This window comes from Kluyvera sp. CRP (assembly GCF_019930565.1).
GTDB classification, from domain to species: Bacteria; Pseudomonadota; Gammaproteobacteria; order Enterobacterales; family Enterobacteriaceae; genus Kluyvera; species Kluyvera georgiana_A.
The window spans coordinates 3,215,121-3,325,425 of sequence record NZ_CP082841.1 but is presented as its reverse complement, the minus strand read 5'-3'; the positions used below and the strand labels follow the sequence as shown (position 1 = coordinate 3,325,425).

At 53.9% G+C, this 110,305-nt stretch carries 123 protein-coding genes and 3 pseudogenes (2 of these 126 only partly in view); 54 read left to right on the top strand and 72 right to left on the bottom strand.

Annotated features, from left to right (window positions below; all coding sequences use genetic code 11):
- The 3 genes in view from K7B04_RS15725 to yciA are tightly spaced (at most 45 nt apart) and all read left to right on the top strand, a layout consistent with a single transcriptional unit that may run on beyond the window.
- Positions 1-402, top strand: the 3' portion of a protein-coding gene (locus K7B04_RS15725) for a YciC family protein (RefSeq protein ID WP_163445644.1). 342 nt of this gene lie to the left of the window's left edge; 402 of the gene's 744 nt are visible here — the last part of the coding sequence; the start codon falls outside the window, past its left edge; it ends in the stop codon at positions 400-402.
- 45 nt (positions 403-447) lie between these two features.
- On the top strand, positions 448-987 hold the full coding sequence (locus K7B04_RS15720) for a septation protein A (RefSeq protein ID WP_065357604.1): 540 nt from the start codon (positions 448-450) through the stop codon (positions 985-987).
- Between the two features lie 15 nt (positions 988-1,002).
- A complete protein-coding gene (yciA, locus tag K7B04_RS15715; RefSeq protein ID WP_106926567.1) occupies positions 1,003-1,401 on the top strand; it encodes an acyl-CoA thioester hydrolase YciA in 399 nt (132 codons plus the stop codon).
- Positions 1,402-1,434: 33 nt separating this feature from the next.
- Here the strand turns inward: yciA and K7B04_RS15710 are convergent, their stop codons facing one another.
- On the bottom strand, positions 1,435-1,971 hold the full coding sequence (locus K7B04_RS15710; protein WP_163445646.1) for a YniB family protein: 537 nt from the start codon (positions 1,969-1,971) through the stop codon (positions 1,435-1,437).
- Positions 1,972-2,108: 137 nt separating this feature from the next.
- Between K7B04_RS15710 and hxpB the strand changes: the two genes are divergently transcribed.
- The 4 genes from hxpB to K7B04_RS15690 all read left to right on the top strand — a co-directional run bounded on the left by hxpB (position 2,109) and on the right by K7B04_RS15690 (position 5,942).
- Complete coding sequence (gene hxpB / locus K7B04_RS15705; protein ID WP_163445648.1) at positions 2,109-2,777, top strand: hexitol phosphatase HxpB; 669 nt, start codon at positions 2,109-2,111, stop codon at positions 2,775-2,777.
- Between the two features lie 153 nt (positions 2,778-2,930).
- Positions 2,931-3,692 (top strand): 2-dehydro-3-deoxy-D-gluconate 5-dehydrogenase KduD, encoded by a 762-nt coding sequence (gene kduD, locus K7B04_RS15700; RefSeq protein WP_163445649.1) that lies wholly within the window; start codon positions 2,931-2,933, stop codon positions 3,690-3,692.
- Between the two features lie 89 nt (positions 3,693-3,781).
- Positions 3,782-4,372 carry a metal-dependent hydrolase gene (locus K7B04_RS15695; protein WP_065357639.1) on the top strand — a complete coding sequence of 197 codons (591 nt, stop codon included), beginning with the start codon at positions 3,782-3,784 and terminating at the stop codon, positions 4,370-4,372.
- Positions 4,373-4,550: 178 nt separating this feature from the next.
- Positions 4,551-5,942, top strand: a complete 1,392-nt coding sequence (locus K7B04_RS15690; protein WP_163445651.1) for an L-cystine transporter — start codon at positions 4,551-4,553, stop codon at positions 5,940-5,942.
- 65 nt (positions 5,943-6,007) lie between these two features.
- On the opposite strand, the gene cedA is transcribed toward K7B04_RS15690, so the two are convergent.
- The 8 genes from cedA to osmE form a co-directional block, all read right to left on the bottom strand.
- Complete coding sequence (gene cedA, locus K7B04_RS15685; RefSeq protein WP_065357608.1) at positions 6,008-6,247, bottom strand: cell division activator CedA; 240 nt, start codon at positions 6,245-6,247, stop codon at positions 6,008-6,010.
- A 134-nt stretch (positions 6,248-6,381) separates the two neighbouring features.
- Positions 6,382-7,137, bottom strand: a complete 756-nt coding sequence (gene chbG, locus K7B04_RS15680) for a chitin disaccharide deacetylase (RefSeq protein WP_163445653.1) — start codon at positions 7,135-7,137, stop codon at positions 6,382-6,384.
- Positions 7,138-7,148: 11 nt separating this feature from the next.
- A complete protein-coding gene (locus tag K7B04_RS15675) occupies positions 7,149-8,495 on the bottom strand; it encodes a 6-phospho-beta-glucosidase (RefSeq protein ID WP_163445655.1) in 1,347 nt (448 codons plus the stop codon).
- A gap of 104 nt (positions 8,496-8,599) precedes the next feature.
- Positions 8,600-9,424, bottom strand: coding sequence for a transcriptional regulator ChbR (chbR, locus tag K7B04_RS15670; RefSeq protein ID WP_163445657.1), 825 nt, complete (start codon positions 9,422-9,424; stop codon positions 8,600-8,602).
- Between the two features lie 25 nt (positions 9,425-9,449).
- A complete protein-coding gene (gene chbA, locus K7B04_RS15665) occupies positions 9,450-9,797 on the bottom strand; it encodes a PTS N,N'-diacetylchitobiose transporter subunit IIA (protein WP_163445659.1) in 348 nt (115 codons plus the stop codon).
- A 54-nt stretch (positions 9,798-9,851) separates the two neighbouring features.
- Entirely contained in the window at positions 9,852-11,210 is a 1,359-nt protein-coding gene (gene chbC, locus K7B04_RS15660; RefSeq protein WP_163445661.1) for a PTS N,N'-diacetylchitobiose transporter subunit IIC, read from the bottom strand.
- Positions 11,211-11,291: 81 nt separating this feature from the next.
- The gene (locus K7B04_RS15655; protein ID WP_163445663.1) at positions 11,292-11,612 is read right to left on the bottom strand and encodes a PTS sugar transporter subunit IIB; all 321 of its coding nucleotides are present in this window, start codon (positions 11,610-11,612) and stop codon (positions 11,292-11,294) included.
- Positions 11,613-11,897: 285 nt separating this feature from the next.
- Entirely contained in the window at positions 11,898-12,239 is a 342-nt protein-coding gene (gene osmE, locus K7B04_RS15650; RefSeq protein ID WP_163445665.1) for an osmotically-inducible lipoprotein OsmE, read from the bottom strand.
- A 218-nt stretch (positions 12,240-12,457) separates the two neighbouring features.
- On the opposite strand from osmE, the gene nadE reads away from it, so the two are divergent.
- Complete coding sequence (gene nadE / locus K7B04_RS15645; RefSeq protein WP_163445667.1) at positions 12,458-13,285, top strand: ammonia-dependent NAD(+) synthetase; 828 nt, start codon at positions 12,458-12,460, stop codon at positions 13,283-13,285.
- Positions 13,286-13,367: 82 nt separating this feature from the next.
- Here nadE and spy read toward each other — a convergent pair whose 3' ends face one another.
- The 6 genes from spy to K7B04_RS15615 form a co-directional block, all read right to left on the bottom strand.
- A complete protein-coding gene (spy, locus tag K7B04_RS15640) occupies positions 13,368-13,874 on the bottom strand; it encodes an ATP-independent periplasmic protein-refolding chaperone Spy (protein WP_167576126.1) in 507 nt (168 codons plus the stop codon).
- A gap of 317 nt (positions 13,875-14,191) precedes the next feature.
- Positions 14,192-15,169 (bottom strand): succinylglutamate desuccinylase, encoded by a 978-nt coding sequence (astE, locus tag K7B04_RS15635; protein ID WP_223802460.1) that lies wholly within the window; start codon positions 15,167-15,169, stop codon positions 14,192-14,194.
- Positions 15,170-15,178: 9 nt separating this feature from the next.
- Complete coding sequence (gene astB, locus K7B04_RS15630; protein ID WP_223802459.1) at positions 15,179-16,504, bottom strand: N-succinylarginine dihydrolase; 1,326 nt, start codon at positions 16,502-16,504, stop codon at positions 15,179-15,181.
- Complete coding sequence (gene astD, locus K7B04_RS15625; RefSeq protein WP_223802458.1) at positions 16,501-17,979, bottom strand: succinylglutamate-semialdehyde dehydrogenase; 1,479 nt, start codon at positions 17,977-17,979, stop codon at positions 16,501-16,503. The genes astB and astD overlap by 4 nt, the downstream gene beginning before the upstream one ends.
- Positions 17,976-19,010 (bottom strand): arginine N-succinyltransferase, encoded by a 1,035-nt coding sequence (astA, locus tag K7B04_RS15620; RefSeq protein WP_223802457.1) that lies wholly within the window; start codon positions 19,008-19,010, stop codon positions 17,976-17,978. Before astA ends, astD begins: the two co-directional genes overlap by 4 nt.
- On the bottom strand, positions 19,007-20,227 hold the full coding sequence (locus K7B04_RS15615; protein WP_223802456.1) for an aspartate aminotransferase family protein: 1,221 nt from the start codon (positions 20,225-20,227) through the stop codon (positions 19,007-19,009). Before K7B04_RS15615 ends, astA begins: the two co-directional genes overlap by 4 nt.
- 199 nt (positions 20,228-20,426) lie before the next feature.
- Between K7B04_RS15615 and K7B04_RS15610 the strand changes: the two genes are divergently transcribed.
- The 8 genes from K7B04_RS15610 to K7B04_RS15575 all read left to right on the top strand — a co-directional run bounded on the left by K7B04_RS15610 (position 20,427) and on the right by K7B04_RS15575 (position 27,724).
- Positions 20,427-20,696 (top strand): hypothetical protein, encoded by a 270-nt coding sequence (locus K7B04_RS15610; RefSeq protein WP_163445681.1) that lies wholly within the window; start codon positions 20,427-20,429, stop codon positions 20,694-20,696.
- Complete coding sequence (gene xthA / locus K7B04_RS15605) at positions 20,677-21,480, top strand: exodeoxyribonuclease III (protein ID WP_223802455.1); 804 nt, start codon at positions 20,677-20,679, stop codon at positions 21,478-21,480. Before K7B04_RS15610 ends, xthA begins: the two co-directional genes overlap by 20 nt.
- A 179-nt stretch (positions 21,481-21,659) precedes the next feature.
- Positions 21,660-22,316, top strand: coding sequence for a TVP38/TMEM64 family protein (locus K7B04_RS15600; RefSeq protein ID WP_223802454.1), 657 nt, complete (start codon positions 21,660-21,662; stop codon positions 22,314-22,316).
- Positions 22,313-23,005 carry a TVP38/TMEM64 family protein gene (locus K7B04_RS15595; protein WP_163445685.1) on the top strand — a complete coding sequence of 231 codons (693 nt, stop codon included), beginning with the start codon at positions 22,313-22,315 and terminating at the stop codon, positions 23,003-23,005. Before K7B04_RS15600 ends, K7B04_RS15595 begins: the two co-directional genes overlap by 4 nt.
- Before the next feature lie 29 nt (positions 23,006-23,034).
- The gene (locus tag K7B04_RS15590) at positions 23,035-24,195 is read left to right on the top strand and encodes an ABC transporter substrate-binding protein (protein ID WP_223804177.1); all 1,161 of its coding nucleotides are present in this window, start codon (positions 23,035-23,037) and stop codon (positions 24,193-24,195) included.
- A complete protein-coding gene (locus tag K7B04_RS15585; RefSeq protein WP_223802453.1) occupies positions 24,168-25,703 on the top strand; it encodes an ABC transporter permease subunit in 1,536 nt (511 codons plus the stop codon). Before K7B04_RS15590 ends, K7B04_RS15585 begins: the two co-directional genes overlap by 28 nt.
- A complete protein-coding gene (locus K7B04_RS15580; RefSeq protein ID WP_223802452.1) occupies positions 25,703-26,335 on the top strand; it encodes an ATP-binding cassette domain-containing protein in 633 nt (210 codons plus the stop codon). Before K7B04_RS15585 ends, K7B04_RS15580 begins: the two co-directional genes overlap by 1 nt.
- Positions 26,336-26,419: 84 nt before the next feature.
- Entirely contained in the window at positions 26,420-27,724 is a 1,305-nt protein-coding gene (locus tag K7B04_RS15575) for a rhodanese-like domain-containing protein (protein ID WP_223802451.1), read from the top strand.
- Here K7B04_RS15575 and K7B04_RS15570 read toward each other — a convergent pair.
- Positions 27,721-28,353, bottom strand: coding sequence for a CDP-alcohol phosphatidyltransferase family protein (locus K7B04_RS15570; protein ID WP_223802450.1), 633 nt, complete (start codon positions 28,351-28,353; stop codon positions 27,721-27,723). The two genes, K7B04_RS15575 and K7B04_RS15570, sit on opposite strands and share 4 nt — an antisense overlap.
- Positions 28,346-28,912 carry a carboxymuconolactone decarboxylase family protein gene (locus K7B04_RS15565; protein WP_223802449.1) on the bottom strand — a complete coding sequence of 189 codons (567 nt, stop codon included), beginning with the start codon at positions 28,910-28,912 and terminating at the stop codon, positions 28,346-28,348. The genes K7B04_RS15570 and K7B04_RS15565 overlap by 8 nt, the downstream gene beginning before the upstream one ends.
- Before the next feature lie 78 nt (positions 28,913-28,990).
- On the opposite strand from K7B04_RS15565, the gene K7B04_RS15560 reads away from it, so the two are divergent.
- Entirely contained in the window at positions 28,991-29,407 is a 417-nt protein-coding gene (locus K7B04_RS15560) for a pyrimidine (deoxy)nucleoside triphosphate diphosphatase (protein WP_271458485.1), read from the top strand.
- Here K7B04_RS15560 and K7B04_RS15555 read toward each other — a convergent pair.
- A complete protein-coding gene (locus K7B04_RS15555) occupies positions 29,367-29,636 on the bottom strand; it encodes a DUF1496 domain-containing protein (protein WP_163445695.1) in 270 nt (89 codons plus the stop codon). The two genes, K7B04_RS15560 and K7B04_RS15555, sit on opposite strands and share 41 nt — an antisense overlap.
- A gap of 235 nt (positions 29,637-29,871) precedes the next feature.
- On the opposite strand from K7B04_RS15555, the gene gdhA reads away from it, so the two are divergent.
- Positions 29,872-31,215, top strand: coding sequence for an NADP-specific glutamate dehydrogenase (gdhA, locus tag K7B04_RS15550; RefSeq protein WP_064546221.1), 1,344 nt, complete (start codon positions 29,872-29,874; stop codon positions 31,213-31,215).
- A 143-nt stretch (positions 31,216-31,358) separates the two neighbouring features.
- Here gdhA and K7B04_RS15545 read toward each other — a convergent pair whose 3' ends face one another.
- The 3 genes from K7B04_RS15545 to K7B04_RS15535 form a co-directional block, all read right to left on the bottom strand.
- Positions 31,359-33,296, bottom strand: a complete 1,938-nt coding sequence (locus tag K7B04_RS15545; RefSeq protein WP_223802448.1) for a DNA topoisomerase III — start codon at positions 33,294-33,296, stop codon at positions 31,359-31,361.
- 4 nt (positions 33,297-33,300) lie between these two features.
- Positions 33,301-34,344 (bottom strand): selenide, water dikinase SelD, encoded by a 1,044-nt coding sequence (gene selD / locus K7B04_RS15540; protein ID WP_163445699.1) that lies wholly within the window; start codon positions 34,342-34,344, stop codon positions 33,301-33,303.
- Between the two features lie 129 nt (positions 34,345-34,473).
- Positions 34,474-35,025, bottom strand: coding sequence for an NAD(P)H nitroreductase (locus K7B04_RS15535; protein ID WP_223802447.1), 552 nt, complete (start codon positions 35,023-35,025; stop codon positions 34,474-34,476).
- A gap of 162 nt (positions 35,026-35,187) precedes the next feature.
- Here K7B04_RS15535 and sppA point away from each other — a divergent pair, with 162 nt between their 5' ends.
- From sppA to K7B04_RS15515, 4 genes are all read left to right on the top strand, one after another.
- Complete coding sequence (gene sppA, locus K7B04_RS15530) at positions 35,188-37,038, top strand: signal peptide peptidase SppA (protein ID WP_167576137.1); 1,851 nt, start codon at positions 35,188-35,190, stop codon at positions 37,036-37,038.
- A 56-nt stretch (positions 37,039-37,094) separates the two neighbouring features.
- On the top strand, positions 37,095-38,111 hold the full coding sequence (ansA, locus tag K7B04_RS15525; RefSeq protein WP_163445704.1) for an asparaginase: 1,017 nt from the start codon (positions 37,095-37,097) through the stop codon (positions 38,109-38,111).
- 10 nt (positions 38,112-38,121) lie between these two features.
- Positions 38,122-38,763 (top strand): bifunctional nicotinamidase/pyrazinamidase, encoded by a 642-nt coding sequence (gene pncA, locus K7B04_RS15520; protein ID WP_223802446.1) that lies wholly within the window; start codon positions 38,122-38,124, stop codon positions 38,761-38,763.
- 161 nt (positions 38,764-38,924) lie between these two features.
- Entirely contained in the window at positions 38,925-40,178 is a 1,254-nt protein-coding gene (locus K7B04_RS15515; RefSeq protein ID WP_223802445.1) for a glycoside hydrolase family 18 protein, read from the top strand.
- Between the two features lie 57 nt (positions 40,179-40,235).
- Here the strand turns inward: K7B04_RS15515 and K7B04_RS15510 are convergent, their stop codons facing one another.
- The 3 genes from K7B04_RS15510 to ssuD are packed head-to-tail and all read right to left on the bottom strand — an operon-like array spanning position 40,236 to position 44,258.
- Complete coding sequence (locus K7B04_RS15510; RefSeq protein WP_167576140.1) at positions 40,236-41,633, bottom strand: LLM class flavin-dependent oxidoreductase; 1,398 nt, start codon at positions 41,631-41,633, stop codon at positions 40,236-40,238.
- A 56-nt stretch (positions 41,634-41,689) separates the two neighbouring features.
- The gene (locus K7B04_RS15505) at positions 41,690-43,075 is read right to left on the bottom strand and encodes an FAD/NAD(P)-binding protein (protein WP_223802444.1); all 1,386 of its coding nucleotides are present in this window, start codon (positions 43,073-43,075) and stop codon (positions 41,690-41,692) included.
- 10 nt (positions 43,076-43,085) lie between these two features.
- Positions 43,086-44,258 (bottom strand): FMNH2-dependent alkanesulfonate monooxygenase, encoded by a 1,173-nt coding sequence (gene ssuD, locus K7B04_RS15500; RefSeq protein ID WP_167576142.1) that lies wholly within the window; start codon positions 44,256-44,258, stop codon positions 43,086-43,088.
- A gap of 273 nt (positions 44,259-44,531) precedes the next feature.
- Between ssuD and K7B04_RS15495 the strand changes: the two genes are divergently transcribed.
- The gene (locus K7B04_RS15495; protein WP_223802443.1) at positions 44,532-46,460 is read left to right on the top strand and encodes a sigma-54-dependent Fis family transcriptional regulator; all 1,929 of its coding nucleotides are present in this window, start codon (positions 44,532-44,534) and stop codon (positions 46,458-46,460) included.
- Here K7B04_RS15495 and K7B04_RS15490 read toward each other — a convergent pair.
- Both K7B04_RS15490 and msrB read right to left on the bottom strand, forming a co-directional pair.
- Positions 46,457-46,735 carry a YeaC family protein gene (locus tag K7B04_RS15490; RefSeq protein ID WP_163445718.1) on the bottom strand — a complete coding sequence of 93 codons (279 nt, stop codon included), beginning with the start codon at positions 46,733-46,735 and terminating at the stop codon, positions 46,457-46,459. The genes K7B04_RS15495 and K7B04_RS15490 overlap by 4 nt on opposite strands.
- A gap of 43 nt (positions 46,736-46,778) precedes the next feature.
- Entirely contained in the window at positions 46,779-47,192 is a 414-nt protein-coding gene (gene msrB, locus K7B04_RS15485; protein WP_163445720.1) for a peptide-methionine (R)-S-oxide reductase MsrB, read from the bottom strand.
- A 339-nt stretch (positions 47,193-47,531) separates the two neighbouring features.
- Between msrB and gapA the strand changes: the two genes are divergently transcribed.
- Positions 47,532-48,527, top strand: a complete 996-nt coding sequence (gene gapA / locus K7B04_RS15480) for a glyceraldehyde-3-phosphate dehydrogenase (RefSeq protein ID WP_064546246.1) — start codon at positions 47,532-47,534, stop codon at positions 48,525-48,527.
- A gap of 81 nt (positions 48,528-48,608) precedes the next feature.
- A complete protein-coding gene (locus K7B04_RS15475; RefSeq protein ID WP_167576144.1) occupies positions 48,609-49,493 on the top strand; it encodes a D-hexose-6-phosphate mutarotase in 885 nt (294 codons plus the stop codon).
- A 192-nt stretch (positions 49,494-49,685) separates the two neighbouring features.
- Here the strand turns inward: K7B04_RS15475 and K7B04_RS15470 are convergent, their stop codons facing one another.
- Positions 49,686-50,432: a MipA/OmpV family protein gene (locus tag K7B04_RS15470; protein ID WP_167576145.1), complete on the bottom strand. Its 747-nt coding sequence runs from the start codon at positions 50,430-50,432 to the stop codon at positions 49,686-49,688.
- A gap of 436 nt (positions 50,433-50,868) precedes the next feature.
- On the opposite strand from K7B04_RS15470, the gene yeaG reads away from it, so the two are divergent.
- Both yeaG and K7B04_RS15460 read left to right on the top strand, forming a co-directional pair.
- A complete protein-coding gene (yeaG, locus tag K7B04_RS15465) occupies positions 50,869-52,803 on the top strand; it encodes a protein kinase YeaG (RefSeq protein ID WP_163445726.1) in 1,935 nt (644 codons plus the stop codon).
- 112 nt (positions 52,804-52,915) lie between these two features.
- A pseudogene (locus K7B04_RS15460) lies at positions 52,916-54,199 on the top strand (YeaH/YhbH family protein).
- Positions 54,200-54,244: 45 nt separating this feature from the next.
- Here K7B04_RS15460 and K7B04_RS15455 read toward each other — a convergent pair.
- Complete coding sequence (locus tag K7B04_RS15455; RefSeq protein ID WP_223802442.1) at positions 54,245-55,174, bottom strand: LysR family transcriptional regulator; 930 nt, start codon at positions 55,172-55,174, stop codon at positions 54,245-54,247.
- Between the two features lie 111 nt (positions 55,175-55,285).
- On the opposite strand from K7B04_RS15455, the gene eamB reads away from it, so the two are divergent.
- From eamB to K7B04_RS15425, 6 genes are all read left to right on the top strand, one after another.
- Positions 55,286-55,870 carry a cysteine/O-acetylserine transporter gene (eamB, locus tag K7B04_RS15450; protein ID WP_223802441.1) on the top strand — a complete coding sequence of 195 codons (585 nt, stop codon included), beginning with the start codon at positions 55,286-55,288 and terminating at the stop codon, positions 55,868-55,870.
- A 176-nt stretch (positions 55,871-56,046) separates the two neighbouring features.
- Positions 56,047-57,537, top strand: coding sequence for a diguanylate cyclase DgcJ (gene dgcJ, locus K7B04_RS15445; RefSeq protein ID WP_223802440.1), 1,491 nt, complete (start codon positions 56,047-56,049; stop codon positions 57,535-57,537).
- A gap of 11 nt (positions 57,538-57,548) precedes the next feature.
- A complete protein-coding gene (locus K7B04_RS15440) occupies positions 57,549-58,049 on the top strand; it encodes a YbaK/prolyl-tRNA synthetase associated domain-containing protein (RefSeq protein WP_223802439.1) in 501 nt (166 codons plus the stop codon).
- Positions 58,050-58,265: 216 nt separating this feature from the next.
- Entirely contained in the window at positions 58,266-59,609 is a 1,344-nt protein-coding gene (locus tag K7B04_RS15435; RefSeq protein ID WP_223804175.1) for a glycoside-pentoside-hexuronide (GPH):cation symporter, read from the top strand.
- Positions 59,610-59,616: 7 nt separating this feature from the next.
- Entirely contained in the window at positions 59,617-61,653 is a 2,037-nt protein-coding gene (locus K7B04_RS15430; protein WP_223802438.1) for a TIM-barrel domain-containing protein, read from the top strand.
- A 163-nt stretch (positions 61,654-61,816) separates the two neighbouring features.
- Positions 61,817-62,263, top strand: coding sequence for a DUF441 domain-containing protein (locus K7B04_RS15425; protein ID WP_163448774.1), 447 nt, complete (start codon positions 61,817-61,819; stop codon positions 62,261-62,263).
- On the opposite strand, the gene K7B04_RS15420 is transcribed toward K7B04_RS15425, so the two are convergent.
- Positions 62,247-63,041 (bottom strand): helix-turn-helix transcriptional regulator, encoded by a 795-nt coding sequence (locus tag K7B04_RS15420; RefSeq protein WP_163448799.1) that lies wholly within the window; start codon positions 63,039-63,041, stop codon positions 62,247-62,249. The genes K7B04_RS15425 and K7B04_RS15420 overlap by 17 nt on opposite strands.
- Positions 63,042-63,137: 96 nt before the next feature.
- Between K7B04_RS15420 and K7B04_RS15415 the strand changes: the two genes are divergently transcribed.
- Entirely contained in the window at positions 63,138-64,328 is a 1,191-nt protein-coding gene (locus K7B04_RS15415; RefSeq protein ID WP_163448775.1) for a CynX/NimT family MFS transporter, read from the top strand.
- Positions 64,329-64,378: 50 nt separating this feature from the next.
- Here K7B04_RS15415 and K7B04_RS15410 read toward each other — a convergent pair whose 3' ends face one another.
- Positions 64,379-65,086 carry a CTP synthase gene (locus K7B04_RS15410; RefSeq protein ID WP_223802437.1) on the bottom strand — a complete coding sequence of 236 codons (708 nt, stop codon included), beginning with the start codon at positions 65,084-65,086 and terminating at the stop codon, positions 64,379-64,381.
- A 138-nt stretch (positions 65,087-65,224) separates the two neighbouring features.
- On the opposite strand from K7B04_RS15410, the gene K7B04_RS15405 reads away from it, so the two are divergent.
- Entirely contained in the window at positions 65,225-65,569 is a 345-nt protein-coding gene (locus K7B04_RS15405; RefSeq protein ID WP_167576153.1) for a DUF488 domain-containing protein, read from the top strand.
- A 34-nt stretch (positions 65,570-65,603) separates the two neighbouring features.
- Here the strand turns inward: K7B04_RS15405 and K7B04_RS15400 are convergent, their stop codons facing one another.
- Both K7B04_RS15400 and K7B04_RS15395 read right to left on the bottom strand, forming a co-directional pair.
- Positions 65,604-65,909: a hypothetical protein gene (locus K7B04_RS15400; RefSeq protein WP_163448778.1), complete on the bottom strand. Its 306-nt coding sequence runs from the start codon at positions 65,907-65,909 to the stop codon at positions 65,604-65,606.
- A gap of 60 nt (positions 65,910-65,969) precedes the next feature.
- Positions 65,970-66,218, bottom strand: coding sequence for a DUF333 domain-containing protein (locus K7B04_RS15395; RefSeq protein ID WP_167576154.1), 249 nt, complete (start codon positions 66,216-66,218; stop codon positions 65,970-65,972).
- A 324-nt stretch (positions 66,219-66,542) separates the two neighbouring features.
- Between K7B04_RS15395 and K7B04_RS15390 the strand changes: the two genes are divergently transcribed.
- The gene (locus tag K7B04_RS15390) at positions 66,543-67,562 is read left to right on the top strand and encodes a sensor domain-containing diguanylate cyclase (protein WP_223802436.1); all 1,020 of its coding nucleotides are present in this window, start codon (positions 66,543-66,545) and stop codon (positions 67,560-67,562) included.
- A gap of 46 nt (positions 67,563-67,608) precedes the next feature.
- Positions 67,609-67,713: a YoaK family small membrane protein gene (locus tag K7B04_RS15385; RefSeq protein WP_100249921.1), complete on the top strand. Its 105-nt coding sequence runs from the start codon at positions 67,609-67,611 to the stop codon at positions 67,711-67,713.
- Positions 67,714-67,812: 99 nt separating this feature from the next.
- Here the strand turns inward: K7B04_RS15385 and K7B04_RS15380 are convergent, their stop codons facing one another.
- Both K7B04_RS15380 and K7B04_RS15375 read right to left on the bottom strand, forming a co-directional pair.
- Positions 67,813-69,288 carry a GGDEF domain-containing protein gene (locus tag K7B04_RS15380; protein WP_223802435.1) on the bottom strand — a complete coding sequence of 492 codons (1,476 nt, stop codon included), beginning with the start codon at positions 69,286-69,288 and terminating at the stop codon, positions 67,813-67,815.
- A gap of 195 nt (positions 69,289-69,483) precedes the next feature.
- Positions 69,484-69,744 carry a DUF2534 family protein gene (locus K7B04_RS15375; protein WP_064546284.1) on the bottom strand — a complete coding sequence of 87 codons (261 nt, stop codon included), beginning with the start codon at positions 69,742-69,744 and terminating at the stop codon, positions 69,484-69,486.
- Between the two features lie 213 nt (positions 69,745-69,957).
- On the opposite strand from K7B04_RS15375, the gene K7B04_RS15370 reads away from it, so the two are divergent.
- The 3 genes from K7B04_RS15370 to K7B04_RS15360 are packed head-to-tail and all read left to right on the top strand — an operon-like array spanning position 69,958 to position 70,857.
- Positions 69,958-70,284 (top strand): DUF1971 domain-containing protein, encoded by a 327-nt coding sequence (locus K7B04_RS15370; protein WP_064546286.1) that lies wholly within the window; start codon positions 69,958-69,960, stop codon positions 70,282-70,284.
- Between the two features lie 31 nt (positions 70,285-70,315).
- A complete protein-coding gene (locus K7B04_RS15365; protein ID WP_223802434.1) occupies positions 70,316-70,669 on the top strand; it encodes a DUF1971 domain-containing protein in 354 nt (117 codons plus the stop codon).
- Between the two features lie 5 nt (positions 70,670-70,674).
- Positions 70,675-70,857 carry a DUF1869 domain-containing protein gene (locus tag K7B04_RS15360; protein ID WP_064546290.1) on the top strand — a complete coding sequence of 61 codons (183 nt, stop codon included), beginning with the start codon at positions 70,675-70,677 and terminating at the stop codon, positions 70,855-70,857.
- 275 nt (positions 70,858-71,132) lie between these two features.
- On the opposite strand, the gene K7B04_RS15355 is transcribed toward K7B04_RS15360, so the two are convergent.
- The 3 genes from K7B04_RS15355 to K7B04_RS15345 all read right to left on the bottom strand — a co-directional run bounded on the left by K7B04_RS15355 (position 71,133) and on the right by K7B04_RS15345 (position 73,737).
- Positions 71,133-71,768, bottom strand: a complete 636-nt coding sequence (locus K7B04_RS15355; protein WP_065356340.1) for a carbonic anhydrase — start codon at positions 71,766-71,768, stop codon at positions 71,133-71,135.
- A 105-nt stretch (positions 71,769-71,873) separates the two neighbouring features.
- A complete protein-coding gene (locus tag K7B04_RS15350; protein WP_223802433.1) occupies positions 71,874-73,175 on the bottom strand; it encodes a sensor domain-containing diguanylate cyclase in 1,302 nt (433 codons plus the stop codon).
- Positions 73,176-73,512: 337 nt separating this feature from the next.
- Positions 73,513-73,737 (bottom strand): hypothetical protein, encoded by a 225-nt coding sequence (locus K7B04_RS15345; RefSeq protein ID WP_064546296.1) that lies wholly within the window; start codon positions 73,735-73,737, stop codon positions 73,513-73,515.
- A 246-nt stretch (positions 73,738-73,983) separates the two neighbouring features.
- Between K7B04_RS15345 and K7B04_RS15340 the strand changes: the two genes are divergently transcribed.
- The gene (locus tag K7B04_RS15340) at positions 73,984-74,379 is read left to right on the top strand and encodes a DUF1398 family protein (RefSeq protein WP_163448783.1); all 396 of its coding nucleotides are present in this window, start codon (positions 73,984-73,986) and stop codon (positions 74,377-74,379) included.
- Positions 74,380-74,445: 66 nt separating this feature from the next.
- Here K7B04_RS15340 and K7B04_RS15335 read toward each other — a convergent pair whose 3' ends face one another.
- Positions 74,446-74,922 (bottom strand): cold shock domain-containing protein, encoded by a 477-nt coding sequence (locus K7B04_RS15335; protein ID WP_163448784.1) that lies wholly within the window; start codon positions 74,920-74,922, stop codon positions 74,446-74,448.
- A gap of 190 nt (positions 74,923-75,112) precedes the next feature.
- On the opposite strand from K7B04_RS15335, the gene K7B04_RS15330 reads away from it, so the two are divergent.
- Complete coding sequence (locus tag K7B04_RS15330; protein ID WP_223804174.1) at positions 75,113-75,796, top strand: RluA family pseudouridine synthase; 684 nt, start codon at positions 75,113-75,115, stop codon at positions 75,794-75,796.
- 11 nt (positions 75,797-75,807) lie between these two features.
- Here the strand turns inward: K7B04_RS15330 and K7B04_RS15325 are convergent, their stop codons facing one another.
- Positions 75,808-76,347, bottom strand: a complete 540-nt coding sequence (locus K7B04_RS15325; protein WP_223802432.1) for a DUF2058 domain-containing protein — start codon at positions 76,345-76,347, stop codon at positions 75,808-75,810.
- Between the two features lie 224 nt (positions 76,348-76,571).
- On the opposite strand from K7B04_RS15325, the gene K7B04_RS15320 reads away from it, so the two are divergent.
- Positions 76,572-77,132, top strand: a complete 561-nt coding sequence (locus K7B04_RS15320) for a thioredoxin fold domain-containing protein (RefSeq protein WP_223802431.1) — start codon at positions 76,572-76,574, stop codon at positions 77,130-77,132.
- A gap of 128 nt (positions 77,133-77,260) precedes the next feature.
- Positions 77,261-77,503 carry a DinI-like family protein gene (locus tag K7B04_RS15315; RefSeq protein WP_163448788.1) on the top strand — a complete coding sequence of 81 codons (243 nt, stop codon included), beginning with the start codon at positions 77,261-77,263 and terminating at the stop codon, positions 77,501-77,503.
- Positions 77,504-77,571: 68 nt separating this feature from the next.
- Here the strand turns inward: K7B04_RS15315 and K7B04_RS15310 are convergent, their stop codons facing one another.
- From K7B04_RS15310 to K7B04_RS15300, 3 genes are all read right to left on the bottom strand, one after another.
- Positions 77,572-78,600 (bottom strand): alpha/beta hydrolase, encoded by a 1,029-nt coding sequence (locus K7B04_RS15310; protein WP_223802430.1) that lies wholly within the window; start codon positions 78,598-78,600, stop codon positions 77,572-77,574.
- A gap of 25 nt (positions 78,601-78,625) precedes the next feature.
- Complete coding sequence (locus K7B04_RS15305) at positions 78,626-79,843, bottom strand: MFS transporter (RefSeq protein WP_223802429.1); 1,218 nt, start codon at positions 79,841-79,843, stop codon at positions 78,626-78,628.
- Positions 79,844-79,974: 131 nt separating this feature from the next.
- Positions 79,975-80,466, bottom strand: coding sequence for a cyclophilin-like fold protein (locus K7B04_RS15300; RefSeq protein ID WP_223802428.1), 492 nt, complete (start codon positions 80,464-80,466; stop codon positions 79,975-79,977).
- Between the two features lie 92 nt (positions 80,467-80,558).
- On the opposite strand from K7B04_RS15300, the gene K7B04_RS15295 reads away from it, so the two are divergent.
- Together K7B04_RS15295 and K7B04_RS15290 are read left to right on the top strand one after the other, a co-directional pair.
- On the top strand, positions 80,559-81,458 hold the full coding sequence (locus tag K7B04_RS15295; RefSeq protein WP_223802427.1) for a LysR family transcriptional regulator: 900 nt from the start codon (positions 80,559-80,561) through the stop codon (positions 81,456-81,458).
- A 109-nt stretch (positions 81,459-81,567) separates the two neighbouring features.
- Positions 81,568-82,137, top strand: coding sequence for a hypothetical protein (locus tag K7B04_RS15290; RefSeq protein ID WP_163448791.1), 570 nt, complete (start codon positions 81,568-81,570; stop codon positions 82,135-82,137).
- A gap of 185 nt (positions 82,138-82,322) precedes the next feature.
- On the opposite strand, the gene K7B04_RS15285 is transcribed toward K7B04_RS15290, so the two are convergent.
- From K7B04_RS15285 to K7B04_RS15275, 3 genes are all read right to left on the bottom strand, one after another.
- Complete coding sequence (locus K7B04_RS15285) at positions 82,323-83,510, bottom strand: MFS transporter (protein WP_223802426.1); 1,188 nt, start codon at positions 83,508-83,510, stop codon at positions 82,323-82,325.
- Positions 83,511-83,851: 341 nt separating this feature from the next.
- Positions 83,852-84,745 (bottom strand): dihydrodipicolinate synthase family protein, encoded by an 894-nt coding sequence (locus tag K7B04_RS15280; RefSeq protein ID WP_223802425.1) that lies wholly within the window; start codon positions 84,743-84,745, stop codon positions 83,852-83,854.
- A 21-nt stretch (positions 84,746-84,766) separates the two neighbouring features.
- The gene (locus tag K7B04_RS15275; RefSeq protein ID WP_223802424.1) at positions 84,767-85,462 is read right to left on the bottom strand and encodes a B3/4 domain-containing protein; all 696 of its coding nucleotides are present in this window, start codon (positions 85,460-85,462) and stop codon (positions 84,767-84,769) included.
- A gap of 43 nt (positions 85,463-85,505) precedes the next feature.
- Here K7B04_RS15275 and K7B04_RS15270 point away from each other — a divergent pair, with 43 nt between their 5' ends.
- From K7B04_RS15270 to K7B04_RS15250, 5 genes and pseudogenes are all read left to right on the top strand, one after another.
- Positions 85,506-86,108: a helix-turn-helix domain-containing protein gene (locus K7B04_RS15270; protein WP_223802423.1), complete on the top strand. Its 603-nt coding sequence runs from the start codon at positions 85,506-85,508 to the stop codon at positions 86,106-86,108.
- A gap of 61 nt (positions 86,109-86,169) precedes the next feature.
- Positions 86,170-86,631: a GNAT family N-acetyltransferase gene (locus K7B04_RS15265; protein WP_223804173.1), complete on the top strand. Its 462-nt coding sequence runs from the start codon at positions 86,170-86,172 to the stop codon at positions 86,629-86,631.
- Positions 86,632-86,657: 26 nt separating this feature from the next.
- Entirely contained in the window at positions 86,658-87,176 is a 519-nt protein-coding gene (locus K7B04_RS15260; protein ID WP_223802422.1) for a GNAT family N-acetyltransferase, read from the top strand.
- Positions 87,177-87,401: 225 nt separating this feature from the next.
- Positions 87,402-87,473 (top strand): annotated as a pseudogene (locus tag K7B04_RS15255) (histidine phosphatase family protein); the annotation flags it as partial.
- A gap of 104 nt (positions 87,474-87,577) precedes the next feature.
- Positions 87,578-87,829, top strand: coding sequence for a hypothetical protein (locus K7B04_RS15250; protein ID WP_223802421.1), 252 nt, complete (start codon positions 87,578-87,580; stop codon positions 87,827-87,829).
- A 155-nt stretch (positions 87,830-87,984) separates the two neighbouring features.
- Here the strand turns inward: K7B04_RS15250 and K7B04_RS15245 are convergent, their stop codons facing one another.
- Both K7B04_RS15245 and K7B04_RS15240 read right to left on the bottom strand, forming a co-directional pair.
- Positions 87,985-88,524, bottom strand: coding sequence for a hypothetical protein (locus K7B04_RS15245; RefSeq protein WP_223802420.1), 540 nt, complete (start codon positions 88,522-88,524; stop codon positions 87,985-87,987).
- A 494-nt stretch (positions 88,525-89,018) separates the two neighbouring features.
- A pseudogene (locus K7B04_RS15240) lies at positions 89,019-89,186 on the bottom strand (isocitrate/isopropylmalate family dehydrogenase); the annotation flags it as partial.
- Between the two features lie 250 nt (positions 89,187-89,436).
- On the opposite strand from K7B04_RS15240, the gene K7B04_RS15235 reads away from it, so the two are divergent.
- Positions 89,437-89,934 carry a hypothetical protein gene (locus K7B04_RS15235; RefSeq protein WP_223802419.1) on the top strand — a complete coding sequence of 166 codons (498 nt, stop codon included), beginning with the start codon at positions 89,437-89,439 and terminating at the stop codon, positions 89,932-89,934.
- A 155-nt stretch (positions 89,935-90,089) separates the two neighbouring features.
- Here K7B04_RS15235 and K7B04_RS15230 read toward each other — a convergent pair whose 3' ends face one another.
- The gene (locus tag K7B04_RS15230) at positions 90,090-91,358 is read right to left on the bottom strand and encodes a Y-family DNA polymerase (RefSeq protein ID WP_223802418.1); all 1,269 of its coding nucleotides are present in this window, start codon (positions 91,356-91,358) and stop codon (positions 90,090-90,092) included.
- Between the two features lies 1 nt (position 91,359).
- Complete coding sequence (locus K7B04_RS15225) at positions 91,360-91,779, bottom strand: translesion error-prone DNA polymerase V autoproteolytic subunit (protein WP_223802417.1); 420 nt, start codon at positions 91,777-91,779, stop codon at positions 91,360-91,362.
- A 77-nt stretch (positions 91,780-91,856) separates the two neighbouring features.
- On the opposite strand from K7B04_RS15225, the gene K7B04_RS15220 reads away from it, so the two are divergent.
- Together K7B04_RS15220 and K7B04_RS15215 are read left to right on the top strand one after the other, a co-directional pair.
- Positions 91,857-92,099: a DinI-like family protein gene (locus K7B04_RS15220; protein ID WP_223802416.1), complete on the top strand. Its 243-nt coding sequence runs from the start codon at positions 91,857-91,859 to the stop codon at positions 92,097-92,099.
- 300 nt (positions 92,100-92,399) lie between these two features.
- On the top strand, positions 92,400-93,437 hold the full coding sequence (locus tag K7B04_RS15215) for an acyltransferase (protein ID WP_223802415.1): 1,038 nt from the start codon (positions 92,400-92,402) through the stop codon (positions 93,435-93,437).
- A gap of 72 nt (positions 93,438-93,509) precedes the next feature.
- Here K7B04_RS15215 and K7B04_RS15210 read toward each other — a convergent pair whose 3' ends face one another.
- From K7B04_RS15210 to K7B04_RS15100, 23 genes are all read right to left on the bottom strand, one after another.
- Positions 93,510-93,920, bottom strand: coding sequence for a hypothetical protein (locus K7B04_RS15210; RefSeq protein ID WP_223802414.1), 411 nt, complete (start codon positions 93,918-93,920; stop codon positions 93,510-93,512).
- Positions 93,917-94,714 (bottom strand): phage tail protein, encoded by a 798-nt coding sequence (locus K7B04_RS15205; RefSeq protein ID WP_223802413.1) that lies wholly within the window; start codon positions 94,712-94,714, stop codon positions 93,917-93,919. Before K7B04_RS15205 ends, K7B04_RS15210 begins: the two co-directional genes overlap by 4 nt.
- A gap of 11 nt (positions 94,715-94,725) precedes the next feature.
- Complete coding sequence (locus K7B04_RS15200) at positions 94,726-95,307, bottom strand: YmfQ family protein (RefSeq protein ID WP_223802412.1); 582 nt, start codon at positions 95,305-95,307, stop codon at positions 94,726-94,728.
- The gene (locus K7B04_RS15195) at positions 95,298-96,356 is read right to left on the bottom strand and encodes a baseplate J/gp47 family protein (protein ID WP_223802411.1); all 1,059 of its coding nucleotides are present in this window, start codon (positions 96,354-96,356) and stop codon (positions 95,298-95,300) included. The genes K7B04_RS15200 and K7B04_RS15195 overlap by 10 nt, the downstream gene beginning before the upstream one ends.
- Positions 96,343-96,768, bottom strand: a complete 426-nt coding sequence (locus K7B04_RS15190) for a phage GP46 family protein (RefSeq protein WP_223802410.1) — start codon at positions 96,766-96,768, stop codon at positions 96,343-96,345. The genes K7B04_RS15195 and K7B04_RS15190 overlap by 14 nt, the downstream gene beginning before the upstream one ends.
- Entirely contained in the window at positions 96,768-97,316 is a 549-nt protein-coding gene (locus K7B04_RS15185) for a phage baseplate assembly protein V (protein WP_223802409.1), read from the bottom strand. Before K7B04_RS15185 ends, K7B04_RS15190 begins: the two co-directional genes overlap by 1 nt.
- Positions 97,316-98,395, bottom strand: a complete 1,080-nt coding sequence (locus tag K7B04_RS15180) for a phage baseplate assembly protein (protein ID WP_223802408.1) — start codon at positions 98,393-98,395, stop codon at positions 97,316-97,318. The genes K7B04_RS15185 and K7B04_RS15180 overlap by 1 nt, the downstream gene beginning before the upstream one ends.
- Positions 98,392-99,693, bottom strand: a complete 1,302-nt coding sequence (locus tag K7B04_RS15175) for a DNA circularization N-terminal domain-containing protein (RefSeq protein WP_223802407.1) — start codon at positions 99,691-99,693, stop codon at positions 98,392-98,394. Before K7B04_RS15175 ends, K7B04_RS15180 begins: the two co-directional genes overlap by 4 nt.
- A gap of 58 nt (positions 99,694-99,751) precedes the next feature.
- Positions 99,752-100,207: a hypothetical protein gene (locus K7B04_RS15170; RefSeq protein ID WP_223802406.1), complete on the bottom strand. Its 456-nt coding sequence runs from the start codon at positions 100,205-100,207 to the stop codon at positions 99,752-99,754.
- A 71-nt stretch (positions 100,208-100,278) separates the two neighbouring features.
- Positions 100,279-102,051, bottom strand: coding sequence for a phage tail tape measure protein (locus K7B04_RS15165; RefSeq protein ID WP_223802405.1), 1,773 nt, complete (start codon positions 102,049-102,051; stop codon positions 100,279-100,281).
- Between the two features lie 121 nt (positions 102,052-102,172).
- On the bottom strand, positions 102,173-102,460 hold the full coding sequence (locus K7B04_RS15160; RefSeq protein WP_223802404.1) for a phage tail assembly protein: 288 nt from the start codon (positions 102,458-102,460) through the stop codon (positions 102,173-102,175).
- Positions 102,460-102,816 carry a phage tail tube protein gene (locus K7B04_RS15155; RefSeq protein WP_223802403.1) on the bottom strand — a complete coding sequence of 119 codons (357 nt, stop codon included), beginning with the start codon at positions 102,814-102,816 and terminating at the stop codon, positions 102,460-102,462. The genes K7B04_RS15160 and K7B04_RS15155 overlap by 1 nt, the downstream gene beginning before the upstream one ends.
- A complete protein-coding gene (locus K7B04_RS15150; RefSeq protein ID WP_223802402.1) occupies positions 102,816-104,315 on the bottom strand; it encodes a phage tail sheath subtilisin-like domain-containing protein in 1,500 nt (499 codons plus the stop codon). The genes K7B04_RS15155 and K7B04_RS15150 overlap by 1 nt, the downstream gene beginning before the upstream one ends.
- The gene (locus tag K7B04_RS15145; protein ID WP_223802401.1) at positions 104,305-104,481 is read right to left on the bottom strand and encodes a DUF2635 domain-containing protein; all 177 of its coding nucleotides are present in this window, start codon (positions 104,479-104,481) and stop codon (positions 104,305-104,307) included. Before K7B04_RS15145 ends, K7B04_RS15150 begins: the two co-directional genes overlap by 11 nt.
- 8 nt (positions 104,482-104,489) lie before the next feature.
- The gene (locus K7B04_RS15140) at positions 104,490-105,050 is read right to left on the bottom strand and encodes a hypothetical protein (protein ID WP_223802400.1); all 561 of its coding nucleotides are present in this window, start codon (positions 105,048-105,050) and stop codon (positions 104,490-104,492) included.
- On the bottom strand, positions 105,050-105,553 hold the full coding sequence (locus K7B04_RS15135) for a hypothetical protein (RefSeq protein ID WP_223802399.1): 504 nt from the start codon (positions 105,551-105,553) through the stop codon (positions 105,050-105,052). Before K7B04_RS15135 ends, K7B04_RS15140 begins: the two co-directional genes overlap by 1 nt.
- On the bottom strand, positions 105,528-105,941 hold the full coding sequence (locus K7B04_RS15130; protein ID WP_223802398.1) for a phage head closure protein: 414 nt from the start codon (positions 105,939-105,941) through the stop codon (positions 105,528-105,530). The genes K7B04_RS15135 and K7B04_RS15130 overlap by 26 nt, the downstream gene beginning before the upstream one ends.
- A complete protein-coding gene (locus tag K7B04_RS15125; protein ID WP_223802397.1) occupies positions 105,938-106,261 on the bottom strand; it encodes a head-tail connector protein in 324 nt (107 codons plus the stop codon). The genes K7B04_RS15130 and K7B04_RS15125 overlap by 4 nt, the downstream gene beginning before the upstream one ends.
- 73 nt (positions 106,262-106,334) lie before the next feature.
- A complete protein-coding gene (locus K7B04_RS15120; RefSeq protein ID WP_223802396.1) occupies positions 106,335-107,570 on the bottom strand; it encodes a phage major capsid protein in 1,236 nt (411 codons plus the stop codon).
- 9 nt (positions 107,571-107,579) lie between these two features.
- Entirely contained in the window at positions 107,580-108,179 is a 600-nt protein-coding gene (locus K7B04_RS15115; RefSeq protein ID WP_185670047.1) for an HK97 family phage prohead protease, read from the bottom strand.
- Positions 108,172-109,398 carry a phage portal protein gene (locus K7B04_RS15110; protein WP_223802395.1) on the bottom strand — a complete coding sequence of 409 codons (1,227 nt, stop codon included), beginning with the start codon at positions 109,396-109,398 and terminating at the stop codon, positions 108,172-108,174. The genes K7B04_RS15115 and K7B04_RS15110 overlap by 8 nt, the downstream gene beginning before the upstream one ends.
- Positions 109,388-109,549 carry a hypothetical protein gene (locus tag K7B04_RS15105; protein ID WP_223802394.1) on the bottom strand — a complete coding sequence of 54 codons (162 nt, stop codon included), beginning with the start codon at positions 109,547-109,549 and terminating at the stop codon, positions 109,388-109,390. The genes K7B04_RS15110 and K7B04_RS15105 overlap by 11 nt, the downstream gene beginning before the upstream one ends.
- On the bottom strand, positions 109,546-110,305 hold the 3' end of the coding sequence (locus tag K7B04_RS15100) for a terminase large subunit (protein ID WP_223802393.1). 974 nt of this gene lie beyond the right edge of the window; 760 of the gene's 1,734 nt are visible here — the last part of the coding sequence; the start codon falls outside the window, past its right edge — the gene reads right to left on this strand; the stop codon is at positions 109,546-109,548. Before K7B04_RS15100 ends, K7B04_RS15105 begins: the two co-directional genes overlap by 4 nt.

The window sequence follows — 110,305 nt, the reverse complement described above, 5'->3', positions numbered from 1 at the left end:
GCGCTGCGAGCGATTGGCGCCAGCGCGCCGGTGCTGCCGAAGCTGCTGGTGCTCATTTTTATCAGTACGTTCCTGATTCAAATGGGCGTCATGCTGATCGTGGTTCCCGGCATCCTGCTGGCCATCGTGCTGGCGTTCGCCCCGGTGATGATGGTGCAGGATAAACTGGGCGTTTTTTCCGCCATTCGTCACAGCACTCGTCTCGGCTGGGCCAATATTCGTCTGATTGCCCCCGCGGTGGTTGGCTGGATGCTGGCGAAAACGCTGCTGCTGTTGTTTGCATCAAGCTTTGCCTTCCTGACGCCATACCTTGGTGCCGTGGTGGCTAACACGCTCAGCAACCTGATTTCCGCCTTGTTGCTGATCTATTTATTCCGCGTGTATATGCTTATTCGTCAATAATCTGATGCCGCCCATAGCGGGCGGCATGAACTACGGAATCGAAGTATGAAGCAGTTTCTTGATTTCTTACCGCTGGTTGTCTTTTTCGCCTTCTATAAAATCTATGACATCTATGCGGCCACCAGCGCGCTGATTGTCGCCACTGCGGTGGTGCTGATTTATAGCTGGGTACGCTATCGTAAAGTCGAAAAAATGGCGCTGATCACCTTTATTCTGGTGGCTGTGTTTGGCGGCCTGACCATTTTCTTCCATAACGATGAGTTTATTAAGTGGAAAGTCACCGTGATCTACGCGCTGTTCGCCGGTGCGCTGCTGATTAGCCAGTGGGTGATGAAAAAGCCGCTGATTCAACGCATGCTGGGCAAAGAGATCACCCTGCCAGAGGCAGTGTGGTCGAAGCTGAACCTCGCCTGGGCGGTGTTCTTTATCCTCTGCGGGCTGGCAAACATTTATATCGCCTTTTGGTTACCGCAAAACATTTGGGTAAACTTTAAGGTGTTTGGCCTGACGGCATTGACCCTGGTATTCACCGTGCTGAGCGGCGTGTATATCTATCGTCATATGCCACAAGATGACCATAAGTAAGCACAGAGAATAATAATGACACTACAGAATGACGCTCCACAGGGAGAGCTGGTATTACGCACTTTAGCCATGCCTGCGGATACCAATGCCAACGGCGATATCTTCGGCGGTTGGCTGATGTCGCAAATGGATATTGGTGGCGCCATTATGGCGAAAGAAGTGGCCCATGGCCGCGTGGTGACCGTGCGGGTAGACGGTATGACGTTCCTGCGCCCGGTAGCGGTCGGCGACGTAGTGTGCTGCTATGCGCGCTGCGTCAAACGCGGCAATACGTCGGTGACGATTAATATTGAAGTGTGGGTAAAAAAGGTGTCATCAGAGCCGATTGGTCAGCGCTATAAAGCGACCGAAGCGCTGTTTATCTACGTCGCGGTCGACCCTCAGGGGAAACCGCGCGCTATCCCTGCTGCATAATCACAAGCCCGGCCACCGCCGGGCTTGCTGCTTTTAGAGGAAACCTAACACTTTCAGGACAAAGTAGCCGACGACAATCACAATGATCGGCAGAATATAGAGCGGGAAGAATTGCACGAAAATGGTATGACGCGGCACCTCGACGCGGGCCTCCAGCGCTTCACGACTCATCCCTTCCGCCCCTTTCGCTTTCTCCAGAATCAGCTGATCGTTCACCCCTTCACGCAAAAACTTCGCCTGACGCGCCATGCGCGCGCCGGAGTCCTGTAGCGCCAGCGCAACGAAAATCAGCGCAAAAATAACCCAGAACATAATATTCAGGCCGTTATGAAAGTCCGGTTGCGGCGAGTTGTACCAGAAGAGATTCAGGAATGGCGTATTGAAACGCATCATATCGACCATCACGTGGACAAAATCCATCATGACGGCATCGATTCCCGGCTGCTTAGCGCTGTGTTCATACATGAATTTCAGCACGGAAATCAGCGTAGAGATCAGGGCGGGAATAAAAATAACCCACCCGGCAATACGCTTGAGGATGGCAATGCGTCCAGCTTGTTGATACGTCATGGGTTCCCCTTGTTAAGACGCAGACTCTCGGGCTAAGTGCTTATTAAGTCTACCTGCTGAAGGTGACTTTCGCCCGACTTTACGCCCGATATGATATACCATTAACCGGCATTCGTTACCCTAAAGGAGAGGTAGTTATGTCCACCGAGCGTCAAATACGCGCCGCAATATTCGATATGGATGGATTACTGATCGATTCCGAGCCGCTGTGGGACCGTGCCGAGCACGAAGTGCTGAGCGAGCTGGGCGTCGATTTTACCCGTCGTCACGAGCTTCCCGATACTCGCGGTTTACGTATCGATCTGGTGGTCGACCTGTGGTACGGCCAACAGCCGTGGAGCGGCCCGGACCGTGCCGCCGTAGTTGAACGGATGATTGCCCGCGTCATTTCGCTGGTCGAGCAGACGCGCCCGCTGCTGCCAGGCGTGCGTGAAGCCGTCGCGCTATGCAAAGCACAAGGGTTAAAAGTCGGCCTGGCTTCCGCCTCTCCGCTATACATGCTGGAAAAAGTGCTGACCATGTTTGACCTGCGCGAGCAGTTCGACGCGCTGGCCTCCGCCGACACGTTGGCCTATAGCAAACCGCACCCACAGGTCTATCTGAACTGCGCGGCCGCGCTGGATGTCGATCCGCTGTGCTGCGTGGCGCTGGAAGACTCGGTGAATGGCATGATTGCCAGCAAAGCGGCGCGCATGCGCTCCATTGTTGTCCCGGCTCCGGAAAGCCAACTCGACCCGCGCTTCGCTCTGGCCGATGTGAAGCTGCCGTCTCTGGAATTCCTCACCCGCGAAAATTTGTGCGGCTAATCATGATGCGGGCACGGATTGTGCCCGCAAATGCCAACCCAATCATAAAAATGAAACGCTGTTTTATTTTTATTTGAATTTTCCGCTACGCCCTTCTATGCTTTAGCCCTGTAGGTCATCTCATAATGATAAAAACCGTATACAGGGGTCGAAATGATTCTTCATGCTTTCAATCTGCAAGGTAAAGTCGCACTCGTTACCGGCTGCGATAAAGGTCTCGGTCAGGGTATGGCGCTGGGGCTGGCGGAAGCCGGATGCGATATCGTCAGCGTCAGCCGCAGCATTCCGCAAGAAACCGCAGAAAAAGTGGCGGCGCTGGGCCGTCGGATGTTTGCGATTCAGGCCGATCTGAGCCAGCCTGACGCCATTGCTGATATCGTCCCCGCCGCCGTGGCCGCCGCGGGCCGTATCGACATTCTTGTCAACAACGCCGGGACCATTCGACGTGAAGATGCGCTGACCTTCAGCGAAAAGAACTGGGACGATGTGATGAACCTGAACCTGAAGTCGGTCTTCTTCCTCTCACAGGCGGTGGCGAAACAGTTTCTGCAACAAGGTAACGGCGGGAAAATTATCAATATTGCGTCGATGCTCTCTTTCCAGGGCGGCATTCGTGTGCCATCCTACACCGCCTCAAAAAGCGGGGTATTAGGCATCACCCGCCTGCTGGCCAACGAATGGGCTCAGCACGGCATCAACGTCAACGCCATCGCGCCGGGCTATATGGCCACCAACAACACCCAGCAGCTGCGTGACGACGCTGAACGCAGCAAGGAAATCCTCGACCGTATTCCGGCCGGACGCTGGGGGACGCCAGACGATCTCAAAGGCCCGGTGGTATTCCTCGCCTCGTCTGCCTCGGACTACATTAATGGCTATACGGTGGCCGTAGACGGCGGCTGGCTGGCACGTTAATTTTTTGACAAAGAGTTACACTGTAACCTCTTCCGCCTACTGTATAAAAACCCTATACTGTATGAATTCACAGATTAATGGGTTTCATCATGACGGCGGAAGGTCATCTCCTTTTTTCAATCGCCTGCGCGGTATTTGCTAAAAATGCCGAACTGACGCCGGTCCTGGCACAAGGAGACTGGTGGCACATCGTGCCGTCGGCGATATTGACCTGTCTGCTTCCGGACATTGACCACCCACGCTCCTTCCTGGGGCAGCGGCTAAGTTGGTTATCGAAGCCCATTGCGCGGATGTGTGGTCATCGCGGTTTTACCCATAGCCTGCTCGCCGTCTTTGCCGCGCTCACCCTTTTCTATCTGAAAGTACCGGACAGCTGGATAGTCCCCGCCGATGCCCTACAGGGGATGGTGCTGGGCTATCTGAGCCACATTCTCGCCGACATGCTCACGCCAGCGGGCGTCCCGCTGCTGTGGCCCTGCCGCTGGCGTTTTCGTCTGCCGATTCTCGCACCGCGTAAAGGGAATCAGCTGGAGCGCGTTTTGTGTATGGCGCTGTTTGCCTACGCCGTGTTCATGCCGCAATCGCTACCGGAAAACAGCGCCATACGCTGGTCATCGTCGATGATAAATTCGCTGCAAACCGACTTTAATCGCTTCATTCATCGCCGGGCTGAGCAATAATTCGGCGAAGATCGCATTTTTGGCATAATCCATTCCATTTGGATATAAGCGTACCATTTCAGTTCTGTTAACCTTCTCACATCCAGACAAATCTTTACGGGTTTGTCCTAAAAAGACACCCGCCGCGGCAACACAAAATCACCGCGAACGGCGTGAAAAAAACTTCAGGAGAACGGGGATGAACTTTCCACTAATCGCGAACGTCGTTGTGTTCGCCGTATTGCTGCTGGCGCTGGCGCAAACGCGTCACAAGCAGTGGAGCCTGGCCAAAAAAGTGCTGGTCGGCCTGGTTATCGGTGTGGTCTTTGGCCTGGCGCTGCAGCTGATCTACGGTTCTGATAGCCAGGTGCTGAAGGACTCTATCCAGTGGTTTAACGTGGTCGGTAACGGCTATGTGCAACTGCTGCAAATGATCGTCATGCCGCTGGTCTTCGCCTCAATTCTGAGCGCGGTAGCCCGTCTGCATAATGCCTCTCAGCTGGGTAAAATCAGCGTGCTGACCATCGGTACCCTGCTGTTTACCACGCTTATTGCCGCGCTGGTCGGCGTGCTGGTGACTAACCTGTTCGGCCTGACCGCTGAAGGTCTGGTTCAGGGCACCGCCGAGACTGCACGTCTGAACGCCATTCAGAGCAACTATGTCGGCAAAGTTGCTGACCTGAGCGTACCGCAGCTGCTGCTGTCGTTCGTGCCGAAAAACCCGTTTGCGGATCTCACCGGCGCTAACCCAACCTCTATCATCAGCGTCGTTATCTTCGCGGCATTCCTGGGTGTGGCTGCGCTGAAGCTGCTGAAAGATGATGAACCCAAAGGCCAGCGCGTACTGACCGCTATCGATACCCTGCAAGGCTGGGTGATGAAGCTGGTGCGCCTGGTGATGCAGCTGACGCCGTACGGCGTGCTGGCGCTGATGACCAAAGTAGTCGCCGGTTCTAACCTGCAGGACATTATCAAGCTGGGTAGCTTCGTAGTCGCGTCCTACCTTGGCCTGCTGATCATGTTTGTGGTGCACGGCATTCTGCTGGGCGTCAACGGCGTGAGCCCGCTGAAGTACTTCCGTAAAGTGTGGCCGGTGCTGACCTTTGCCTTCACCAGCCGCTCCAGCGCCGCGTCTATCCCGCTGAACGTCGAAGCACAAACCCGTCGCCTGGGCGTACCGGAATCCATTGCCAGCTTCTCTGCTTCCTTTGGTGCGACCATTGGTCAGAACGGTTGTGCAGGTCTCTACCCGGCCATGCTGGCGGTGATGGTTGCTCCAACCGTGGGCATTAACCCACTGGATCCGCTGTGGATTGCCACGCTGGTTGGTATGGTGACCGTCAGCTCCGCAGGCGTTGCCGGCGTGGGCGGCGGTGCGACCTTCGCTGCCCTGATCGTGCTGCCCGCGATGGGGCTGCCGGTCACGCTGGTTGCGCTGCTGATCTCCGTTGAGCCGCTGATCGACATGGGCCGTACCGCGCTGAACGTCAGCGGTTCCATGACTGCCGGCACCCTGACCAGCCAGTGGCTGCGCCAGACCGACAAAGACGTGTTAAACAGCGAAGAGGATGCCGAACTGGCGCATCGCTAAAACAGACCGTTATACCGATAAAAAAACCGCTGACTCAGCGGTTTTTTTATATCCAGCCAACGCGATTAAGCGTCGAGCTCCCCTTCCTGGCGCATCTGCACCGCCCAACGTTGGGCCGATTCCGGAATACTGAACGCCTGCGAACGACGAAACGCGCTGCCCATCAACACAAACGCAACGTACTTTCCACGCAGCAGCCACACATCGCGAAAGCCTTCAACCTTCACGGCGTGATCGGGGGGAGCGGGTTCGGTGCGCGGTACGTAGCTGATAATCTGCCGATTTTGTTGGCGAAGCGGTTTCATAAGCAGTTAAATTCACAATCAGTAAGACAAAGCGGTAAACCCCTATAATAGCAGCAATCGCCAGCGATCGTCATACACAAAAAAGCCCGGCAGGGTCGCTGCCGGGCAAAGGGTTGAGGGAGTAAAACGGTCGATTACACGTCGCGGTAAGTACCGAGACGATAGCCTCGTTCCGCAATGGCATATTTCAGCGAGGCGGAGGTCAGGACGTCCAGCTCCGCCAGGCGCGGGTAGCAATAGGCGCTACCCATAATAGTATTGTCGACAAACGCCGGATGACACATGACCTCCAGCGAGCCTTCCCCGCGTGCGGTTGAGTCGTCCAGCACCTTCAGGAACAGCTCATCGGAAATCGCATCGCCGTAAAATTCGCTGCTGAATCCCTCGCTGCTGCGCAACCCTTCCGGGAGGGCAAACGGGTACGGGATGGAGCGATCTATACGTAGCGCGATGCCTTTGGATTTCGCAAACTCGGCCACCAGCGGAAAGATCTGCGGGATCATATGCACATGGTGGTGGCTGTCAAAATGTGTCGGCTCAGCGTCGAACAGGTCGACAAAACGCTGATACTGACACGCCAGTTCACGCTCAATCTCGTCCAACGGCAGCGCATCTTCCTCGGCCACCTGCCAGATCCACTTACCGAGTTTGCCTTCGCGGGCCAGGCCCGGCATCGGCGTCAACGGTTCGCCCAGCGTGAGCACAAAGTGCATGCCCACCGCCAGCTCTGGCGTACGGCGGCTCAGTTGAGCCGCGTGGTCAATAGCCGCGCCGTTAACCAGCGCGGTGGTGGACGTAACCAGTCCGTTCTTACAGGCGTCGAGGATGCCGTAGTTCTGCCCTTTACTCAGGCCAAAATCGTCGGCGTTCACGATTAACAAACGTTCCATCATGCCTCCTGTCACTGTTTCAGTTTCTCCACGGTGGCAGCGAAGTTCGGCAACCATTTTTCATGGGCCAGAATCAGTTCGCGCGCCAGAATCTCTGCATCTTTATCAGAGTGGATCAGCGGGCTTAAGTTCAGTGCCAACAGCACATCGTTAAATTCACCGCTGATCGCTGCCTTACTGGCCGCGATTTCAAAGCCTTTGATGGTATGGATCAGACCCAGCACTTTCTCGTCAAAATGCGTGACGCGCGGGTGCGGTTTCGCGCCGTCGCGGCCCAGGATAGAGGTGACTTCAATCGCCCAATCCGCCGGGATGTTGTCGATATGACCGTGGTGCGGAATATTCACGTAGTGTTCAGTCTGCTTATCGTTGTAGATAGCGTTGATCACCTCACACGCCGCATCGGAGTAATAGGCCCCGCCGCGCTGTTCCAGCTCTTTCGGCTTGACGTTCAGGTCCGGATTTTTGTACAGCTCAAACAGCTGCTTCTCAACCTTCTGCACCACCTGCGCACGCGCGCCGCCTTTGTAATACTCGCCCATTTCGATAGCCAGCATCTCTTTCTGCTTGAAGTAGTACAGCAGATAAGAGCACGGCAGCAGGTTCAGAGAACGCAGCAGGCCTTCGCTAAACGGCATATCGAAAATGTTTTTCACGGTGTTCGCCGACAGTGTACCGGAGGCTACGCCGTCCAGCAGTTCAGCAAAACGAGACTCGCCGTTGACCAGCACATCGCGTACAAAAACCATGTGGTTCAGGCCGAACAGGTCGATGGAAAGATCGTCTTTCTCACTCAGGCGCAATACGTCGGTGAAGAACATCTTCATGCCGATTGGAATGTTGCACACGCCGATAAAGCGTTTGAAATTGGTGTGGCGATAGACCGCTTCGGTCACCATTCCCGCCGGGTTGGTAAAGTTAATCACCCACGCGTTCGGGCACACTTCTTCCACATCTTTAATGATGTCGAAAATCACCGGAATGGTACGCAGACCTTTAAACAGGCCGCCAGCGCCGTTGGTTTCCTGCCCCAGGTAACCATGGCTCAGCGGGATACGTTCATCTTTCTCACGGGCTTTGAGCTGACCAACGCGCAGCTGCGTAGTCACAAAGTCGGCACCTTCGAGCGCTTCGCGGCGATTCAGCGTCTTATAGACCTTCATCGGTACGCCGGCTTTTTCCACCATGCGCTGGCAAAGGGCATGAATGATATCCAGCTTCTCCTGGCCATCTTCAACGTCAACCAGCCACAGTTCGCTGACCGGCAGTTCGTGATAACGCTTGAGAAAACCTTCCAGCAATTCCGGCGTATAGCTGCTACCACCACCAATTGTGACGACTTTTAATTTCTGGCTCATCTCTTTCTCCCTCGTGATCCACAAGTAAACGTGGGTTACCCTCCACATTATACGTGGATAGTTAAAGTCTTTAATTCAGAGCTGCGGAGTGATTCCGCAGCGCGTTATTTGATAATCGTCAGCTGTTTGCGATAATTGCTCGGTGTGAATGAGGTTAGCTTCTTGAAAGTTTTAATAAACAAACTTGGGCTACTATAACCTGACTCATACGCAATATCGGTCACCGAGTAATTCGTTATTTCCAGCTGTTTCTTGGCAAAGTTGATGCGGATGTCATTAATAATCTGCATCGGCGTTTTACCATAATAGCGTTGGGTGGCTCGGGTTAAATATTCCTGGGTTTTCCCGGATAACTCGACCATATTCTCCAACGCGCCTTCACCAAACTTTAATTTATCGTGCATGGCTTCGACAGTAGATTTTAACCACTGCGGCGTCACATCCTGCGCCTGTTCTTCGCGATAATGGCGTAAGCGATTAATCACGTAGAAGGAAACCAGTTCAATAAATTCGTCAAATTCCGTTTCACGAAAGTGCAGTGACGAAATAACCGACTCAATGTAACTAAGAAACGTGCTTTTAATCGAATAGACTTGTGATGCAACCAGCGCAAACGGAACCAGCGACTGATAGTGGGTATCGAAGAAATCTTTGCTGATCCCAACGTTGAGGATTCGCGTCGCGCCAAACTCATAGAAGCTCTGGTGATGTGAACCCATTGGGATAAACACAAAGTCTCCGCGCTCCAGCATAACCCGTTTGCCGTTTATCTCCTGATAGTAGCGCCCGGTCAGTACGATAGTGAATTCGTAGTAGTCATGCTGGTGCAGCCCGCTGATGCTTTCCGTTTTGTTGTAGATGAATACATGAAAATTCTTACCGTTAAAGAGCTGTTGTTCTCGGGCGGTGTTGATTTCCATGGTGATCATCTTCGGTTGCCTCATAGGGAAAAGCCTATTGTACCTTCTCGTGAAGTTCGATCAATTCAGCAACCAGCTCACGCGCTAACATTGACGTCATAAGATGATCCTGCGCATGAACCAGCACCAGACTTACCTTCATACGGCCTTCGCCTTCATCGCTTTCAATCAGCTGCGTTTGCACACGGTGCGCTTCGCTCAGGGCAACGCGGGACTGTTCCATGGTCGCTTTCGCGCCAGCAAAATCACCCTGCTTCGCCTGCTTCAGCGCGGCGTATGCCAGGCTGCGCGCCTGTCCGGAGTTGATAATCAGGCCCATCACCACTTCTTCGAGATCGTTTTCCTGCACGTCCTCAGCAACGACATTATCCAGATCAAACATATTTATTCCTTTTGTTGAGGGCGGTATGGAGACCGGCTCCATACCGCATTGGCATTAGAATTTCAGAGCGGCAGCGATGTCTTCTTCGCTTTCTTCTTCTTCAATGGTGGCCTGCGCTTTGTTCGAGATAATCACGAACGGCATGTACACCATCGTTGCGACACAGAGGTTGAACAGTGCGACCAGCAGTGCCGCGACGCTTCCGTTACTGTTGAAGAAGGCGCCCAGGCCGGTTGGCATGGTCCACGGTGCCAGGTTGGTTACCGGAGGGATGATACCCATCGAGTAAGCAGCCAGGGTGATAGCAGCCAGAATCGGTTGTACCAGCACGAACGGGATAAACATAACCGGGTTCATGATGATTGGCAGACCAAACAGAATCGGTTCGTTAATCTGGAAGATACCCGACGGCAGAGCCAGTTTCGCAACCTGACGATGGTCAGCGCGGCGAGAGGCGATGAAGATAGCGATAATCAGGCCTAAAGTCGCACCGGAACCACCCAGCAGGATGTAGGAATCCAGCATCGGTTTCGCCCAGAAGTGGAACTGCTGACCCGCAGCGATAGCCGCATCAACAGAGCCGTACTGGTTGTACAGCGCGATGTTTTCCAGCGCCCATGGGGTCATGATGCCGTTGTCCAACGCGGTGAGCGCCAGTGAACCATGCACACCGAAGAACCACAGCAGGGAGTTGAACAGTACGTATGCCCAGCCAACCACGCCACCCATTGCCGCCAGCGGTTTGGAGATGGAGTCCATGATGATCTGGTGGAAGTTGCTGCCGTAAGAAGACAGAATCCACGAGATGATGCCGAAGATGGACAGGATCAGGAAGCCTGGAATTAACGCCGAGAAGGAACGCGACACCGAGGACGGTACGCTGTCTGGCAGAGTGATAACCCAATTGCGACGGATAACGAAGGTGAACAGTTCAGCCACCACCAGACCGATAATCATACCGGAAATGATGTTCTGACCACCCAGCCAGTTCGCGCCAACCGCATAGGCATCGCCAACGCTGTATGGGGTGACGGTCATAAATGCCGCTACCGCTAACAGGCCAGCCGCCATCGGGTCAACTTTACGCTCTTCCGCTAAGGCGGAACCGATAAAGAAAGGCGCCATCAGCGACATAATACCTAAAGTACCGTTATAAACGTTACCGCCAATAGCTTTAAAACTGTTTAACGTGTCAATGGTTGACGCGTCCAGGCGAACACCCATTGAATAAAAGAATGATCCCTCACCAAAGCTCAGAAAAACGTTGTTAATTAATACAAACATGGCCCCTGCAAGGGTCAGCGGCATTAATTTAATAAAACCGTTTTTAATCGCATTAATGTGTGGCTGTTTTCCTATTTTAACGGCAAAAGGAAGGAGTACCTTTTCAAGCGAATCGATCACTTTACTCATAGAAAAATACCCTTAAAAGGCCGCAATTAATATTGCGGCGATTGAAATATGAAATAACTCTTTGACGGGAAAATTATAAAATTATTGCGCAGCGGCTTTTTTAATTGCAGCAACCGCTGCCTTAAGCACGCCTAAACCATCTACCTTACCGTACAACGTTGAATCGATAACTTCGATCGGCTTGTTCGGTAAAATCTTTTTAATATCGTTCAGCATATAGCCGATTTGCGGGCCGAGCAGAATAACATCTGCCTGCGGGCCTTTTTCTGCGGCAAAAGCTTCTGAGAATGCTTCGATCACTACCGGTACTTCGTACTTCTCAGCCTGCGCTCGCATTTTAGATACCAACAATGAAGTGGACATCCCCGCAGAGCAAAAAAGATAGATATGTTTCTTTTCCATTCACGCTTCCTCAACTTGTGAAATCTGTCATCACCGGGCGATGTTCCATGTGCCCACTACCCTCGTATGTAACAGATGAGTTATCTTCTGTTTATGCATTGAGTATACGGCAACAATTTGCCTACTGATAATTCTTAATAGGCAAAAATTGTCTCTCATTGACCTTCGGTTTTGACTGTCTTCACACTTTGCTCAAAATAATTCGCGACAAGAAATAAGCATCAGATCTGATAAAAAAACCCGACACAGAGGTCGGGTTTTCGTAGGCATCCTATAAACACACGATTATGACTTAGCAGCAGCCGGGTCCGTATCGTACTCAGCACACGTCTGGTAGCCGGAGTTGATCACGTGGCCAGTCTCATCGAGAGCCACAAAATAGGTTTCCGCTTTACCATCTCGTTGACCCAGGATATAGGTCTGGCAGGTGCCGCGAGCGTGAATCATGGTGACTTCAGAAGACGGTTTACCGGCAATTTGCATTACCTGTGAACGGCTCATCCCTTTTTTAACATCTTTGACCACCGGCTGAGTAAACTGATCTTTAGTACGATCGTATGCAGTACAACCCGCCAGCATCGCCAGCACAGCGCCGGCGCCCAGAAGCCCTACGACTTTTTTATTCATGTTCCCTCTCCTTTCGTTCAATGTGTAATAAGCGTGGGATAAATATTGCTATTTATCAACCAATACGCCGAAATCAATCTCATCAGGACCGAAAAATCGGATTAATTTACCGCAGTCAAAACTGTGATCCTTGTCGTTTTACCGTCAAAGAGGTAGCTTTAACACTTTGTTCTGATGGGCTAACGGCAAGGCTGGCACACTACATTCCGGAGGGGTAAATGGCATTACAACAAGAAATTATTCAGGCGCTCGGCGCAAAACCGCAGATTGAGGTACAAGAAGAGATCCGTCGCAGCGTGGATTTTCTTAAGTCATACCTGAAGACCTATCCGTTTATCAAATCACTGGTGCTGGGCATCAGCGGCGGCCAGGACTCTACCCTGACCGGTAAACTGTGCCAGCAGGCTATTAATGAACTGCGGGCGGAAAGCGGCGATAGCGCGCTGCAGTTTATCGCCGTACGCCTGCCCTACGGCGTTCAGGCCGACGAACAGGACTGCCAGGACGCGATTGCTTTCATCCAGCCGGATCGCGTGCTGACCGTTAATATTAAAGGTGCTGTATTGGCCAGCGAGCAGGCGCTGCGTGAGGCGGGTATCGAGCTGAGCGACTTTGTTCGCGGTAATGAAAAAGCCCGCGAACGCATGAAAGCCCAGTACAGTATTGCAGGTATGACTCACGGTGTAGTGGTCGGGACCGATCACGCCGCGGAAGCTATCACCGGCTTCTTTACGAAGTACGGCGACGGCGGCACCGACATTAACCCGATCTTCCGTCTCAATAAACGCCAGGGCAAACAGCTGCTGGCCGCCCTCGGCTGTCCGGAGCATCTTTATAAGAAAGCCCCCACCGCCGACCTCGAAGATGACCGCCCTTCTCTGCCAGACGAAGTGGCGCTGGGCGTCACCTACGACAATATTGACGATTATCTGGAAGGCAAAACGCTGGCGCCAGAGCTGGCAAAGACCATCGAAGGCTGGTATCTGAAGACCGAGCATAAGCGCCGTCCGCCGATTACCGTGTTTGATGATTTCTGGAAGAAATAAAGAAGAAAACCGCCGGAGCTGCCCATAGCCTTTTGGCATTTATGGGCAACTCCGGCGGTCTTAAGACAGTGTGCCGAGTGGATTATTCGGCAGGCGCAGCAGGCATTTTACCTTCTGGCGCTTTGTGTTCTGTCAGACGCTTCTCAAAATTAGCATTAAACTGCTTTTTCTGTTCCGGGGTTAAGATGTTGTAAATCTTGTTCTGGGTTTCCAGACGAGACAGCATCATGGCTTTATGCTGCTCTTCCATCTTCGTAATCTGCGCTTCCGCTTTCGCTTTATCGAAGCTGTCGCTGGCAATCAGGTTATGCATCGCACGCATCTCTTCCTGCGGCGGACGTTTCATATGTTCGCGGTTGTCTTTCATGATGTCGCGAATCTGCTGTTTCTGCGCATCGGTCAGGTTCAGTCCCTGGAACATCATATCGTGACGCGGGCCCATCTTACCTTTGTGATGATGCATCATTTTACCGGCCGGCTGCGTGGCGTCGGTGGTGGTGGTAGAAGTCGTATCTGCCGCATGAGCCAGATTAGCCGCGCCCAGAGCCAGAGTAGAAGCAACAAACAGAGCAGTTAATTTTTTCATCATTAAGTCCTTACTTTCAGTTATTCTGACGGCGCATTGCCGTGTTGACGAGATTAACTTTACGGGGTTTATCGTCAATTAATCAGAGCGAGAGTAAAACAATGAAAGTGTAAAAAACAATTTTTCGCCAATTATGATGAAATTAAGGATAAAGTGTGGAGAGTTGCAACGAAAATATTCAATACGATGATTAATAAGAGATTTTTTAAAAGTATAAAGCAGCATCGATTATTAATAAAGCAATATTCCAGGAATAATCCGTAATACCATCAGAACGCCAAAATAAAAAGCCGCAACACAATGCTGTGCGGCTTTGTTCGCTATATAGCAGGCGGGCAACGTTCTAACATCAGGCCAGCACGCAACCCCAACGCCACGTCCGGGTTGGGGAACAAGACATACTCACAGGCCGATTCCACCACGTAGCGTGTATCACCGTCTTCCGCCAACAGAGTCCCCTTGGCGAAAGGCGTGAAGTTCAGCGTCTGCGCGGACATATGCAGCCGGAAGTCCGCGCTGCGGCGGGTAATCTGCTGCACCACCCGGTAGTAAAGCGGCGTTGCCGCTGCGCCACCGCCAGATTCCCCCGCCAGCAAGTTCGCCAGCTGTCGTTCAACCAGCGCGAACTGGCTAAGATCGTTTTGTCCGAAAGGTCGTGCCTTACCCAGTTCCAGCGTGCAGGACAGCGCGTCAAACGTTTCGCAGGTAAAATGGGTAAACGTTCCCCCCGGCGCCTGATGAAACACCAGCGCCTGCAGCCCCGCCGAGCCCAGCCAGCGTAAAAAATCCGCGTCCCACGGGGTCTCTCGCATCGGCAATACGCCAAAACGCGGGTGATGAGAACCACGAATGGCGGTATGCATATCAAGATGCCAGCGCGTCTCAGCCGGACAGCGCTGGTAAAACGCCGCTACGGTTTGCTCTAGGCTGGCGGCGCGTACGGTTTCATCACTCACCGGGAAATGCCGCCAGCGGGCGCCAAACATCCGGTTGAGATCGCTGTGCAGGTAGCGTTTGTTATCGCGCAGCGCTGGCGGGTTGCCCAATACCACCAGCAAATGCCAGCGCAAAGCCTGTTTGCCGCTGATTAATGCGGTCAGCAGATTATCGAGGATTTCAACCGGCGCGGTCTCATTGCCGTGGCTCCCCGCCGACAGCACCATCGCCTGCGAGCAACTGTGATGCGGCGTCAGCTGTAGCACGCCGGCTTCACGCCACTCCCAGCGAAAGTTGGCCGTTTCGCCCTCCGGCTGCGGCGGCAGCCTCCCCGCCAGCGTTAACGCCAGAAATTGTTTCATGCCGCCTCCTTAGCGCTGAAAAGGGTAGATCGATCCCAACTGTAAAATCTGGGTTAATCTGTCCAGCGCTTCGCGCCCTTCCACCAGTAACTGCGGGTCGGCGAGATCGGCCTGCGTCAGCCGATCGCGGTAATAACAGTCAACCCAGTCATTGAGCGTGGCAAATAGCGTATCGTTCATCATCACCGCCGGGTTCACCGCCCTGCGCTCATCGTCGGTCAGCACTACCCGCAGACGCAGGCACGCAGGCCCACCGCCATTGGCCATGCTTTCGCGCAGGTCGAACACCCTCAGTTCGTCAATCGGATTATCCTGCGCCAGCAGCGCGTTGAGATAACGCCAGACGCGCGGATGCTCCTGCGCTTCGCCGGGCAGCACCAGCAGCATGCTGCCGTCGGGTTTGCTGAGCAGTTGGCTGTTAAACAGATACGTTGCCACCGCTTCGGCAACCGTCACTTTCGAGGAGGGAACCTCAATCGGCATGAAGTTCGGTACTTTCAGTGCCAGCTGGCGCAGCAACGCGGGCTGATCGACAAACGCCTGCTCGTGGCAAAACAGCACCTGCCGGTTACTGACCGCGATCACATCGTTGTGGAACACGCCCTGATCAATCACCTGCGGATTTTGCTGGGCAAAAATCACCTGGTAAGGGTTAAGCTGATTGAGACGCGCCACCGCCTCACTGGCGGCTCGCGTTTGTCGCGCCGGATAACGCTGCGGCTGACTGGCGTTCAGCGAATCACGACCGTAGATAAACAGCTGCGTCCCCGGCTGCCCATAGTCACGCCCCAGCCGGTTATGGTTCGCCGCCCCTTCATCGCCCAGCGCCGCCACCGATGGCAGCGGGCCATGTACGGCAAAGTGCGCCGGATGCGCAAAAATGGCCTGCAGCACGGCCTGAGTGGTCGGCGCTTCGCTGGCGCGGTGCAGCAGGCTACTGAGGTTGGCGACCGTCAGGTGCACCTTGCCATCTAAGGCATCCGCCGAGGGGCATACCGTCGCCGCGTTCGCGACCCACATTGCCGACGCCGAACTGGCCGCGCTCAACAGTTCCGGTGCCTGTGCGGCGGCCTTCGCGACCACCTGCTCATCGCGGCCGCTAAAACCAAGCTGGCGCAGAAGCGCCACGTTCGGCCGCTCCTGCGGTGGGATCACGCCTTGCGGGAAACCGGCATCCGCCAGCGCCTTCATTTTCAGCAGCCCTTGCTTCGCCGCCCGCTGCGGGTTCGAAATTTGGTACTGGTTGCGGGTCGAGGCCTCATTACCAAACGACAGCCCGGCGTAGTGGTGCGTTAGCCCCGGCAGACCGTCAAAATTCACCTCCCAGGCGTTCATGATGGCACCTCGCGCTGGAAATCCAGCCCTGGGTTGAGCGTCGCCGGCAAGGTCGCCGTCGGCGCTTCAAGGCTGGCCATCGGCCACGCACAATAATCGGCGGCATACCAGGCGCCCGGACGATGGTTCCCGGACGCGCCGACGCCACCAAACGGCGCGGTGCTGGCCGCTCCGGTGAGCGGTTTATTCCAGTTCACGATACCGGCCCGCGCTTCCAGCAGCAGGCGCTCAAATTTGTCCCGTTCAGGTGAAATCAGCCCGCAGGAGAGCCCATAGCGCGTCGCGTTGGCAAGCGCGATAGCCTGGTCGAAATCATCATAGCGCCAGACGCCCAGTAACGGCCCGAACACCTCTTCATCGGCGATATCATGTGCTTCGCTCAGCTCAACAATACCCGGCGTCAGCAACGAGGTTCCCGGCTGCAACAAACGCGGCGCCAGCAGCGTCACACCGCCATGTTCTACCTGCATCTGCCAGGCCTGGTGCACCCGCTCTGCCGCCTGCGCCGAGATCAGTCCGCCAATAAACGGCTGCGGCTCGGCATCCCAGGCCGCGGGAATAATACGCCCGCTTACCTCCACCAGCCGCTGTAGAAAGGCATCACCCAGCGCGCCGCGCTTGACCAGCAGCCGACGCGCGCAGGTACAGCGCTGCCCGGCGGTAATAAACGCCGATTGAATGGTCAGGTGTACGGCGGCATCGATATCCGTGGGTTCATCAACGATCAGCGGGTTGTTACCGCCCATCTCCAACGCCAGCATTTTTTGCGGCTGCCCGGCAAGTTGACGATGCAGATGGAAGCCGGTTGCCGAACTGCCGGTAAACAACACGCCGTCAATACCCGGCTGGCCGCTTAGCGCTTCGCCGGTCTCACGACCGCCCTGCACAAGATTGAGTACCCCCGGCGGCAGCCCCGCCTGTTCCCAGAGCTTCACAACGGCCTGGGCGCAGTCCGGCGCCAGTTCGCTGGGCTTAAACACCAGCGTATTTCCTGCCAGCAGCGCGGGAACAATGTGGCCGTTCGGCAAATGACCGGGGAAATTATAGGGGCCGAACACCGCCAGCACGCCGTGTGGCCGGTGGCGTAGCGTCGCCGCGCCATCGACCATATCGGCATGGCTTTCGCCGGTCCGGCTGTGATAAGCCTTCACGGAAATGGCGATTTTATTGATCATCGCCGCCACTTCGGTCGCCGCTTCCCAACGCGGTTTCGCCGTCTCGCGGGCGATGGTCTCCGTTAGCGCGGCTTTGTTTGCCTCCAGCAGACTGGCAAACGTTTCAACAATTTGCTGACGTTCGCTGAACGCACGCTTCGCCCAGGCAGGAAAGGCGTGCCGGGCCGCGTCCACGGCGGATTCCACCTGCAGAGCGCTGGCATCGTGACCCTGCCATACCGTTTCACCGCTGACCGGATTGGCGCGCTGACGGCGCGGCCCCTCGCCGATCAGCCATTTTCCATTAATCCATAGGCTCATATCTTCTTCCCCTCAGGGCACAGGCGTACCAGGCGAACCGCATCGCCCGGATGACAGTTCAGGGCGTCCAGCTGCTCAGCGTTTAACGTCAGGGTTTCGCCCGCCGGGTCGGCGTGCACCAGCATGGCGCGATAGTGCTGATACTGTTCATTCGCAACCACGCACAGCGGCAGGTCGCTGCCGCCGGTTTCCCCTTCCGTCACCGTCACCAGGCGACTTTTGCGCACCGCGCGCACCCGGTCGATTTCACACTCCAGCGTCGGGCCGCCGTCAAAAATGTCGACATAATCGCGATAGCGGAAACCTTCTTTCTCCAGCACGGCTCGCGCAGGCGCGGTTTGCGGATGAACTTGCCCGATCACCGCGCGGGCTTCTTCACTGAGAAAATCGGTGTAGATCGGATGTTTCGGCATCAGCTCGGCGATAAACGCCTTCTGACCGGTACCGCACAGGTAGTCAGCGCGGGCGAACTCCATCGAGAAGAAGCGTTTTCCCAGGCTTTCCCAGAACGGCGAGTAGCCGTGTTCGTCAATCACGCCGCGCATTTCCGCCACCACCTTATGGTTGAAGCGATCGCGAAAGGCTGCCATAAATAAGAAGCGCGAGGATGACAGCAAATGACCGTTGCTCTCTTTGCGCCACGCCGGGTCAAGGAACAACGTGCACAGCTCGCTGCTGCCGGTATGATCGTTGGTCAAAAACAGCGTCGGCAGCGCGTTGTAGACGTTTAACTCTTTCGAGGCATGCACCAGCGTTCCGACCCGATAGTTGTACCAGGGGTCGTTGATCCCCACCGCCACTTCGATGGCGCACACCCCCACCACCGCGCCGCTGCGGGTATCTTCCAGCACGAAAACGTACCCCTGATCACCGCGCGGCAACGTTCCCTGCCAGGTCGCCTGCGAGCGGGCGATACGCGCCGCCAGCGTCTGTTCATCGGCGGGCAGCGAGGTCAGCCCGCCGCCCGTTTCCCCTGCGAGGGTTAAGAGGCCAGGCAGATCGCCGGCCCCAACCGGACGGATAATCATCATGATGACTCTCCCGCGACAAAACGTTCACAGGCGGCAGCGAAGCGGTTGAGACCGAGGGTCACATCCTCTTCTTTGACGATAAGCGCCGGGGCAAAACGGACCACGTTGGCCCCGGCAATCAGCACCATCAGCCCTTCTTCGGCGGCCAACAGGCTTATCTGTTTGGCCTTACCGGCATATTCATCGCGTAGTGCGCAGCCAATCAGCAAACCGACGCCGCGAATCTCTTTAAACAGCCCAAACTGCGCGTTAATGGCCTGCAAGCGCTCTTTAAACCACTGCTCGCGCTGCTTCACGCCGTTGAGCACCTGTGGGGTGTTGATAATCGACAGCACCTCGCCGGCGACCGCACAGGCTAACGGATTGCCGCCGTAGGTTGTACCGTGGGTGCCCACCGTCATCACGCTGGCAAAGGCTTCACTCGCCAACAGCGCGCCTATCGGGAATCCGCCGCCCAGCGCTTTCGCCGTGGTGAGCAGGTCCGGCGTGACGCCGTAGTGCATATAGGCATAAAGCTCGCCGGTGCGCCCTACGCCGGTCTGCACCTCGTCAAAAATCAGCGCCGCGTGGTGGCGATCGCACAACGCGCGCAGCTCTTGCAGAAACTCAAGCGCGGCCGGGATCACGCCGCCTTCACCCTGGATAGGTTCCACAATTACCGCGCAGGTATTGTCGTCAATCAGTACGCGGGCGGAGTCGATGTCGTTATAAACGCCGTGGCGAATATCCGGCGGCAGCGGCGCGAAGTCTTGTGAGTATGCGGGCTGTCCCCCGGCGGTGACGGTAAACAGCGTGCGGCCATGAAATGCGTTTTTAAACGCCACGATGCCGCTTTTGTGGCTGCCAAAGCGGTCATGAGCATATTTACGCGCCGTCTTCAGCGCCGCTTCGTTGGCCTCAGCGCCTGAGTTACAGAAAAAGATGCGATCGGCAAAGGTGGCGTCAATCAACTGTTTCGCCAGCCGCAGCGCCGGTTCGTTGGTATAACCGTTACCGGTATGCCAGAATTTCCCCGCCTGCTCGGTCAGCGCGCGGATCATCGCTGGATGGGCGTGCCCCAGCGCATTCACGGCAATCCCCCCCGCAAAATCGATATAGCCCTTACCCTGTTGATCCCACAGCCAGGCGCCCTCACCGCGTACCGGAATAAACGGTGCCGGTGCGTAAACCGGCATCATCCACTGATCAAAATCTTGACGGCTGATTGACTGAGACATAGCGACCTCGACAGGTAAATAAATGGTTTATTTTTTGTTAATTAATTGAGTGCATTTCACTGTAAATGTAGATTGCACGGTTCGTGCCAGCGAGGAGAAAAAGTGCATAAACGGAGAGCGAATACGAAATATCAATAGGTTACAAGGTCACCTTATTCATCATAATTGCATATAAAGTGAATATTAATGTCATACAGCGATGTTGCAGGGGGAAATTAAGAAATATTATGCATCAGCAAAATATCATTCTGGATTTGTGATCGACTGCGAAATTTATCGTAGATTTACGCCTCATAACGGCGCAGATTGCCTCAACCTGGTGCAAATTTTGCTCGCCCGGATGGCAGCGGCAATAAAAGAAATCGGTGATACCGCTGGGCGAAGGCAGCGGGCAACGTTAAATTCTGCTACTATCCCGTCACAATTCATTCTGCAAAGTGGCGACGACTATGAAATTTGTCTCTTTTAATATCAACGGCCTGCGCGCCCGTCCTCATCAACTGGAAGCCATCGTCGAAAAGCATCAGCCCGATGTGATTGGCCTGCAGGAGACAAAGGTTCACGACGACATGTTTCCGCTGGAAGAGGTCGCAAAGCTCGGTTACCACATTTTCTACCATGGTCAGAAGGGCCACTACGGCGTCGCAATGCTGACAAAAGCCGAGCCGGTTGCCGTTTATCGCGGCTTCCCGACCGATGATGAGGACGCCCAGCGCCGCATTATCATTGCCGAAGTGCCGTCGCCGTTTGGTAACGTCACGGTGATTAACGGCTATTTCCCGCAGGGGGAAAGCCGCGATCACGAGACCAAATTCCCGGCGAAAACCAAATTCTACCAGGATCTGCAGGACTACCTGGAAACCCGCCTAAGTAAAGAGAACCCGGTGCTGATCATGGGTGACATGAACATCAGCCCGACCGACCTCGACATCGGTATTGGCGAAGAGAACCGCAAGCGCTGGCTGCGTACCGGTAAGTGTTCGTTCCTGCCGGAAGAGCGCGAGTGGATGCAGCGCCTGATGGGCTGGGGCCTGGTGGATACCTTCCGTAACGCTAACCCGGAAACCCACGACCGCTTCTCATGGTTTGACTATCGTTCCAAAGGGTTTGATGACAACCGTGGTCTGCGTATCGATCTGCTGCTGGCAAGCACCCCGCTGGCGGCGCACTGCGTGGAAACCGGCATCGACTATGAAATTCGCGCGATGGAAAAACCGTCGGATCACGCGCCGGTGTGGGCAACCTTTAAGTAACCGTTATCCTGGGTAGTCCGCGCAGGGCTACCCAAATAATTCTGAGCAAAATCAATAAACAGGCGCTAAACTCTTGCTGGACTCTCGATTGTATAATAACGTCGCGCGCACCTTTTCTTCCCGGCAGGAGGACCCCATGCAAAAGAAGTCGGTACCGCACAGCCTCTAAGCTCCTGCTCATGGCTGTTGTTATCAGCCTGCTTTTCTCTTTGATTCACCGCTTCGGTCTCATTGACCTGATAACCCATTTGCGCCGTCTGCAGGATACCGTGCAGGCCAGCGGTACGCTCGGCTATGCGCTCTACATCGCGCTGTTTATTCTCGCCACGGTCTGTCTGCTTCCAGGGAGCGTGCTGGTCCTGGTTGGCGGTATCGTGTTTGGCCCGTGGCTCGGCACCCTCCTGTCGCTGATTGCCGCCACCGTCGCCTCGGCGCTGTCGTTTTTACTGGCGCGCTGGCTGGGACGCGCGCTGCTGCTGAAGTATGTCGGGCATACGCACACCTTTCAGGTCATTGAACGTGGGATCGCGCGATCCGGTATCGATTTTCTGATTCTCACCCGCCTGATCCCGCTGTTTCCGTACAATATTCAGAACTACGCCTACGGCTTAACCGCTATTCGCTTCTGGCCGTATACGCTGATCTCCGCGCTCACCACCCTACCGGGGATCTTTATTTATACCCTGATGGCCAGCGAGCTGGCGACGGGCGGCATCACCCTCGCCTTCATCCTCAAGCTGAGCCTTGCGGGGCTGGCGCTGTTTGCGCTGGTCCAGGCGGCGAAAGGCTATGCGCGCCATAAACGCGTGGCGCTGCCCGTTGAGGATGGCGAATGAAACCTATCTGGTACGCCCGGGCGCTGGTCGTCGCGGCTTTTATCGCCCTGCTGCTGGCCTGGTGGTGGATACCGAGCGTTAACCTCTTCATCCACAATAGCCTGGGCGCATTTCTGGCGCTGGATCAGCAAGGCATCGAGCGCTTTATTCACTCTTATGGCTCGCAGGCCGCGGTGGTGTCGTTCCTGCTGATGATTTTCCAGGCCATTGCCGCGCCGTTGCCAGCGTTTTTGATCACCTTCGCTAACGCCTCGCTGTTTGGCGCCTTCTGGGGCGGCGTGCTCTCCTGGAGCAGCGCAATGGTCGGGGCGGCGCTCTGTTTTTATATCGCCCGCCTGATGGGGCGCGGCGTGGTTGAAAAACTAACCGGGAAAACGGTACTCAAGAGCGTCGACGGGTTTTTCGATCGCTACGGCAAACACACGATCCTTATCTGCCGCCTGCTGCCGTTCGTGCCGTTCGATCCGGTGAGCTACGCCGCGGGTTTGACCTCGATCCGCTTTCGCCACTTTTTGTTGGCGACCGGCCTTGGCCAACTGCCCGCGACGATTGTCTACTCGTGGGTCGGTAGCTTACTCACCGGCGGCACGTTCTGGTTGGTGACCGGGCTGTTTATTCTGTTTGCACTGACTATCGTTATTTTTGTCGCTAAGACGTTTTATCACGAACGCCAAAAGAGGAAATCCTGATGCGTTATCACGGAGAAACCCGTCGTCGCCTGCGTTATGGCCTGCTGGGGCTGCTTTCACTCTGCTCACTCACTGCGGGTGCCGCCGACTGGCCACAGATTGAACAGGAAGCCAAAGGTCAGACCGTGTGGTTTAACGCCTGGGGCGGCGACGAAGCGGTCAACCACTACCTGGACTGGGTCAGCGGCGAAGTGAAACGTGATTACGCAATTGACCTGCGCATTGTGCACATCGCCGACGCGGCAGACACGGTAAAGCGCATTCAGACCGAATCCCGGGCCGGGCGCAAAACTAACGGTTCAGTGGATCTGTTATGGGTCAACGGCGAGAACTTCCGCACGTTGAAAGAGGCCAATTTGCTGCGTACCGGTTGGGCGGAGCAACTGCCGAACTGGCGCTATGTCGACGTGGCAAAACCCGTTCGCGAGGATTTCTCCGTGCCGGTCGAAGGCGCCGAGTCGCCGTGGGGCAGCGCACAGTTGACCTTTATCGCTCGTCAGCAGCAAACGCCGCAGCCGCCCCGCTCCGCGCAGGCACTGCTTGAGTTCGCCAAAGCGCATCCCGGTACCGTCACCTACCCACGCCCGCCGGATTTCACCGGCACCGCGCTGCTGGAGCAACTGTTGATTAACCTCACCGGCCAGCCCGATGCGCTGAAACAGCCGCCGGAGGAGAAAACGTTCGCCGCCGTCACCGCGCCGCTGTGGGCCTATCTGGACCAGCTCCACCCGCTGCTGTGGCGCAACGGCAAAGATTTCCCGCCGTCGCCCGCGCGGATGGACACCATGCTGGCCAACGGCACGCTGCGCCTGTCGCTGACCTTTAACCCGATGCACGCAAAGCAAAAGGTGGCGAAAGGCCAGTTGCCGAAAGATAGCTACAGCTTCGGCTTTAGCAACGGTATGCTCGGCAACGTCCACTTTGTCACCATCCCGGCCAACGCCTCCGCCAGCGCCGGGGCGCAGGTGGTGGCAAACTTCCTGCTGTCGCCTGCGGCGCAGCTGCGTAAAGCCGACCCGGCGGTATGGGGCGACCCCAGCGTGCTGGATCCGGCAAAGCTCGACGCCGGGCAGCAAAAAACGTTGCAGGACCTGATGCCGGAAAATACTCCGCCGGTGCTGGCTGAACCGCATGCGGCATGGGTTAACGCGCTGGAGCAGGAATGGCTGCGCCGTTACGGTACGCATTAATACTGCTGTGCTGGGGCATGATACTGGTCATCTATCTGCCCCTGCTGCCAGCTGCGGGTATCCTCCTCGCCCCCGCACTGTCGCTGACACACTGGCAATCGCTGCTGTTCGACCCGCAGCTGCCACAGGCCGTGGCGGCAACGTTGATTTCAACGCTTATCGCCGTCGGCGGCGCGCTGCTGTTGACGCTGCTGCTTATCACGACCCTTTGGCCTTCACCTGCCTGGCAGCGGCTGTCATCACGCCTGCCATGGCTGCTGGCGCTGCCGCACGTCGCTTTCGCCACCTGCGCGCTGCTGCTGTTTGCCGAGGGCGGCGCGCTGTACCGCCTGCTGCCGACGCTGACGCCAGTACAGGATCGTTACGGTATTGGGCTCGGCCTGGTGCTGGCGGTGAAAGAGAGCGGCTTTTTGCTGTGGGTGTGCTGGGCGCTGCTCGGTGAACGGCGGTTGGCGGAACAAGTGGTGATGTTTAAGAGCCTCGGCTATGGCCGCGGTCAGTGTCTGACCCGGGTGATCCTCCCTGCGCTGATGCCATCGCTGAGCGTCGCGCTGCTGGCCACCACCGCCTGGACAATCTCGGTGGTAGATGTGGCGACGATCATTGGCCCCGGAAACCCGCCGACGCTGGCGGTGCTAGCCTGGCAATGGTTGAATGACGCTGACCCGTATATTCAGGCTAAAGGGGGGCTGGCCTGTCTTTTGCTGCTGGCGATCCTCACAGCATTAGCCGCTGCGGCCAGCCTGTGCTGGCACGTCTGGCGGGGACATACGCCGCGTCTGAACGGCACTCGCCAGCCACATTTCCCGATGTTACCCGGCAGACTCGTCGGCCTGGTGTTGCCGCTGTGCGGGCTGCTGTGCGTTATGTTTTTGTTGGGGTTAGCGAACAGCACCTTGCCTGCTCCCGAAACCCTCGGCAACAGCCTGTGGCTGGCGCTGCTGTCGGCGTTCACCGGCGGCGCAGTCTGCCTGTTCTGGCTGGAATGGGGCCCCAGACGGCATCACCCCTGGCTGGATCTTCCCCTGATACTGCCGGCGCTGCCGTTGGCCGCCGGGCAGTATCAGCTAGCGCTGTACGGCTGGTTGGATGGCCAGTTCACCACCGTGCTGTGGGGACATCTGCTGTGGGTCGTGCCGTGGATGCTGTTCGTGCTGCGTCCGGCGTGGCGACAGATTGACCCGCGTCAGACATTGCTGGCGCAAACGTTGGGATGGAGCCGTCTACGCCGATTCTGCCAGCTGAAATGCCCGCTGATTATCCGTCCTTTGCTCTCTGCGCTGGCGGTGGGCTTTTCCGTCAGCATCGCCCAGTATCTGCCCACTCAGTGGCTAGGCGGCGGACGAATCCCTACGCTTACGACCGAGGCGGTCGCCTTGAGCAGCGGCGGCGCGACCGACACATTAGCCGCCCAGGCGTTGTGGCAACTGCTGCTGCCGATGATCTTTTTCCTGCTGACCGCGCTGCTGGCACGGCGCATCAGCCATTTTCGACGAGGTCTACGCTAATGTTACAGGTGCGGAATCTGACGCTCACCCTCGCCGGTCAGCCGCTGCTGCGTGCGGTTAACTTTGTCGTTCCCCCCGGCGAAATTGTGACGCTAATGGGCCCTTCCGGCTGCGGAAAATCCACGTTATTTGCCTGGATGGTGGGTGCGCTGGATGGCGCGTTTCGCGCACAAGGCGAACTGTGGCTTAACGATAAGCGTACCGACACGCTGCCAACCGAAAAACGACGTATCGGCATTTTGTTTCAGGACGCGCTGCTGTTCGACCACCTGAGCGTAGGGCAGAATTTGCGGCTCGCGCTACCGGCAAGCGTTGCCCGGGATACCCGCCAAATGCGGGTTGAGCAGGCACTGGAACATGCCGAACTGTCTGGCTTTTACGCCCGCGACCCGGCCACGCTTTCCGGTGGCCAGCGCGCGCGAGTCGCCCTGCTGCGCGCCCTGCTGGCACAACCTGATGCGCTGCTGCTGGATGAACCGTTCAGCCGCCTTGACCAACAGCTACGCGGCAGTTTTCGCCAGTGGGTGTTTAGCGAACTCCGGCAGCAGCACATTCCGGTGGTACAGGTCACCCACGACCCGGATGACGTACCGGCTGACGGCCGCTGTCTGCAGCTTGCAAACTGGCGTTGACGCGGGAAAAACTGCGTTAACGCAAGGTTTTTCTTTCACCAGAGGTTCAAAATGACACCCCTTTTATCCTCGTCGGACGATTTGATGAAACGTGTTTCTCAACTGACCGCGCTGGCCCTTGCACTCGGCCTCGCCTCCTCTGTCTTCGCCGCTGAAACGGCAAAAACTTTGACCTTCACCCATCTGCTCCAGCAAAAAGGCACCGCCATCGATACGCGTCTGAGCGCGTTCTACAACGGCTGGCCGCAGCAGGCAAACGGCCCGCAGGGGCATGAACCGGGGGCGCTAAACCTCTCCGCCAGCTGGCTTTCCGCCATGAACAATGAACAGTTGATCGCCTGGGCGCAGCAGCACCAGCTGAAAAAAGAAACTGACATTGCCCTCTACGGCGACAGCAAAGATAACGACGCGGTGGCGAAACGTCTGAAAGAAGCGGGCTACACCAACATCTCCACCCTGAGCGACGCGCTGCAACAGCCCGAGCGTCTGCAAAAGCTGCCGCACTTCGAACAGTTGGTTTATCCACAGTGGCTGCACGACCTGCAACAGGGGAAAGACGTTCCGGCGAAACCGGCGGGCGACTATAAGGTGATTGAAGCCGCCTGGGGCGCGCCGAAGCTCTATCTGGTCAGCCATATTCCGAATGCAGGCTATATCGACACCAACGAGGTGGAAAGCGAGCCGCTGTGGAATAAAGTCTCCGACGCGCAGCTGAAAGCGATGCTGGCGAAACACGGCATTCGTCATGATACAACCGTGATCCTCTATGGGCGCGACGTTTACGCCGCAGCGCGCGTGGCGCAGATTATGCTGTATGCCGGTGTGAAAGACGTTCGTCTGCTCGATGGCGGGTGGAAAACCTGGTCGGATGCTGGTCTGCCGGTCGAGCGCGGCTTAGCAAAAGAGGTGAAGCCTGAGCCAGATTTCGGCGTGACTATCCCGGCACAACCGCAGTTGATGCTGGATATAGAACAGGCGCGCGGTCTGCTGCATCGTCAGGACGCATCGCTGGTGAGTATTCGTTCGTGGCCGGAATTTATCGGCACCACCAGCGGCTATAGCTATATCAAGCCAAAAGGTGACATTGCTGGCGCACGCTGGGGCCACGCGGGGAGCGACTCCACCCATATGGAAGACTTCCATAACCCGGATGGCACAATGCGCAGCGCGGATGATATCGCGGCGATGTGGAAATCCTGGAATATCACGCCAGAGCAGCAGGTGTCCTTCTACTGCGGTACCGGCTGGCGCGCCTCGGAAACCTTCATGTACGCCCGCGCAATGGGCTGGAAAAACGTCAGCGTCTACGACGGCGGCTGGTATGAGTGGAGCGGCGATCCGAAAAACCCGGTTGCCACCGGCGATCGCGGCCCGGATAGTTCACGTTAATCCACGTTTTCATGGCGCTGAAGATTTTTCAGCGTCATGTACCCTCCCCACACGCGATTGAACGTTGTCAGCCAGCACAGCGCGCCAAAGATCCACGCCATCCACGCAAACCACGCCGGAAACAGGCAGCCCAGCACAAACAGCAGGATAGTCTCAGTCCCTTCGGTTAAGCCGCCAAGATAGTACAACGACTTATGGGCATAGCCGGGGTTATCAATCTGATGTTTCGCGGCCAGCGCGGCGAAGGCCAGAAAACTGCTACCGGTGCCCATAAAAGCGAACAGCAGCCAGCCGCCAGCCAGCGCGTTAGCCGCCGGGTCGGCGAGCATAAAACCGAACGGTACCAGCGCGTAGAATAAGAAATCCAGCGCGATATCGAGGAAACCGCCCGCGTCGGTCAGCCCGCGACGACGGGCCATCGCGCCGTCGAGGCCATCCAGCAGTCGGTTCACCACAATGGCGACCAGCGCCGCGCCATACCATCCCAGCGCCAGAAACGGCAACGCCAGTATGCCGATAGCAAAACCGACCAGCGTAATGCCATCCGCCGACACACCGGGCTTATCCAAAGTCTGCGCGGCACGGTTAAGCCAGGGTTTCAGGCGTGGGTGCAGGTGTTTATCAAGCATCGGTTTTTTCTCTCATCGAACACAGCCCTTGTGAGGGGATTTCCAGCGCGGCATTGAAGCGCGCGGATAAATTCTGAAACGCCACCAGCGCGGTCATTTCCGTAATTTGCGCATCGTTAAAGTGACAGTGTAACTCATGTTTGTGTGCCTCAGAGATCCGCGGCGGCGTGGCGGTCATCGCCTCGGCGTAATCCAGCGCGGCGCGTTCAGCCGGGGTAAACAGCGCCGAAGTACGCCACGCCTCCAGCGCCAGCACTTTATCCATCGCCCCGCAGCGCTGCGCCAGGCGCAAGCTGTTGGCATCAATGCAGAACGCGCAGTCGCACTGCTGGGATACGCGGGTCATCAGCAGCGCGCGCAGCGTCGGGTCGAGTCGCGCTTTTTTGCGCTCCAGATAGCCGACAAACAGCGCCACCAGCCAGAACAGGCGCGGCATGCGCCCCCACCAGCGCGTAGGATTGAGGACCTCGCCATAATGCTTGCGCTGCATGGCGGCAATCGGTTTTAAACTGAGCGGTAATTGGCTGAGCGGCTGCACCCAGGGTTGGCGGTTTTTCACCCGGAGACTCCTGCAAAACTTTAGCTAACGGCAAAGCAAGGATAATATGGCAACTCCTTTATCTCGTCTTTGACCGTTATGCTGAAAACCATTGATGTTGTTGCCGCTATTATCGAACAAAATGGCAAAATTCTTCTCGCCCAACGTCCACCTCATACCGATCAGGCCGGGCTGTGGGAATTTGCCGGGGGCAAAGTGGAGGCCGGAGAGAGCCAGCAGGAAGCGCTGATCCGCGAGTTGCAGGAAGAGCTGGCGATCACCGCCTGGCCCGCCTGCTATGTCGCCAGCCATCGTCGTGAAGTCTCCGGACGTATCATTCATCTGCACGCCTGGTACGTGCCGCGCTTTGAGGGCGAGCTCATCGCGCGCGAGCATAGCGCGCTGGTGTGGTGCACGCCTCAGGAAGCGCAAGGCTACGATCTGGCCCCCGCCGACGTGCCATTATTAGCGGCGTTTATGGCTTTACCCGACGCCAAACGAGCGGGTTGGTGCTAATCGCGCGTTCATCACGCTGGCACTGGAGCAACACACCCTCAACTTTCACCACCGCCCCTTCCGAGTAGTTCTGATTTTCATAAATGCAGCACTGGGTACATTGCTGCACGCGTTGGCTGCTGTTGTTGTTGCTGAACACCTCAGGGGGAACGTTAACTTCCACCTGAGGACGCGCCTGCGCGGCGCTACAAAACAGCGCTAACGCGCCAGCAATCCAGAAGCATTTCATCGTCTATCTCCTTAAAAAAGCACCTCGTATTACTATCGACCAAATGGGCGCGCAACTTAACTTTTTTACGTCATCGCTTTTGGTTATGACCCGGCATTGAGTATTAATTTTATTCTGCTTCCGGAAAATCCTTGTCATCCGTTAGCAGGGTAGTGATATAGTCGAAATAACGCACGCTATTAAACACAACCATAACAACTACATACATCCACAATCATAAGAGGTACTTATACTTATGGACAAGGTTTGCTCCCTGGATACCTTCCTGGCTCATGTTCAACAGCGCGACCCACACCAGACCGAGTTTGCTCAGGCCGTACGCGAAGTCATGACAACACTCTGGCCGTTCCTCGAACAAAACCCGCGCTATCGCCAGCTCTCCCTGCTGGAAAGATTAGTTGAACCTGAGCGAGTGATTCAGTTCCGCGTGGTGTGGGTGGACGACCGTAATCAGGTACAAGTTAACCGCGCCTGGCGCGTACAGTTCAGCTCGGCCATCGGGCCGTTCAAAGGCGGGATGCGTTTCCACCCGTCCGTAAACCTGTCTATCCTGAAATTCCTCGGCTTTGAGCAGACCTTCAAAAACGCCCTGACGACTCTGCCAATGGGCGGTGGTAAAGGCGGCTCTGACTTCGATCCGAAAGGCAAAAGTGAAGGCGAAGTGATGCGTTTCTGCCAGGCGCTGATGACCGAACTCTATCGTCATCTGGGCTCTGATACCGACGTCCCGGCGGGCGATATCGGCGTGGGTGGTCGTGAAGTCGGCTTTATGGCCGGGATGATGAAAAAACTGTCTAACGACACCTCCTGCGTCTTCACCGGTAAAGGGCTCTCCTTCGGCGGCAGCCTGATTCGCCCGGAAGCCACCGGCTATGGCCTGGTGTACTTTACCGAAGCGATGCTCAAACGTCACGGTCTGGGCTTCGAAGGTATGCGCGTGGCGGTGTCGGGTTCCGGCAACGTGGCGCAGTATGCGATTGAAAAAGCGATGGAGCTGGGCGCGCGCGTGATCACTGCCTCCGACTCCAGCGGCACCGTGGTTGATGAGTCTGGCTTCACCAAAGAGAAGCTGGCGCGTCTGTGCGAAATTAAGGCCAGCCGCGACGGTCGCGTCGCTGACTACGCGCGCGAATTCGGTCTGGTCTATCTGGAAGGCCAGCAGCCGTGGAGCGTGGCGGTGGATATCGCCCTGCCGTGCGCCACGCAGAACGAACTCGATGCCGACGCGGCGCGCGTACTGATCGCCAACGGCGTCAAGGCCGTAGCGGAAGGCGCGAACATGCCGACCACGATTGAAGCAACCGATCTGTTCCTCGAAGCGGGTGTCCTGTTCGCGCCGGGTAAAGCGGCGAACGCCGGCGGCGTGGCCACTTCTGGTCTGGAAATGGCGCAGAACGCCGCACGTATGAGCTGGAAAGCGGAGAAAGTGGACGCGCGTCTGCACCACATCATGCTGGATATTCACCATGCCTGCGTTGAGCACGGCGGCGAAGCGAAGCAAACCAACTACGTTCGCGGCGCGAACATTGCGGGCTTTGTGAAAGTAGCCGACGCGATGCTGGCGCAGGGCGTGATTTAAAACAAATAGCCCGGACGCGAAAGCGATGCCGGGCTATCGTTTTGAACCGTAGGCCTGATAAGCGCAGCGCCATCAGGCAGCCTGAGTATATTGCCGGATGGCGGCGTAAACGCCTTATCCGGCCTACAAATAGACATCCCCGACTATACGTCTGGCTCAGGGCTTGCCGCGGCTTTCTTACTCTTCGCCTTCCCTTTACTGAATGACTTCTTCGCCCCACCCGGCGCTGCCAGCCCGCGGAACTGCCGCACCGGCGTGCTCTTAGCCTGGTCAATCAGCTGGAATAAAGTTCCCACTAACGGCTGCATAAAGTCCTGATAACGGCACTGCTTTTCGCTGATTTGCGTCAACGTGGACTCCCAGTGCGCGGTCATATCCGGACGCGTCGCCATTTCGGGCAACGAGTGGAACAGCGCTTTACCGGCGTCGGTTGAGTGAATATAGCGCCCTTTTTTGGTCAGAAAACCGCGCTTAAACAGCAGCTCGATAATACCGGCTCGCGTCGCTTCGGTGCCTAAACCGTCGGTGGCGCGGAGGATTTTTTTCAGATCTTTATCCTGCACAAAGCGGGCGATACCGGTCATCGCCGACAGCAGCGTGGCGTCGGTAAAGTGGCGCGGCGGCTGGGTTTGTCGCTCAACGACTTCGCCGTTCTCGCACAGCAGTTCGTCCGCTTTCGCCACCACCGGCAGCGGCGTGCCGTCGTTCTCTTCGTCACGCTCTTTCGCCCCCAGCAGCGTACGCCAGCCCGCTTCCGCCAGGAAACGCGCTTTGGCGACAAACTTACCGTTAGCGATATCCAGATCGATCTGACATTTGCGGTAGACCGCATCCGGGCAGAACTGCATCAGATACTGACGCGCAATCAGGTTATAGACCTTTGCTTCGTTGTCGTTGAGATTAACGTGGCTGGCGCGCGCGGTTGGGATAATCGCGTGGTGGGCATCGACCTTTTTGTCGTCCCAGCAGCGGTTACGGGTGTCGGTGTTGACCACCGGCTGCGGCAACAGGTCCGAAGCGTGAACGCCAATAGCATTGATCACCGCGTGACGGCCCGCGAAATGTTCTTCCGGCAGATAGCGGCTGTCGGAACGCGGATAGGTGATCACCTTGTGGGTTTCGTACAATTTCTGACAGATATCCAGCACGTTCTGCGCGCTAAGGCCAAAACGTTTCGCCGCCTCAATCTGTAAAGCCGACAGCGAAAACGGCAGCGGCGCGGATTCCGAGTCACGCTTGTCGTTATAGGCCGTGACCAGCGCGGGCTGCCCGGTAATGCGTTTCACCACGTGTTCCGCAAGCGCGCGGTTGAGCAGGCGACCTTCTTCATCCTGATGCGGTTCACAGGCTTCACTTGGCTGCCAGACGGCGGTGAAGCGCTCGTCTTTCGGCGTGACGATGTGGGCCTTCACCTCAAAGAAGTCTTTTGAGACGAAGTTTTCAATCTCTTCATCGCGGCGCACCACCAGCCCCAAAACCGGGGTCTGCACGCGCCCCACGGAAAGCACGCCCTGATAGCCGGCGTTGCGCCCCAGAATGGTATAGGCACGGGTCATATTGATCCCGTACAACCAGTCAGCGCGTGCACGTGCCAGCGCCGAGACGCACAGCGGAATAAATTCGCTGTTGGCACGCAGACGGGTAATCGCTCGCTCCACCGCCTGCGGGTTGAGGTCGTTTATCAAACAGCGCTGCACCTGCTGGCGTTTTTCCGCTGACAGTTGCAGGTAGTCCAGCACTTCATCCACCAGCAGCTGTCCTTCGCGATCGGGGTCTCCGGCGTGAATAACTTCGCTGGCTTCATGAAGAAAACGCTTAATGACGTTCAGCTGTTTGGTGACCGATGGGCGTGGCTGGAGCTGCCATTTTTCCGGCACGATCGGCAGATCCTGGAGATTCCAGCGCGCATAGCGGCTGTCATAGACGTCCGGCTGCGCCTGCTCCAGCAGGTGACCAATACACCAGGTCACCACCTGGCCGTTGCCACATTCGATAAAGCCGTCGCCCTTGCGGTGGGGCTTCGGCAGTACATCCGCAATGGCGCGGGCCAGACTCGGTTTTTCCGCAATGAACAACCGCATGGGGTCAGCGCAGCTCGACCATCGGACGGCCACCGCGCGCGGTGACCAGTTCACCGATAGCGGTTAGCGTGATACCAAACTCGGCGGCAGCCTCCTGTACGGCGGCTTCGGCGTCAGGCGTCACCGCCAGCAGCAGGCCGCCGGAGGTTTGCGGGTCGCACAGCAGCGCACGCTGAGCTTCGCTCATCGCGCCCATCAGATGGCCGTAGCTGGCAAAGTTACGCTCGGTACCGCCCGGCACGGCGCCCTGAGCAATATACTCTTCCACGCCCGGCAGCTTCGGCACGGCGGCAAAATCAATCTGCGCCTGTACGCCAGCGCCCTGGCACATTTCGCTCAGGTGGCCCAACAGGCCAAAGCCGGTGACGTCGGTCATCGCCTTCACGCCGTCGATATTGGCAAACGCCGAGCCCACGAGGTTCATCTGGCACATCACTTCCGTCGCCAGTCCCTGATGTTCAGGCTTGAGCAACGATTTTTTCTCGGCGGTGGTCAGCACGCCAATGCCCAGCGGCTTGGTCAGGAACAGCTTGCAGCCTGCCTGCGCGGTGCTGTTTTTCTTCACGCGTTCGGTAGGCACAATCCCGGTAACCGCAAGGCCGAAAATCGGCTCCGGCGCGTCGATAGAGTGGCCGCCCGCCAGCGCGATCCCGGCTTGTTTGCAGGCAAAGCGCCCGCCTTCGGTCACTTCGCGCGCAATTTCCGGCGCCAATTTGTTGATCGGCCAGCCAAGGATGGCAATCGCCATAATCGGCTTACCGCCCATGGCGAAAATGTCGCTGATGGCGTTGGTTGCCGCAATACGGCCAAAGTCGAACGGATTGTCGACAATCGGCATAAAGAAATCGGTGGTGCTGATGACCGAGGTACCGTTACCCAGGTCGTAAACGGCAGCATCGTCGCGAGTTTCATTGCCAACAAGCAGGTTGGGGTCGATAAACTTCGTTTGCTCGCTGTGCAGGATGGTCTCCAGCACTTTGGGCGAAATTTTACAACCGCAACCCGCTCCGTGGCTGTACTGCGTTAAACGAATGGCCTGCTCGCTCATGGACAACTCCTGTCATTGCTTTGGCATTTGCATAGAAGGTGTATGTTAACGCCAGAACACAGCGGTGATAAGTACGACTGTCTGAATTCGCGGGCATTTGCCTGAAATCCAGACAATCGTGGTGATTTTTCAGAGATAACGGACGAATGGAGCCGTATCCGGTGGCGTAATGGTAGTCGAAGCCTTCAGTTGCGGAGTACCCAGATAGAGGAAGCCGACGATCTTATCCTGTTCGCCGCAGTTAAAGCCCGCACGCACTACCGGGCTATCGGTCAGCGCGCCGCTGCGCCAGATACCGTTAAAGCCCTGCGCGACCGCCGCCATTTGCATCGCCATCACCGCACAGCCCGCCGACATCTCCTGCTCCCACTTCGGCACCTTTGGGTGATCCTGACATTTGGCGATCGCCACAATAATCATCGGCGCGCGGAACGGCGCGTTACGCGCTTTCTCGATGGCCTTCTCGTCACCGTTTGCGGCTATCGCTCCCTGTTCCAGCAGCTGGCTGAAACGTTCGCGGCCTTCGCCTTCCACAATCACAAACTGCCACGGTTGCAGCGTGCCATGGTCCGGCGCACGCAGCGCGGCGCGGAGAATATTTTGTAGCGCATCCCCCGCCGGGGCCGGTTCCGTCAGGCGGGAAGCGCTGCGGCGATTCACCAATAGTTCCAGTGCGTCCATTGAATCACTCCTCTCACGTTATTTTTCATAAAATTAACATGCGCAAGGATTTTGTTACAGCGCAGAAGGCGATTCCTGCTGACAAGCGGCGACGGTCTATTTAGGATAGCCACACGTTTTACCGTTTCGGTAAACCTTTTTTCGTTTTTGCAGGGAGAATACATGCGAACTGTATGGCGCTTCATTGCCGGATTCTTTAAATGGACGTGGCGATTACTCAATTTCGTCCGTGAGCTGGTGCTGAATCTGTTCTTTATTTTGCTGGTGCTGGTCGGCGTCGGCATCTGGATGCAGCTTAGCAGCACCACGGAACACAGTACCCGCGGCGCGCTGCTGATGGACATCAGCGGCGTGGTGGTCGACAAGCCGTCACCGAGCAGCAAGCTTAGCGTGATTGGCCGCCAGTTCTTTGGCGCCAGCTCTGACCGTCTGCAGGAAAACTCCCTGTTTGATATTGTGCAAACCATTCGCCAGGCGAAAGATGACCGCAATATCACCGGTATTGTGTTGGATCTGAAAAACTTTGCCGGCGGCGATCAGCCTTCTATGCAGTATATCGGCAAAGCGCTACGCGAATTCCGCGACAGCGGTAAGCCGGTCTACGCGGTGGGCGATAGCTATAGCCAGGCGCAATACTACCTGGCCAGCTTCGCCAATAAAATCTGGCTGTCGCCGCAGGGCGTGGTCGATCTGCACGGTTTTGCCACCAACGGGCTGTACTACAAAACCCTGCTCGACAAGCTGAAGGTTTCAACCCACGTGTTCCGCGTCGGCACCTATAAGTCAGCCGTCGAACCGTTTATTCGCGACGATATGTCCCCTGCCGCGCGTGAAGCGGACAGCCGCTGGATTGGCGAACTGTGGCAGAACTATCTCAACACCGTCGCGGCAAACCGCCAGGTGACGGCGCAGCAGATCTTCCCTGGCGCGCAGGGCGTGCTCGATGGTCTGCGCAAAGTCGATGGCGACACGGCGCAGTATGCGCTGGATAACAAGCTGGTTGATAACTTAGGTTCCAGCGCGGATATCGAAAAAGCGATGACCAAAGCGTTCGGCTGGAGTAAAGCCGACAATAACTACAGCGCCATCAGCATGTATGACTATGCGGTGAAAACCCCGGCGGATACCGGTTCGAGTATCGCTGTGGTGTTTGCCAACGGCGCCATCATGGACGGTGAAGAAACCCCGGGTAACGTCGGCGGCGATACCACCGCAGCGCAGATTCGCGACGCGCGTCTGGATCCGAAGGTGAAAGCCATCGTGCTGCGCGTGAACAGCCCTGGCGGCAGCGTAAGCGCTTCTGAGGTCATTCGTGAAGAGCTGGCGGCGGCGAAAGCGGCGGGCAAACCGGTGGTGGTCTCCATGGGCGGCATGGCGGCTTCCGGCGGCTACTGGATTTCTACCCCTGCTGACTACATCGTAGCCAGCCCAAGTACGCTGACCGGCTCGATCGGTATCTTTGGCGTCATCAACACCGTGGAGAACACGCTGGATTCAATCGGCGTGCACACCGACGGCGTCGCCACCTCGCCGCTGGCGGATATGGCGATGACCAAAGCGTTGACGCCGGAAGTGCAGCAGATGATGCAGCTGAGCATCGAAAACGGCTACAAACGTTTTATTACCCTTGTGGCGCAGTCGCGTAAGAGCACGCCGGAAGCGATTGATAAAATCGCTCAGGGCCATGTCTGGACCGGCGAGGACGCCAAAGCCAATGGCCTGGTGGATAGCCTTGGCGACTTTGACGATGCGGTAGCGAAAGCCGCCGAGCTGGCGAAAGTGAAGACGTGGCACATCGACTACTATCAGAGCGAACCGACGTTCTTCGATATGGTGATGGATAACCTCTCCGGCTCGGTGCGCGCCTCTCTGCCGCAGGCGCTGCAGGCGTATCTCCCGGCTCCGCTGGCGAACGCCGCCAACGCAGTGAAGGCCGAAAGCGATAAGCTGGCGGTGTTCAACGATCCGCAAAATCGCTATGCAATTTGCCTGACCTGCGCCAATATTCGCTAATCGCAATCCCCTCCTTGCCGGAGGGGATTTTCTTTTGCTCAATCGATAGACGAACCATGCCAAAAAAATCCATTTACGTCGCCTATACCGGCGGGACCATCGGGATGCAGCGCTCTGACCACGGCTATATCCCGGTCTCCGGGCATTTGCAGCGCCAGCTGGCGCTGATGCCAGAGTTCCATCGCCCCGAGATGCCGGACTTTACTATCCACGAATACGACCCGCTGATGGACTCTTCCGACATGACGCCGGAAGACTGGCAGCACATCGCCGACGATATTAAAGCGCACTACGACGAGTACGATGGTTTTGTGATCCTGCACGGCACCGACACCATGGCGTTTACCGCCTCAGCGCTGTCGTTTATGCTGGAAAACCTCGGCAAGCCGGTTATCGTGACCGGCTCGCAGATCCCGCTGGCGGAGCTGCGCTCGGACGGGCAGATTAACCTGCTGAATTCGCTGTACGTCGCCGCTAACTACCCGATTAACGAAGTGACGCTGTTCTTCAACAACCGTCTGTATCGCGGTAACCGGACGACCAAAGCCCATGCGGATGGCTTTGACGCGTTTGCTTCGCCAAACCTCACCCCACTACTGGAAGCGGGTATCCATATTCGTAAGCTGGGTACCCCGCCCGCCCCCCACGGCGACGGTGCGCTGATCGTACATCCAATTACCCCGCAGCCGATTGGCGTAGTGACGATTTATCCGGGCATCTCCGCCGATGTGGTACGCAACTTCCTGCTTCAGCCGGTCAAAGCGCTTATCCTGCGTTCTTACGGCGTGGGTAACGCCCCGCAAAACGCTGTATTCCTGAAAGAGCTGGCAGAAGCCAGCAACCGCGGTATTGTGGTGGTTAACCTCACCCAATGTATGTCCGGCAAGGTGAATATGGGCGGCTACGCCACCGGCAACGCGCTGGCGCAGGCGGGCGTCATCGGCGGTGCCGATATGACGGTGGAAGCGACGCTGACCAAGTTACATTATCTGTTAAGTCAGGGGCTGGACGCCGACGCCATTCGCGCGGCGATGCAGCAGAACCTGCGCGGCGAACTGACGCCAGACGATTAAGGAGAGAGTGATGAGCAAACGCGCGCTGTTATTAGTCGACTTACAGAACGATTTCTGTGCGGGCGGCGCCCTTGCCGTGGCCGATGGCGACAGCACGATTGATGTCGCCAATGTGCTAATCGCTGAAGCAAAAACCCGCGGTGAACCGGTGGTCGCCAGCCAGGACTGGCATCCCGCTAACCATGGCAGCTTTGCCAGCCAGCACGGCGTGGAACCTTACAGCCAGGGAACGCTCGACGGCCTGGCGCAGACCTTCTGGCCGGATCACTGTGTGCAAAACAGCGATGGCGCGGCGTTTCATCCGCTGCTGGCGCACAACGCGGTCGACGCGGTGTTCCACAAGGGCGAGAGCGTCAACATCGACAGCTACAGCGCCTTTTTCGACAACGGTCATCGGCAGAAGACCGGGCTGGACGCCTGGCTGCGCGACCAGGCGATTGACGAACTGACCGTTCTCGGGCTGGCTACCGACTACTGCGTGAAGTTCACCGTACTGGACGCTCTCCAGCTTGGCTATGCGGTCAACGTGATTACCGACGGCTGTCGCGGCGTCAACATTCAGCCGCAGGATAGCGCTCACGCCTTTATGGAAATGGCGGCAGAGGGCGCGACGCTGTATACGCTGGATGACTGGCTGGAAATTCAGCGCTAACCCCGTAGTGCCGGATGAGCGCCATCCGGCCTACAATTCCCTCCCCCTCGTGAACCACCTCTCAGATTTGCCTCAACGGCAATGCTATGTTTAATCGGTTGTTTTTTCGCCACGCCATTTCCGTGGCGTGTTTGCTTTTTTAATGTCAAAGAGGACCGTGTATGAAACTTTTGCCTTTGCTGGCAGCATTACCCCTGCTCTGCGCCTCGGTTGTTTCCGCGAATTCCCTGATGTCCGTTGGCTACTTCAACGGCGGCGGAGACGTCACCGCCGGGCCGGGCGGCGATATCGATAAGCTGGACGTCCGACAAATTACCCACCTCAATTATTCGTTTGGCCTTATCTACAACGACGAGAAAGACGAAACCAACGACGCGTTAAAGGACCCCGCGAAGCTGCATCAAATCTGGTTATCGCCGAAGGTACAGTCCGATTTAGCCAAAATACCGACACTGCGTAAGCAAAACCCGAATCTGAAAGTGCTGCTGTCGGTCGGCGGCTGGGGCGCGCGCGGCTTCTCCGGCGCGGCGGCCACGCCGGAAGCACGGGCTGTGTTCATCCGCTCGGCGCAGGAAGTGGTCGAAAAATACGGCCTCGATGGCATCGATCTCGACTGGGAATATCCGGTCAACGGGGCGTGGGGTCTGGTGGCAAGCCAGCCGGCGGACCGCGATAACTTCACCACCCTGCTCAAAGAGCTGCGCGCGGCGTTTGGCAATAAAAAGCTGGTGACCATTGCCGTCGGCGCTAACGCCGAAAGTCCGAAAAGCTGGGTTGACGTTAAAGCCATCGCGCCATTGCTGGATTACATCAACCTGATGACCTACGACATGGCGTACGGCACCCAGTACTTTAACTCGAACCTGTACGACTCAACGCAGTGGCCAACGGTGGCGCAGGCCGATAAATACAGCGCCGATTTCGTGGTCAATAACTATCTCGCCGCCGGTTTAAAACCCAGCCAGATGAACCTGGGGATTGGCTTCTATGGCCGCGTGCCAAAACGTAGCTTGGAACCGGGTATCGACTGGAGCAAGCCGGACGCGCAGAAAAATCCGGTGACTCAGCCTTACTTCGGCGCACAGGAAGTGGCGCTGTTTAAATCACTCGGCGTCGACCTCAGCAAAGACACCTACGTGAAATACAACGACATTGTCAGCAAGCTGCTGAACGACCCGCAGAAGCGCTTTACCGAGCACTGGGATGACCAGGCGAAGGTTCCGTGGCTGTCGGTGCAATCGGCGGAGGGCAAACCGCTGTTCGCGCTCTCCTACGAGAATCCGCGTTCGGTCAGCATTAAAGCGGACTATATCAAGAGCAAAGGGCTAGCGGGCGCGATGTTCTGGGAGTACGGCGCGGACGACAATAACCAGTTGGCGAAGCAGCTGGCGGAGTCACTGGGGATTAAACACTAAGGTCAACCCGAGACGATAACCCGGCGACCTGGCCGGGTTATCGTTAATTGGCCAGCATTACACCGGCGTTAAAATCCCGCTTTGTTCATGAATACGGTACCCCGCGCCCGGGTGTGGAGCCTGAAGCCTGGCGCTACCGCCAAACAGCTTTTCACGTAACGTCCCCTGGCTGTACTCGCGCTTATAGACGCCGCGTTTTTGCAGCTCCGGAATCAACAGCTCGACCACATCGGTAAAGGTCTCGTGCGTTACCGCGTAGGCGAGATTGAAGCCATCCACGTCCGTCTCCTCCACCCACGACTGCAGCTCATCGGCGACCGTTTCGGCGCTGCCAACAATCAGCGGACCAAAACCGCCGATACCGACCCATTCGGCCATGGCTTTAACCGACCACTGTTTATCCGGGTCGGCGGTGGAGAAGGTATCGACCACCGACTGAATCGCATTGGTTTTGGCATAGGTAAACACTTCATCCGGCTGATACTGCCCGAAATCGATGCCCGTCCAGCCGGAGATCAGCGCCAATGCGCCTTCGTAGCTGGTCCAGTTTTTATACTCCTGCCACTTCGCCTGCGCGGCCTTATCCGTCTCGCCGACGATCGCCGTTTGCATATTGAAAATGAGAATACTGTGCGGATCGCGACCGGCCTCCGCCGCGCGGCGGCGAATGTCCGCCACGGTCTTTTTCAGCGCGCTTTTTGACGGCGAAGCCACAAACACGCACTCGGCATGGCTGGCGGCGAACTGTTTGCCGCGGCTGGACGCGCCCGCCTGATACAGCACCGGCGTGCGCTGCGGCGACGGTTCACACAGGTGATAGCCCGGCACATCAAAGAATTTGCCATGATGATTAATGGCGTGAATTTTACTCGGATCGCTGAAAATGCGCCGTTCACGATCGCGCAGAATCGCCCCCTCTTCCCAACTGCCTTCCAGCAGTTTGTAGATAACCTCCAGATACTCATCGGCATAGTCGTAGCGGGCATCGTGCGCCGTTTGCGCCTGTTGGCCGATATTGCGCGCGCCGCTTTCCAGATACGAGGTGACGATATTCCAGCCTACGCGGCCTTTGGTCAGGTGATCCAGCGTCGAGAGACGGCGAGCAAACGGATAGGGGTGTTCAAATGACAGCGAGGCGGTCAAGCCAAAGCCCAGATGCTCCGTCACCAGCGCCATCGGGGTGACCAGCGCCAGCGGATCGTTTACCGGCACCTGAGCCGCCTGACGAATCGCCGCGTCACCGTTGCCGTTATAGACATCGTACACGCCCAGCACGTCGGCAATAAACAGACCGTCAAACTTTCCGCGCTCCAGCAGACGCGCCAGATCGACCCAATAATCCAGATCTTTATACTGCCAGGAGCGATCGCGCGGGTGCGCCCACAGCCCCGGCGACTGGTGGCCGACACAGTTCATATCAAAAGCATTCAGACGAATTTCACGTTGTGATGACATAACAATCTCTCCTGCGCCCGGTTATTACCGGCACAATAATGCGTTTATCTCGGGGTTCAGGCCGTCACGTTCTGACGGCTCGTCAGGGTTTGCAGCACCGTTTGCGCGACCTGCCGGGCATGCTCCGCCACCTGCGGGAGTCCCATCAGTTCGCCGAATCGCCCGCGCGCCGCCGGGCCGGCAACCCATATGCGCGAAGAAGCGCCAACCGCCTGCGACTGCGCGTTAACCTCAATGCCCATGCCCAGCGAATCCGGGCGAATCTGCCCATCCTGATGCAGTGCCGCCAGAAACGGCTGGCTCGCCACTAAATCGGCATGGTCTGGCCCGGTGGTGAGCACCAGATAGTCAACCTCTTGCCACACGGTGCCCCCGCTGCGCTGCGCCAACTGAAGGCGAAATGCCTCGCCTTCAACCGTCAGCGCCTGTAGCCGCGCCGCCAGCGAGCGAAAAGTGCCGTCCGCTCGTTTTTCCGCGATGGCTTGCGCCACCTGCGGCGCAATACGGTAGCGATGCACATCCCAGAAGCGACGGAGGTGACGTAAAAACTGTCGCTTTTCAGCCTCAGTAAGCTGCTGCCAGATCGTCTGGCCCTGACTGCGTACGGCATCCAGAACGGCCTGCCAGGGCAACCCCTGCGCCGCCGCCCGCGGGATATCCGCGCGAATCTGCCGTAGGCGCTGGCGTAATGTGCCCGTCTGATAGCTGGCCTGCCACGCCGATGCGGCGAGCGGCGCGTTGGCTCGGGAGAGTAATCCATGGCGTGAGAAAGCAAGCGTTGTTCCCTGATGCCCCTGACGATGCAGCGTCGCCACGACATCTGCCATGCTCAGCGCCGTGCCCATAATGGCGACCCGCGCGTTCAGCGGAATGGCCGCCAGCGCACCAGCCCGCCAGGGGTTCGCAATCAGTCGTGGGTGCTGAGCGACGTGCTGGACCACCGTCGGCAAGCGTGGCGGCGGGTGACTCACCGCCAGCACCAGACCATCGGCGCGCAGCCGCTGCCCCTCGGCGGTGATCACGCACCCGTCATGCCAGCCCGCCGCGCGATCCCGTATATGGGTCAGGCTGCCGCGGTGCGCTTTTATCGCCTGTGCCAGATTTTCCTGGACGTAGCGACCAAATGCGCCACGCTGCGGGTAGACGCTTCCGTCCACCAGCTGTGCCTGAGGGTCCTGCGGAAAATCGCCATGTCGACGATACCAACGGTCAAATGCGCCGTCGTCGTCACCCGCCAGCTGCATGCGCGCGGCGGGAACGTTGATTCGATGCGCGGGATCGGTTGCCGAGTAGGCCACCCCAAACCCAAGCGCGGGACGCGGCTCCACCACGCTAATGCGCAGGGCGCGGCGCGACTCGCGCAACAAATGAAGGGCAACGGCCGCGCCGCTGAATCCGCCCCCGACAATCACAATATGCGGTTCGCTTTCTGGTCGTGACATCGCAAACTCCTCAGCTGGCGCTCGCCTGCGGGACAGGCCGTTTCGCCCCACCGATGGTCTCGCCAAACGGCCCGGTGTTAACTTGCCCCTTCGCGGAACGCGGCTGGGTGCTGGTCGGCAGCAGCGGCATCACCAGCTCGGCGAAGCGGTGCGCTTCTTCCAGATGCGGATAGCCGGAGAAAATAAAGTTGGTGATTCCCAGCGCCTGATATTCGCGGATACGTTCGGCAACCTGCTGAGGATTTCCCACCAGCGCGGTCCCTGCGCCGCCGCGAACCAGCCCGACGCCCGCCCACAGGTTGGGTGCAATCCGCAGCTTGTCGCGATTTCCGTTGTGCAGCGCGCTCATACGCGCCTGTCCGGTGGAGTCCATGCGGGCAAAAATCTGCTGCGCCTGAGCGATAGTGTCATCATCCAGGTGTGCAATCAGCTTATCGGCGGCGGCCCACGCCTCTTCCTCCGTCTCGCGCACAATCACATGCAGACGAATACCGTACTCCAGCTGACGCCCCTTCTCTTCCGCCCGGGCTTTCACGACCGCCAGCTTTTCCGCCACCTGCGCCGGCGGCTCCCCCCAGGTCAGATAGGCATCGATATGGTCGGCGGCAACGTCAATCGCCTCCGCCGAGGAACCGCCAAAGTACAGCGGCGGGCCATTGCGCTGTACCGTCGGGAACAGCACTTCCGCCCCCTCAACCTGAATATGCGTACCGTGATAGTCCACCTTTTCACCGGCCAGCAGGCGACGGTACACCTCCAGAAATTCATGGGTCACTTCATAGCGTTCGCTGTGGCTGAGGAAAATACCGTCGCCTTTGTTCTCCACCGGATCGCCACCGGTCACCACGTTGATCAGCAGACGCCCTTCCGAGAGGCGGTCCAGCGTGGCGGCCATCCGCGCCGCCAGCGTGGGCGGCTGAAGTCCGGGACGTACGGCCACCAGGTAGCGCAAATGACGGGTAATCGGCGCCAGCGCGGCGGCCACCAGCCAGGAGTCTTCGCAGCTTTTGCCCGTGGGGATCAGTACGCCGTAATAGCCGAGGCTATCCGCCGCCAGCGCCACCTGTTGCAGATAAGGGAGATCCACCGGACGACCGCCTTCGGTGGTGCCCAGATACCGCCCGTCGCCGTGGGTGGGTAAGAACCAGAAGACATTGATTTGTTCAGCGGCTTGTACTGTCATTATCCATTTCCTTTATAACTATATTTGGTATTTATCGAAGCGGTTATCTTCGTCAGTTATAAAGGAGTTTGCGAAATACATGCCAATTTTCAGAAGAAAAAATATCCTTAACTATCAATTAATTAACCGAAATATTGATTTTCAGAAACTGTTGCAAATGCAACACCCTAACGGCATCCGCTGCCGCAATGGCGACAACCACGCGCCTCCCCCCTCTGGAAACTTACGCCGCCAACAGATACCGTCCAGACATGAACTTGCTGGAGAATTCCGATGCTCAACGCAGAACTCACATTATCCGGGCCGGCGCTGGTCGACCCGGCCTCACAGGCCTTTCAGAAGGTGTTGGCGCGCCTCGCCCCCACCGACGCCACGGTGCTGATCGTCGGGGAAACGGGGACCGGCAAAGAGGTGGTCGCCCGTTATCTGCACCGGCATAGCCCACGGGCAAACGGGCCTTTCCTCGCCGTTAACTGCGGCGCGTTGACCGAGTCGCTGGCCGAGTCAGAGCTGTTTGGCCATGAGAAAGGCGCATTCAGCGGCGCAACGCATACTCACCAGGGTTGGTTTGAGGCCGCGGAAGGCGGAACGTTACTACTGGATGAGATTGGCGAGCTGAGTCTGTCGTTGCAGGTGAAGCTGCTGCGCGTCCTCCAGGAGCGGGAGATTACCCGCGTCGGCTCCCACAAACCCATTCGCATTAACGTGCGGGTCGTGGCGGCGACACATGTCGATTTGGCACGCGCCATTCAGGAGCGTCGTTTTCGCGAAGATCTCTTCTATCGCCTGAATATCGCCGCCGTGACCCTGCCGCCGTTACGCCAGCGCCGGCAGGATATCCCAGTTCTGGCGCACCATTTCGTGCAGCTTTACGCGCGCCGACTTGGGCGTCCGGCGCAGCGGCTTTCCGGGCAGGCGCTTGCGCTGCTGCAGGACTATCCGTGGCCGGGGAACATTCGCGAGCTGGAAAATACCCTGCACAATGCGGTACTGCTGAATCCGGATGTGGAACTGGGCCCTGAGCATCTTCGCCTCGCCTCTGCGATCTCGGCGCCCTCCTCATCGCCTGCGCAACACGATGAACTGGGAGAGTTTATGCGCCGTCAGCTATTGGCCCACAGCGGCGCGCTGTACGACCGTATGCTGCGCGCCATGATTCAGGCGGCAATGAGTCAAAGCCAAAATAATCAGAGCCAGGCCGCACAGCTGCTTGGCGTCAGCCGCCATACGTTGCGCACACAGCTGGCGCATCTGGGCGTCATTAAGCAACGGCGTAAGCCTGGAGAGTTGCCACCGACCACGCCGCGTGAGCGCGAACTGCGGATTGGCTACCAGCGGTTTGGCAATCTGGGCGTGCTGAAGGCGCGTCAGCTGCTGGAGCAGAATTTCGCTGATCTGGGGATTAACGTGATGTGGAGCGAATATCCGGCCGGCCCGCAGCTGCTACAGGCGCTCAGTCACAACGAAATTGACTTTGGCACCACCGGCGAAGCGCCCCCTATTTTCGCGCAGGCGAAGGACAACGCGCTTCTGTATGTGGCCTGGGAGCCACCGGCGCCGCGGAGTGTGGCCATGGTCGTGCCCAACGCCAGCGATATACGCTCACTCGCCCAACTACGGGGAAAGCGTATTGCGCTGAACAAGGGTTCGAACGTGCACTGGCTGCTGGTGCAGTTGCTGGAAGAAGCTGGGCTGGGTCTGGATGACGTTAAGATCGTCTACGCGCCGCCAAAATACCCGCTTACCGCCAGCGACTATCTGTCCGCCGATGCCTGGATGATGTGGGACCCGGTACTGAGCGCCGCTGAACGCAGCGGGACGCTGCGCGTGCTGGCGACCGGCGAGGGCCGCGTCAGCAACCATCAGTTCTATCTCACCCGCCGCCAGTATGCGCAGCAGAACGAGGAAATTATCGCCGGTGTGGTGGCGGCACTGGTGAAAACGGGGAAATTTATTGACCGGCATCGCCTCGAGGCGGCGCAACTGCTGGCGGGAGAACTGGGGCTGGACACCGCATCGCTGGCCTGTGCACTGGCGCGTCGCAGCCATCAGACGCGAGAAATGGATATGCAGGCCATCCGCGCACAGCAGACCATCGCCGACCGCTTTTACGCGCTGGGCCTGCTGAGCAGGCCCGTCGCGGTCAGAGAAGCGATGTGGTACGCCAGAGAACGACTTATCGAGCCGTGGGCAGCCGCTTAGTGCTGCTTAAACGTCGCAATCGGCTTCGGTGCAATACCGAAGTCTTCCTTCAACTGCTGCTTGCTCTTCATCACCATCTGGCCGTTGGTATCAATGGTCATATGCTGCGCGTCGCGGTTATTGCGCGATTGCCAGAGCATCACCAGCTGCAGGCAGTTCTCTTTTTGTTCGTCGGTCAGCGCCACGCCATCCGGCCATTTTCCCAGCTCCACCGCGGTGGCTAAACGCTGATAAATCTCCGGCGTCATGTTGTCGATCATTTGCTCAATATTCATGCTCAGCCCCCTCTCCTGTGGAATAATTTGCTGAATCGTTTCTTCAGCCTTTGGTGGAGTCACCATTTTCGTCATCCGTGAAGCTGAGCGACGCAGAGTTGACGCAAAAACGCTCACCGGTTGGCTGTGGGCCATCGGGAAAGACGTGCCCCAGATGCGCATCACAATTTCCGCAACGAATTTCAGTACGTTGCATGCCGTGGGAGTAATCATTGAGATACCGAATGGCGGTTTCGCTCACCGGCTCATAAAAACTCGGCCAGCCGCATCCGGAATCATACTTGCTTTGGGAGTGAAAAAGCGGCGCGTCGCACACCAGACAGTGGTAAATACCATCGCGCTTGTTGTGCAGTAAACGCCCGGTAAACGGCGGCTCTGTGCCATGTTTCTGCGTGACATAGAACTGCATTTCACTCAGGGTATTTTTCAGGTCATCCGGGGAAGGTTTGTTCACCATTTTGCTCACATCTCGCTATGAAAAATACATTTGCCAGGCGATTCTAACAAAACATTAACAATGAAGCGTGAACTTTTGTTCTAAACTTAATCGGCGTGAAAAGGCAGCGGGGTAATTGTGACACTCATCACATTTTTATCTCGCGTGCCCTTTAAAATTCCCGGCGCCGCCCTCATGTGGTTTCTAGCTCATAGGAAGAGTGAGACAGGTTAGTCGTGCAAAGCTTAGGCAGCAGATTGATTTGTCGCAATGATTGACACGATTCCGCTTGACGCTGCGTAAGGTTTTTGTAATTTTACAGGCAACCTTTTATTCACTAACAAATAGCTGGTGGAATATATGACTATCAAAGTAGGTATCAACGGTTTTGGCCGTATCGGTCGCATTGTTTTCCGTGCTGCTCAGGAACGTTCTGACATCGAGATCGTTGCAATCAACGATCTGTTAGACGCAGACTACATGGCTTACATGCTGAAATATGACTCCACTCACGGCCGTTTCAACGGTACCGTTGAAGTGAAAGACGGTCATCTGATCGTAAACGGTAAAAAAATCCGTGTTACCGCTGAACGTGATCCGGCTAACCTGAAATGGGACGAAGTTGGTGTTGACGTAGTTGCTGAAGCAACCGGTATCTTCCTGACCGACGAAACCGCTCGTAAGCACATCACTGCTGGCGCGAAAAAAGTGGTTCTGACTGGTCCGTCTAAAGACAACACTCCGATGTTTGTTAAAGGCGCTAACTTTGACAAATACGAAGGCCAGGACATCGTTTCCAACGCATCCTGCACCACCAACTGCCTGGCTCCGCTGGCAAAAGTTATCAACGACAACTTCGGCATCATCGAAGGTCTGATGACTACTGTTCACGCGACCACCGCAACTCAGAAAACCGTTGATGGCCCGTCTCACAAAGACTGGCGCGGCGGCCGCGGCGCAGCTCAGAACATCATCCCGTCCTCTACCGGTGCTGCTAAAGCTGTAGGTAAAGTACTGCCAGAACTGAACGGCAAACTGACCGGTATGGCGTTCCGCGTTCCTACCCCGAACGTATCCGTAGTTGACCTGACCGTTCGTCTGGAAAAAGCTGCTTCTTACGAAGAAATTAAGAAAGCAATCAAAGCTGCTTCCGAAGGCCCAATGAAAGGCGTTCTGGGTTACACCGAAGACGACGTTGTATCTACTGATTTCAACGGTGAAGTTTGCACTTCCGTATTCGATGCTAAAGCAGGTATCGCTCTGAACGACAACTTCGTGAAACTGGTTTCCTGGTACGATAACGAAACTGGTTACTCCAACAAAGTTCTGGACCTGATCGCTCACATCTCCAAATAAGTTGAGATGAGAACCTGATCCAAAAAGGCGACTTCGGTCGCCTTTTTTTATGATTACGTTTTCAACACCAAGGATTGCATTATGATTAAGACAATTTTCGCTCTCCCGGTTATCGAACAGCTTACCCCTGTGCTCTCTCGTCGCCAGCTGGATGAGCTGGACGTTATCGTTGTCAACCACCCAAAAGTGAAAGCCTCCGTGGCCTTCCAGGGCGCTCACCTGCTCTCCTGGAAACCGGAAGGTGAAGAAGAAGTGCTGTGGCTTAGCGGTAACACACCGTTCAAAAACGGCGTTGCCATTCGCGGTGGCGTACCGATCTGCTGGCCTTGGTTCGGCCCGGCGGCGCAGCAAGGTTTCCCGGCTCACGGTTTTGCCCGTAATCTGCCGTGGGAGCTGAAAGCGCACAATGAAGACGATAACGGCGTGGTGTTAACCTTCGAACTGAAAAGCAGTGATGCCACCCGCCAGTACTGGCCGCATGAGTTCAGCCTGCTGGCCCGATTCAAGCTGGGTCACACCTGCGAGATGGAGCTGGAAGCGCACGGCGAATTTGAAACCACCACGGCGCTGCACACTTACTTCAACGTCGGTGATATTCATGCAGTTAAAGTGAGCGGCCTGGGCGACCGTTACATCGATAAAGTGCAGAATGCCGAAATCGGCGAGCTGAGCGACGGCGTGCAGACCTTCCCGGACCGCACCGACCGCGTCTACCTGAATCCGGAAGCCTGCAGCGTCATCCACGACGCCTCGCTGAAGCGTGCGATCGACGTTATCCACCATCACCACGTCAACGTGGTGGGCTGGAACCCAGGCCCGGCGCTTTCCGTCAGCATGACCGACATGCCGGATGACGGTTACAAAACCTTCGTGTGCGTCGAAACCGCGTGCGCCAGCGCACCTCAGAAAGCGACCGAAGACAAACCGGCGCGTTTGTCGCAGACGATCAAAGTCGCAAAACGTTAATGACCGGAAAACCCGTCGTCGCCATGCGACGCCGGGTTTTCGTCAACACCGTCACCTCGTCCAGCAAGACCTCTCCCAGGTTTGCCCCAATTGGATGCACCATCATTGTGCACCCGGTCAGCGCCGCCCGATTTCAGTGCATAAAAAAAGCCCGCCAGAAGGCGAGCCTTTGTCGATCATCAACACTGACGATTAGAAGGTGTAGGTGATACCGGTAGACAGCAGGCCGGTCCAGCTCTTATCAATCATCGGGCTATCGGTAATTTCGTCAGACAGACGGGTATAACGCGCAGTACCGTATACGCTCCAGCTGCCGGCGAAGCGATAGTTCGCGGTCAGTTCCAGATACGGGTTCCAGCTGCTATCCGGGCTATAGCTGCGCAGGCCGCTACGCGCCGATTCACGATGGGATACACCGTAGTAGTACTCGTTCTGGTTATCGCTATTCCACTCAACGCCGATGCCCGGCGTCAGGGTCAGACCGCCGTTGGTATAGCGGTAAACCCAGCCCAGGTCCCAGACCAGACCGTTGCTTTTATCCAGCGTATCGCCCGCAAGCGTTGTGCGCAAGGAACCGTACTGCGTGTGATGGAACCATGAAACACCGGCCATCATCGTCGACTGACGGCGATCCAGTTTACGCAACTGGCTGTTGTCGCTGTCGCCAGGTTTGAAGTACATCGGCGACCAGTAAGCCGTCAGGGACAGTTGGTCGGTACCGTCATTCCACAGGTAATAACCGCCGCCTAAGCCACGGAACCAAAAGTTGTCCCCTTCGTAACTAATAACCGGAACGGGATACACATCATGGTCGTACTGCTTGTAAGGATGCTCAACGATCCCCACGCCCGCGCCCAGCGTGAACTTACTTTCAGCCTGTACCGCAGTAGCCGAAGTGGCAATCAGGACCCCTAGCGTTAGAAGTTTGATTCGATTCACAATCTGTAATTCCTTTTTATTCAACGTATCAGCGGCGAAAGTTTACCTTCCACATGGCCCTACGACAAATTTTTTACCTGTAATTACACATTATGACTTGCCATTATCTCTGCCAAAGATGGCAACCGGCTTGCAAATACGTGACAGCTATATGAAAGAAGAAAAAAGATGAAAAGATTTAATGCCCGTATTTTTTGATGAGTTATTGATATGTCATTGAAAATCGATTTTATCGCCATGCAAGTTTTGCAAATGCCATCTACGCTTATTTTTAGAAGGTGTAATTGCCGCGAGCGTCATTGCTTATTGTCCAACAACCTGGCACACAGGTTGCTGGGTCAAGGTTGAGCGTCGTTCGGCTTACCTCTTCCGGGAGCCTCCATTATTCATACCAACGGCTCTTAACCTGTGCTAAAAAACGAAAGGACGGCATGCCATGAATATATTCGATCACTATCGCCAGCGCTATGAAGCTGCCAAGGACGAAGAGTTCACACTGCAGGAGTTTCTTGCTGTATGTAAGCAGGATCGCAGTGCCTATGCTAACGCGGCAGAACGGCTATTAACGGCTATTGGCGAGCCGATAATGGTTGATACCGCCCAGGAACCGCGGCTTTCCCGTCTCTTTTCGAACCGAGTCATCGGGCGCTACCCGGCGTTCGAAGAGTTTTACGGCATGGAAGAAGCCATTGAGCAGATTGTTTCCTATCTGAAACACGCCGCCCAGGGACTGGAAGAGAAAAAACAAATCCTCTACTTATTGGGCCCGGTCGGCGGCGGTAAATCATCGCTGGCTGAACGTCTGAAATCGCTGATGCAGCGGGTGCCTATCTACGTGCTGAGCGCCAACGGCGAACGCAGCCCGGTAAACGACCATCCGCTGTGTCTGTTCAACCCGCAGGAAGACGCGCAGATTCTGGAAAAAGAGTACGGCGTGCCTACCCGCTATCTCGGCACCATCATGTCGCCGTGGGCGGCGAAACGCCTGCACGAGTTTGGTGGCGACATCACCAAATTCCGTGTGGTTAAAGTGTGGCCGTCAATTCTCGAGCAGATTGCGATTGCCAAAACCGAACCGGGCGACGAGAACAACCAGGATATCTCGGCGCTGGTCGGTAAGGTCGATATTCGTAAACTGGAACACTACGCGCAGAACGACCCGGACGCCTACGGCTACTCCGGCGCGCTGTGCCGCGCCAACCAAGGGATCATGGAATTCGTCGAGATGTTTAAAGCGCCCATTAAGGTGCTGCATCCGCTGCTGACCGCGACTCAGGAAGGTAACTATAACGGCACTGAAGGGATCTCCGCCCTGCCGTTCAACGGCATTATCCTCGCGCACTCGAACGAATCGGAGTGGGTGACCTTCCGTAACAACAAAAACAACGAGGCCTTCCTCGACCGTGTTTATATCGTCAAGGTGCCTTACTGCCTGCGGATCTCCGAAGAGATCAAGATTTACGAGAAACTGCTTAATCACAGTGAGCTGACCCATGCGCCATGCGCGCCGGGCACGCTGGAAACGCTGTCGCGCTTCTCGATTCTTTCGCGTCTGAAAGAGCCGGAAAACTCCAGCATCTACTCGAAAATGCGCGTCTATGACGGTGAAAGCCTGAAAGATACCGACCCGAAAGCCAAGTCGTATCAGGAGTATCGTGATTACGCGGGCGTGGACGAAGGGATGAACGGTCTGTCGACGCGTTTCGCCTTTAAAATCCTCTCGCGGGTGTTTAACTTCGACCACGCGGAAGTGGCGGCCAACCCGGTGCATCTGTTCTACGTGCTGGAGCAGCAGATCGAGCGCGAGCAGTTCCCGCAGGAGCAGTCGGAACGCTATCTGGAATTCCTGAAAGGCTATCTGATCCCGAAATACGCTGAGTTTATCGGCAAAGAGATCCAGACCGCGTACCTCGAATCCTATTCCGAATACGGGCAGAACATTTTTGATCGTTATGTCACCTATGCGGACTTCTGGATTCAGGATCAGGAATATCGCGACCCGGATACCGGCCAGCTGTTCGACCGCGAGTCGCTGAACGCTGAACTGGAGAAAATTGAGAAGCCTGCCGGGATCAGCAACCCGAAAGACTTCCGTAACGAAATTGTCAACTTTGTGCTGCGCGCCCGCGCCAACAACAACGGCCGCAACCCGAACTGGACGAGCTATGAGAAGCTGCGCACGGTGATTGAGAAGAAAATGTTCTCCAATACCGAAGAGCTGCTGCCGGTCATTTCTTTCAATGCGAAAACCTCAACCGATGAGCAGAAAAAACACGATGATTTTGTCGATCGGATGATGGAAAAAGGCTATACCCGCAAGCAGGTTCGCCTGCTGTGCGAGTGGTACCTGCGGGTGCGTAAGTCGTCTTAATAATCTGCCCGGTGGCGCGTGCGCTTACCGGGCCTACAACAATGTCCCGTAGGCCGGCGTTTCCGGCACTTACAGGCGCTGCAAGTTGGCACATGCAGTACGGGAGGGATATATGACCTGGTTTATTGACCGGCGTCTGAACGGCAAAAACAAGAGCGCGGTTAACCGCCAGCGCTTCTTGCGCCGTTATAAAGCGCAAATAAAACAGTCGATCTCCGAGGCCATCAACAAGCGTTCGGTGACCGACATCGATAGCGGCGAATCCGTCTCTATTCCGACGGATGATATTAGCGAACCTATGTTCCATCAGGGACGCGGAGGATTACGCCATCGGGTGCATCCCGGTAACGACCACTTTGTACAAAACGATCGCATCTAGCGCCCTCAGGGCGGCGGCGGGGGTGGCGGTAGCGGACAGGGCCAGGCCAGCGCCGACGGCGAAGGTCAGGACGAATTTGTGTTTCAGATTTCCAAAGATGAGTATCTGGATCTGCTGTTTGAGGATCTGGCGTTGCCCAATCTCAAACGGAATCAGCAGCGCCAGTTAACCGAGTTTAAAACCCACCGCGCGGGCTTCACCTCTAACGGCGTGCCCGCCAATATCAGCGTCGTGCGATCGCTGCAAAACTCCCTTGCCCGCCGTACCGCCATGACGGCCGGCAAGCGCCGCGAGCTGCACGCGCTGGAAGCCACCCTGGATGAAGTGGCGAAAAGCGAGCCAGCGCAGCTGCTGGAAGAGGAGCGGTTACGCAAAGAAATTGCTGACCTGCGGGCGAAGATCGACCGCGTGCCGTTTATCGACACCTTTGACTTACGCTACAAAAACTACGAGAAACGGCCAGAGCCTTCCAGCCAGGCCGTGATGTTCTGCCTGATGGACGTCTCCGGTTCGATGGATCAGTCCACCAAAGACATGGCGAAACGCTTTTATATCCTGCTCTATCTGTTCCTGAGCAGAACCTATAAAAACGTCGAAGTGGTCTACATTCGTCACCACACCCAGGCCAAAGAGGTGGATGAGCATGAGTTCTTCTACTCTCAGGAAACGGGCGGCACCATCGTTTCCAGCGCGCTGAAGCTGATGGATGAGGTGGTGAAAGCGCGTTACGACCCGGCGCAGTGGAATATCTACGCGGCGCAGGCGTCGGATGGCGATAACTGGGCAGATGACTCACCGCTGTGCCACGAAATTCTGGCGAAGAAAATTCTGCCGGTGGTGCGCTACTACAGCTATATCGAAATCACCCGTCGGGCCCATCAGACCCTGTGGCGTGAGTACGAGCACCTGCAGCAGACGTTTGATAACTTTGCCATTCAGCACATCCGCGATCAGGAGGATATTTACCCGGTCTTCCGCGAGCTGTTCCATAAGCAGGGCGACACCATCAAGGATTAATAAAAAAATCAGCCAGTTAACTTGTTTTCTGGCTGATTTCTTTACCTATGACGTGACGTCAAGATGGGGAGATAATTCCCCCAGGCATTCAGATTCCGCCTCCCCTAAACACTGTCGCATGCAGTCAATGAATATCTCCATCGCGGGACTCAGGGTTCTGTCGGCGTGATAGGCGCAAAGTGCCGTTATCGTCATCGGCATTGCGGAAAAAGGAAGCGTTATCAATTCACCGGATTCCAGTTCCCGCAATACGCTGAAAAGTGGCAGAAATGAGATGCCCAGATTGCTGGCCACGCAGCGTTTAATGCTCTCAATACTCCACAGCTCAATCGTGTTGTCTAACGTAATCTTTCTTTCGCGGAGCGTCGATTCGAAGAGTTGCCTGAAAACGCACTGCGGTTCATTGATAATGAAGCTGAGCGGAATATGCTGATTCTTTCTGGTGAAATCAACGCCCTGCAGCTCTGGGGATGCCACCAGTACCAATTCCTGTTGGCCAAAATATTCCTTGTGCAACGCCTCATCATGACCCACGCGGTAAAAGACGCCCAGATCCGTATTATCGTTGAGCAACGCGTCCCGAATGGCATAACAGTTTACCGACTGAAGAGAAAGACGCACTTTTGGCGCTTTAATCCTCAGCAGTTTCAGAACCTCAGGCATTTTGTAGGCGAGTAAGGTTTCCCCAACCATCACCCGAAGGTCCCCAGCGATCTCTTCCTCGCGATCGGCGATCTGCCGAATCCCCTCCAGCACACGCGTCAGTTCTCTTACCTTTGGCAGGAGCAATTTCCCCGCTGGCGTGAGAACCATTCGGCGCCCCACTTTCTCAAATACCGAATATGACAGTTCCTGTTCCAACTGTTGGATCTGAAAAGTGACGGTAGATTGCGTGCAGCATAGCTTGCGCGCGGCCTGAGCAAACGACCCTTCTTCAACAACCGTTTTAAAGGTGATGAAACGACGCAAATCCATAGATTCCTCTCACGCAAATACATCGAAAAAATGAAAGCCTGAAATTTAAAACATTCGCTTTTTTGAATGTTTTTACGCGGCTAATATGCAGCAGAAACAAGGAGAATACAATTGACCACTCTCATCATCAGCAGCTTTTTAACCTATACCCTCATTACCGCCCTGACGCCCGGGCCTAACAATATCCTCGCGTTAAGTTCGGTCAATCAGCATGGTTTACGCCGTAGTGTTCGCGTCCTCGCCGGCATGAGCGCTGGCTTTCTGGTGCTGATGCTCCTTTGCGGTCTGTTTACCTATGCGCTGATCAGCGTGATGCCATCCGTCACCCGATGGCTGGTGTGGATAGGTGCCGCGTATATACTCTGGCTGGCATGGAAAATAGCGACCAGCTCATCCACAGCAGAAGCCAATACGCAGCCTTTGGGCTTTTGGCTCAGTTTTGGCCTGCAGTTTGCCAACGTGAAGATTATTCTATATGGCATTACGGCGCTGTCTGCGTTCGTATTACCCTACACGCAGGATATGTTCTGGGTCATCGCTGTCAGCGTGCTGCTGGCAGTGATTGGCAGTCTGGGGAATCTGATCTGGGCGCTGGCTGGTCATCTATTCCAGTCATTGTTTCGCCGGCATGGTCGGAGTGTGAATATCATCCTGGCGCTGCTGCTGGTGTATTGTGCCATCAGGATGTTTTTCTGACCTCTCGTGCAAAACGTGACGAGGAATGGGGAATAAAAGGAGATAAATCAGCAGCCTCGTCACAGGTCGTCCTCATCCAATATTTGTAATACATTCTCATAGCTAATGCTTCACTAGTGATAGCGCCCCGCACATGGTAAAATTTCCCATTACACGGAAGAACATATAATTTCGCCATGAAACTGCAAAACAAAATACTCCGCTTCGTGATTTCATCCGGCGTGGTAATACTGACATCCTCATATCTGATCTATGAGTTGATCTCAAGTCATCGGGATATGACGGATTATATGCGATATATCATAGACAAAGGAGAATCGGCCTTTCTCTATGATAAATATCAGAACCAGCTGATTATCTCGCAACTCTCGCGAAAGATGGATGAAGCCCCTACCGTTGATGCGGCCACGAGAGCTTGTGACAGCGTGCAGCGCTTGGGCGATGTTGTCGGTCTGAACATTGACGGCCACAGCTACTCACCGCTCAAAGGTTCATTAACTGCGGGCAAAACGCCCTGCTCGCAGTGGGTCCAGGACCTCCCCATGCTTGAGGCGTTTGATAGCGCAATTACCAACGATATTGTCTGGAATCCCCTACTGCCTGACGATCTCAGACCGGAAAAGCGTTTTCGCTATTATATTGATTTGGTGAATCAATATATTTATTTTAATTCACCAGTCGTAATTAAAGACCCAACTTTAACCAGCTGGAATTTTCTTTATGGCGCACGTCTGGGAATTTCATCGGCCAGTCTGGAGAATTTATTTCTTGGCCGTACGGTGGTCTCCAGTATTTATGTCGACACCTTCACTCGTAAGAATATCTTAACTTTTCTGACGCCGGTTTATCGCCAGGAGCAGTTGAAAGGTATTGTCATGGTCGACCTGTCGCATCAGGATATGCGAGAAATTTTCTACACCCGCGATCGCCCGCTGGTCTGGCGTTACCTCGATATTTCGTTTACCGATTCCGACAACAACGCCAATATCGAGGTCCATCGCAGCGCGGCGCATTTGCTGAGCTACGTCAACTACTCGCGCCCGCTGGCGGAAAACATGCACGTGGTGCTGTCGCTGGACGTGATGTATTTCCTGCTCAGCTCCTGGAAGCTGTTCCTCTTCTACCTGCTAACGACAGCAGTACTGCTGCACCTGGTACGCACCCATTTCCGCCTTTATCGGATGGTCAGTAAAGAGAACATCAGCGATTCGCTCACCGGGTTGTATAACCGTAAAATCCTCTCACCGGTGCAAAGCATGCGCCTTCAGCGGCTGACCGAACAGGGCGCGAGCGTCGTGATCATCGCGCTGGATCTCGATAAACTGAAGCACATTAATGACACCTGGGGACACAACGAAGGCGACCGGGCGATTATCATGCTGGCGCAGGCCATCTCCGCGACGGTACGCAAAAGCGACTATGCCGTGCGTCTTGGCGGCGACGAGTTCTGCATTATTCTGGTGGACTACGACGAGAAGGACGCGCAGTTAATTCCACAGCGCATCAAAGAACAACTGGCGCTTATCGACGACGATAATCGCGTCAGCTTCTCGTGGGGCGCCTATAAAATGTGCGTCGGGGACAATCTCGACGGCGCGATGGAAATTGCCGACCAACGTCTGTACCAGCAAAAGAAGCAACGCCATCACGACACCTGGCAGCATTAGGGGAGAAAAACATGATTGAGCCAGTATCATCCAATATCCACCAGCGGTTGCTGGCCCTGCTCGATGAGCAGCAGGCGTGCTATCGAGTCATGGAGCATGAAGCGGTAGGAAAATGTGAAGCCGTGTCAGAAATACGCGGCACCGCGTTGGGCCAGGGGGCCAAAGCGCTGGTGTGCAAGGTGAAGGGCAACGGCGTGAACCAGCACATACTGGCGATTCTCGCCGCTGACCAGCAGGCCGATCTGTCGCGCCTCGCGCAGTATGTCGGCGGCCTGAAGGCCTCGCTGGCAAGCCCCGCCGAAGTGGACGCGCTGACCGCCTGCGTTTTTGGCGCTATCCCGCCCTTTAGCTTTCATCGCGCGCTGCGACTCATTGCCGACCCGCTGCTGTTTGAGCGCTTTAACGAGATAGCCTTTAACGCCGGTAGCCTGGAAAAATCGGTCATTCTCAACACCGCCGACTACCTGCGTATTGCCCAGCCGGAGCTGGTTGCCTTCCGCCGTCAGTCCTGACGCCCTCTCTTCAATCTGACTTAACCCTTCATTTGCCGGATATTAATCCGGTGAATGAATCGTTGCGTTCGTGTTACGCACTTTTTGTTACCGGTATCACGTAAAGCAGTTTACGTAAACGTAATACGGAATATCGCAATTGTTAACTCCCCGCTCCCATCCACACTATATGGCGTCTTTCCCCACAATCGTACTTTAACGACACCAGGTGACATGATGAATACAAAAGTTACCCGTAAAGAAAAGATCAGCTATGGATTGGGCGACATGGCCAGCCACATCGGGCTGGATAACGTCATTATCTTCTTAACCTTCTACTATACCGACGTGGTGGGCCTACCGGCCGCCTTTGTCGGCACCATGTTCTTACTGGCCCGCACCGCCGACGCCATCATCGACCCGGCAATGGGCTACATGGCCGACCGCACGCGTTCCCGCTGGGGTAAATTTCGCCCGTGGATGCTGTGGCTGGCCCTGCCGTTTGGTGTTAGCTGCCTGCTGACTTACGCCGTACCGCAGTCGCTGGATATGTCCGGCAAAATGATTTTTGCCAGCGTCAGCTACACCTTTATGATGCTGATGTATACCGCCATCAACATTCCCTACTGTTCGATGGGCGCGGTGATCACCCCGGATAACGACGAACGTATCTCGCTGCAGTCCTGGCGCTTTTTCCTGGCGACCCTCGGCGGCGCGATGTCGACGTTCTTTATGATGCCGCTGGCCGAATATCTCGGTGGCGCGGATAAACTGGCTGGCTATCGCTGGGCAATGGCGATTATGGCCAGCGCCGCGGTCATCATGTTCTGGTTCTGCTTTGCCAACACCCGCGAGCGCATTAAAGCCCCCGCCACCCACAATAACTACCTCGCGGAACTGCGCGATTTGCTGCGCAATGACCAGTGGCGCGTTGTCGCCGTGCTGGTGATGACCAACATTGGCTTCGGCGTTATCCGCCTGGGCGCGATGATGTATTTCGTCACCTACTACCTCGGTAACGCCGCCTACTTTATGTGGATGCTGGCCGCGCATATCATCGGCAAGGCCGCCGGCAGCCTGCTGGCGAAACGATTGACCCGCAACGCCAATAAGGTACAGATGTTTGGCTACTGTTCCATACTGGCGGGGCTGTTGAGCATCGGTCTGTTTTTCGCGCCGAAAGCGGTCCTGGTGCTGGTTCCGCTCACCTTTATCGTCTCCACCCTTTATCAGTCTACGACTACCCTGATGTGGGTCATGATGGCTGACGTCGCCGACTACGGCGAATGGCGTCAGGGCAAGCGCATGGACGGTATTATTTTCTCGACCTTCCTGGCCGTACTTAAGCTGGGTATGGCGCTGAGCGGGGCCATCGTCGGCTGGACGCTCGGCTTCAGCGGCTACGTCGCCAACGCGGCGGAGCAAACGCCGCTGGCGATGCACTGCATCGTCGCGCTCTTTACCGTGGTGCCGGGGCTGCTGTCGCTCGGCGCATTCATCACCCTGCGCTGGTACAAACTCGACGACCACACCATGCAGGAAATCAATCTCGCGAAAACCCAATCTCTCGTTAAAGGATGAGCCAACCATGAGCGAATTAATCCAGCACGCTAACGCTATTGAATGGCGTTTTGAACGACAGATCCTGCGCATTGAGCCGTGGGGAGAAAACAGCCTGCGCGTACGTGCCACCTGCGCTCCGTCGTTCAATCACGAACTGAACGCGCTGTTACCACAGGCCAGCGGACAGGCCGTCATTGCGCAGGATGCGGAAATGCTGACCTTAACTCACGGCAACATTCGCGCGGAGTTGAACCTCAAAGGACAACTGGCGTTTTATAACCAACGCGGCGAGCTGCTGCTGGAAGAGATGTGGCGTCAGCGTTCAACCGTTGGGATTGGCGCCAGTGAGAAGAGCCAGGACAAATACGTCAGCGCCCTGAAGCTGGACGGCCGCGAATTTAAACCGCTGCCCGGCGGCAAATACCAGCTCACGGTACGCTTTGAATCCCGCGACGGTGAGCGGCTGTACGGTATGGGCCAGTACCAGCAGCCGTGGCTGGATCTCAAAGGCTGCTCGCTGGAGCTTGCCCAGCGCAACTCTCAGGCCAGCGTGCCCTTTTTACAGTCCAGCTTCGGCTACGGCCTGCTGTGGAACAACCCGGCCATCGGGGAAGCGCGGCTTGCAAAAAACCACACCGAGTGGACGGCGCGCGTCACCGAAGAGATGGACTACTGGATCACCGCGGGCGATAGCGTCGCTCAGGTTACTCGCCAGTACGCACGCGCAACCGGCACGCCGCCGCCTGCCCCGGCATTTATCAGCGGGCTGTGGCAGTGCAAGCTGCGCTACCGCAATCAGCAGGAAGTGCTGGAGGTTGCCCGTGAATATCGTCGACGCAACCTGCCGCTGTCGGTCATGGTTATCGACTTTTTCCACTGGCCGAACCAGGGAACCTGGTGTTTTGACCCGGTTGACTGGCCGGACCCGCAGGCGATGGTCGACGAACTGGAATCGCTGGGCATCAAGCTGATGGTCTCAGTCTGGCCGACGGTTGAAGCGCGCAGTCCGCTGTTCCCACAGATGAAGGCCAAAGGCTGGCTGGTCACCAGTGACCGGGGCGTACAGGTCAATCTCGACTTTATGGGCAATACCACCTTCTTCGATGCTACCCACCCGCAGGCGCGCCAGTTTGTCTGGGAGACAGTGAAGAAAAACTACTACGATCTCGGCATTAAGCTGTTCTGGCTGGACGAAGCAGAGCCGGAATACCGCGCTTATGATTTTGACAACTACCGCTATCACGCGGGCCCGGTGCTCGAAGTTGGCAACCGTTATCCCCGCGATTTTGCCCAGGGTTTCTATGATGGCCTGCGCGAGGCGGGCGAGCGCGATATCGTCAACCTGGTGCGCTGTAGCTGGGCGGGCAGTCAACGCTACGGCGTGCTGGCGTGGTCAGGCGATGTGCACTCTTCATTCCACGCCTTCCGCAATCAGCTGGCGGCCGGGCTGAATATGGGGCTGGCGGGCATCCCCTGGTGGACTACCGATATCGGCGGTTTCCAGGGCGGCAATATTCACGATCCGGCGTTCCATGAACTGCTGATTCGCTGGTTCCAGTGGGCCGTATTTTGCCCGGTGCTGCGTATGCATGGCTATCGTGAACCGCGCGTGCAGCCGCCGGAAAGCTACCGTAACGGCATTCCGCAGTGCGACAGCGGCTCGCCAAACGAGCTGTGGAGCTACGGCGAGGAAAACTACGCCATCATGCAACGCTGGCTTGAAGTGCGGGAAAGCCTGCGTCCATACATTGATGCGCTATATGACAATGCGCACCGCCACGGCGACCCCCTGATGCGTCCGCTGTTCTGGCACTACCCGGACGAGCCGCAGAGCTGGCAGACGGAGGATCAGTATCTGTTCGGCGAAGACCTGCTGGTCGCGCCGGTGATGCACGCAGGACAGCGTCAGCGCGACGTCTGGTTACCGAGCGGCAACGCCTGGGTTGGCCTTGATGGCGAGCGCTATCAGGGGGGGCAGCGGATCGCCGTCGCGGCTGGGCTGGAGACGATTCCTCTGTTTATTCGCGAAGGCAGCCCGTTAATCACGGTATTGGTCAAATAATCAGGCAAATGCCTGAAATCCATTACTAAGATTGAAAAAGACCTGTTTACGCGCTGCTTCTTGCGTAAAGTAGATGAACGAAAATACGTAGCCCGGTTAAGCGTCGCAACGCCGTGGCTACGAAATGCTGTCTTTTTCTCTTTTTGGCAAGGATTACCGCTCTATGCTCGATACCACCCTGCTGATCCTCCTGGGTCTGGCTGCGCTCGGCTTCGTCAGCCATAACACCACCGTCGCTGTCTCTATTCTGGTTCTGATCATTATCCGCGTTACGCCACTCAGTGCCTTTTTCCCATGGGTGGAAAAACAGGGGCTGAGTATCGGTATTATCATCCTCACCATTAGCGTCATGGCGCCGATCGCCAGCGGCGCTCTGCCCGCCAGCACGCTAATCCATTCATTCGGCAACTGGAAATCATTGGTCGCTATCGCCGTCGGTATATTTGTCTCCTGGCTTGGCGGGCGCGGCGTGACGCTGATGGGCAGTCAACCGCATCTGGTGGCGGGTTTGTTGATCGGCACCGTACTTGGCGTGGCGCTGTTTCGCGGCGTGCCGGTGGGGCCGCTGATTGCTGCCGGGCTGGTGTCGCTGCTTATTGGGAAGTCGTAGTCAGCGCCGCCAGATAACGACCTGGCGTTTGCCCTAACCCTTTGCGGAACATGGTGATAAACGCCGTGGTCGAATCGTAGCCGAGCGACAGCGCGACCTGCTGGACACTAAGACCACGCACCAGCATCTGTAGCGCGAGGATTAACTGCAACTGATGCCGCCAGCGACGAAAGTTAAGCCCGGTCTCCTTTACCACCAGCCGCGCCAGGTTACGCTCGCTCATGGCAAAACGGCTGGCCCACTGCGCCAGCGTCTGCCACTGTGCCGGTTCCGCTTCCATGGTCTCGACCATCAGGCGAATTTTCGGATGCGCTGATACCGGCAGCTGTAGCTGCTGTTCCGGCTGCTGCGGCAACTCGTCAAAAAGCACCTGTATCAGACGCTGAGTTTCCGGCGTCTGACGTACGGCTTCATTGCGCTCGGCCAGTGTCAGAATCAGCTCACGCACCAATGGCGAAATTTTCAACGTACAGCTGTGGGCCGGCATTCGCGCGGCGCCAGGCTCGATAAACAAAAAGCACAGCTCCGCCTGCGGTGTGGCGCGGTTGCTGTGCGGCACTTCGCCTGGGATCCACACCGCAAACTGCGGCGGTACCATCCACATAGCGTTCTCCACCTCGCAGGTAATCGCTCCGCGCAGCGCCAGAATCAACTGTCCCTTACGGTGCTGATGAACGGGGATGTACTGCTCCCCCTCAACAACCTGTATGCCAAACGCCACCGCCGCGTCATCGTGACTGTCCGGGTGATAGCCGCCTAAACCGAGTCCGAGCATTATTTTGTCCGAATTTAGCGATAATCTGTCATTTTAGCTTGATTTCAACGCAAGCTAAACCGGGTATCGTAGTCTCTCAATTTTCTGCTTGAGAACACTATGTCTGACGCTGTTGCTTCTTCACAACGCCGCTGGCTGTTGATTGTTGGTATTTTACTGATTGCCTCAACGCTACGCGTCACCTTCACCGGCGCGGCACCGCTGCTCGACGCCATTCGCGCTGAATATGGCCTGACCACCGCGCAGACCGGGCTATTAACCACCCTTCCGCTGCTGGCCTTTGGCCTGGTGTCGCCGCTGGCGGCGGGTATTGCCCGCCGCTTTGGCATGGAACGCAGCCTGTTTATCGCCATGCTGTTGATATGCGCCGGGATCGTCGTACGCTCCCTGCCCTCTATCACGCTGATGTTTATCGGTACCGCCATTATTGGCTGCGGGATTGCGCTAGGCAACGTCCTGCTGCCAGGGCTGATTAAACGGGATTTCGCCAGTCAGGTGGCCAAAATGACCGGGGCCTATTCCGTCACCATGGGGGCCGCTGCCGCGCTGGGTTCAGCGCTGGTGGTGCCAATTGCGCTGAGCGGCTTCGGCTGGCGCGGCGCGCTGTTGATGCTCATCGCCTTCCCGTTACTGGCGCTGCTGTTCTGGCTGCCACAATGGCGAGCCTCGAAAGCGACTGCACTTTCCAGCAGCGGCGCGATGCACAACCGTGGGATCTGGCGTTCAGCATTAGCCTGGCAGGTCACTCTCTTCCTCGGGCTGAACTCGCTGGTTTACTACGTGATTATCGGCTGGCTGCCAACCATTTTAATGAGTCAGGGCTACAGCGAAGCGCAGGCCGGCTCTCTGCACGGGCTGCTCCAGTTGGCAACCGCCGCGCCCGGTTTTGCTATTCCGTTGATCCTGCATCGCCTCAAGGATCAGCGAGGGATCGCCATTACCGTCGCGCTGATGTGCGCGGTGAGCGCTCTGGGTTACTGGATATTCCCGTCGCAGGCGGCGCTGTGGACGGTGATTTTCGGTTTCGGCTCCGGTGCGACGATGATTCTGGGGCTGACCTTTATCGGGCTGCGCGCCAGCTCGGCGCACCAGGCCGCGGCGCTCTCGGGCATGGCGCAGGCCGTTGGCTATCTGCTGGCGGCTTGCGGGCCGCCGCTGATGGGGAAAATGCATGATGCTACCGGGGCATGGCACCTTTCGCTGATGGCAGTGGCAGCCATTGCGCTGGTGATGGCGGTATTCGGCGGGCTGGCCGGACGCGATAGAGAAATTAACATCGGTAGCCGCTGATAGGTAGGCCGGATAAGGCGTAGCCTCCATCCGGCCTACTGGAGTCTATTTTACTGCGCGGCGGCGTGCAGGAACGCCTGCACCAACGGTGCCGGACGCCCCGTCAGCGCGTTGCGCTCGTGCTGGAATAACGTCGCCACGAAGAACGGATGCGTCACCAGCTCCACCGCGCGAACATCACCGTTATCATCCCAGCCCGTCACTCGCAGCGGCTGCGCTTCCAGTTCGGCGGCGAAGTCGTCGGCAATCCCGTAGTTGCAGTGATACCCCTCTTCAATGCTGTCACGCCCATAGGCACGGGCAATTAACGTATTGGCGCGCAGCTCGATGGTATCGCTTTTTTCCACCAGCGAGCAGGCAAGCGGCGCAATCACCATCCGTCCTTCGCTGTCGGTTTCCGCGTGAGCCGCATCTTCCCAGCCCATCACGTTACGCGCATATTCCAGTATGGCGTGCTGAAAACCGCCGCAGGTGCCGAGGAATGGCACGCTGTTTTCACGCGCATAGCGCACGGCAGTCAACGCGCCTTCAGTATTCTCATAGGGGCTGGCAGGAACCAGCCAGATAGCGTCAAATTCGGCGAGATCGTCGGAGCTTTTCACATCACGCGTTGCCAGCCAGCGGTATTCAACGGGCAGTTCCAGCACCGCAGCGGCGTCATCAATCGCCAGCGGAATAGCCTGATGCGCGATAACATCGGCGTTATAGTCGCCAACCAGTGCAATACGAAGAGTGGGAGTTACAGCAGAGTTTTCCATGATGGGTCCTTATGGGCAGACGTGACGTACGGCATAAGGAGCCTCAGATTAGCGATGTCCGCGCGCAATAGCAATACCCGGCTAGCGTACCCAACCAAAGTTTGTGGTATGGTCAAAGAGGATAAAGGGAGGAAGGATATGATCCAGTGTAAACGCGTATATGAAGACGCCGCACCCGATGACGGCTACCGTGTTCTGGTTGATAGACTGTGGCCACGCGGCATCAAAAAGGAAGATCTCATCTACGATGAGTGGTGTAAAACCCTTGCCCCGTCTGCCGAACTGCGCAAAGCGTTTCACGGCGAGGTGATCGATTTTGCCTGCTTCTGCCAACACTACCGCGATGAACTATCCCATCATCTGGAGGATGGACGTCGCCTGGCGGACATTGCACAGAAGCAGGGAGTGACGCTGGTTTACGCCGCCGCGAACACGGCGCAAAACCATGCGCGCGTGCTCGCCGACTGGTTGAAAAACCTCTAACTCACCCCTCGCGCGGCGTCTGACGGCGTCGCGTTTATTCCACCAGCGCTTCGCGTTCGTGCGCGGGCAGCGCATCCGGCGTCAACGGCAGCAAATACTCGGAACGGACAAACGCAAAACCGTGCTGACCTTCACCGGCACTGACTTCCCCGGTCACCAGCCACAGCGCGCGCGGCGCGTCGGCGGCCAGCTCGGTCATCACCCCGTTGACCGGATTCAGGCAACGCTCACCTGGGTTAATCAGGGCAAAAAGCTCAACGCTTTTACCGATATTGGCGCGACCAGCAGTCGTACGAGCACCGATGATAATGGCGGTGGTGCCCGGTTTAAGCGAAAACATACATCTCTCGTTAATCAGAATAATCCTGGTCACGAAGTGTACTGGATATGCGCCTTGCTGTCATTGTTTCTGCGGGTGTTCGCGACGCCACAGCGCCCATTCCTCAATGGTTTCACCGTTTGGCAATTTACACAGGCTGTATTGCCCCTGTGAATTAACCTGCGGAATACTTTCTCCGCCCTTCTGCTGGCAGTAAACCGCAGCAGGATTTGCCATACCCACCTGCGGCGGTTTTGGTGCCTCAGGTTCAGCCTGCTTTGCACAGCCGGCAAGGAGCAGAGGCAGCAGTAAAAGATAGCGGGAACGCATAAATTCTCCTTAGTATTACGCTGAAGTTTAGCTTTAAACTCCATAATTTCTTCATTTTAACTACACTTTTGAGACGTAAAGTACGTCTCGTTCTCAACTGACCAGAGAACAGAACATTCCATAATCAATGAGTTACTTTGCCCCATCTCCCCCGATGGGGCTTTTTTTTACCTGTAATTAGAAGCGCATACCCTCAGTTTTGTCCGTTTTCATAACGCAGCGCTTACCTTCTGGATACATAATGTATAAAATTCAGGAGGTCCAATTTCGTTTTAGGATCACACACCATAACTGCTTTTGCCAATCCAGGGGACCCTCGTTTCCATGTCAGATATTATCCTTGCCAAAGTATCGCAAACACTTGCCACGGAACAATCGCTAGAGAACCTTGTCCGTCAACTGCTTGAGATGCTTGAGTTGGTCACCAACATGGAATCGACCTATCTGACGAAAATTGATACCCAGGCAGACCTGCAGCACATTGTCTACTCGCGCAATAGCGGTGACATGGATATCCCCGAAAATCTCTCCGTCCCGTGGGGCGATACGCTGTGCAAGCGCGCCATGGACGACAACTGTTTTTACAGTGATAACGTACCGGGCCGCTGGAGCGATTGCGACACGGCAAAAGCGCTGGGGATCACCACCTTCCTCAGTACGCCTATTCATCTGACCGATGGTTCGCTGTACGGCACGCTGTGCGCCGCCAGCAAGCAACAGAAGCCGCTCAGCTTTAACAGCGAGCACGTACTTCAGCTGTTTGCCAGCATCATTGCCCGTTATATTGAGAAAGAATCGCTGGTGTCTCAGTTGCAGGAGGCGAATGCCGCGCTGATTTATCACTCCTACACCGATGCGCTCACCGGGCTGCCAAACCGTCGCGCGGTGTTTGAAAATCTCGAGACCCTGTTTTCCCTAGCCAGGCACCTCAACCATTCGGTGATTCTGGCGTTTATTGACCTCGATCACTTCAAGAAGATCAACGATAGCTATGGCCATCAGGCGGGCGACGAGTTCTTACAGCAGGTGGCCCAGCGCCTGAAGTCAGGCATCTCGGCCGATGACCAACTTGGGCGATTGGGCGGGGATGAGTTTATGGTCGCCACCCTTGAACGCTCGACGGCGCAGCTCGCGCAGTTTACTGAGACGCTGCGGCAGCTGCTGGTGGGTGATTACCTGCTGAGCGATGTATTGATTCACTATCCCGGCGCCAGCATTGGCGTCATCAGCGTTGACCCGAGCCAAATGGACCCGGATAGCGCGCTACGGGCAGCCGATAGCGCGATGTATCGCGACAAAAAATTTCGCCATCGCCCGGAAATTAGCACCCAGCGGGTAAGCTAATTACAGTATCATACGCGCTAACTATAACAGGAATCAGGATATCACCATGAGATTGGGTATCGCCTTCCCCATCGTTATCTTTTTTATCGCCGTGATCTTTCTGGGTTGGTTTTTTATCGGCGGCTATGCGCTACCGGGAGGAGCACAATGAGAAAGACCACAATCATCATGCTAATCATCGCCATCGTGACCGTCATCGGCGTCCAGCTCGGTTGGTGGTAAGTCTTGGATAAGCCGCGCATGCGTCGGCTTATCGTCTCTCGCCCCGGCGTTTCTTCATCTGATACATCTGGGCATCTGCCTGCTGAATAGCCGCATCCAGCGAATCCAGGCACGGCGCCACGCCCCAGGATACCGAGAGCGGTACCGGGTGTCCCTGCGGACTGAACGGGTACACGGCGATGCTGGCGGCAATACGTTGTGCCACCATATGCGCGTGCGCAATATCGGTGTCACTGAGTAATACGACAAATTCATCGCCGCCGCTACGAATCACCCAGTCATCGTTGGCACGCACATCATTGAGCATACAGTCGGCAATCGCCTGCAGCGCGCGATCGCCTGCCTGATGGCCGTAACTGTCGTTAATCGCCTTAAACTTATTACAATCGAACAAAATGACCGTCATAAAGGGTAACGATCGCTGCTGAATCAGGGTGAAAATATTACGCGTGAAGCACCCGGTCAGCGGATCGCGGTAAAAACGCAGGTCGGCTTGATTAAGATGATAACGTATTAACATAAACAGCAGGATGAGCAGCACCGGCGCCAGCGCGAGCACGCCCAACGCGTTGCGGTCCTGGGAGATAAACAACCAGCTGGGTAATGCGTATTTAATCTCATAACGCCGTGAAACCGGATGAGAATGCGCATCGTCCAGCCAGCGGCAGTTATTGACGATGCACAGCACTTCGCCGCTCTGTCGACTTTCATACCCCAGAATCAGCCCTTCAGGCACCTTGCCATTAAACGCCTCACGTAGCATGTACTCCAGCTCCGGGCGTGAAAGATCGTAGGCCAGATAACCAATAATATGGTTGCTCGGCTCCCCCTCGGAGAGATCGTAGATGTAGCTCACCACGCTGTAGGCCCGGTCGCCGGTGATTTTATCGGCGTATAAGCGGGTCGAACTCAGCGACTTCTTTCGCATACCTTTTTGCAGCACGCGGTCATAGAACATTTCCGGTTCGCTGAAAAAACGCTGAGGGTCGCGCGCCATTTGCGAGGTCGAGAAACTAAAAGGTATCGAGTCGGCGGGGTTAAACCAGTAAAACCAGCGACCATCATTGGCGATGATATAACGATGAATATCGTGCAGATCCGGATTCAGCGCCTTCACTTTTGCGCGAATGTATTCCGCGGCGACATAGATACAGCGGGCACTGTACTCCGGCGTTCTGGTTACCAGAGCGCCGCGGTCAGGAACTAACGTGTCAGGGTCGGCATTAATCCCCCAGGCCGTGTCGCGAGGATGAAAAATATCAGCATCGCCGCACAATTCATGACGACTGATCTGCTGATAACGCACGCCAGCAGCCTCAGCCATCAGCTCGTTATCATTAAATATCGTCATCATCTGGTTTTGTAACGTGTTGACGCCTTCACTGACCTGCGAAAGCGCACGTTGATACAGAAAAAAGAGGGCAATACAGACCAGCAGACAAGTTATCGCGGCCGATGCCAGCAGCGACTGCTTCTTACGCAAACTATCCTGAATAATTCTCACTGCTACTCCGTACCGATGGGTTAATCCCTGAAACGCCACCCACGCAATCAACCTAAGCGTCACGGTACGTCTTCATTACGTATGTGGATCAGTATGGATGAAATCTGCCGCAAGCGTGAATTTTGATCGTGTCAGCTCCTTGCCGGAAAGACAATAAGAAAATACGCGTGCAGGCGTGATGCCCGCACGAAAGGATTAACGCTGGTTATCCGAACCTAAGAAGAAGAAGCCCAGTGGAATCGCAAACAACAACGTGAAAATGCAGCTGTAAACAAACACCATCGCCCCTTGCAGCACAAACATGCTGGTGGTCCAGTCGGCATACGGCAGATTGTATTCACGCACCACGCCGCCAAAGGTCGCACGGCCAACCACCACCGCGGCAATCACAAACACCACAAAAGCGGACAGCAGGAATTTTTTGCCGTTTGGCGTCCGCAGTTTCTCCAGAATCATCGCATCCTCCCGACGCTGTTCTCACGATATTTTGCTGTATTTGTAACATTAATGAAGCATAAATTGAATGTTTATTGTTGCGTCATTTGGATGTTGTGCCTTGCACAAAGAACAACTATTTAACACTTACTATAAGATGCATTTAAAATGCATTTTCTAATCAACAGCGGTCCAAATTTGTGTTTTAATACTCTCAACACAGAGGGGGAAAACATGCTACGTATTCCGCACACTTGTATTCATACCCGTTCCACGCCGTTCTGGAACAAAGACACCGCACCTGCCGGTATTTTTCAGCGCCATCTTGATAAAGGCACCCGCCCGGGCGTCTATCCCCGCCTGTCGGTACACCAGGGGGCCGTCCGCTATCTCGGTTTTGCCAGTGAAACGTCACCAGAGGCCGATAGCGAGCTGATCATCAACACCGGTCACTTTGGCGTGTTCCCACCGGAAAAATGGCATTACATCGAAACAATGACCGACGATACCGTCTTTCAAATCGACTTTTTTGTTGAAGCTGAAGTGCTGAAATCCCTATAGAACTCCAGGCCACTGGAGTAAGGAATCATTCATGTTACGTATTCCTGAGAACTTTGTTCATTCGCGTTCGACCCCGTTCTGGAATAAAGACACCGCGCCGAAAGCCCTGTTCACTCACCACAATACCAAAGCCCACGTCTATGGCCGCTTGTCCGTTATGCAAGGCGCCGTGCGCTACTTTGGCTTCCATGACGCCGACGCCAGCGAACCGGACGTCGACGTGGTGATTGAAGCCGGATCCTTTGGCATTTCCCCGCCGCAGAAGTGGCATCGCATCGAGCTACTGACTGACGACACCTGGTTTAATATCGACTTCTTTGCCAATCCTGAGGCGACGCTTGAAGGCACCGGTCTGGGCAAAGTGGTTAATTCGCATAAGGGGTAACAACAATGAGTAAGGCAACTTATACGGTAACCGTCACCAACAATAGCAACGGTATTTCCGTCGATTATGAAACCGAGACTCCGATGGAGCTGTTGGTCCCGGATGTTGCCGCGGATGTGGTGAAAGATCTGATCAATACCGTCCGCGCGTACGATACCGAAAACGAGCATGACGTTTGCGGCTGGTAACGCCGTGTCGATACAAAAAGGGAGCCACTTCAGGCTCCCTTTTTCGCTCTCACCCGAATGAATCAAGCGCAAGCGACGGATTCATACTTTCGTTTTAACGCCCTTTCTTCCCACTTTGCCATGGTTAAAACAGTCATAGCGGGAGGATAATGCAATGGCCTGGCGCCCTTTTCTGTTTCTGATTTCCAACCCTGCTCCGCGTCGTTCAGCGAGACGCGGAAAACTGAAGCTGGTCAGCAACGCGTAGCGCCGCATTACGCGGCGCTTATTGCCGATTACTCGAAAAAGACCTCTGGGTTATCGGCCAGCGACACGAAAGTCTTGCTGTTTTTGTCCAGCGCGCGGATTTCGCCGCTTTCAATATCATACACCCAGCCGTGCAGGCGGATCGCGTGGTCACGCAGCCCCACAGCCACCGACGGATGCGTTTTGATATTATTCAACTGAGCAATAACGTTTTCTTCGACCATGGCGTTAACTTTGTCAGTCTCGTTATCGTAGGTTTTCTTCTCGACGACCGCTTTGGCGGCATCGGAATAGCGCAGCCAGTGAGAGACAGCCGGCATCGGCTCCAGGCACTGGCAGGTGGCGATAGCTTTCATCGCGCCGCAGTTAGAGTGACCGCAGATAACAATATCCGTTACGCCCAAAGCAACGACCGCGTACTCAATAGTCGCGGATACCCCGCCCGGTTCCGGACCAAAAGAAGGCACGATATTACCGGCGTTACGGATGACAAACAGCTGCCCCGGCTCTTGTTGCGTGACCAATTCGGGAACTAAGCGGCTGTCTGAACAGGAGATGAACAGCGCTTTTGGGTTTTGGCTGGATGCCAGGCTGCGGAAGAGTTCCTTACGTTGAGGAAAAACTTCTTTCTGAAAGTTGAGGAACCCTTCGATGATATGTTGCATAGCAGTATCTCTTTTTCGTTTTTACGCAGGTCATGATTAACATCACATTTTCAGTTTACCACTTGAACGCAGAAGGAAAAGCCCCTTCTCACGCTAATGCGCATGTTAAGCACTGGTCATCACCTTGTTACGACCGCTATTTTTGGCCGCATACAGCGCCCTGTCGGCAAACGAGATGCATTCATCCGCGGTGAAGTGCTTATCTGACGAGGTAAAGACACCGATACTGATGGTCATGGGCTCCGGCGTACGGTAAGGCGCACGTTTCGCCGTCTCCTCCTCAACCTTGCTGCGAATCCGCTCAGCCACCTGCATGGCGACTTCTGATGACGCGTTGCGCATCAGCACGGCAAATTCTTCCCCACCTACGCGCGCAATAATATCGCATTCGCGGATGGAACGTTTCGCCAGGTCCACCACGGTTTTGATGACCGCATCGCCCACCGGATGCCCATAACGGTCGTTGATACGTTTGAAGTGATCAATATCCAAAATCATCAAACTGATATCTTCCCGCGATGCCAGCAGTAGCTGTAGCTCCCTATAGAAATAGGCGCGATTATAGATGCCGGTCAGCGGATCGTGGTTCGACAGCATCGTCGATTCTTTATGCATCACGAAAATATCGTAGAGCAGGACATTAATCACAAAAAAGGTACAAACCACTTCGATGCCGCGGCTGAGGTACCAGACGGGGAAATTATAATCGCTGAGATTCAGCAGAAGAAGGTTGCTAAACAGGCTTGAAACGCAGAAGACCGCGATACTCACCCATAACAGGCTTCGCAGTTGCGTAATGACGATAGCCAGCAACAGCGTGATAAACCAGGCGGCGACGATCGCGACACCATAATAGCTATTCCACGCGTTACGACCATTAAGTGATGTTGTACCAATCAGGTTGAGTGATATCTGCGGGTTATAGCTGGATAAATTATGCGCCAGAATGGCCATCAGCAGGAAGATGCCAGCCAGTACGAGTACCCATAGTTCGTCTTTACGTGAAGGCGCGATGTTCCGATTCATGCGAAACGCATAAAAGAGTGCGACCAGAATGGCCGACATCATGGTGAGCTGGCGGAACAGATAGAAAATAGCTAAATCATTGGTAATCGATTTCAAAGGGATGCATAACGCTATAAGTTGTTGGATAAGCGTTAGCGCCTCGACCCAATAAATATCGGCAACCAGAAAACCGAGCCCCAGAATGGCAACATAGAGTAGTTTTCTATTGCAGAGAAACTGGAAAAACATGAAGAAGAAGATAATTGCATCGAGTAATAACAACAGCCCGGAAAAGACCAGGTAATAAATATCAGCGATAGCTATATTAAAGGTTGTGAGATAGTCGGCAAACATAAACATCGCCGCAAGCAGTAAGCACGCGGCAATGAGACAAAAGCTCATTCTACTATTTATTCTGGAACAGCTTAGGCTCATTTCGAGTCCTCCATGACAGCTCTATATGTTATAGCCTACTGAGATCCTAAAAAATAGTACCTTTAGTCAAGCCTTGAATTTAAAAATAATTAATTATTGACTTGCCTTTTATATCCCTGCGATTCATCACAATATTATAAAATGTTCGTTGCAAGTAGACGCATTAACCATCATCCAGGACGGATGTAGATACCATAACATCAAACACAGTCTGAAATAAATACTCAAAAATATATATAACTATATATTAATAAAACTTAGCAATCGGTATTACTAAAAACCGCCCGAAGGCGGTATCGATGTATTATGCCTCAGACTCCAGCGCATCCTGGATAGCGTCAGCCAGTGTCGCCACTTCTTGAGAGACATTACGCAAGTCCATCTGTGAACGAATCCCGGAGTTGGCCGTCGTGGCGGAAACCGCGGCTTTTGCTATCTCCAGCGCCGCCTGAACGGCCAGCAAACGCTTCCTGTTTTCAACCACGTCAGCGCCTGTTGCGCCATCCAGATCAAAGTACCCTTCTAACATTGTTCTCTCCTTTTAGTTTCTGTCTTAGTGTAAGGGGATAGCCCGGTACACGCCATCAAAATCGGCGTGGCCACGCAACACCTGGTAACAATTGAAACACTACTCCATTTCATTCGTAGCCCCTAAAATGTCCGTGGTTAATTATTCGATTTCTAATTGATTAATGGTTTAAACTAACCGCCATCACAACACACACAAAATAATAAGTAACATGAATGTTATAAAAGGCATATATAGAGGACGGAAATGGAATTTAGTGAAATGCTCTGCGACTTATTTGAGCAGGTCAGATGCAAGTCAGATTTTCTGCAATTTTTAACAGAGTTAAAACAAAACAACATCTCGTATTACATTTATTTCGTCGCCACCGGCAATGTCAAAATTGTAACAACAACTGATTCCTATGTGGCCATGAAGAGTCACCGTAGCTTAATTAAGGTAAGCGCAGGTGGCAGTAGCTGTTTGACAAAAATTGCCGCCAGGCGTCATTTCACTGGCCTCACTCATTTCGATCAATACTGTCGCGAGTTAGCCAGAGCGGGCGTATTTAAATGGGTCGTCGACGTTGAAGAAGTGAGTCGTTATTACTGGTCTAAAGATAATCAGCTATTACATACTGAAAATATCATTAGCCCTACGTAATTAAGCACCAATAAAAAAGGGAGATTCACCATTAAGGCTATCTCCCTCTTTTATCGCGTAGCGCGATCAGACTTTCAACATTTTTACCGTATCTTCTATATCAATCTCATCTTCCGAGAAGATCAACGTAGTGCCCTGGAAGGTGGTGATAGCCAGCTTTTTCAACGTACGCATTTCACCCGGCTTCGCGTCGGATTTTGGCTTGATGCTGTTCATCAGCAGCCCTACCGACAACACCGCATTTTCTTTATCAATGCGGGTCTCAGCAGGAACTTCTTCGCTGTAGACCAGGAAAGACTTGATTGACGTCAGCTTGATCTTCTCGCCCGCGATATAGATGTACTTGCTATCCGGGATCACCTTCACCGCATAGGCTGACAGCCCTTTGTTATTGGTCGTGGGTTCAAAAGTTACCGCCGCATCTTTTTTAATCAGCTCAGGGTTGGCAACCTTAATCACATGAAAATAGCGATTGTCGCCATTTTCATCTTTGATAAATCCAAAACCTTTATCTTTAAACCACGTTGTGATTGTTCCATTCATCGCCGTTACCGCCTGGTTAATCGTTTATCAACTCAATTTTTGCAGCGCGCAGTGTAATGCACAATGCCCGCGCAGACTATGTCTTTGGCTTAAGTGTGGATGATAAATTTCCACCGTGCGACCTCGTCGGATTCGCCTGTTGGCGAAAAATTGGGTATCATCCGCACCCACTCTCCAGCCGTGCAGCCAGATGTCTACCATTCTCGATACCTTTATTGCCCCACCTTGCCATGAGCAAATAGAGATACTCCATCAGGACGCGCATCTGCTGATTATCAATAAGCCCAGCGGGTTGCTCAGCCTCTCGGGGAAAAATCCGCAGAACCTCGATTCCGTACACTATCGTCTGGTTCAGCAATTTCCCGACTGCACGCTGGTCCATCGCCTGGATTTCGGCACATCCGGGCTGATGGTCATCGCCCGCAATAAGGCCATCAATGCCGCCCTTTGCCAGCAGTTCAGCCAGCGTTCAGTGACAAAAACCTACAGCGCCCTACTGTGCGGGCACCTGAGCGAGGATGAAGGGGTGATTGATGCGCCAATTGCTAAAGACCCCGCGCGTTTTCCGCGGATGTCCATTTCCGCCCTTAACGGCAAACCGGCACGTTCTCGCTATCAGGTTGTGAGCCGTTTTTATCACCACCGCCTGGCACTGACTCGCGTTCAACTTGTTCCTGAAACCGGGCGCACTCATCAGCTACGCATTCACTGCGAGCAGTTGGGCTACCCGATTCTGGGTTGCGACCTGTATGGTGGCCGCGAACAGCCTGGAACCGAAGAAACGCCACGTCTTATGCTACATGCCAGCGCACTCTGTTTTGTTCATCCTGTTAGCCAGGAGAAGATCAACGCCCACAGCGCCAGCCCGTTCTAATCTGAAGTGGGTTACCACATCAAATCGTCAGGGATTTTGAAATCAGCGTACGGATCGTCTTCGTCCTGTACTTCCTGACTGAGCGCACTGTGCAGAACGATGCTGGTGGCATCACGCTGCGCAATTTTCTCCGCCACAACCGCCGGAATAATGGCGTATTCACTTTCACACGCGGCGTTAGTCGCCAGCCGCGCAATGGCCAGACGACCGTTGATCAGCTGTGTCTGCGTCGGCTTATCCACCGCCATCTTTTTGATCACGTTATTGTCGGTAAAGTTAAAGTTGATATCGCCTCGGGCAACGGTGATGCGGTTCATCTCGATCAGCTGTTTGACCTGCGCTTTGTACTCTTTCGACAGCGTCGCCTGTTTCTGCTGCTCACTCAGTTGCTTATCGCGCTCAAGCTGCGCTTTTTTGTTTTCCTCTACCGCTTCTCGCGCTTCGCGGGCCTGAACGCGCGACTTTTTCGCCGTGCGCTGGACCTTAGCCATTTTTTTACTGGTGACCAGCCCCGCTTTTAGCATCTGCTCTTGTAAGGTCAGTTTTGTCATCTTCGCTCTAAACTCATTGATAAATTTTGCAAGATTATACCCGTAATGTTCGCGTCGATTCCAGATTGCAGAACGCCTTCCCCTTTCGATGCATTTTGTACAAAAAATAAACATTGATCGCGTCCGTGACGATCGGCTACAGTCACAGCGTTTTACAGTTGATGCTAAAAACATCATCCGTAGATGCCGTTGACGATCCTGAGCATTATCCAATGAGGTATACCGTGAAAGTGATTCCGCTGATTGCCCTGCCAGTTGTCTGGGCGATGAGTTTTAACGTTTTTTCCGCTGATGCCCCGGCCAGCGCCGATGACAGTACCGCAGAAGCATTAAAGGATCTCGACCGTACTCTGCCTGAATTAACCCCGGTGACATTCACCGCCGCCGATGAAAAACACAAGGTTCTGGTGTTCATCGACAACCAATGCTCTTTCTGTTCTCAGGTCGTCAAGAACATCAAGAGTTACAACGATGCCGGGCTAACCATGTCGTTTCTGACCGTTGCTCCCCCTTCTATTCGCGATTCCGTGATTGAAGATATGGGTCGCGTCTGGTGCTCAGACGATCGTCAAAAGAGCCTGCAAGGGGCCATGGCCGGGTTTCTGCCCAATAATGACACCAGCGCCAGCTGTTCGGATGAAGTCGTCAAACAGTCTGCGCTGGCTGAACGACTGGGCATCCAGCTAACGCCTACGATGATCGTGCTGGATAACCCACCGAAGGTGATTCTGGGTAGCGCGAAGCCTGACGCCATTCTGGAAAAGATCAGCGGTAAAGCATTGTAGCCTGCCCTGGCATACTCCTCGTGATTGAAACCCCGCCTGCCGGGGTTTTTTATTGCGAAATAAAATTGACACTGCTAACGCAGACGGTTTATATACTGTTTTTATATACAGTTAACTGGAGTAAAAGCATGTTTGTGGAACTCGTCTACGACAAACGGAATTTTGAAGGTTTGCCCGGCGCGAAAGAGATAATCCTGGCAGAGTTGAGCAAAAGAGTGCACAGCGTATTTCCTGACGCGGAAGTCCGCGTCAAACCCATGATGACGCTGCCCGCCATCAACACTGATGCCAGCAAACATGAGAAAGAGCAGATAAGCAGAGTCGTCACAGAAATGTTTGATGAGGCGGAATTCTGGCTGGTCAGCGAGTAAGACGGCAGTACACGCAAAAAAGGGAACCCATCGGTTCCCTCAACTCGCCTGGTTCTTGACCGAGTGCGTTATTTCAGGTTGCTACGGAAAAAGTCGGCCAGTTTGTCGAAGGGGATCACGTCCGTGCGGTCATACAAATCGACGTGTCCCGCATCCGGAACGACATACAGCTCTTTAGGCTGACCGGCACGTTTGAAGGCGTCCTCGCTGAACTCTTTTGAATGGGCCCGTTCGCCGGTAATAAAGAGCATCGGACGCGGTGAAATGGTTTCAATATCGTTGAACGGGTAGAAGTTCATAAACTTACCGATACTGCTCAGCATTGGTTTTGTCGTCAGTTCTTCTTTCTCGCCCTGCGGAGTGTAGCCGCCGCGTTTGGTACGATAGAAATCAAAGAACTCGCGCTGAATTTCCGGCGTGGAAGCCTCCAGTTTATTCACGGTGCCCGGAATATACGCGGTATCTCCCCCTTTGAACTCAGCAAAACGCTGCTCAATGGCAGACTGGATAAACGCCTTGCGTTGTTCCAGCGTCTGGGAATGGTTAAGGCCGTTACGGAACGCGGCTCCCATGTCATACATGCTGACGGTGGCGATGGCTTTCATCCGCGGGTCTATTTTCGCGGCGCTGATAACAAAGCTTCCGCTGCCGCAGATACCCAGCACGCCGATGTTTTCTGGATCGACAAACGGCTGTGTACTGAGATAATCAACCGCCGCACTGAAGTCATCCGTGTAGATTTCCGGTGAAATCAGGTGCCCCGGTTTACCTTCGCTTTCTCCCCAGAACGAAAGATCAATCGCCAGCGTGACAAACCCCTGCTCCGCCAGCTTCTGCGCATACAGGTTTGCGCTTTGTTCCTTGACCGCGCCCATTGGATGTCCAACGACAATCGCTGGGTTTTTAGCGTTCTGATTCATCGTATTCGGGATAAACAGATTGCCGACCACGTTCATCTGATACTGGTTTTTAAAGGTCACTTTTTGCTGCGTCACCTTATCGCTTTTATAAAAGTTGTCAGCACCTCTGGACATATCTGCCGCAGAGGTGGCAAATGCACTGATGAACAGCCCCAGCGCTAACGTAAATTTATTCATGATGGTTTCCTTATCAGGATTAGTATTATGAATGGTCACGTGCAGATGCATCTGCACGTGAGGTCAGAAAAATCAGTACGGTTGCAATGATCAACATCGCGGCGCTGGCCAGGAAGGTGCTCTGGTAGCCATGATGGTCGAACAGCAGGCCCCCCACGGTAGATCCCAGCGCAATAGACAGTTGCACCATCGCCACCATCAGCCCGCCGCCCGCTTCAGCATTCTGAGGAAACGTGCGTGGAACCCATGCCCACCATCCCACGGGCGCGGCGGTTGAAATCAACCCCCACAGTCCGAGCAACGCCGTCACGATGGCCGCCTGGCTGCCAAACGCGATCAGGGCTAGCGCGACAATCGCCATCAGCACGGGAATCGCCATCAGGGTTGGGTAGAATCCACGCTTCAATACCCGGCCAATTAGCGTGGTGCCGATGAAACCGGCCATACCGATGACCAGCAGGATGAGGGTCACCGCTGAGGCATCGACCTTCGTGACCGCCTCAAGGAAAGGCCGGATGTAGGTAAAGAGCGTGAACTGCCCCATAAAGAAAATCCCAACACCCAGCATGCCCAGCGTCACCACCCGGCGGCGAAACAGCGTGAAAATATTGCTGGCCCCAGTTGGCTGGCGGGTAACCGGCATGGACGGTAGGCTGAGCAGTTGCCAGATAAACGCGAGGATGGCGACAGGTAACAGGCAGAAGAAGGCTCCCCGCCAGCCGATGACCGCTCCCAGCCAACTGCCCAAGGGGGCAGCCACGACGGTTGCCAGCGCATTACCGCTATTGAAAATAGCCAGCGCCAACGGAACACGGTGCACCGGTACCAGCCGCATTGCTGTCGCCGCCGACATCGACCAGAACCCGCCGACGACGATGCCAATCAGGGCGCGACCTGCCATATAGATCAGGTAGTTGGGCGCCATCGCGATGACAGCACCGGAAAGCGCCATCATGCTCGTCAGGCCGAGCAGCAGAATTTTTCGGTCAAGCGTGCCTGCCAGTCTGGAAATAAACAGGCTAGTCATCACCGCAAACGCGCCGGAAATGGCGATCCCCTGTCCGGCCATGCCTTCGGTAACATTCAGGGAGTGCGCCATCGGCGTCAGGAGGCTGACCGGCATAAATTCAGAGGCGATCAGGGCGAAGACGCACAGCGTCATGGCAAAAACGCCGCACCAGTGCGCCCGCTGTTTTTCACTTGCTTCGTTTTTGTTTCTGGTTTCAATTTTCTGATTACGCATTAAGCCTTTCTTTTCTGTAGATAATACGATGCCCTCCCTTTGCGCCATCGGCCTGCAAGAGACACCGATGTGACGATGTGAGGGATAGTCTGGTAATTAAAGGGAACGCGGTTTTGGGAGCGCGTGACCGCTTAGTCTACGGCCCTGATCTGCACCCTAAACGGTCCCTGGCGCTGCAGGGCGGGCAGTCCTGAATCGATTTTCCCTACCGGGATCAGAGAACGGGCGTAAGGTCTACCCTGGACAAAAATCGCCAGGTTGCCCCAGGGCGCGTAGAAAGCCATATCACCCGCTTCCGGCGTCATTCCTTCCGGAGCCTGTGCCGTGGAAAGCCTGCGCGGTAGATCGCTAATGCGTTCAATATCGGCGTAATCCTGCAGCGTCAGACTGAGGGGAAGTAATGATGCAAAATCCCGACCTGTCGGCGAGTCATAGAGGGTGGCAGTCGCGATCTCACCGTTCACGACAATCTCAACTTTCATCAGCGTCTCCTGTACAGCTACCCGTTCGTTGTCATCCGCGATCACGGACTGCGTGACGCACAGCAGCCCGATAAAGAGCAGCAGCAATAGCGACGTTTTGCCGTGAGCATTTTGCGTGTTGTTTAGCGTTGACTTATTCATCGCATTATTGTTACCAATAGGCAGCGGCAAAACTAGCTAATGAATTCTTAATAGCCTTATAAGCAAAATTTATAAATAGATCGGAAACGAACATGGCCAGACGCAACCTCAACGATTTACTCTCTTTCGTCACCGTAGCGCGGGAAGGCAGTTTTACACGTGCCGCCGCGCTGCTTGGCGTGACCCAGCCAGCGCTGAGCCAGGCGATTTCCGGGCTGGAAGAACGGATGCAAATCCGCCTGCTGACGCGGACAACCCGCAGCGTGTCCCCGACGGCCGCCGGGGAGCGCCTGCTGCAGTCAGTGGGCCATCGCATTGACGAGATTGAGGCTGAGCTGGACATGCTGACCGAACTGCGGGACAAGCCTGCGGGTACCGTCCGAATTACATGCGGGCCGAACGTGTTGAAAACGACCCTTCTGCCCAAACTGACGCCACTGCTGCGCGAGTATCCGGATATTCACATCGAGTTCGACGCAAACCACGGATTCCGGGATATCGTGGCAGATCGTTTTGATGCGGGCGTACGGCTTGGTGATACGATCGATAAGGACATGATAGCGATGCCAATCGGCCCGAAACTGCGTATGGCCGCGGCAGCCTCGCCCGATTATTTCGAACGATATCCGGTTCCCCAAACGCCCCATGATCTGACGCAGCATCAGTGTATTAATCTGCGTATGGTTCGATCCGGGGGGATTTATGTTTGGGAATTCGATCGGGAAGGAGGAGAACTGAACGTCCGGGTTAATGGACAGTTGACGTTTAATACGTCGGAACATGTTGTCGACGCTGCGCTGGCTGGGTTAGGCATCGCCTTTTTGCCCGAAGAAGAGTTCGGCTCACACATTCGCGAAGGTCGTCTCGTACACGTACTTGAGTCCTGGTGTCATCCTTTTCCAGGCTACTATCTTTATTACCCTAGCCGTAAACAGCCTTCACCGGCTTTTTCACTCGTTGTTGATGCGCTACGTATAAACAAGAAAATGTAGGGTTAAAAGCAGGTTCGGAAATGATGATATACAAGGATAAATATTTGTCTCCGTGTGTTAAAAAACCTCCTGATATCTCAGAGAAAATAGCGAACAGGAACCGCTCAAAATGATGAAATATTTATCGCTGCTGGCCGTGGTGATGCTTGTAGGATGTACAAGTGCACCAAACTTGCCGCCCACGGATACCATTGTGGCTGTAAAACCCACTGACTCCGGCATTATCGCCAGCTCAGCTAAATATGGTTACCGTTTTAACCGTAACGGTGTACCTCAGGAGTATCAGCGTTATAAGACCTTTTATGAACGCTTTCACCAACAGGCTGCCGGGGTGCGGGTTAGCTTTGAGGTAGAACAACATGAGGTGACGGCGGAATACCTGGTTGTGATGGATAAGCGCAAGCTGGATGCCGGGCAGTTGACCCAATTGCGCAATGAGTATCATGCGGTGCAAATTGATAACGATCACCTCGGTGTTTCGTTTAAAGCAGCAGGATTTTGGTCTTCATCGTACCCGCCCGATCTGGCCGCCGCCTACCAGTTAGAACACCCGATTGTGGTTTCCATCAATGATAAGACCAAGACGATTAGCGAGCTTGGCCAAGTCGCCATGATCCCTTTAGTACCTTTATTTCCGCTATACATGATGTACGGATGTGCCACTGGGCCCTGTATCTGAGGAAAATAACGTCTTCTGAAACGACCAGGCCTTCAGGTTGTGCAGGCGATTATGGCACCCTATCCTGCCCCTCCCGGTTTAACCGCAAGCCGGGAGCGCCAGGTCGACTCATCGTCTGAATAGACTCATTACCCAGCCAGCAGTTATTGAGCGGCGTATCTCAGAATTTTATCGGCACAGATTGATTACTCGGACTTCTCAGGGACAAACCGAGTCAGAATCAACGTCAGTACACAGATCATCGCGCCAGCAAAAAATGTAGAAGCTGAACCCCAGATGTCCCACAACAATCCTGCCCCCAGACTGGCTATCAGTAATCCCAGGCCACTCAACAAACTGAATAATCCGAACGCCGTTCCACGAAGGTCGGCTGGTGCGGTGTGAGCAATCATCGTGTTCAGCAACCCCTGTGTCATCCCCATATGTACACCCCACAATGCTACGCCAACAATAATCCCCACCCAGGAATGACTCAGAGCAAGTACTAAATCTGCCACGATCAGCACCACCAGCCCCATCTGGAGCAATCGCCGGTGACTGGTGATGTCTGATAAGCGTCCGAACGGATAGGCTGTAAATGAAAATACAATATTCATGGCGACCATAACGAGAGGGATCAAAGCCAGTGGAATATTGACCTCATGTGCTCTGAGAACCAGGAACGCCTCACTAAACCTGGCGAGAGTAAACACCCCGCCGAGCCCTATCACCCACCAACAATCTACGCCCAGTCTTTTCAGGTTCTCTGTTTTTATCGGGTTCGTCCTGGCGGTCACGACAGGCGTGCGTGGTTCATGCAATCCGCAGAATAACAGGGCCACGGCCAGAAAGGCTGGCACGACCGCCACCCAGTAAACGGCGCGAAAATCATTACTCCATAACAGCATCAGGCCCACTGCCAGCAGCGGTCCGAGGAACCCTCCCATCGTGTCCAGTGTCTGGCGCAGACCATAAGCCGCCCCTCTGATCTCGGGCGGAGTAACGTCAGCAACGAGCGCATCTCGGGGTGCCCCTCTTATTCCTTTTCCTACACGGTCAATCATCCTCGCGCTGAATATCATTCCAGATGTGGAGGCCAGTGCGAACAGCGGCTTGCTAAGCGCGCCAAGGCCATATCCAAGGACAGCCAGCCCTTTACGCTTGCCAATGTAATCGCTGATAACGCCCGAAAAAACTTTGACACATAATGCCGTCGCTTCAGCCACTCCTTCTATGAGTCCAATGATGACTACCGGGGCCCCTAAAGCCGTTGCCATGAAAAGTGGAAGGAGGCTGTGGATCATTTCAGATGAAATATCCATCAAAAGGCTGACGAAACCAATAATCCAGACGCCACCGGGAATGCGACGCAATGTCGAAAATCGAAGACTCATTTCACATCCTTTGAATAGGAAAAACGCTATTAAACATCACATCAGGACAAATGTTAATGAGAATCATTTTTCATGAATTAGCGATGATAGGCAGGCTGGGGGAGCTCGCTCGACTGACGCTTCTGGTCCAGAGATGAGTTATCTGAAGCGGTTTTTTTTAGCCGATGATACGGTCTTTGTTCCACAGTGGCTTGTTCATACTCAAATCTCCTGCAATGTGGGAAATTTGAGTATGGTTGCGCCTAATGAGCGAGAAATGGACCTAAAGATGTTGCTTCAAACAGGTAATGATGATTGATATTCAGCCAGGTTCCAGAAGGACTGGCGAACCAGATGGTAGATTACTTTAGCTCCAGCTTGCTTATCACACGGGCAATATCCGCGATATCATCTGCTGACAACGGCTGTAGAGGTCGAGGCAAGCAGTCCGTATTGGTAAGTCCAAGCACACCTGCGGCAGCGGCAATAACACGAAGACTTCCACCATGTTTACGGAACAGCGCCCACAAAGGTTCAAGGCGGGCTGTCAGGGCAGTAACGCGTTGATGATCCTTTACCGCCGCGGCTTCAGTGATTTGTTTCGCCATCTCAGGAAACAGACCACCGCACACGGAATACCAGACTTCACAACCGGCGTTTAATCCCAGCCCCGCATAAGCGTCACCACTGATACCGATTGTTACGCCAGGGCGCAGATGTCGACGTAAGGCCTCTACCCGTTCAGTCGCAGCAGCTGAACTATCCGGGACGCCAGGGATCTTGACCGAGCGAACACCCTCAAGTGATGAGAGACGACCGTGTAGTTCATCCGTAAAGGTAAAATGCGTAGTGCCCGGATTATCGTAGATACATACCGGTACAGACACGTGCCGGGTAACGGTCTCAAAGAGTGAGAAGACTTCTTCGTCACGGAGTGATTGATAACTGACCGCCGGGAGTAACAGGGCATTCGCGCCAGCTGCCTGCGCATCATCTGCCAGATGCAGAATGGCATCGGTACTGACCGACCCCACGCACACCATAACAGGGATATCCCCGGCATGCCGTTTTGCCAGCGTTGCTACGCGCTTGCGCTGCTCCCGGGTCAGATAGGCGTAGCTTCCGGTTGACCCCAGGATGCCCATAGAATCAACCAGGGCCTCTGTAAGACGGGAAAGAATATGGCTGAAACCTTTTTCATCCACGCCGCTGGTGGTGACTGGGGTCAATGGAAACGCCGACAAGCCGGTAAACATAACTGTTTCTCCTGAATGATATTACTGGTGTTGTTCTTCGATGAGAGCAACGTCAAACCACAGGCCGGGCATCATTTTTTCAAGGCCATCGGTCAGCATCTTCCCGGCTTCGTGAAGTCTCTCCAGCGGCATCTGTGGGAGACTCTCCAGAATGAACCACATTTCCTGAGCTTCCACACCTAAGCGGGTTCTGATCCCCTGTCGCCAGTTCCAGCGACGACAGGTCACGCCGATATCATCACACCAGACCACCTCGCCTTGCGAAGGGTATTCAACGGCAGTTTCACCCTCTTTGACGGTATCAAAAGGCTCGGTTCCTTTTGCCACAGCCAGACGTGGCGCCCCCTGATAGGCAGAAATATTCTCTCCACCAACCGGAATGGCGTAGCGGAGGCTAACGGCATTATAAAGATCAACGATGGGATCGAGCACTGGCATCGTTCCGTCACGTAATACGCGCTTACGTAACGCATCCGCTGAGCAAGGGGTGCGTTTAGGTTTAGCGCCAAATTTTTGAAAAACGTCGGCCCATGCGGCCAGATGAGTTTCCGCCCATTCAGGTTCACCGGCCAGAACGGCTTCACAGGCTTCCCGCAGCGCGGTTTCTCCAGCGTCGGGATTAAGCACTGGCGCAGCTTTTACATAGATACTGAGAGCCCGAAAACCTGGAGCAATACGATAAATTTCAGGGACAATTGACGGAGATACTGTTAACACGTGATAATCCTGTAATGACTAATTTATCCCATGATAATGACCGATGACCAAAAAAGTCAATTTAATGACCGATGCAAATTCTATCGTCAACACTGTGAATGAAGCCGTATCTCAGCGAATTAAACTGTATCGTAAGCAAAAGAAAATATCCCTCGATGAACTCTCCCGTCGGGCAGGCGTCAGCAAGGGAGCGCTGGTTGAGATTGAGGGATGCCGGGCGAATCCCAGCATTGCCCTGTTATGCCGTCTGGCTGCCGCAATGGGGGTCTCGGTGGCAGATTTTGTGGATGTCAGTTCCAAGCCGACCGTCCATCTCATTGCTGAAGATGAGATTCCAGAATTGTGGGCTGGTGAAAAAGGTGGGAGAGCAAGGTTGCTTGCTGGGTCGGGTGGCCCTGATATGACCGAGCTCTGGATGTGGGAAATGCAGCCAGGGGAAAAGTTTGCGTCACCCGGCCACACGAAAGGGACGCTTGAACTTTTTTATGTTCAGAAGGGCACGCTCACACTGGGCGTACAGGACCATCTGTATCGGGTAAAAACCGGCTGTTCGGCAACGGCCAGAACAGACGTTCCTCATTTCTATGAAAACCGGGAGGAGGACCCATTGGTATTTCTCATGACGGTACATGAGAAAGCATCCTGAATTGTTGCCCGGTATGCCATTAGGGCTTGTCTCATCAAAGCAAGTTGCAAGGAGTGGTTTAGTGGATAATCAGCATCTGAGTTTTACTAAAGGCCAGTTTACCGTCACAACCGATCCCGCCTTTTTTCAACTGGAAGCCATTCACGATTACCTCTCGCGATCGTCCTGGGCTCCTGGCATTGATGCTGAAACGGTCAGGATATCAATCCAGAACAGCCTTTGTTTTGCGCTTCTGGATGGAACAAGACAAATCGGATTCGCCCGCCTTGTCACAGACTATGCCACTTTTGGTTATTTGTGCGACGTCTACGTATTAAACGATTATCAGAAAAGTGGTCTCGGCCGCTGGCTGATCGAATGCTGTCACGCCCATCCGTTAATGTCACGCCTGCGACGGATAATGTTGGTCACTGACAGCGCGCCCTGGCTATACCAGAAACTGGGTTATAACCCATTGAACCGACCAGATTTTGTCTGGCAGATCAATCGACCAGACATTTATCGTAATGCCGGGCAAAAATAAAAATATTTTTCAGAGAGTAATGATAAATGTTAATCCGTAGGGCCAGTTCCTCTGATGCAGAAGAGCTTGCTATTTTAGCCGAGCGAACCTTCAGAAAGACTTTCCAGGATGGTAATACTCAGGAGGATATGGATCTTCACTGTCAGGCAAGCTATTCAACAGATATCCAGTTGCAAGAAATCCTCAGACAAGACTGGATTACATTAGTCTACGAATACGAGAGAAAACTGATAGGGTACGCACAACTGAGGTGGGAAGAGTTTCCTCCCTGTGTAAACAGCATTCATGCCGGAGAAATCCTGTGTCTGTATGTCGATGAACCGTATCATGGCAAAGGATTTGCAAAAGCACTTATGCGGAAGTGCTTAGCTGAATTTGAGGCAAAGGGATTGGACGTTGTCTGGTTAGGTGTCTGGGAACATAACCCAAGGGCAATCTCTTTTTACCGTAAGCTTGGGTTTACCGAGGTGGGTGAACATATCTTCCAGGTTGGGACAGATCCCCAGAGAGATATCATTATGAAACGCTCAACTTGTCTTAGCTGAACATACATTGCGACGTCCACTTTCAGCACAGAGCAGACCTTTAGCTCGTTCGCTCCGTGTCAAAAACGAATATTAACGCTATTCAATGCATCACTTCTGAGGCTGAACATAACAATGTTCATCTACACTTGTTCCTGTTTTTCGTCCAGAACAGAGAACATCCCATCATTTAACGGGATATGTTTGGTCTGTGGCATTTAAATCAATAACATACACGGACCTTTAATGATGCAAGTGATACTTGTTCGACACGCGGAAACAGAGTGGAATGTGAGAGATATTATTCAGGGACAGAGTCTGGCTAAGCACTTCAGTTCCGCTTCGTGCCAGAAGCGAAAGTTGCTAACTTCGTGTTAAGTTGATGCGCGAAAAGCAGGTCAAAAACTAAGAAGAGGTTCAAAATGTCATCACACTCTACACAATTAGTAAAAGTCATTGCCGATATCGCTATCGCACTCGAATTTACCGACGAGACTCTAATTAATCCTGATGTAGCCATTGAGATGCAGGAGAGTATTGCGGGCACTCTTCAATCCCTTGATGACGTTGACCGAGAAGATATAGCGGGTACCTTTGTGAGTATATCGACTCTTTATAATGGAGAAATTGCAGATTACGTCAGGTCTCTACCTGTTAATTATGGCATTACGTAAGGAGATAATTACTCACTTCAAGGCTTACACCATACTCAGGGCGGACATTTAGCCCAGTTAACTTATCCCCTTCGAGCCAAGAAGTGGACAAGTATTGAGCAATAACTAGCCGTTAATTATCTAATGATTTCTATCCTGCATTCATCAGGACGGCGTCACCCGTTACCGTTTTGAGTCGATATTGAACATCGAGTGACAGGACCGTTTTCATATCCCTGAATGGTGAAGTTAGGGAAATCTGTCACTGTCACCATACTGTCAGATTGATAGCTTTCAGGGGGGCTACGAAGCTGGGATTCATTTAGTTTTGCCATCTCTGCGGAATAAGGACTTGTTACGCTGATGCTATCTGGATCGATTTTATGTGTTTGACCGATTTCGTCTGTAATGACGTTCAGATGGTAGCGTTGAGTGATAACAGGAGTCGTTGTGCCAGAGGGTATGAACGTTGTAATGACCTGATAGGTTCTTTTGTTACCATGATTCGAAATCACGGTCATACTATTTTTAAAATCCAGAGTGACAGGCTTCTGGCCCACCAGAATATTAAGTGGGGCATGACAAACAACCTTACTACCTACCTTTTGTTCAGCATTTAAACGCAATATCTCTTCATGTGAGGCCGCGAAGCTGATTGTTGGGGACAGAAGTAGGAAGGCTGACGCGAAGGTTCTAAACATAGTTATATTTTCCATTCTTATCATGTCATTCCAATATACGGACCTCGACTCATCGTTGAAACAATCTTCTTCATACACTTACGGAGAATTGTGTATTTACATTTTACATTTTACATCGAGCCAATTCTCTTGCCAGAAAGGATGCACAAGAGGAGCACAATGAATCGACGAATTTAATGTCCGCTTCACGCTCACAGCAGACCTTCTGCTCAGAAGAATAGGCTCTCATAAATACATCAGGAACGTGCGCTACCCTGTGTTGGGTTTCTATCTCAGTTAACGTCTTTCACCCCGAGCTTTATTTCAAGGCTTGTCATACCCGGCCCGGTCAGAAATCATTTCCTGAACGTTTACGCCAAAGTGGAACAGGCCGAAGAACCATCATCCAGAAAAAAAGTTTAGAGGGTAATGAGATGACTTGTTTTGATAAACGGTGGATAGCCGTTCGAATCCTGATAATAAAAACGGGAACCAATCGGCTCCCGTTTCTCACAAACCCAGCAAGTGGATTACATGTTCGCGATAATCGCGTCACCAAACTCTGAACATTTCAGCAGTTTAGCGCCTTCCATCAGACGTTCGAAGTCATAGGTCACGGTCTTGTTGTTGATAGCGCCTTCCATACCTTTAACAATCAGGTCAGCCGCTTCGAACCATTCCATATGACGCAGCATTACATATACATACAGATCATAACATGCTGTTTTAAATGAAATTTATGATTTGAGGCATTGTGATTTCATGTCATTCTACACCTATGGTAATGTATTGAAATCGCTATCTTTATTTTCAGTTTTGGGGAATGTAAAATAGAATAAATACCTAACACAGAGAATCCAAATGGACGTCATAACCTTCATAAGTAAGGCCATAGACAGCTTAGCTTGGCCTCTTTTGCTTTTTTACGTAGTCCATAGGTATAGAACTGTGCTAGTCGTGTTATTAAAATCGCTTACTTCTGTAAAAATTGGTGATCACTTCAATGCTACTTTTTCAGCTCAAGCAGACAAAGTAGCAAAAGAGAGTGAAGAAGAATTACCTCAAGAAAAGAGCAATGAACAGCTGTCTTTAGAAGAGCGTCTTTTAAAACTACCACCGCGGCTCGCTATCCTTGATGCATGGAAAATGGTTGAGGATGCCATAATAAGCTCCATTAATTATAACAACCTAATACCAAACATGACCTTTAAGGAAGAAGTAATACTTAGGCATCCACTTAAAGCATCTAACTTATTAAAAACTCACGGCTATCTAAATGGAAAGCAAGCAGCCTTAATGAATGAATTGAGATTGATGAGGAACAAGGTTGTTCATGGAGAGTTAGGTATAGAACCCTCTTCTATCGATGCGGAAAACTATGTTCGCTCAGCGATATCATTCGTAAATCTTCTTAGTGAAGAGGGGTCGTCATCACCTTCATCTTAACCCTCTGTCATTGGGGACGGTGGTTCAAATCCTATCGTACCGACCAAAAATTCATACAAACCAGCCTTAAGAGGCTGGTTTTTTTATGCCTATCTTATGGATGGAGTGAAGTTGGGGAATACTGGGGAAGAATGGCATCAAATTAGCACCCATTTTCACCTAACCTGCAATAAATCGCTATACCTCGTGGTGTACCGTGGAGACAACATTTCCCTCTTCATCTGCCACTGCTGCTGAACTCCCTGCCCTGCAAAGTACAGAGTTCCTCTCCCATCTTTTGCATTGAGGTGATCCAGCACCTCCATCAATCGTTCGCTGCCAGCCCGCGGGGCGTTCTCATCGAACAGATTCAGCTGCGCTACGCCCTGGCTGAAGAAGTCGCCCAACATCACCCCTGCTTTCTGGAAGCGGTGACCGTCGCGCCAGATTTTATCTAAACAGCGAGTGGCCGCATTGATGATGTCCCTGCTGTCCTGTGTTGGCGTCAGTAATTTAACCGAGGCGCTATTGCCGTAATACTGCTCGTTAAGCGCAAATGGCGAAGTTTTCACAAAAGCAGAAATGAACCGGCAATATTGATGCTCACCACGCAATTTCTCTGCTGCGCGCGCCGCGTAGCTACAAATTGCCTGCCGCATCTGTTCGTACTCTGTGACGCGTTCACCAAACGAGCGGGAACAGACGATCTCCTGCTTTGCTGGTGCAAATTCTTCAAGTTCCAGACAAGGTTCGCCGCGGAGTTCTCGTACCGTTCGTTCCAGAACAACGTTGAAGTGCTTACGGATGATCCAGGTGTTTTGCTCTGAAAGCTCCAGGGCGTTTTTGATACCCATTGCATTGAGCTTTTTGCTGATGCGCCTGCCGACGCCCCAGACATCTTCAACGGGCACCAACGCAAGCAAGCGGCGCTGCCGCTCGATGTTCGACAAGTCAACGACTCCGCCAGTCTGTCGCTGCCACTTTTTGGCGGCGTGGTTCGCCAGCTTGGCCAACGTTTTTGTCTGAGCTATTCCGACCCCCACGGTCAGGTGCGTGCGTTGCAATACGGTCGCGCGGATCTCTTTGCCAAATTCCGTCAGATCACGACAGTTACGCACGCCGGTAATATCGCAGAATGCCTCGTCGATACTGTAAATTTCGACGCGGGGACTCATCTCCTCAAGCGTCGTCATCACCCGATGAGACATGTCAGCATAGAGCTCGTAGTTGCTGCTGAAGCAGACCACGCCAGCGCGCCGGAACAGGTCCTTTTGCTTGAAGTACGGTTCCCCCATGGTGATGCCGGCAGCCTTTGCCTCTGCTGACCTGGCGATCACACAGCCGTCGTTATTTGAAAGAACGACTACCGGCCGCCCTTTCAAATCTGGTCTGAATACCGTCTCGCAGGATGCGTAGAACGAATTCACATCACAGAGCGCGAACATATCAATTGGCCGCTTTCACGATGAAAGTCACCACCCCGAACACGTCCAGCGTCTCTTCGCTACCAATGATGATAGGAGAGTAAGCACTGTTCATCGGGTTTAGCTGTATCGTTGGCCGCATCTGCAGACGCTTAACTGTAAACTCACCATCGACAGCAGCAATCACAATATCGCCGTGTTCGGCTTTTCTTGAGCTGTCCACCACGAGCAAATCACCATCACTGATCCCTGCCTCTATCATTGAATCGCCTGACGCTTTAACGAAATAGGTAGCACTGGGATGCTGTATAAGTAATTCATTTAAATCAATGCGTTGCTCAACATAATCAGCAGCCGGGGAAGGAAAACCACAAGGCACCAGATCACTGAACAATGGCAGCGCGACTATCTCTCTAAGTTCGGTTGGTGAATAAAACTGCATAATAAACTCACTCACATTGATACTGTTTATGCATACAGTATATACTGTACTTATATCCAGTAAAGAGGAGCTAAAGCATGTTTGTGGAACTCGTTTATGACAAAAGAAATTTTGATGGTTTGCCCGGTGCGAAAGACATCATTCTGGGAGAGTTGAGCAAAAGGGTGCAGCGCATCTTCCCTGATGCTGATGTGAGGGTAAAACCTATGATGACGCTGCCGGCGATCAATACAGATGCCAGTAAGCATGAGAAAGAACAGATCAGTAAAGTGGTTCAGGAGATGTTCGAAGAGGCAGAGTTTTGGCTTGTTGCTGAATAGGTGGTTTGCCCTCAACTTGCGCCAGTGACATGGCATGAACACCTGGCCCCTGCTGCGGTCGTGCTTGCTTACCAAAGCCGCAGCTTCCTTCCAACTTCCTACTGGAAACTTCTAGAATTGCGGTGGGAAAATCTGTGAAGGCGATCGCTGCCACTTGTACCTCTTACTTTATTTTAATCTACTTCATCTAAAACATCGCTCAAACAAGTAAATTTATACAACCAACCAATACCTAAGGCTTTCCATCCGTATCTTACGAAGGCTATAATGCTCTATTAGTTATTTCATGGAAGTTAATAAATGAATAAAGAGATACAAAATCTAAGAGCTATTGCCATAGTTTATGTTATTTTTGTTCATGTGGTCGCAGTTATCCCAAGCACCTGGGTACCGGCTTACAGCAAAATAAACATGTTTTTCCATACAAATATGGGGGTAGAGCTTTTCTTCGTCATCGCTGGTTATTTTCTATCAAATTCATTAATGAGAATGAAAAAAACAGATAATAAGATGGCGGACTTCATTAATTTCATATTAAAGAAATTCAATAGGCTGTATAAACAAGCTTATTTCTGGGCAACCATAACAGTTATAATGGCCATTGTCTTTTCAAGTACAGGGCTGTGGTTTAATAAAATTTACATGCTACAGAAATATATTGCCACCATCTCATGGATGAGCAACTTTGAACACGCCAGACAAAACACAGTATTTGGCTATTATTGGGCTCTGTCATTAGAATTTCAAACTTTTATTATTTATTCATTAATTTATATTTTTACCAGTAGAAAAGTTGCAACCTCAGTTGCATTCATCATCTGTATAATCATGTTATTTTATCGTCCAGGAGGAAATGATAATTGGTGGTTCCGCTTTGACCCAATATTATATGGAGCAATCCTTCATTATGTCATTAATGACATGCTAAAAGATACATCGTTGCTTAAAAAAGCGCCAAAGCACTTTAAAGCATACACCTGGATTATTCTGACTATTTGTCTTGCTGGTCCTTGGGGATATATGACTAATTTCCCTAACCAGATATCACAAACAGGGGCAATTATATCTGTCATTATGGTTTTTCTTGCAGTGTGTCAAACTGGATGGTTCAAATTCAACATACCTATCCTAGAGTCAGTTATCAACTACATAGGTGAAAGAAGCTATTCATTGTTTTGCTGCCATGTTCCATCATGGTTTATCATTAAAACTGCATTAGCAAATACCGACATTTCACCATCAATACTCTTTTCAATAGAAATTATAGCCATGTTTGCCTTTTCAGAATTAACATACAGACTATTTGAAAGGACGTCATTAGTACCTTCCACAAAGTAATCAGTTTGCTGACAGGTACTCACTAAAGATGTGCCCGTCAGCATTCTAATTTGCCCAACAAATTTCTGACTATTACATTTTGAACGTCGGCAATGTCTGATTCCCGTCAGCGGAATTTAAATACGCGCGTAACATCTTACGATAATCAGTCCATTTCGATAACTCAAACCTCACCGCATCCTCTGACATGGCAGCATAATCAGCATCTTCTATCTGCTCATTCAGTGCGGCGATTTGTTCTGATGCGTGACCATACTCTGCTTGCGCCGTAGAAAGGTTTTCTGTGGCGATTTCTTCTGGCGTTTTCACGATAACCGGTGCCGTGAACGTTTCACCGTCATATGACCAGCCAGGGCCAACTGATGAACCATCAATGTTAATCACTAGGTAATCTGCAGAATAAAGAACGGAAGCCAGATTTTCTGACTCACATATAACTGTATTCTCAACAATACTATTTTTAACCAATGCAAATGTCATCATGAGTACTCCTCAATAACCACATACCCAGATGCGCCTCTTCCAGATGCGTAGGTATTATTGCCACCAGCACCACCGCCACCAGGAAAAGAACCATCATCTCCTTTTATAGTTGTATGAGGGGCCGCAGTAGAAGATGAAAACGATGCGCCACCTAAGCCCGCAATACCCTGTGTCAAAGTCCCCTGTGAGGGATTGGCTGTAAAATTCATAATATTCCCACCAGAGCCAACACCGCCGGCTGATGTGGGTGTGGATCCTGTTCCACCGGTTGCAACAATAATCGAACCAAATGATGAACTACCCCCGGTCCCTCCCGTGCCGTTAACACCAGCTGCAACATTAGAGCCACCGGCTCCAACTGTAACAGTTAATGTTGCTATTTCTGATGTATCTAAGTAGCCCTCCGAGTAACCACCGCCACACCCACCGCCCCCTGCTTGCCCTGCGGTGGAGGTATTAGCACCACCACCGCCAGCCCCCCAGACTCGAACACGAACATGACTAGTACCAGGTGTTTTTGTATATGTTCCAGATGTGGTAAAAGTTTTTACATTCAGCAAACGCCCTGCTCCAAACATCACCTTCAGTGCTGTCAGCACCTGGTTGCGTTTCGATTTATCCAGGGCTGCACCAGAGGCTTCAACGAGTGCGGCAAGTTCTTCTTGGATAGAATCAAAATAATCATCATCCAGATCGGTGGCTGGTGTTCCAGTTTGTGGGTTGCCGCGGGTAAAACCGTTCTTCCCCGCGCCAAATTTATCTTTCTGCGCAGTGCTTGTATCAATACGATGCATAGTGTCTCCGGTTACGGATATTTGAATAATACGTAGGTGTGGGATGGGCAAAGTTTGTTGATGACGCACTCCGCAACGGTGTCGCCCCAGTAGCGAACTGGCGTTGTGCAATCATCGGTACACGTCATCCATGTAGCATCACTGGATGCAGGCATGTTTACTTGCCAGTAATAGCGCCATTCAGATGAATAGGTGGCATCAGTGCATGGAGAAGTACATTTGAATGGCCCTTTGTTATAGCGGGTAATAGTTGCGCCAGGCTTCCCCAGTGCTTCCAGTTGCCTGAGATAAAAATCCTCGTTGATTCCGCCGATAAGGTTTACTTTTGCATCCAGTCGCTGCTGCCGTTGCCGTAGTGTTTGCGTTCCAGCAGGAATACATTCATCTGGCAGCCCACAGCACTTCTCCCAACGATTAATCAATTCAGAGGTGGTTCTGGGGTCAAGCTCCAGCATAAGATCATCAGCGCGTTGATGGACGCGAAACAAAGAAGGCGCAGCGCCTTTTATCGCAACATCATCAGATGACCATGCAGGACCTGGCGGCAAGAGTGCAGAGAGCAACTGGGCATAATCATCCTCACTTACGCCCATGTGATATTCCCCATAACAGCCAGCTCATTTTTTGCAATGAGTATATTTGCTGCAGGAGAAATCAGGGTGTGGCTGCGTTCTCCAGCTGCAATCGAGATAGCTTCGTTGATACGCGATAATTCCAGTGTTCCTTCGGGATAGCCGTCTCTCAACAGGAATGAAAGCAACTCAGCTTTCACCGCTGCGCGGGTCGATTCGTTATCCGGGTTTAAATCGATGGTGAAATCGACAACTTTTTTCGTCGCGGTGAAAAGATACAAATCCGAACCAGCTACAGGAGCAAGAGGTTCAATATGCGCCTGGGCTGCCGCAACCGTCACATCGTCAAGCGTAGGATCGATCAGGTCACTGCTGGCCACCATTACGCCGACAGTTCCGGTTCCCATCCAGTGCCTGTAGGTCCAGGCGCGGGTGATACCTGCAACCTCTTTTGCCCAGATGATATAGTCACCATCTGCCCCGCCCTGTGGGGTCCAGTAGTAACGTTCCAGAACGCGCGAACGCCATTCTTCAATGTCTTCGACATCAAACCCGCCGATTACGGTATCAGCCAGGCCGCCAGATGGCAGGCCATTCACTGGCGTAACGAGAGACAACGCAACACCATCATCAGTATTACCCGTTGAACCGGGCACACTGCATGTAACAGGGACGCGAAGAACGCCCCCGGAACTGGTTGTATCGGCCAGGGCGGTGAACTGCACTAAATCATCACGCTGAATGACGGCGCCAGATGTCACAACAAGATTATCCGCAACCCCATCCCACCGCATATAGCCTGATGCGGCCACGGCCTGTTTGCGTGGGCAGCGCTTCATCTTCGCGTGCCGATAGAGCCAGTCTTCATCGCACAGATCGGGTAACATGTTGCGCGCCAGATAATCAAGATACCCGTAGACCGTATGCAGCGCCCCCGCATACACCTTCGCCCTGACATCCTCATCCATCCGACGTAATTCATCGTTGAGATCGAGAAGAGCGTACAGGTCAGTGCGGATCATGCTGATATTTTCGGCCAGCGTAGGCCGTTGAAATTCACTGTCCGCCATTGGTGATCACACTCCATAAATCGCTAAAAGAAATGATTACGGGCCCGTCCCGCCGCCAGAGCACTACCTGATTGCTCAGTTCGTTGATGCCCGTTCGCTGAATGTCGATATCTATGCGCGAAACCACGCCGTCATCCAGCATCCACTGGAGCGCGTCCCGAAGATAGGTGCGTACGGTATTCACTAATGCGTTTGTGAGTTTGCTGCGCTGCAGGAGCCATAATTTTGAGCCGTAGCGGTCATTTGCTACTGCTGGCCAAGTGTCGCCCCACCATCCCATCGGCACATCAGCGTTATCGTCGGGGTCTGCGCGCCGGTTTGTGAAGAAAGAAATCACTACGGCTCGTGTTAGTGGGTCGAGCTGAGAACTGGCATTCACTCGCTTTCCGTTAACTGTCAGACAGAGTTCCATCACGCCTCCATTTGCTTATCGGGCATATCGGTGTTATTGCCCTGCCCGTTTTCTTTGTGCTTGTGTCCGTTGTATGAGATGCGCATTGCTGACATTGTCAGGCCGCCAGAATCGCAGAGGTCTTTGATCTGCCCCGTTGATTCAATATCCATTTCAAAGCGGGCTTTTGTGGCGTTTTTGAACGTAATGATTTTCCCGCCACCATCAACAACGATTCCAGAGCGAGTCAACGTGATGGATTGTCCCAGGTCATCGTAGAGAGCGACCTCCCCAGTTTTAAGTCCCTTCAGACGATAGCGGCGATCAGACACAGTGATAGCAATGGCATGAGAACGGTCACCATCAGGAAACAAAACAACAGCCTCAGCGCCGGATTTTGCTCGAGAGGTGAAGCCATAGGGTTCAAGGTGCTCAATACCCGCCTTTTGCTGTCCAGCCAGTAGCTCAACATCTATCATCTGGCACTTAGAAGCCGCGTTGATGCTCTTCACTACAGCGCGGCCAATGAGTCCTAAAAGCTGCCTTTGCAGGCCTTGCATCACGCCCATCAGAACGGGTCCTCTTTAACTTTGCGTTTTTTACCACGCTTCTTGCTGTCCTCTTCAGGCTCAGGAAGGTACGCATCAGGCGGCCCGACACGTAGCTCGGTTAACGTGCCGTTATTGTCTTTAGTGAATGACACTTCAGAAATGAGCAGTTCGCGGTTATTGAACCCGCAAATTGGGTCGTTAACGATCACGCGCTGGTTCGGTTGCCACAGTGAGCCGTCACCCTGCCGCCAACCCCACACCGTGTATGTAGTTTCGTCGGTACGTGCGGCGCGCTGTCGGGCTTCGAACTCAGCGCGAGCAATGCAGCTTGCTCCCGTAGCTTGCCCCGTCTGCTGTACCGCCATTGGACGGTAGCGACCGATTGAGGCATCCGTTGTTTTTGCGCGAAGCGCCGTTGTTGTGGCCGCGCCAAAGTCATCATCGTTCCCGGCGCGCTGACCAGATACCTGGTAAGTAGAAAAGCGTTCACGGATGCTTTTCTCGGTATCGCAGGAAATAACGTTTTGACCCAAGACCAGCGCAGTATCCGCCCTGCCTGAACCTACCCCACCGATCACCAACCTGCCGCGAGGATCGTCATAGGCTAGCGCCTGCTGCTGACCCAACATCTTATTCAGGACTTCAATAACCGTTTCACCGTGGTCTGGCTGCACACCTGGAATCGCACCACCTGGCGCGCCAGCATTTATCACCGAAATACCGAAAGGTCTGGCGAGCGCCGAGGCGACCTGAACGAGGGATTGTCCATTGAACTGAGTCGGCTCAGCTGCACAATCAATAAGATCGGCTGTCAGGCTGCGCCCGCTAATTCCAACACTGATTGAGTGTGCATCATAACGAACGGGGGTGGCCTCGACCCAACCGGTAACGACCAGGTCATCACCAATGAGCACCTCGACTTTGTCGCCGTTTTTAACGCGCGGCTGAAGTGACGAAACACCATCACCACCAGGCCACTGTCGGGTAATCTCTACGCTGAAATCACGCGCCAGCCGCTCAATACCTGCACCGATACGGATTGAGGTCCAGCCCCCCCACTCACGCCCGTTTACACGAAGAGTTACGTTATCGTTCATCGGACAGGCACCCTCAGTGGAGATACCGGCACAAAGCCAGGATGAGCCACAGCATTACGTCTGACAATGTCAGACTCACGTGCAGCGTTATCAAACCAGGTCGCAGCCAGAACAAGCGCTGGCGTAACCTCGTCAGGGGTTCTGATCACTGTTTTTTGAGTCTGAGTCAGACGGTTTTTTATGTCGTTATTCAGGTCTGACTTCACACGACGCAATGCCAGAAAGAGGCTGTCGTCTGTGGTTCGAGATAGTTCTTTCTCGATGGCAGTATTCAATGTGTCGCGGATATCGACCAGATCGTCCCAGGTTGGCACGTCTACAACGGTCGTTTCATCAGGCGCATTATTCAGTTCAGGATGAGTCAATGAAGGCCAGCCAGTGGATTGCTGGCTTTGCTCGCTTGTCGTGACCACTGGAGCAGGTAACGTCGTGACAGCATAAGCCGCTTCGCTTATTGCTGTTGTGCGAACGGCACTGGCAACATAATTACTTTGCTGCTTCTGGTTCTGCGTCGTCTTACTATCGGTTTTCCATACGCCGCGTGGGGCCAGTTCACTGCCCAACGTAATGCCGGAGAAGTTTTTAATCATTGTGTACAGATCGCTGGCGTTTCCAGAAAGACGGTTTCCAGAACGCCACATTGTCTGTAACTGATCGATAAAGCCTTTCCCGGATGATGGCGGTGGGAGAAGAACGGAAATATCGCCTTGCATTAGGCGTGCTGCGTCAGAAATACCGGAGTCCACCATTGCCATTTTGTCAGAGACATAACCCAGCATGCTGGTCGCATCGTCAATCACACCGTTCTGGACAAAATCAGGCATTCCGTCCATGCCAAACTGGTCGAAGTTATCACTGATGCAGTCATCAAGAGCAGAGCAAGAAGAAACCAGCGTGTTGGCCGTCGCGGCCCCTGATGTCGGGTAAGTAAGTTCACCAGCCTCAACGAAGCGCAGATCAAAGCGCACCATACGCCCTTCACTGCTCGATGAGCTCACGTTAATTTCGCCGTCGACGCAAACGCTCATCTCGCCGTATGCTGGATGAATAAGGGTTCCCGGCCCCGGCTTATTGAGAGCCTCAATCAGTCTGTCACGTTGCTCATAGCAATCATCCCCGACGACGTATGCGGAAAATTTAGGTCGGGATGTCGCTTTACCGAGGTCTTCGGTGTAGGGCTTGTCTCGGTTAACAAATTCGTGTGTTTCGACGCGCCGCCCCGCTGTTGCACTCTCGTCCTCAGTTTTGAACGGAACGCCACGAAACGATGCATCCACCAGCCGGTCTTTCCACGCCATATAAACTCCGGGCATAAAAAAACCCGCCTAAGCGGGTTTGTGTAGAAATTAATAATAATCAGGATGGTTTAACTATTTTGCAATCAATCCATTTGATACCAGACTCGCCATTTTTATTAACACCAGCCCTTGCTTTCCCATTTTTAAGAATATCAACAAAAAATTGTCCGCTTGGCATTTTAAAAATATAACTCATGCCAATAACTTCATCAGACATAAAATTATCATCTGGAGACACGGTAACAATGGATGTCATTTGGGCTGGGGTTTCATTTGAGCCTTTAAAAACAAAAGCGCCAACAGACTTATTAATATCATAGGAGGCATTTGAAACCACAATTTTTCCACTGGCTGATTTTACCGGGCAATCAATATCAATTGATGCGTTTATCTCACCATTTCCATCAGCAGCAGTTTTAGTCTCATTAACAAATGAGGAAGCAAGACCATCTTTCGCAATCGCTAAGTGTGGTAAGACCATCAGCAAGCCAACAACTAATAAATTGTATTTCATTTCCATTCCCTGTTTTGAGTGCTTACATTCACGCTAACCATCATACAAATGGCATTATTGGTCAAGCATGATCACCCGCCCATCCCAGTTCTCCCTATTCTGGTGTAACCGACATCATGGCTCACATCGATACCAGAGGACTTCGTGCCGGTAACATTCATCCCGGCGGGAGCATTCTTAAAGTCTACTGTCACAGTTGCTTCTGGCTTGCTCTGACTTTTATTTATATTGTAAGGATTGTACTCTTGGTATGGTGTACCGGAACCATACATCCCATAACCACCCGCGCCATAAGGTGAAGAATTCATACTGACACTGGCATTACTGGCACCATCAGTGAACCATTCAATGATCGGCTTTAATTTTTCCCACATATCCTGAAACCACTGCACTACTGGTCCCCAGTTGTTAATGATCATACCCATTGGAGTCCAGGCAAAAACAGTCTTAAATAACTCCCATCCAGCCTCAAAGTAGGGCTTGATGCTTCCCCACATTTCTTTAAAGAATGGACCAACAACATCCCAATTGGCTATCACCACCCCGGCAGCCAACGCAATCCCCCTGATAATTAAACCAATAGGTGAGGAGCTAGCGACAAAAGACATTATTTTTAATGCCATGCTGGCACCAGCAACGGCGACACGGAGAGCAACAAATCCGGCAGCAGCACCCAACAATGCTCTAACCATGGCTGGATTTCGTGAAACAAAGTCAGTCGCTTTCTGAATCAGCGGCATCAACCCAGCAGCGCTGGCATTAATCTGTGGCAGTAATGCATTCCCAAGCGCCACACCAGCGTGAGTAGCCTGATTTCGTAGAAGCTGTAACTGGTTTGCAGTCGTTGCTGCACGGGCCTCATACTCTTTTTGCATTGAGCCGGTATACTGCGATGCATCACCAACCATATTGAAGTTTTTCTTCAACAGATCGAGGTTGGTTAACAGAGGCGCAATTGCTCCAATGGACTCTTTACCAAAAAGAACATTCAATGCCTTGGGTTGTCTGGCCTTATCAAGCTTTGAGATGCTTTCCAGGACCTTCAACATCGTTCCCTGAGCATCCTTTTGCATATCGGCAGCAAGTTTTTTGGAATTAAACCCGAGGAACTGGAAAGCTTCCTGCTGCTGTTTAGACCCCCCTGTAATCGCCAACATAAAGTTTTTAATACCAGTTGCGGCAATTTCTTGCTCAACGCCCACTCCAGCAAGTGTCGCCCCCAACGCGGCAATCTGACCAGAAGCAATACCAGCAACCTCACCAAGAGGGCCGATGCGGGTAACAATGTCAGAAATCTGCTGGGCATTAGCCGCCCCGTTGTTCGAGAGATAGTTAATCTTATCTGCAAGCGAAACCACCTCCCCCTGAGTCATTTTGAAAGAGGTTCGCCACTTAGCCATCATTTCACCGGACTGATCCGCTGATTGGTCAAAGGCAACGCCCATTTTCAGGGCGTCTTCTGCAAATTGCTTCAGGTCTTCTCTTGCAATACCAGCCTGACCACCTGCGGCTACGAGTTTCGCAATATCATTCGCGGCCATAGGCAGACGATCCGACATTTTTAAGATGTCTTCACTCATCTCGGCAAACTGCTTTGGCGTATCGAAGTCGACAACTTTACGAACATCGGCCATCTGCGATTCAAAGTCTATTGCTGCTTTGGCTCCAGCAATAAACGGTGCTGCAAATGCCCCACCGCCGATTAAATCCCCCATGGAAAAATCAGCCAGACCGCTGGATTTAATCCCCTTTTGAAACCCTTTAATTTTCTTCTGCATGGAAGATAACGCAGGAGAAAGTTTATCAACCCCGGTAATCAGGGCTTTAAGTTCAAACTCAGCCATTTTTATTGTTCCTGGTTGATGCGGTTGGCCTGCTCGGCAAGTAAACCAAGTGATGAAAACGGTTCGCAGAGCATTTCCAGGGGGTTGATACGCCAATATTTGGCGCAATCAAAATAATGATTCAGGAGTTGTTCTGGGCTGAGTTCCCGAGGAAAAAACCGACAATATCCCAGCTGATAGTGTTCAGATCGGAAGGCTGCATTTCATCAACTGAACTCGGCGGAACACTCGCCAGCCGCGAAATATATTTCGCAATCACCCCCGCATCCATTTTTACACCAGCATCCCCGCTGGCCGTATAAGGAAAACCGAGCTCACGAACATCTTTCCCCGTCGGCTCCCGCAGTTCAAGTACGTGGATATCTTCCCCATGTGCTCGAACTGGTTTACTGAGTTTAATTTCCTTCATTACTGGTAATCCCCTTCTTCACCGTGGAATTCAAGATCAGCCGTACCTTCTTCGGCGTTATGGTTTGCTTCGCCGTGCAGCCAGGCTGAGGACAGAACATAAACCTGACCGTTTGCCAGTTCGGCGGTAATGGTCATCTGGTCCGAAGTCGTCAGTTTTCTGACCGGGAAATCTTTCGGCACCTTGAAGGTACCTTTGACATACGGCGCGCGCCACGTTTCTTTGTAATCAACATCACCAGCCATGCCGATGATGTCATCACGAACGTTTTTATTCAGCGGCACCTCAATGCCGCCAGTTAACGACAACTGCTGGCCGTCGACTTTGAAAAAACAAGTACCACCAATCTTCGGCATTATGCGGACTCCTCTTGATACTGAAGGCGGAACTGGTTAACGACCGCAAAGACGCGCAGCTGGTTAACATAGTCAGGCGGGAATAAAGTGTTGAGGCGGTTCGGGTCTGTAGCGTCACGCTCAACTATCAGGTATTGCTTGAACAGGTCATAATTTTCAACGATCCCGGCACGTTCCATTTGGCGGTAGGTCGCCAGCAGTTCACCTTTAATCACTGAGGGGGTAACAATCGCCTGGCCGGGGCCAAAGCGAGTACCGTCGTTTGCCAGTTTATGGCGACCGTATTTACTGGTGATGACTGACTTCAGCTTACGCAGCACGTATGCGCTGGTATGCAGTGTTTCGCTATCGAGATAGCTATTGTCCGCAACACCATAGGCGTTTTTCTTGTACGTCGTAACGTCGCGCTGAATGCGCAGCGTCCCGCTTTCAACGTATGACGTTGCAATACCATGCGACAACAGGGATTGCTGTTCAGTCATCGTGAAGCGTTTTCCCTTCGGCGCTGGAAGCATGTCAACAAGTTCACCGGTCTGTGTCGGGCGAGCCGGATCGTTACGGATAAAAACTGCATTACGCGCGGTACGGCTGGCCGCCAGTTCATCTGCCGGGGTCTGGGTATATTCTTCGTAACCCGCAAGAGTAACGTGCTGTTGATTAAGCTGATCGCCTGCGGCAACCAGTTCAGAAAGCGTTCCGAGTTTTGCGGTATAAACGTGGCCGTACAGCTGGCGCGCGTAGCTCCAGCGTCCACTGGTATCGTTCATTTCGCTGGCAAATGCATTAACCGAGGCCAAATCGTTGAACGGATGACCAATATAATCAAACGGCTCATCAGCCATAGCGGCAATAGCACCATTGAGTACCGGGGCCCCGGTTCCGGCAGCGCCAGCAGCAACGGCAATCGCTACGCCTGCAGGTAACACTTCTCCGCCACCGTAACCGTAATAATTCAGAACCACGGGGATTTCATTTCCGCTCAGTCCTTTGTGGCGAGCAGTCAGCGTGACCACACCAGCGGCAGATGAAGCGATAACCGGCAACGTAGGCTCAGCATTGATTGCGTCTTTAATGCTTGATGCCACAGCTTCAACGTCATCACCGCTGACAACTGCTGCCTGAATGCGAGTTCGACCAACATAAACATTTACAGTGCCGCTCGCTGTTGCTGCGCCTGTTACGGTCAGGGTGTACGTTGCCGCCGCCCCAGCCGCTGGCTCAGAGACAGCAATCACGTAAAGCTCACCAAAGGGATCGGTCTTCCGGTACGCAGCAACCATGCGCGCCAGTTGGCTGCCGGGGCCGCAAATCTGCGTCGCATAATCAGCGGAAGGCATCAGTACCAGTGAATCAGGCTCAATTGTCGCGCCTGTGTTCGCATGGCCCAGCAGCAACGACGGTGCTGACTCCTGGCTTGTGTTTGCCGCCGAATTATCCATCTCAGCATAGAACAGCGGCACCAGCGTATTCGCTGGGATAGTGCTGAAACTAACGGTCATTGGTTTCCACCTTTTTCGGTTTGATTTTGTTCACGCGCTTAATATCGCCAGCGGCTTCCCGGCGCAGCCAGTAGCTGCTTTCTTCAACATTTCGCCCGTCAACAGGCAAAAGGTCGCCTCGGGCAGGGTCATGTACTGACCGCCCTTTTTGGGGTTTTACAAACATGGGGTTCCTCAGGTAGGGAGTGTTATTTCGGTGTGATGCTCGGGCTCCCCATCGGGGCCATGTCCCGGATCGATAAAATCAACATCGATAGCCAGCGTTTTGAATTCGTCCAGATTGTTGAGGTCATCAATCTGCCGCGTATCATCACTGCCGAGTTCGTTCTGCACTGTAAAGTCGAACTGGTAGCTCAGTTCGTGACGGTTCACATCGAGTAGCGTGCCGCCAGCATAGGTTATGGGCTCACCTCGCTCTTCCGGGTTCCACCCCAGCAACGCCTTGAACAACATCTGTCGCACGTCGTGAACCACGTCATAAGAAGCAAATTGCCCACGCTCATCGCGGCCGTTACTGACAAAAACGATTACGGAAAAACCTTCGGTCAAATCTTGCCAGTAGTCCGTCTGGCTTTTCTGCTCGCCGGGTGAATCGTCACCGGGCACCACGTAGGCCGCTGGCAGCTTCATCTTTCCGACTTCGGGCAAATCTTTGAATTGAGCGGCACCAGCAACGCGATTTTCAAAAATGGGGCAACGCGCACGGAGCGCAGCAATAATCGGGGCCAGTTTCATCAGCGCCGTTTCTCCGGTTTGAGTGAGAGCCGTAATTCCCGCGCCAGGTAATAACGCGTCCAGGGGCTGTTTTTATTGAGCGTTTCAACCATAAAATTATTACGCGGAGCCAGCCTCCAGCCGCTGCCGCCGGACGCGCCACGATGGTGACTACGACGACGCTTAGCCCCACCGCGCACACCGTAGAAAAGAAAAGCCGGATAGAAATCGCCAGTGATGAGCCGGTTCCCCTGCCCGTTCCGCTGGTTTGGTGCGATTCGAGCTATAAAACCGGGTCGCTTAGCACTGGCTTTAGGCACCATGTAACCGATGGATTTAGCCAGCCGGCCAGTCTGGTAACCGGGGTTCTCACCCGGTTCAGATCGACCGCGACGCATCACCAGGCGACGAGCATCGCGCATATGGCGCTGGCCGATGGTGACAAAAGCACGCCGAACGCGAGCGCGATTAAAGCGCATGTCATTCGGCTGCTGAAAATCAACGTGAAAAAAGGGTTCCGCCATTGGAATTACCTCCAGTATTTACCGGGAACTCACCAAGTTCAGTGCATTCCAGCAGCAAATATCGCCGCTTGCTGTTCAGGTCCCGCGCCCGTTTGATCCGGTATACCAGGTCGTTAAGCACCACCTCAAAGTCAGTGGTGATCCCGCTACGCCAGCGAATGGTGATGTAATGCGTGATAACGTTGTCGGCCTGGGCTGTCTCCTGGTACGTCGTCGCGCTGGTCTGGACGACCTTCGCCCAGGCCCGAAATGAAACCGGATATTCTGGTTCGGTACCGAAATCGGCAGCCGGTACATCGACTCGTTTGCGAACGAGTACCCGTTTATCCAGTTCGCCAGGATCGGGCAACAGATAGGTCGCGCTGGTTTGCGCCTGCCTGAGTTTCATAGCGGAATGAACCGGTACGGGCCAACAAGCCAGGTATAGGATTGCGGCATTTCCGTTTTTTCAACCTCACTTACGGAAGAACGGTTTTCGTAGAAATGCGTGACAAGTAACAGCATTCCCAGCTTGATATCTTCCGACATAATCAGACCATCAGGATCATCAGCCGAAACACCCGTGGAGGAATCATAAAGCGTTCGGTTCAGATACGTTTCCGTTCTGGCCTGCGCCGCTTTACCGAGGGTTTCAAGAAGTGAGTCTTCATCCGAATAATCCTCTTCCAGACGCAACTGACGTTTAATTTCTTCCAGAGTCAGGAGCATAAAACCTCCATGCCCGCCAGATGGCGGGCATAAAAAAACCGCTTACGCGGCATCATGCAAAACAGAGTGATAATTATGGTGTAGCCGGTTTACCCACCAGCGCCTTGATGGCTGCCGTATCTTCCAGTACACAATCGAAACGGTGGAACGCCAGGAACGCCGTCTGATCGTATTCCGCGTAGCGTTCAACAAGGCGCTTCAGTGTCATATATGTAATACGACGAACAATAAAGCGGTTGAAATCACCCAGGAAAATGAATTTTTTCCCAGCTGCCACGTTATCAATCGCCTGGTCAATGACGTAAGGAATACCCAGAACGGTAGCAGGAGAACCGCCCACAATATCAGGCAACCACAGCGGACGCTTCTGATCATCTTCCATCTCTTCAATTGACTGAAGTGTGGTGTCATTGAATGCCCAGCGATATTTCGGCCCACCGCGATAAGCAGGATCGATAGCATGCTTAAGAGCGTTCATTTCCTTCCATGTGAACGCCGCCGCCGCAGCGGTGTTCACTGTACCTGTTACGGAAGTAATAAGTCCCTTTGGCTGAACAGGGGTTCCAGCGCCACTCCCCTGAACGAGGTATTTTGCCTCCCCGCGTCCGATACGCTGACCAATACGCGCGGCAAGATAGGCTTCAATATCTACACCGCTATCCTGAAGAAGCTCATTGGATACGCGGATAATTTTCGATGAAAGTTTTTTGGCTCCCATAATTGCGGTACCAAAAGTTGCATCTTCTTCCGACGCCTCTGAGTTTTCCCCGAGTAATTCACCTTCTTCCGAGGTGCCATCGGACGTTGACCAGGTAATATCCTGGCCGTTTGATGTGTTCAGGATTTGAGCCACGCTGGCGATGCCGCCGTAGGCCTTCATGGAGTCCACAATTTTATTCAGCATCTGAGTTGGTACGGTATAACCGCCCTTCGCATCAGGCGAGGTACCCTGGGCGCGCAGTTCTTTAATCGCCTGGCGTTCTTCAGAAGACAGTTCACCAAAGCCATGACGCAAAAACTTATCGAAGGCGGCGGCTCGGCGCTCATCGGGCTTTGCTGCTGGGTTAGCCGGATCATTCCCCAATTGCTGGCGCTGTTCTCCTTCATGGCCATCAATATAGGTCTGGTCCTGACGGCGTAATTCCTCTTCACGCTTAATCCGTTCATCCAGACTATCCAATTCAGATTTCGCAGCATTCCACTGCGTACGCTGCTCATCGGTCCAGGTTGCATCGCCAATTTTATCGTGCAGAGCACGCATATCAGTGGCGATAGTGTTACGTTTTTGCTTCAGTTCGTGCAATTTCATGGTTTTTCCTTACGCGTTAAGAAGAGTCAGCAGGCGCTCGCGCGCCATTCGTTGATTAATGGCTTGCGCCAGCGCGCCGCTGTCGCGCGCTTCCTGCCAGGCTTTCATGGAGCGGATGCCAGAATCAGCCTCCTGGTAGGCCGGATAGGTCACCGGACTTACGTCAAAAAGGCGCGAAAAGCGATTAATTTCGCGAATGACAATCCCTTCATCGTCCTGATACCAGTTCTCACCGTCATGGGCGATCCGGAATGCAAACGACGACTGATTGATGTCACCGCGCATCATCGGAGCCAGGACCAGATCGCGGATAGTCTGAGTATCTGGAGCCGAAATATCGTAGCGAAGACCTTTTTCATCGACGCTAACGCTCAACGTGCCGGAGGCACTGCGTCCGAGAATAAAGTTCGGGTCATGGTTAAATAACCCACGGATATCGTCGCCAAGCACGTCATCGAAAGCGCCTGGTTTGATAATTTCGCGGAATCCCCAGAGGGGTTCTGAGCGACTGTTAAACACCGAGCCGTAACCGATAATTCGCGTGGGCTGCTCGCCCTGCTGCTCGGCACGGACTTCACCGCTGTAACAGCGAGTCTCGCGATCACTCATCGGTTTTATCCTCTTCGGTTTTGGTAGTTTTGAAATCATTGGCCGGGTTAGCAGCGTTGACGCTGACCAGCATTTCATCCAGGCCGTCGACAGGGTTCATATCCTCGAAAGCGCGGGCTTCGTTGCGGCTCATCCAGCCATCGGTGATCGCAAAGTGATAGAACTGGGCGCGCTCCTGGGGAGTTCCACGCAACAGGCCAGTAAGGTTAAAGCGGACGTAATACCCGGCGGCCAGCTCGGCGCGGGTAAACAGGCGTCGATTAAGCTCCTGCTCCCAGTTCGTCACCCAGGGCATCATTGAATAGCGAACAAACTGAATAGCCTGCTGAGTAATGTTGCTGAAGGTGGCTTTTTCAAGATCGTTAATCATGTGTGCCGGTACGTTAAAAATTCCAGCAATCATGGAACGGTTGAGCTTTGACATATCGATTATTTGTGCATCGATTGGTGACACGGTCAGCGCCCTATAATCCAGATCAGCCGGCAGCAACATTGTCTTGTTTTCCTGGCTTCGCAGCGCCTGCGACGCCTTCTGCCACTGCTCTTTAATCCATCCCCAACTCTCTTTGTTTAGCGGGCTTTTAACGGACACGATCCCAGCAGGACGCGCATTACCATTGAAGAAACTTTCCGTGTACTTCTGCCCACTCATACCCATGCCGATGGTTTCAGCGTGTTGCATCACCGGGCTGAGGCCCATTTTCTGGTTATTCCCCAGAGCACGAATGTGAATCATGTCCTCAGGGCTTATGGCAAATGCTCCCTCTTCGTTATACAGACCGTAGGTGTATCGGCCGCCAGTATTAATCAGTGTGGTTTCCCAGGGCATACAACAGTCAAGCCCGATGACCTCACCACGACGGCTGCGTTTCACCCATGTATAACCATTCCCCCATCCCAAAATATGGCGCTGCTTTAGCTCACGCCATTTGTAGCTGGTCTGCCAGGTGTTCGGTTCATCATGCACCAGATAAAACGCAGGGTGATCCCGTGCTGGTTCAACCTTTCCATTATGCTTACGCATAACATGCAGCGGCATCTGGGCAAGGTTTGAAGACAATACATAGATACAGGCATATACCGCCGCCAGTTTCATCGCTGTTTCAGGGCTTACGTACACATCAGCCCTGAACAGTCCATCGGTGTCGACGGCTTCCCCTGTTATTGGTGTGGCTGGGTTCTCCAGTGATTCGCTTCTGAATAAGGCATCAAGCAGCACGCTTCCCCCTTCTGGCCATCGCCAGGGCACCCAGCAACATCAGGCCGCCCGAGAACATGAGCGCCGGGGCCAGACCAAAATGCAGGTAAACCCCGGACGTGAGCAGACCAAAACCGGCCAGCCCGATAACATCGGTAATAAGTGATTTCATAGAATTAAGAGATCGTCGTCCGGATCAAGGGATGAGAGGAAATCGCCAGGCTCTTTCAGCATTGCCCGTCCAATCGCCATGATTTCTGCTACTGCGCCATCGATTTTGTTTTCATTCTGCTCCTTGATTGGCTTCACCACATCGTCATTGCCCGGTAGATATTTACCGACGACGTTGCTGATACACCAGCTCATGATCGGGTTGCCGTCGTGATGAAAGCGGCCTGACTCAATAGCGGCCTCTAGCTCCTTCATCGGATCAGACATATTGGTGTAGTTCTGGATGATAGTGACAGGATTCAACCCCTCATCATCCAGTTCATGGGAAAGGCCAGTTGCGCCAAATGGGTCAATCGGTGATTCAGTGACTGGGTTCAGTTTGTTTGCCGCTTTTGCCTCTTCGAGGATGTATCGGTAATCGACTTCTGCCCCGTCAGTCACAGTGAGCAAGCCCATTTCAACCCACTTCTGGAAACGTTCAGCCGTGCGACGGTCTTCATTTTTTTCAACACTGAAAACCGTGTCATAAGGCACCCAGAAGCGAGGTGCAACACTGTAGTAATGTGTCTTACCGTCGATCTCCCTGGTGAACAACCGCGCCATACTGTTCATATCCAGCTTGCGCGCTAGGTCAAAAGCCAGAATGCATGGCTGGCCTTCGAATTGTTCGAGGGTAAGCGTCTTGTCTTCACAGTTCTGCCAGGAAACCAGGTTGAAGAATGCAGCCCGAGCAGCAACCCATATGTTGAGATGCTTA

Coding starts and splice junctions, on each gene's coding strand:
- K7B04_RS15310 (WP_223802430.1), bottom strand. CDS start 78,600: ATGAATAAATTTACGTTAGCGCTGGGGCTGTTCATCAGTGCATTTGCC.
- K7B04_RS15515 (WP_223802445.1), top strand. CDS start 38,925: ATGAAACTTTTGCCTTTGCTGGCAGCATTACCCCTGCTCTGCGCCTCG.
- K7B04_RS15190 (WP_223802410.1), bottom strand. CDS start 96,768: ATGGAACTCTGTCTGACAGTTAACGGAAAGCGAGTGAATGCCAGTTCT.
- gdhA (WP_064546221.1), top strand. CDS start 29,872: ATGGACAAGGTTTGCTCCCTGGATACCTTCCTGGCTCATGTTCAACAG.
- K7B04_RS15690 (WP_163445651.1), top strand. CDS start 4,551: ATGAACTTTCCACTAATCGCGAACGTCGTTGTGTTCGCCGTATTGCTG.
- chbA (WP_163445659.1), bottom strand. CDS start 9,797: ATGTTTGATCTGGATAATGTCGTTGCTGAGGACGTGCAGGAAAACGAT.
- K7B04_RS15325 (WP_223802432.1), bottom strand. CDS start 76,347: ATGACAAAACTGACCTTACAAGAGCAGATGCTAAAAGCGGGGCTGGTC.
- astE (WP_223802460.1), bottom strand. CDS start 15,169: ATGAAACAATTTCTGGCGTTAACGCTGGCGGGGAGGCTGCCGCCGCAG.
- K7B04_RS15345 (WP_064546296.1), bottom strand. CDS start 73,737: ATGTTAGAAGGGTACTTTGATCTGGATGGCGCAACAGGCGCTGACGTG.
- K7B04_RS15435 (WP_223804175.1), top strand. CDS start 58,266: ATGAATACAAAAGTTACCCGTAAAGAAAAGATCAGCTATGGATTGGGC.
- chbG (WP_163445653.1), bottom strand. CDS start 7,137: ATGGAACGTTTGTTAATCGTGAACGCCGACGATTTTGGCCTGAGTAAA.
- K7B04_RS15655 (WP_163445663.1), bottom strand. CDS start 11,612: ATGGAAAAGAAACATATCTATCTTTTTTGCTCTGCGGGGATGTCCACT.
- K7B04_RS15595 (WP_163445685.1), top strand. CDS start 22,313: ATGAAACCTATCTGGTACGCCCGGGCGCTGGTCGTCGCGGCTTTTATC.
- chbC (WP_163445661.1), bottom strand. CDS start 11,210: ATGAGTAAAGTGATCGATTCGCTTGAAAAGGTACTCCTTCCTTTTGCC.
- K7B04_RS15130 (WP_223802398.1), bottom strand. CDS start 105,941: ATGAAACTCAGGCAGGCGCAAACCAGCGCGACCTATCTGTTGCCCGAT.
- K7B04_RS15145 (WP_223802401.1), bottom strand. CDS start 104,481: ATGTTTGTAAAACCCCAAAAAGGGCGGTCAGTACATGACCCTGCCCGA.
- selD (WP_163445699.1), bottom strand. CDS start 34,344: ATGAGCGAGCAGGCCATTCGTTTAACGCAGTACAGCCACGGAGCGGGT.
- kduD (WP_163445649.1), top strand. CDS start 2,931: ATGATTCTTCATGCTTTCAATCTGCAAGGTAAAGTCGCACTCGTTACC.
- K7B04_RS15535 (WP_223802447.1), bottom strand. CDS start 35,025: ATGGACGCACTGGAACTATTGGTGAATCGCCGCAGCGCTTCCCGCCTG.
- K7B04_RS15355 (WP_065356340.1), bottom strand. CDS start 71,768: ATGCAACATATCATCGAAGGGTTCCTCAACTTTCAGAAAGAAGTTTTT.
- K7B04_RS15455 (WP_223802442.1), bottom strand. CDS start 55,174: ATGGATTTGCGTCGTTTCATCACCTTTAAAACGGTTGTTGAAGAAGGG.
- K7B04_RS15260 (WP_223802422.1), top strand. CDS start 86,658: ATGTTAATCCGTAGGGCCAGTTCCTCTGATGCAGAAGAGCTTGCTATT.
- yeaG (WP_163445726.1), top strand. CDS start 50,869: ATGAATATATTCGATCACTATCGCCAGCGCTATGAAGCTGCCAAGGAC.
- spy (WP_167576126.1), bottom strand. CDS start 13,874: ATGATGAAAAAATTAACTGCTCTGTTTGTTGCTTCTACTCTGGCTCTG.
- K7B04_RS15180 (WP_223802408.1), bottom strand. CDS start 98,395: ATGAACGATAACGTAACTCTTCGTGTAAACGGGCGTGAGTGGGGGGGC.
- gapA (WP_064546246.1), top strand. CDS start 47,532: ATGACTATCAAAGTAGGTATCAACGGTTTTGGCCGTATCGGTCGCATT.
- hxpB (WP_163445648.1), top strand. CDS start 2,109: ATGTCCACCGAGCGTCAAATACGCGCCGCAATATTCGATATGGATGGA.
- K7B04_RS15200 (WP_223802412.1), bottom strand. CDS start 95,307: ATGGGCGTAAGTGAGGATGATTATGCCCAGTTGCTCTCTGCACTCTTG.
- K7B04_RS15410 (WP_223802437.1), bottom strand. CDS start 65,086: ATGGAAAACTCTGCTGTAACTCCCACTCTTCGTATTGCACTGGTTGGC.
- K7B04_RS15710 (WP_163445646.1), bottom strand. CDS start 1,971: ATGACGTATCAACAAGCTGGACGCATTGCCATCCTCAAGCGTATTGCC.
- K7B04_RS15335 (WP_163448784.1), bottom strand. CDS start 74,922: ATGAATGGAACAATCACAACGTGGTTTAAAGATAAAGGTTTTGGATTT.
- K7B04_RS15205 (WP_223802413.1), bottom strand. CDS start 94,714: ATGCATCGTATTGATACAAGCACTGCGCAGAAAGATAAATTTGGCGCG.
- K7B04_RS15440 (WP_223802439.1), top strand. CDS start 57,549: ATGATTGAGCCAGTATCATCCAATATCCACCAGCGGTTGCTGGCCCTG.
- K7B04_RS15395 (WP_167576154.1), bottom strand. CDS start 66,218: ATGCGTTCCCGCTATCTTTTACTGCTGCCTCTGCTCCTTGCCGGCTGT.
- ansA (WP_163445704.1), top strand. CDS start 37,095: ATGCCAAAAAAATCCATTTACGTCGCCTATACCGGCGGGACCATCGGG.
- astD (WP_223802458.1), bottom strand. CDS start 17,979: ATGAGCCTATGGATTAATGGAAAATGGCTGATCGGCGAGGGGCCGCGC.
- K7B04_RS15360 (WP_064546290.1), top strand. CDS start 70,675: ATGAGTAAGGCAACTTATACGGTAACCGTCACCAACAATAGCAACGGT.
- K7B04_RS15555 (WP_163445695.1), bottom strand. CDS start 29,636: ATGAAATGCTTCTGGATTGCTGGCGCGTTAGCGCTGTTTTGTAGCGCC.
- K7B04_RS15340 (WP_163448783.1), top strand. CDS start 73,984: ATGGAATTTAGTGAAATGCTCTGCGACTTATTTGAGCAGGTCAGATGC.
- K7B04_RS15115 (WP_185670047.1), bottom strand. CDS start 108,179: ATGAGTGATCGCGAGACTCGCTGTTACAGCGGTGAAGTCCGTGCCGAG.
- osmE (WP_163445665.1), bottom strand. CDS start 12,239: ATGAATAAAAAAGTCGTAGGGCTTCTGGGCGCCGGCGCTGTGCTGGCG.
- K7B04_RS15385 (WP_100249921.1), top strand. CDS start 67,609: ATGAGATTGGGTATCGCCTTCCCCATCGTTATCTTTTTTATCGCCGTG.
- K7B04_RS15290 (WP_163448791.1), top strand. CDS start 81,568: ATGATGAAATATTTATCGCTGCTGGCCGTGGTGATGCTTGTAGGATGT.
- chbR (WP_163445657.1), bottom strand. CDS start 9,424: ATGATCACCATGGAAATCAACACCGCCCGAGAACAACAGCTCTTTAAC.
- K7B04_RS15545 (WP_223802448.1), bottom strand. CDS start 33,296: ATGCGGTTGTTCATTGCGGAAAAACCGAGTCTGGCCCGCGCCATTGCG.
- K7B04_RS15195 (WP_223802411.1), bottom strand. CDS start 96,356: ATGGCGGACAGTGAATTTCAACGGCCTACGCTGGCCGAAAATATCAGC.
- K7B04_RS15300 (WP_223802428.1), bottom strand. CDS start 80,466: ATGAATAAGTCAACGCTAAACAACACGCAAAATGCTCACGGCAAAACG.
- K7B04_RS15505 (WP_223802444.1), bottom strand. CDS start 43,075: ATGTCACGACCAGAAAGCGAACCGCATATTGTGATTGTCGGGGGCGGA.
- astA (WP_223802457.1), bottom strand. CDS start 19,010: ATGATGATTATCCGTCCGGTTGGGGCCGGCGATCTGCCTGGCCTCTTA.
- K7B04_RS15155 (WP_223802403.1), bottom strand. CDS start 102,816: ATGCCGAAGATTGGTGGTACTTGTTTTTTCAAAGTCGACGGCCAGCAG.
- K7B04_RS15120 (WP_223802396.1), bottom strand. CDS start 107,570: ATGAAATTGCACGAACTGAAGCAAAAACGTAACACTATCGCCACTGAT.
- K7B04_RS15600 (WP_223802454.1), top strand. CDS start 21,660: ATGGCTGTTGTTATCAGCCTGCTTTTCTCTTTGATTCACCGCTTCGGT.
- sppA (WP_167576137.1), top strand. CDS start 35,188: ATGCGAACTGTATGGCGCTTCATTGCCGGATTCTTTAAATGGACGTGG.
- K7B04_RS15175 (WP_223802407.1), bottom strand. CDS start 99,693: ATGGCGTGGAAAGACCGGCTGGTGGATGCATCGTTTCGTGGCGTTCCG.
- K7B04_RS15615 (WP_223802456.1), bottom strand. CDS start 20,227: ATGTCTCAGTCAATCAGCCGTCAAGATTTTGATCAGTGGATGATGCCG.
- K7B04_RS15315 (WP_163448788.1), top strand. CDS start 77,261: ATGTTTGTGGAACTCGTCTACGACAAACGGAATTTTGAAGGTTTGCCC.
- cedA (WP_065357608.1), bottom strand. CDS start 6,247: ATGAAACCGCTTCGCCAACAAAATCGGCAGATTATCAGCTACGTACCG.
- K7B04_RS15490 (WP_163445718.1), bottom strand. CDS start 46,735: ATGAATATTGAGCAAATGATCGACAACATGACGCCGGAGATTTATCAG.
- K7B04_RS15495 (WP_223802443.1), top strand. CDS start 44,532: ATGCTCAACGCAGAACTCACATTATCCGGGCCGGCGCTGGTCGACCCG.
- K7B04_RS15350 (WP_223802433.1), bottom strand. CDS start 73,175: ATGAGCTTTTGTCTCATTGCCGCGTGCTTACTGCTTGCGGCGATGTTT.
- K7B04_RS15695 (WP_065357639.1), top strand. CDS start 3,782: ATGACGGCGGAAGGTCATCTCCTTTTTTCAATCGCCTGCGCGGTATTT.
- K7B04_RS15475 (WP_167576144.1), top strand. CDS start 48,609: ATGATTAAGACAATTTTCGCTCTCCCGGTTATCGAACAGCTTACCCCT.
- K7B04_RS15215 (WP_223802415.1), top strand. CDS start 92,400: ATGAATAAAGAGATACAAAATCTAAGAGCTATTGCCATAGTTTATGTT.
- K7B04_RS15675 (WP_163445655.1), bottom strand. CDS start 8,495: ATGAGCCAGAAATTAAAAGTCGTCACAATTGGTGGTGGTAGCAGCTAT.
- msrB (WP_163445720.1), bottom strand. CDS start 47,192: ATGGTGAACAAACCTTCCCCGGATGACCTGAAAAATACCCTGAGTGAA.
- K7B04_RS15245 (WP_223802420.1), bottom strand. CDS start 88,524: ATGGAAAATATAACTATGTTTAGAACCTTCGCGTCAGCCTTCCTACTT.
- K7B04_RS15610 (WP_163445681.1), top strand. CDS start 20,427: ATGTTGCAGGGGGAAATTAAGAAATATTATGCATCAGCAAAATATCAT.
- K7B04_RS15570 (WP_223802450.1), bottom strand. CDS start 28,353: ATGCTTGATAAACACCTGCACCCACGCCTGAAACCCTGGCTTAACCGT.
- K7B04_RS15210 (WP_223802414.1), bottom strand. CDS start 93,920: ATGATGACATTTGCATTGGTTAAAAATAGTATTGTTGAGAATACAGTT.
- K7B04_RS15370 (WP_064546286.1), top strand. CDS start 69,958: ATGCTACGTATTCCGCACACTTGTATTCATACCCGTTCCACGCCGTTC.
- K7B04_RS15285 (WP_223802426.1), bottom strand. CDS start 83,510: ATGAGTCTTCGATTTTCGACATTGCGTCGCATTCCCGGTGGCGTCTGG.
- K7B04_RS15160 (WP_223802404.1), bottom strand. CDS start 102,460: ATGAAGGAAATTAAACTCAGTAAACCAGTTCGAGCACATGGGGAAGAT.
- K7B04_RS15425 (WP_163448774.1), top strand. CDS start 61,817: ATGCTCGATACCACCCTGCTGATCCTCCTGGGTCTGGCTGCGCTCGGC.
- K7B04_RS15135 (WP_223802399.1), bottom strand. CDS start 105,553: ATGGCGGAACCCTTTTTTCACGTTGATTTTCAGCAGCCGAATGACATG.
- K7B04_RS15225 (WP_223802417.1), bottom strand. CDS start 91,779: ATGCAGTTTTATTCACCAACCGAACTTAGAGAGATAGTCGCGCTGCCA.
- K7B04_RS15575 (WP_223802451.1), top strand. CDS start 26,420: ATGAAACGTGTTTCTCAACTGACCGCGCTGGCCCTTGCACTCGGCCTC.
- K7B04_RS15295 (WP_223802427.1), top strand. CDS start 80,559: ATGGCCAGACGCAACCTCAACGATTTACTCTCTTTCGTCACCGTAGCG.
- K7B04_RS15365 (WP_223802434.1), top strand. CDS start 70,316: ATGTTACGTATTCCTGAGAACTTTGTTCATTCGCGTTCGACCCCGTTC.
- K7B04_RS15125 (WP_223802397.1), bottom strand. CDS start 106,261: ATGCTCCTGACTCTGGAAGAAATTAAACGTCAGTTGCGTCTGGAAGAG.
- K7B04_RS15400 (WP_163448778.1), bottom strand. CDS start 65,909: ATGTTTTCGCTTAAACCGGGCACCACCGCCATTATCATCGGTGCTCGT.
- K7B04_RS15140 (WP_223802400.1), bottom strand. CDS start 105,050: ATGAAACTGGCCCCGATTATTGCTGCGCTCCGTGCGCGTTGCCCCATT.
- K7B04_RS15405 (WP_167576153.1), top strand. CDS start 65,225: ATGATCCAGTGTAAACGCGTATATGAAGACGCCGCACCCGATGACGGC.
- K7B04_RS15170 (WP_223802406.1), bottom strand. CDS start 100,207: ATGAAATACAATTTATTAGTTGTTGGCTTGCTGATGGTCTTACCACAC.
- pncA (WP_223802446.1), top strand. CDS start 38,122: ATGAGCAAACGCGCGCTGTTATTAGTCGACTTACAGAACGATTTCTGT.
- nadE (WP_163445667.1), top strand. CDS start 12,458: ATGGCATTACAACAAGAAATTATTCAGGCGCTCGGCGCAAAACCGCAG.
- K7B04_RS15510 (WP_167576140.1), bottom strand. CDS start 41,633: ATGTCATCACAACGTGAAATTCGTCTGAATGCTTTTGATATGAACTGT.
- K7B04_RS15230 (WP_223802418.1), bottom strand. CDS start 91,358: ATGTTCGCGCTCTGTGATGTGAATTCGTTCTACGCATCCTGCGAGACG.
- yciA (WP_106926567.1), top strand. CDS start 1,003: ATGACACTACAGAATGACGCTCCACAGGGAGAGCTGGTATTACGCACT.
- K7B04_RS15720 (WP_065357604.1), top strand. CDS start 448: ATGAAGCAGTTTCTTGATTTCTTACCGCTGGTTGTCTTTTTCGCCTTC.
- astB (WP_223802459.1), bottom strand. CDS start 16,504: ATGAACGCCTGGGAGGTGAATTTTGACGGTCTGCCGGGGCTAACGCAC.
- K7B04_RS15105 (WP_223802394.1), bottom strand. CDS start 109,549: ATGAAATCACTTATTACCGATGTTATCGGGCTGGCCGGTTTTGGTCTG.
- K7B04_RS15560 (WP_271458485.1), top strand. CDS start 28,991: ATGCTGAAAACCATTGATGTTGTTGCCGCTATTATCGAACAAAATGGC.
- K7B04_RS15390 (WP_223802436.1), top strand. CDS start 66,543: ATGTCAGATATTATCCTTGCCAAAGTATCGCAAACACTTGCCACGGAA.
- K7B04_RS15430 (WP_223802438.1), top strand. CDS start 59,617: ATGAGCGAATTAATCCAGCACGCTAACGCTATTGAATGGCGTTTTGAA.
- K7B04_RS15250 (WP_223802421.1), top strand. CDS start 87,578: ATGTCATCACACTCTACACAATTAGTAAAAGTCATTGCCGATATCGCT.
- K7B04_RS15150 (WP_223802402.1), bottom strand. CDS start 104,315: ATGACCGTTAGTTTCAGCACTATCCCAGCGAATACGCTGGTGCCGCTG.
- K7B04_RS15585 (WP_223802453.1), top strand. CDS start 24,168: ATGGCTGCGCCGTTACGGTACGCATTAATACTGCTGTGCTGGGGCATG.
- xthA (WP_223802455.1), top strand. CDS start 20,677: ATGAAATTTGTCTCTTTTAATATCAACGGCCTGCGCGCCCGTCCTCAT.
- K7B04_RS15220 (WP_223802416.1), top strand. CDS start 91,857: ATGTTTGTGGAACTCGTTTATGACAAAAGAAATTTTGATGGTTTGCCC.
- K7B04_RS15305 (WP_223802429.1), bottom strand. CDS start 79,843: ATGCGTAATCAGAAAATTGAAACCAGAAACAAAAACGAAGCAAGTGAA.
- K7B04_RS15280 (WP_223802425.1), bottom strand. CDS start 84,745: ATGTTTACCGGCTTGTCGGCGTTTCCATTGACCCCAGTCACCACCAGC.
- K7B04_RS15580 (WP_223802452.1), top strand. CDS start 25,703: ATGTTACAGGTGCGGAATCTGACGCTCACCCTCGCCGGTCAGCCGCTG.
- K7B04_RS15415 (WP_163448775.1), top strand. CDS start 63,138: ATGTCTGACGCTGTTGCTTCTTCACAACGCCGCTGGCTGTTGATTGTT.
- dgcJ (WP_223802440.1), top strand. CDS start 56,047: ATGAAACTGCAAAACAAAATACTCCGCTTCGTGATTTCATCCGGCGTG.
- ssuD (WP_167576142.1), bottom strand. CDS start 44,258: ATGACAGTACAAGCCGCTGAACAAATCAATGTCTTCTGGTTCTTACCC.
- K7B04_RS15375 (WP_064546284.1), bottom strand. CDS start 69,744: ATGATTCTGGAGAAACTGCGGACGCCAAACGGCAAAAAATTCCTGCTG.
- K7B04_RS15270 (WP_223802423.1), top strand. CDS start 85,506: ATGACCAAAAAAGTCAATTTAATGACCGATGCAAATTCTATCGTCAAC.
- K7B04_RS15185 (WP_223802409.1), bottom strand. CDS start 97,316: ATGGGCGTGATGCAAGGCCTGCAAAGGCAGCTTTTAGGACTCATTGGC.
- K7B04_RS15330 (WP_223804174.1), top strand. CDS start 75,113: ATGTCTACCATTCTCGATACCTTTATTGCCCCACCTTGCCATGAGCAA.
- K7B04_RS15165 (WP_223802405.1), bottom strand. CDS start 102,051: ATGGCTGAGTTTGAACTTAAAGCCCTGATTACCGGGGTTGATAAACTT.